Here is a 104,421-nt window from a genome sequence, read left to right as displayed (position 1 = left end):
CACTCGCGGTGATCAAGGAGTTTGCGGCACCGCGGGAGCCATTTCCGTACCCAAACTCCTTGATCACCGCGAGTGGGGGTGGGGCGGGGAGGGTGGGGAGGTGGCGGGTGGTGGGTGGTGGGTGCGCGGCCGGGGGCGGCGCGGGCGTGAGGGGTCAGCGGGGCCCGGGAATCGGCGGCACTCAGTGGCCCGCGGGTTCAGCGGATGCCCGAGGTCTAGCTCACGTCGGCCGGCTGCGCCTCGCGCGCCTCGATCGGCCGGCGGGGCGCCGGGACCGGCAGCGGCAGGGTGGGACGCTGGTCGCGGCGCAGCGCGCCGAAGCTCATCCCGACCGGGTCGGTGCGGGCCACCCCCGGGTCGTAGAGGCGCAAATCCGTGCGGCCGAGCCGGACCACGTCGCCGTCGGCGATCGCCACGCTGCCGGTGACCCGGGTGTCGTTGAGCCAGGTGCCGTTGGTCGAGCCGAGGTCGGTGAGCAGCACCCCCTCGGGGGTGGCCCGGACGGTGGCGTGCCGCCGGCTCAGGTGCGGATCGGCGAGCACGATGTCGGCGGTCGGCGCCCGGCCGATCACCTGCGCGTCCTGGCCGACCCGGAACGTGAGCCCCCGCATCGCCCCGCCGGACACCGTCAGCAACGGCATCAGCTCAGGATGCTCCTCCATGGACAGTCGACCTCCACCCCACATCGCCCCGCGGCGTCAGCCTGCCACCTCACCGTAGTGGCTTGCACCACCGCGCGGTCACCCCCGCGACCCCGGCCGGTCATCTCCCGTTCGCCGTTTCGGACGGCATCTCCGTCGATGCGAGGGCTGATCGTCCGCGCAGCGTACGGCGCGTGCGACACCTACCGGCGAGTAATCCTCGGGTCTAGACTTCGGCCATGACCGCTGTGCATGTGCCGGGCGCCCCGCTCATCTCCGAAGGTCGGCTGGTGTCGACCAGCCCGGCCACCGGCGCCGAGGCAGGCAGTTTCCCGCTGGCCTCCGAGGCGGACGTGCGTGCCGCGGTCGACCGCGCCCGGGCGGCCGGCGACTGGTGGGCCGGGCTCGGCTTCGCCGGCCGGCGGGACCGTCTCCAGCGCTGGCGCGGCGTGCTCGCGCGGCGGATCGAGGAACTGGCCGACCTGATGCACACCGAGGGCGGCAAGCCGGTCGGTGACGCCGTCGTGGAGATCCTCACCGCGCTGGAGCACATCGACTGGGCGGCCCGCAACGCGCAGCGGGTGCTCGGGCCGCGCCGGGTCCGCTCCCGGCTGGTCCTCGCCGAGTTCTCCGGCCACCTGGAATACCAGCCGTACGGCGTGGTGGGCGTGATCGGCCCGTGGAACTACCCGGTCTTCACCCCGATCGGCTCCGCCGCGTACGCGCTCGCGGCCGGCAACGCGGTGGTCTTCAAGCCGAGCGAGTACACCCCGGCGGTCGGCCAGTGGCTGGTCGACAGGTTCGCCGAGGTGGTGCCGGAGCAGCCGGTGTTCCAGGTGGTGCACGGGTTCGGCGCGGTCGGCGCGGCGCTGTGCCGCTCCGGCGTCGGCAAGGTCGCGTTCACCGGCTCGACCGCCACCGCGAAGCGGGTGATGGCAGCCTGCGCGGAGACGCTCACCCCGGTGCTGCTGGAGGCCGGCGGCAAGGACGCGATGATCGTGGACAGCGACGCCGACCTGGACGCCGCCGCCGACGCGTGCGTGTGGGGCGGCATGACCAACGCCGGCCAGACGTGCATCGGCATCGAGCGGGTCTACGCCGTCGACCAGGTCTACGACGCCTTCGTCGAGAAGGTGGTGGCGAAGGCCGGGCGGCTGACTGTCGGCCCCGACGGGACCGACCTCGGCCCGATCACCATGCCGTCGCAGATCGACATCATCCGCCGGCACATCGACGACGCACTCAGCCGGGGCGGCCGGGCGGTGCTGGGCGGCCCGGAGGCGGTCCAGCCGCCGTACGTGCACCCGACCGTGCTGGTCGACGTGCCGGAGGACTCGGCCGCCGTGCAGGAGGAGACGTTCGGCCCGACGCTCGTCGTCAATCGCGTCCGGGACATGGACGAGGCGGTCGAGCGGGCCAACGCGCTGCCGTACGGGCTCGGGGGTTCGGTCTTCGGCCGGGCGCGGGCGGTGGCGGTGGCGCGGCGGCTGCGTTCCGGCATGGCCTCGGTCAACTCGGCGCTGACCTTCGCCGGCATGTCGACGCTGCCGTTCGGCGGCGTCGGCGAGTCCGGCATCGGCCGCATCCACGGCGAGGAGGGGCTGCGCGAGTTCGGCCGGCCCAAGTCGGTCACCCGCCGCCGGGCCCGGTCGCTGCTGCCGGCGATGACGTTCGAGCGCACCCCGGCCGACATCGCCCGCATCGTCAAGATCGCCAAGCTGATGTACGGCCGGGGCCGCTGAGGCGGCGCCTCAGAACAGCGTCAGCTCGTCGCGTTCGATGCCGCGCAGCTTGTCGTAGTCGACCACCACGCAGCGGATGCCGCGGTCGGTGGCGAGCACCCGGGCCTGCGGCTTGATCTCCTGCGCGGCGAACACACCGGCCACCGGCGCGAGCAGCGGGTCCCGGTTCATCAGCTCCAGGTAGCGGGTGAGCTGCTCCACGCCGTCGATCTCGCCGCGCCGCTTCACCTCCACCGCCACCGCGCCGCCGACCGCGTCGCGGCAAAGCAGGTCGACCGGCCCGATCGCGGTCATGTACTCGCGGCGGACCAGCGTGAAGCCCTCCCCCAGCGTCTCCGGGTTCGCGGCGAGCAGCTCCTGCAGGTGCGCCTCGACGCCGTCCTTGCGCAGGCCCGGGTCCACGCCCAGCTCGTACGAGGTGTCCTGGAAGATCTCCTCCAGCGTGATGCGCAGCTCCTCGCCGGCCTTGTTGACCACCCGCCAGACGCCTGGCGCCTCCTCCAGCCGGCAGGGCGGGCTCATCCAGTTCAACGGCTTGTAGGCCCGGTCGTCCGCGTGGATCGACACCGAGCCGTCCGCCTTCACCATCAGCAACCGGGTCGCCGGGGGCAGGTGGGCCGAGAGCCGTCCGACGTAGTCCACTGAGCACTTCGCAATCACCAACCGCACCCGCCGAGGGTAGCCGAGGCCCCGGCGGACGCCGACGAGCGCCACTGGCGTACCGGTGCCATATTGAGATCGTGCTCGAAGTCCTCACCGGTTCCGGTCTGGCCGCCTCGGCGGGCCTGAACGCCTACATCCCGCTGCTGCTGATGGGGCTGCTGTCCCGCTACACCGACCTGGTCGAGCTGCCCAGCGGCTGGCAGTGGCTCGGCAACGGCTGGGTGGTGCTGATCCTCGCCGTCCTGCTCGCGGTCGAGGTGGTGGCCGACAAGGTGCCTGTGGTCGACCACGTAAACGACGTGGTGCAGACGGTGGTCCGGCCGACCGCCGGCGGGCTCGCGTTCGGCGCGGGCGCCGGCTCGGAGACCGTCACCGTCAGCGACCCGGACACGTTCTTCTCCTCGCACCAGTGGGTGCCGGTGGTGGTCGGCGTGCTCATCGCGCTCGGCGTGCACCTGCTCAAGGCTGCCGCCCGGCCGGTCATCAACGCGACCACCGCCGGGGTGGGCGCGCCGGTGGCCAGCACCGCCGAGGACGCGACGAGCGTCGTCATGTCGGTGGTGGCGCTGCTGCTGCCGGTGCTGGTCCTGGTGTTCCTGCTCGGCCTGGTGTTCTTCGTACCGTGGCTGTTCCGCCGCCGCCGGGAGCGGCGACGGGAACGCGCCGCGGCCCGCGCGGCCGGCTTCCGCGTCTGACCCGCGCGGGCTCCCGAAACCTCTAAAATCGGGGCAAGAAACCCAAGGAGGTACGGGAGATGACCGCGTCGTTGGAGATGCCCCGGGTCCAGGAGTGCGCCGTCCGGTCCTGCGCCTACAACCACACGAACGACTGCCACGCGTTCGCCATCACGATCGGCAGCAGCGACCACGCCCACTGCCACACGTTCGTGGAGATGCCGGTGCGCGGCGGCCTCGACCAGTTGGTCGCCCAGGTCGGCGCGTGTTCGCGCGCCGACTGCCGGCACAACGCCGACCTGGAGTGCCACGCCCCGGCGATCACCGTCGGTCCCGACATGGACATGGCCGACTGCATGACCTACCAGAGCCGCTGACCCACCCGTCCGGAGGTGCCGTCCGCATGGAGGCGCCGCTTTCGCGCGCGGGTGTTAAGAAGGGGCCCCTTCCCTACCGGAGGCGTTAATAAGGGGCCCTTCCTTTCACGACAGGGCGTTGGCCTCGCGGATCACCGTCACCAGCTCGTCGATGATGCCGGTGAGCGCGAAGTCCTTCGGCGTGAACACCCGGGCCACCCCGGCGGCCCGCAGCGCCTCGGCGTCGGCGGCCGGGATGATCCCGCCCACCACCACCGGCAGGTCGCCCCGACCGGCCGCGCGCAGCCCGTCCAGCACCGCCGGCACGGCGGCCAGATGCGAGCCGGACAGCACGGAGAGCCCGACCAGGTCGACGTCCTCCTCCACGGCGGCCGCCACGATCTGCCCGGCGGTCAGCCGGATGCCCTGGTAGACCACCTCGAACCCGGCGTCGCGGGCGCGTACCGCGATCTGCTCGGCGCCGTTGGAGTGCCCGTCCAGCCCCGGCTTGCCGACCAGCAGCCGCAGCCGGCCGCTGCCCAGCTCCCGCGCGGTGGCGGCGACCCGCTCCCGCACCCCGGCGAGGGTCGCGTCACCGGCCGTTCCGACCGCCCCGGCCAGGCCGGTCGGCGCGCGGTACTCGCCGTACACCTGGCGCAGCGCGCCCGCCCACTCGCCGGTGGTGACCCCGGCCCGTACACAGGTAAGCGTCGCCGGCATCAGGTTCGCCGTGGTGGCGGCGTCGGCGCGCAGCCGGTCCAGCGCCGCCTCGACAGCCGCCGCGTCCCGGTCGGCCCGCCACCGGCGTACGCCGTCGGTGGCCGCCTCCTCGACGGCCGGGTCCACCTGCTCGATCGCCTCGGCGCCCGCTGCGGTGAGCGGCGACGGCTCGGTCTCGGTGAACCGGTTGACGCCGACCACCACGTCCGAACCGGACTCCATCCGGCGACGGCGCTCGGCGAGCGAGGCCACCAGCGCGCTCTTGAGGTAGCCGGACTCGACGGCGGTGACCACGCCGCCCATCTCCAGCACCTTCTCCAGCTCGACGCGGGCGCCGGAGACGATGTCGTCGACCAGCGCGGTCATCACGTGCGAACCGGCGAACAGGTCCGGGTACTCCAGCAGGTCCGACTCGTACGCCAGCACCTGCTGCATGCGCAGCGACCACTGCTGGTCCCACGGGCGGGGCAGACCGAGCGCCTCGTTCCAGGCGGGCAGCTGCACGGCCCGGGCGCGGGCGTCGCGGGACAGCGTGACGCCCAGCATCTCCAGCACGATGCGCTGGATGTTGTTCTCCGGCTGCGCCTCGGTCAGGCCCAGCGAGTTGACCTGGACGCCGTAGCGGAACCGGCGCTGCTTCGGGTCCGCCACGCCGTAGCGGTCGCGGGTGATCTCGTCCCAGAGCGCGCCGAACGCGCGCATCTTGGCGATCTCCTCGACGAAGCGCACCCCGGCGTTGACGAAGAACGAGATCCGCTGGACCACGTCGCCCATCCGCTCGGGCGGCACCTGGCCGGAGTCGCGCACGGTGTCCAGCACGGCGACGGCGGTGGCCAGCGCGAAGCCGACCTCCTGCACCGGCGTGGCCCCGGCCTCCTGGAGGTGGTACGAGCAGATGTTCACCGGGTTCCACCGGGGCATCTCGCGCAGCGTGTACGCGATGACGTCGGCGGTCAGCCGCAGCGAGGCCGCCGGCGGGAAGATGTACGTCCCCCGGGACAGGTACTCCTTGATGATGTCGTTCTGCGTGGTGCCGGCGCAGCGGCTCAGTTCCGCGCCCTGCTCGGCGGCGACGGTGCCGTAGAGGCCGAGCAGCCACATGGCCGGGGCGTTGATGGTCATCGAGGTGTTCATCTCGGCCAGCGGGATGCCCTCGAACAGCGCCCGCATGTCGCCCAGGTGCGCCACCGGCACGCCGACCCGGCCCACCTCACCGGAGGCCAGCTCGTGGTCCGGGTCGTACCCGGTCTGGGTGGGCAGGTCGAAGGCGACCGACAGGCCGGTCTGCCCCTTCGCCAGGTTGCGGCGGAAGAGCGCGTTGGTGGCCGCGGCGGAGGAGTGCCCGGCGTACGTGCGCATCACCCACGGGCGGTCCCGCTCGGGCAGCCGTCCCGGCATCGCGTCGTCCATGGCCGGAGTTTAAGTTACCGTTTAGTAAAAGAGAGTGTGGAAAACCACACAACCCCAGGCCCGCGACGGTGGGCCGGCCGCACACACCGGCCCACCGTACGGGTCATTCGCTGCGGGCGGTCTCCGGGCCGGTGATCCGTTCCAGCAGCGGCAGCGTGGCCGCGATGACCGCGAGGCAGCCCAGCACGCCGAGGGCCACCACAGCGGCGAACCCGATCCCCGGTACGCGCAGGTCGTACTGCATCTGGGCGCGCAGGAACAGGTGCGCGGCGACCAGTCCCATCCCGACCGCCACCACGGCGACGGTCAGCAGCGGCACCACGCTCTCCAGGGCCACCACCCGGCGCAGCAGCCGAACCGGGGCGCCGCTGAGCCGCAGCAGGCTGAACGGCCGCTTCCGTTCGCTGAGGCCGGCCGCCACGGCCACGGCCAGGCTGCACCCGGCGAGCACGAGACCGGCCACCACGACGATGTCGGCCAGCCGCTGCCAGCCCCGCATGGTGTCGGCGAAGTCGGCCTCGAAGTCGCCGGGCACGTTCGGCGCCACGTAGAACGTCGGGAACGCGGCTTCGAGGACCGTCCGGGCCCGCTCCACCGCGACCGGATCCTCCGCCTCGACCGCCACCGAACCCGCCGGGAGTCCCGCGAGGGCAGCCGGGTCCACCGGGGACGACGGCCAGATCCGGTCGGCCGAGGCGGACTCCCGCCAGGGGATCAGGTCCGGCGGCACCTCGGCGACGCTCGCCCCGGCGGCACACCGCCCGTACGCGGGCGGGATGTCCGCGCAGGCGATCACCCCGGAGTCGCGGCCGTCACCGCGTACCGGGTTCTCCCGGACGAGCACCGGGTTGCGGACGCCGGGAGTCGCGGCGAGATCGGCCAGCAGCGTGCCCGGCACGGGCGGGTCGTCGGTGAGGACCATCGACAGCCGGCCGGCCTCCAGCGACCCCCGGGGCGCCGGACCGCGCTCGTGCGCGATCGTCCCCATCACGCCCACGGCGACCGTGGTGACGAACAGCGCGAGCATCACGCCGCTCACCGCCCGGAACCCGGCGGACGGGTTGTCGGCGAGCCGGCGCGCGGCGATCAGCGCGGCCGGGCGGCCGGCCCGGGCGGCCAGCACCTTGGCGCCGACCATGGTCAGCCAGGGGCCGCCGGTGATCAGCCCGACCATGACCAGCAGCAGCGCGGGCAGGAACAGCGCGGTCTGACCGTCCGACGTGGGCGGCCGGTACACCAGGGCGAAGCCGAGCCCGGCCAGGCCGAGCGCGAGCGGGATCAGCCGGTACGCCCGTGGTGGTCGGGGCGTGACGCGGCGGGTGACGCCGAGCGGGGAGATCCGTACCCGGCGCAGCGCGACCCAGGCCGCGGCCGCCGCGCCCGCCGGCACGCCGAGGGCCACCAGGAGGGCCTCCGGCGCACCGATGGCCATGTCCCCGGGGAAGAACGGCATGCCGGTGAACGGGATGCCGGCGAGCTGGCTGCGGAACGCGAAGAACACCGCGAAGCCGACCGACGCGCCGGCCGCCGCCGCGAGCGCGGCCTCGACGGCCGCGACCGCCGAGATCTGCCGGGGCGTGGCCCCGACCAGCCGCATCGCGGCGAACCGCTGCTCCCGGCGGGCGGCGCCGAGCCGGGTCGCCGTGCCGATGAAGACGAGTACGGGGAACAGCAGTCCGCCCGCCACCACGCCGAGGATGAGGTCGACCGCGGCCCCGGGCAGCGGAGCGCTGTTGCCGTCGAGCCGGGTGACCTTGCGGACCTGGTCCAGCCCGCCCACCTGCTCCGGGGTGCCGCCGACCAGGACGAGCAGGGTGTCCGGTGAGGTGAGCGCCGCCGGCCCGATCTCGCCGAGGTCCCGGCCCGGGTAGCGGTCGGCGAGCTGGTCGGCGGGGGTGGTGGCCAGCAGCTTGCGCAGCGCCGGGGAGGCGTAGAACTCGCCGGGTCCTGGCGCGCGGGGAACGCCGACCGGCGTGGGCGCGTCCGGGCCGGTGGCGGCGACGTCGATGCGAACGATCTGGTCGCCCCGGAAGTAGTCAAACCGGGTCGACCACAGCAGCGGGTCGGCGGACCCGCCCGCCGTCTCCTGCGGGTACATCGACGCGTAGCGGGTGAGCTGGGCGTCGGTGGCGTTCACACCGGCGAGCGTGGTGAGCAGCAGGCCGGTGCCGACCGCCACGGCGGCGGCGATGGCGACCAGCCGGAGCAGCGCTTCCCGGCCACCGGCGACGGCGAGCCGGAGCGCGAGCCCGATCATGAGACGACCCCGGCGGGGGCGTTGACCCGGCCGTCCCGCACCATGACCTCCCGGTCGGCGTACGCGGCGATGCGCGCCTCGTGCGTCACCAGGACGACTGTGGTGCCCTTCTCGCGGGCGGCGTCCACCAGCAGCGTCATCACCTCCTCGCCGGTGAGCGAGTCGAGCGCGCCGGTGGGCTCGTCGGCGAACAGCACCCGGGGCTCCGCGACCAGGCCGCGGGCCAGTGCGACCCGCTGGGCCTGCCCGCCGGACAGTTCGCCCGAGCGGCGGTGCTCCATGCCGGCCAGGCCGAGCCGCTCGAACCAGCCCCGCGCGGCGCGCAGCGCCGGAGTGCGGCGGACACCGCGCAGCAGCAGCGGCAGCGCCACGTTCTCGGCCGCGGTGAGTTCCGGTACGAGCTGCCCGAACTGGAAGACGAAGCCGAAGCTGTCGCGGCGCAGCGTGCTCCGGTCGGCCTCGCCGAGCGTGTCGATCCGGGCGCCGTCGAACCGGACCTCGCCGGAGTCGGGGCGCAGGATGCCGGCCAGGCAGTGCAGCAGCGTCGACTTGCCGGAGCCGCTCGGTCCCATCACGGCGACCACCTCGCCGGCGGCCACGGCGAGGTTCGCGCCGCGCAGGGCGGGTGTCTCGCCGAACGCGTACGTGACGTCACGTGCCTCGATCATCGGGCTCATGGCCGTACCGCCTTTCTCAGGGCGTCCAGCCGGGCGCCCGTCGTCTCGATCCACCGCAGGTCCGCCTCGAGGTGGTAGAGGCCGTGGTCGGCCAGCATCACCTCGACGAGTTCGCCGCTGCGCTTGATCTCGGTGAGTTCGCGCATCCGGCGCAGGTGCGCGGCGCGCTGGGTGTCCAGGTACTCCTCGGCCGGGCGGTCGAGCATCAGCGCGAGCACGACCTTGGTGAACAGCAGGGTCTGCAGGTGCGGTTCCGGCTCGACCGGCTCGGTCAGCCAGTGCTCCACCTCGGTGGCGCCCAGGTCGGTGATCACGTAGCGCTTGCGGTCCGGCCCCGCGCCGGGAGCCACGTCGCCGACCACCACCTTGCCGTCGCGGGCCAGCCGGCTCAGCGTCGAGTAGACCTGCCCGTACGGCAGCGGCTTGCCGCGTCCGAAGAAGGTGTCGTAGTCGCGCTTGAGGTCGTAGCCGTGGCTCGGTTCGCGTTCGAGCAGCCCGAGCAGGGTCAGGGGAACCGTCATGAGCAGAGACTACACCGAGTGTATACCTCGCGTATATAGCTGACCCGGCAGCGGAACGGGCCACCGCACGACGCACACTTGACGGCATGGAGAACGAGCTCGCGATTTCCGTGCGAGGGCTGCGCAAGGCGTACGGCGACAACGTCGCCGTGGCCGGGGTGGACCTGGACGTCCACCGGGGCGAGGTGTTCGCCCTGCTCGGCCCGAACGGCGCCGGCAAGACCACAACGGTCGAGATCCTGGAGGGCTACCGCCAGCGCGACGCCGGTGAGGTGCGCGTCCTCGGCGCCGACCCCGCCCACCCCGACGCCGCCTGGCGCTCCCGGGTCGGCATCGTGCTCCAGGGCACCGGCGAGTTCGACGAGCTCAGCGTCATCGAGGTGGTCCGCCACTTCTCCGGCTTCTACCCGGGCGCGGACGACCCGGACAAGGTGGTCGAGCGGGTCGGGCTGGGCGCCAAGGCCAAGGCGCGTACGCACACGCTCTCCGGCGGGCAGAAGCGCCGCCTGGACGTGGCGCTGGGCATCATCGGCCGCCCCGAGCTGCTCTTCCTCGACGAGCCGACCACCGGATTCGACCCGGAGGCCCGGCGCGAGTTCTGGGAGCTGATCCGGGACCTGTCCGCCGCCGGCACCACGATCGTGCTCACCACCCACTACCTGGACGAGGCCGAGGCGCTCGCCGACCGGGTCGGCGTGATCGCCGCCGGGCGGGTGATCGAGGTCGCGCCGCCCAACCGGCTGGGCAACCGGCAGGAGTCGCTCGCGACCGTCTCCTGGCGTACCCCCGACGGGACATTGGCCTCGGCGGAGACCGCGACGCCGACGGCGCTGGTGTACGACCTGGCCGCGCGCTTCGGCGGCGAGGTGCCCGGCCTCACCGTGACCCGGCCGACCCTGGAAGACGTCTACCTGCGGATGATCGGACACTCATGACCACCACGACGAACCCCGCGGCCCCGGTCACCGCCGCCGCGGCCCGGCGACCCGGCGTGGGCGCGCTGGCGCTGCGCCAGGGGCGGCTGGAGATCACCCAGTTCCTGCGCAGCCGGGAGTCCGTCGTGTTCACGATGGGCTTCCCGATCATCATGATTCTGATCTTCGCGGCGATCTTCAGCGACGAGATCGCGCCCGGGGTCAGCTACACGCAGTACTTCATCACCGGCATGATCGCGACCGGCCTGATGACAGTGAGCTTCCAGAACCTCGGCATCTGGATCCCGATCGAGCGGGACCGGGGCGTGCTCAAGCGCTACCGCGGTACGCCGATGCCGAAGTGGGTCTGGTTCGCCGGCAAGGTGATCATGGTGGTGGTCATCGGCATCGCCGAGACCGTGCTGCTGCTCGCCGTCTCGGTGGCGATGTTCGACCTGGACCTGCCGCAGACCACCGCCAAGTGGCTGACGTTCGCCTGGGTCTCCGTCCTCGGCGTCACCGCCTGCACGCTCTGCGGCATCGCCATCTCGTCGCTGGCCCGTACCGCCCGCAGCGGCTCGGCGGTGGTCACCCCGGTCGCGCTGGTGCTCCAGTTCATCTCCGGCGTGTTCTTCGTCTTCACCAGCCTGCCCACCTGGATGCAGCAGGTCGCGGCGATCTTCCCGCTCAAGTGGATGTGCCAGGGGCTGCGCTCGGTGTTCCTGCCGGACAGCTTCGGCGCGCGGGAGCCGGGCGGGTCGTTCGAGCTGGGCACCGTCGCGCTGGTGCTGGGCGCCTGGTGCGTCATCGGCCTGGTGCTCTGCCTGACCACGTTCCGCTGGACCACCAAACGCGACGGCTGAGGTGTAAGGAAGGGCCCCCTTTTAACGCCTCCGGTAGAGAAAGGGCCCCTTCTTAACACGCGCCCGGCGGTGGCACACTCGCCGGCATGGCACCCACGCTGACCCGGCGTACCCTGCTCGGCGCCGCCGCCGGCGTGGCCGGCGCCGCGGTGGTCGGCGGTCTGGCCGCCCGGCAACTGGCCGACCCCCGCCCGGGACCGGCCCCGGCCCTGCCGGACGCCCCGGCCGGCGACGAACGCCTGATCCGCATCGCGTCCGGCGCGCGCGGCCGCGAGGTCGACTTCTGGACGGCGGTGCCCGACGGGTACGGCGACGGCCGCGGCCTGCCCGTATGCCTGGTGCTGCACGGCGCGTCGGCCACCCCGCGCGACTACGGCCGGTTCGGCCTGGCCCGCTTCCTCACCGACGCGGTACGCCGGGGCGCCCCGCCGTTCGCGCTCGCGGGCGCCACCGGCGGGCGGCTGTCCTGGCGCGCCTCCGGTGACGACGACCCGCAGCGGATGGTGCGCGAGGAGGTGCCCACCTGGTGCGCCCGGCGCGGGTTCGACAGCAGCCGGCTGGCCGTGTGGGGCTGGTCGATGGGCGGCTTCGGCGCGTTGCTGCTCGCCGAGACGTACCCGAAATGGCTGCGGATGGCGGCGGCCTTCTCCCCCGCGGTGAGCCCCGGCGACGCGGTCTTCACCGGTGTGGACAAACTGCGCGGCACGCCGGTCGGGCTCTGGTGCGGGCGGCAGGACAACTTCCTCAAGGATGTCCGTGCGCTGGCCCGGGCGCTGCCCGAGGAGCCGGTACGCGCCGCCTGGGCCGACGGGCGGCACAACTTCGGCTACTGGGGCACTGTCATCCCGGACGCGTTCGCGCTGATCGGCGCCGCGCTCAACCCGCCCCGGACGTGAACCGCCCCCGGCCGCTCGGGCCGGGGGCGGGACGGGCCGGTCAGTACGAGTAGAAGCCCTGGCCGGTCTTGCGGCCCAGGTCGCCGGCGGTGGCCATGCGCTGGAGCAGCTCCGGCGGGAAGAACTTCTCGTCGGCGGTGTCGGTGTAGATGTTGCGGGTGGCGTTGAGCAGCACGTCCACGCCGGTCAGGTCGACGGTGGCGAGCGGGCCCATGGCGTGGCCGAAGCCCAGCTTGCAGGCGGTGTCCAGGTCCTCGGCGGAGATCACGCCGGCCTCGACGAGCTTGACCGCCTCCATCGCCAGCGCGCAGATCAGCCGGGTGGTGACGAAACCGGCGATGTCCCGGTTGACCACCACCACCGTCTTGCCGATCTCCTCGGCGAACGACTTGACCGTGTCCATGGTCGCGTCGCTGGTCTTGTAGCCGCGTACCAGCTCGCAGAGCTTCATCATCGGCACCGGCGAGAAGAAGTGCGTGCCGACGACCGACTCCGGGCGCTCGGTGGCGGTGGCGATCTGGGTCACCGGGATGGCCGACGTGTTCGTGGCCAGCACCGCGTCCGCCTTGCAGATCTTGTCGAGCGCGCGGAACACCTCGTGCTTGATCTCGATCTTCTCGAAGACCGCCTCGACCACGATGTCCGCGTCGGCGGCGGCCTCCAGGTCGGTGGTCGGGGTGATCCGGGCCAGCGTCGCCTCGACGTCGGACGCCTCGATCTTGCCCTTCTCGGCGAACTTCGTCAGCGACTTCCGGATGCCGTCCACACCGCGCTTCGTGGCCGCGTCGTCGATGTCGCGCAGCGTCACCTGCCAGCCCGCCTGCGCCGCCACCTGGGCGATGCCCGAGCCCATCAGCCCGGCACCGACGACCGCGAGTCGACCCGCCATCTGCTTCTCCCTCGCCGTGTTCTGCAACGTCTGCCAGAACCCTACTTAACGACGGATAAGCACCGGCTGTCAGATGGCCAGGTCCGGTTCCTCCGGCGCGGTCCCGCGTTCCACCTCGACGCCGAGCGCCCGCAGGTCCGCCACGAAGTCCGGGTAGCCCCGGTCGACGTGGTGCACGTGCGAGACCTCGGTCAACCCGTCGGCGCAGAGCCCGGCGATGATCAGGCCGGCGCCGGCCCGGATGTCCGTCGCGCGTACCGGGGCGCCGGACAGCCGCTCCCGGCCGCACACCAGCGCGTGGTGACCGTCGGTACGGATCTCCGCGCCCAGCCGCATCATCTCGTTGGCGAACATGAACCGGCCGTCGAAGATGTTCTCGGTGATCAGCGAGCCACCCTCGCTGACCGCCGCCAGCCCGATCGCCATCGGCAGCAGGTCGGTGGCGAAACCCGGGTACGGCAGCGTCACCACGTCCACCGCCTTCGGGCGGTCGTCCATGCGTACCCGGAATGCGTCGCCCCGGGTCTCCACCAGGCCGCCGGCCGCGACCAGTTTGTCCAGCGCAACCTCCAGGTACGCCGGGTCCAGGCCGGTCACCGTCACGTCGCCGCGGGTCATCGCGGCGGCGAACGCCCACGTCCCGGCCACGATCCGGTCCCCCACCGTGGCGTGCCGGACCGGCCGCAACCCGGGTACGCCGACGATGTGCAGCGTCGACGTGCCGGCCCCCTCGATCCGGGCGCCCATCCGGTTCAGCATGGTGCAGATGTCGACGATCTCCGGCTCCCGGGCCGCGTTGTCGATAGTCGTGGCGCCACGGGCCAGCACCGCCGCCATCACCAGGTTCTCGGTCGCGCCCACGCTCGGGAAGTCCAGCACGATGTCCGCGCCGTGCAGCCCGTCCGGGGCCTCGGCGATGACGAAGCCGTGCTCACCGGAGATCTCCGCGCCCATCCGGGCCAGCCCGGCGATGTGCATGTCCAGGCCGCGTGAGCCGATCGCGTCGCCGCCCGGGTGCGCCACCCGCACGTACCCCCGGCGGGCCAGCAGCGGACCGAGCACGCAGATCGACGCGCGCAGCCGCCGCACCAGGTCGTAGTCGGCCTCCGCGCCCGGCCGTTCCGGCACGTCGATGAGCACCGAGCGGGACCGCTCCACACCGCCGTGGGCCACCATCGGGTCGACCGGGTCGTCCGGCCCGAAACGTACGCCGCAGCCGAGCCGCCGCAGCACCTCGCCCATGATCGCGATGTCGGTGATCCGGGGCACATTGGTGATCAGGCTGCGGCCGGGCGCGAGCAGCGCCGCCGCCATCAGCTTCAGCGCGGAGTTCTTCGCACCCACCACGTGCACGGTGCCGTCGAGCCGGGCGTCACCGCGTACCCGGATGACGTCGACGTCGCTGACCGCCGGATCGCTCGCGTCCCCCGGCCCAACCGGACTCGGCCGGGCCGGGATGGTCAGGTCCGGTATCCGTAGGCTGTGCGTCATGGCCGTCCACCTCACGCGCATCTACACCAAGGCCGGCGACGCCGGCATGACCAGGCTGAGCAACAACGAGCAGGTGCCGAAGACCGATCCGCGCATCGTCGCGTACGCGGACGTGGACGAGTGCAACGCCTCGATCGGCGTGGCGCTCGCCCTGGGGCAGCTCTCGGACGAGCTGCGGGCCGTGCTGGAGTCCGTGCAGAACGACATGTTCGACGTCGGCGCGGACCTGGCGACGCCGGTCGAGCCGGACCCGAAGTACCCGCCGCTGCGGGTGACCGAGGAGTACGTCGAGCGCCTCGAGGGCTGGTGCGACGAGTACAACGCGCGCCTGAGCAAGCTCGACTCCTTCATCCTCCCCGGCGGCACCGCTGGTGCGGCACTGCTGCACGTGGCACGGACGACCGCCCGGCGCGCCGAGCGTGCGGCATGGGCGCTGGTCGCACACGATCCCGATCGGACCAGTCCCCTCCCGGCAAAGTATCTCAACCGGCTCTCCGATTTGCTCTTTATCCTGTCAAGAACGGCAAATCCGGACGGCGACGTGCTATGGGTTCCGGGCGGGAAGCGCTGACCATCGGCGGCCTCCATCACGTGGAGGTGTGGGTACCCGACCTGGCGGCGGCCAGTCGTTCGTGGGGCTGGCTTCTCGGCGAGCTGGGCTGGACGCTCTACCAGGACTGGCCCGCCGGCCGCTCCTGGCGGCTCGGCGCGACCTACATCGTGCTGGAGGAGTCACCCGCTCTCACCGGCCGCACCCACGACAGGCGCGCGCCCGGCCTGAACCACCTGGCCTTCCACGCCGGCCCGCCGGCCGCCGTCGAGCGGCTGGTCACTGCCGCCGGAGAGTACGGCTGGACGCTGCTGTTCCCGGACCGGCACCCGCACGCGGGCGGCCCGGACAGCTACGCCGCCTACCTCAGCGACGGGCAGGGGTACGAGGTCGAGCTGGTCGCGCAGACGTGAAATGGCCGGCACCCCGTTGGTTCGGGGTGCCGGCCTTCACGTTTTGTCTTACTTGTTCCAGTGCTGGGCGACGAGGTCGGCGGCCTGCTGTTCCCACTGGGCGTAGTGGTCCGGGTAGGCGCTCACCTGGACGGTCTGGGCGGCCTTGGTCAGCGGCATGTCCTGCCAGCCGTCGACCTGCTTCAGACCCTTCAGGAACGCCGTCGTGGAGTATTCGGGGTCGGTGATCTGCTCCACCGTGCCCCACCCGCTGGACGGGCGCTGCTGGAACAGGCCCTGCGAGTCGTGGTCGTTACGGTCACCCAGGTGACCGAGGTTCTCCAGCTTCGACTCCTGCAACGCGGTAGCGATCGACACGACCGCGGCACGCTCGTCCATGCCGGCCTTCTTCGTCGCCGCGATGATCGCCTTCACGTTCTTGGTCTGCTCGTCATTGAGGTCGATGCGGGACTGGTCGCCCTGCACGCCGTGCGGGATCAGCTTGTCACCCTGCACCGTGGCGGTGACCGGCTTGACCGCGTGGGTGGTGTCAGCGGCGTGGGCGGCGACCGGGCCGGCGAACACGCCACCGGTGAAAGCCAGACCAGCAATACCCAGGATGCTCTTACGCAGAATCGTGTTCATGATGGGGGCTCCATTCGGGGGTCGACACCCCCCCGGGGGACCGGGGGGTGTGGGCACCGTCAGGCGCTCAAGAAAGTCTCAAAGGGGGATCCCGGCTGCTCGCGGGGCGGGGGGGGGCCTCTCCGCGGCGCCGGAAGCATGTCCAACGACCGTCGACCCGGCATCATTCCCGGGCGCCTCACACCACCGGGGGGCGGCGCGGGGCTCACGTCGTCGGAACCATGCTCAACGACCAGCCGGGCGGGATGATTCCCCGCGGCTCACGCCGTCGCACGTAATCAACGACCGGCACTGTTCCCACAGCCCGCACCCCTCGCTCCGGGGGCGCGGCCTTGCTCGGTCGTTCACCCGGTTACAACGCCACCGGCCCGCCCACGATTCCGCCACCAGAGTGCCGCCCACCACCCCCAAACCCGACACCCCGCCCACACACGCCAAACCCCCACCGCGCCCAGCCCGGCCGCCTCGCCCTACGCCCTGTTGATCAAGGAGTTTGCGGCACATTCCGGCACCCACGAGGACACAAACCCCTTGATCACCCCCACAAAAGCCTCCCCGGGCACCCGCCATAGCGTTGATCATGAGGTTAGCGGCGACATAACGGACCCCAAGTGCCGCCAAGTTCATGATCGACGCTCTCGGAGGGGGGCTGACCCGAGGCGGCCGCCCCGCCGCAGGGCCCGCGGGCCGCACGCGCGATCTTGCACTTTGAGCCCTCGGAACACCCGATTCGCCGGATTTATGGGGCACCCAAGTGCAAAATCGCGCGGGGCATCAGGAGCTAGGGGGCGGCAACCCGTCCCGAACTTCTGGGGGCCTCGGCGATCTTGGAGTTGTGGTGCCTCGCATACCTCGTCAAACGGGCATCGTGGGCGCCACAACTCCAAGATCGATGGCGAGGTGAGGGCTGTCGTGCGGGGGCAGCCGGACTGGGCGACCCGGGTGCCGGATTCAGCCGGCCAAGGTGTGCGGGGGTGCCGCCACTTCGGGGAAGTGGAGTCGATCAAGCGGCTGAGGTCAGGCGGCGGGCCAGTCCTGGGAGGCCAGACGCGGCGAGACCGCCCCGGGTGGGGCGGCCTCGAGCCAGGACAGGAATCCGGTAACCGTGGAACGCGCCATGGCGATCTCGATCGGCGCGTGGTGGCTGGTACAGCGCAGGATCACCCACTCGGCCGGCATGGACATGCGCTCCTGGCCCTCGGGAAGCCGCCGTCGCTCGACCGCAAGCCCCTCGCGGGAGAGCACCCGCTTGGGGCGCAGCGCGAAGCTGAACATGCGGTACCAGCGGAGTTCGTCGCCGACGAAGCGACCGAATCCGGGTGACCAGCCGCGACCGTCGAGGATCGTGGAGACCCGCACGCTCAGCCGGATGGTGCCACCGCTACGTGTGAACAGGGCCCGCCGGATGAAGAGGATCAGAATGGCGACGACGACTACCGCTACGCCGATTCCGAACCCTTCGACGATCTCCATCGGCGGGTCTGCTCAGCGGGCCGGGGTGGCGGGGGTCGCGCTCTCGGCGAGCACCGTGACGCCCTCGCTGGTCACCGACAGGAAGCCGCCGGGCACGTCGAAGACGACCTGCTGGCCACCGGCCTGCTTGATGCGTACCTGGCTGGGCTCCGCGAGCTGGCCGAGCAGCGGCGCGTGCCCCGGCAACACACCGAGCTCACCCTCGGTCGTCCGTGCGACGACCATTTCGGCCTCGCCGGTCCAGACCTTCTCCTCGACGGCTACGAGCTCGACGTGAAGCTGCTGTGCCACGCTGTCTCCTTGCTGCGGCGGCGGATTGCCGAAAGTCTAGTCGCGCCCCCGCGGCCCACCCAACGCGGGTGGTGAGAGCCGGACCACCACGGCCCCGCACCCGCCCAGGCTACTTGGTTTTCTGAATGAAATCGGGGTGCTCCAGCAGGAAGGCATCGAGCTGTTCGGTGCGCAGGGCGGTGAAGAAGTCCTCCGCCGGTTCGAGCAGCCGCTCACCCCGGTACGCGCTGCCGGAGCCGATCGCCCCGCCGGGCAGCTTGATCGTCTCGATCGCGTTCGGACGGATGTCCTTCAGCGCCAGCCCGAAGTCCACCACGCTGTTGCCGCGCCCGTTGAAGACGAGCGACTTGCCGGCGGCCCGCAGCACCCGGTCGAGCTTGACCGGGTTGGTCACCACGTCGGCGCTGACCGCCTGGCTCGCCATGGCCTTGACGAACTGCTGCTGGTGCCGCTGCCGGCCGTAGTCGCCGTCCGGCACGCCGTTCTTCGGGTAGCGCTGCCGGACGTAGTCCAGCGCCTGCCAGCCTTCGAGGTGGGCGTTGCCCTTCTTGTACACCGCCTGCGGTCCGAGGTAGCCGCCGCCACCGGGCCGGAGCTGGCGGGGCGTGCCGTCCGGCTGGAGGTGTTCGGACCGGACCTCCCGCTCGATGTACATGTCCACGCCGCCCATGGCGTCGACGATCTTCTTGAAGCCGCTGAAGTTGATGATCGCGCCGGCGTCGAAGCGCTTGATGCCGGTGACGTCCTGCACGGTCTTGGCGAGCAGTTCGAAGCCCTGCGCGGTGCTGGGATTCTGCCCCGGCACGTTGCTGCCGTGCGACATGGCGGCGTTGAGCCGGTCGTTGCCGCCGGAGTAGTCGGCCTTGGCGAAGGCCGGGATGTCCACCCGCAGGTCGCGCGGGAGCGAGAAGAGGTAGCCCCGGTCCATGCTGGCGGGCACGTGCAGCACCATGATCGAGTCGGCGAGCGGCCGGGCGGTCGACGTACGCGGGTCGACGCCGACGAGCAGGATGTTGAGCGGACCCTTGATGTCGCTCTTCTTCTCGTTGGCGCCGGCGGCCTGGTCACCGAAGAGGTCGGCCTTGCCGACCGAGCCCTCGTAGCGGGCGACGAGGGCGCGGGAGCCGAGCAGCACGGAGCCGCTGAGCACCACCATGACGATGCCCAGGATCGTGCACACGCGGGCCCAGCGGGGCACGCCTCGCCACATGGACCGCTTGCCGCGGTCCGTGCCGCCCTTACCGCCCACGAGCATCTCCAATCGTCACGCCCACGGGTAGGAAGACGGGCGCGGGGGTCCGTTTGGTTGCAGAGATCAACGGCCGGGATGTGAAAGTCGTGTCAGGAACGGTACCGCGCGATTCGGCGAACTGCTTGCCGGAGATCCGGGCATCTGGTAGTGCAATGGTCGGAAACGGCGAGGGCCGCCCCGGCTTTCGCCGGGACGGCCCTCCCCTGTGTGAGCGGGCTCTCAGCCCTCCTCACCCATCAGTTCCTTGGCCTTGGCCTTGAGGTCCTCCAGGCCGCCGCACATGAAGAACGCCTGCTCCGGGAAGTGGTCGAACTCCCCCTCGCTGATCCGGCGGAAGGCGTCGATGGTCTCGGCGATCGGGACCGTCGAGCCGGGGACGCCGGTGAACTGCTCCGCCGCGTACGTGTTCTGCGAGAGGAACCGCTCGATCCGGCGGGCGCGGCCGACGGTGAGCTTGTCCTCCTCGGAGAGCTCCTCGATACCGAGGATGGCGATGATGTCCTGCAGGTCCTTGTAGCGCTGCAGGATCCGCTTCACCTCGGTGGCGACGGCGAAGTGCTCCTCGCCGACGAACTCCGGGGCGAGAATCCGGGACGAGGACGCCAGCGGGTCCACGGCCGGGTAGATGCCCTTGTCGGAGATCGACCGCTCCAGGTTGGTGGTCGCGTCGAGGTGGGCGAACGTGGTGGCCGGCGCCGGGTCGGTGTAGTCGTCGGCGGGCACGTAGATCGCCTGCATCGAGGTGATGGCCTGGCCCCGGACGGAGGTGATCCGCTCCTGGAGCTGGCCCATCTCGTCGGCCAGGGTCGGCTGGTAACCCACGGCGCTCGGCATACGGCCGAGCAGCGTGGACACCTCGGAACCGGCCTGGGTGAAGCGGAAGATGTTGTCGATGAAGAGCAGCACCTCCTGCTTCTTCACGTCGCGGAAGTACTCCGCCATGGTGAGCGCGGAGAGCGCGACCCGCAGACGGGTGCCCGGCGGCTCGTCCATCTGGCCGTAGACGAGCGCGGTCTTGTCGATGACGCCCGACTCGGTCATCTCGGCGATGAGGTCGTTGCCCTCGCGGGTGCGCTCACCCACGCCGGCGAAGACCGAGGTACCACCGAAGTTCCGGGCCACCCGGGTGATCATCTCCTGGATGAGCACCGTCTTGCCCACGCCGGCGCCGCCGAACAGGCCGATCTTTCCGCCCTTGACGTACGGGGCGAGCAGGTCGATGACCTTGATGCCGGTCTCCAGCATCTCGGTCTTCGGCTCCAGGTCCGCGAAGGCCGGGGCCTTGCGGTGGATGCCCCACCGGTCGTCGGCCTCGATCGTCTCGCCCTCGGTGAGGTTGAGGCACTCGCCGATCGCGTTGAACACGTGGCCCTTGACCGCGTCACCCACCGGCACGCTGATCGGCGCCCCGGTGTCACGCACGTCGGCGCCGCGGACCAGACCGTCGGTCGGCTGCATCGAGATGGCACGGACCAGGTTGTCACCCAGGTGCTGGGCGACCTCCAGGGTCAGCGTCTTCTCACCACCCGAGAGGGTCACGTCGACGTGCAGAGCGTTGAACAGCTCCGGCATGGCGTCGCGCGGGAACTCGGCGTCGACGACCGGGCCGATGACCCGGACCACGCGACCCGTGGCCGTCTTGGTCTCAACTGCGGATACAGTCATCACACTTCACTTCCCGACGCGGCCAGCGCGTTCGCGCCGCCGACGATCTCACTGATCTCCTGGGTGATCCCGGCCTGACGGGCCGAGTTCATCTCGCGCGTGTACTTCTCGATCATCTCTTCGGCGTTGTCGGTGGCGCTCTTCATCGCCCGCCGGCGGGCGGCCGACTCGCTCGCCGCCGACTCCAGCAACGCCGCGAAGATCCGCGTGTTGATGTACTTCGGCAGCAGGGCGTCGAGCAGCGACTCCGGCTCCGGCTCGAACTCGTACGCCGGCAGCGCGCCCTCGGTCCGAGGCCGGTCCTCGACCTGCATCGGGCCGATGATCCGGGTCACCGGGTTCTGCGTCATCAGGGACTTGAACTCGGTGTAGACGATGTGCAGCTCGTCCACGCCGAGGATCCCGTCGGCGCCGGCATCCCCGTCCACGTCGTCCGCGCCGGCGGTGAACGCCTTGATCAGCGTGTCACCGACCTCGCGGGCGTCGGCGAACGTCGGCTGCTCCGAGAAGCCGGTCCAGCTTCCGGCGATCTGCCGGCTGCGGAACCGGTAGTACGCCACGCCCTTGCGGCCGATGACGTAGAGCACCGGCTCCTTGCCGTCGGCGCGCAGCCGGGCGATCAGCGACTCGGCGGTCCGGATCGCGTTCGAGCTGTAGCCGCCGGCCAGACCCCGGTCGGCCGTCACCAGCAGGACGCCCGCCCGCCGCACCCGCTCGCGCGGGGTGAGCAGCGGGTGGTCGATCCGCGCGTTCGAGGCCAGCGCCGTCAGCACGCCGGTGATCGCCTCGGCGTACGGCAGCGAGGCCGCCACCTTGGCCTGGGCCTTGGCGATGCGGCTCGTCGCGACGAGCTCCATCGCCTTGGTGATCTTCTTCATCCCCTTGGCGGAACGGATCCGCTGCCGGAGAACGCGTACCTGGGCGGCCATCGGATCAGCTCTCGGCCGGGCGGTCGGCGCCGTCGCGCAGGCGGGTCACCGTCTCGCGGGACTGCTCACCCTCCAGCGGCTTGGCCGGCGCCTCGTTGATCCGGACCTCGTCCTCCTTGCCCAGGAAGAGCTGCTTGAACTCGGTGATCGCCGAGTCGAGCGAGGCGATGATGTCGTCGTCCCACTTGTGGTCCGCGATCGAGGCCAGGACGCCCTCGTGCTTGTGCCGCAGGTACTGCAGGAACTCCGACTCGAAGCGGCGGACCTCGCCGACCGGAACGTCGTCCAGCTTGCCCTCGGTGCCGGCCCAGACGGAGACGACCTGCTCCTGCACCGGGTACGGCGAGTAGTTCGGCTGCTTGAGCAGCTCGACCAGGCGGGAACCGCGGTCCAGCTGGGCGCGGGAGGCCCGGTCCAGGTCGGAGGCGAAGGCGGCGAACGCCTCCAGCTCGCGGTACTGGGCCAGGTTCAGCCGCAGCGAGCCGGCGACCTTCTTCATCGGCTTCACCTGCGCGGCGCCACCGACCCGGGAGACCGAGGTGCCGACGTTGATGGCCGGCCGGACGCCCTGGTTGAACAGGTCGGTCTCGAGGAAGATCTGGCCGTCGGTGATGGAGATGACGTTGGTCGGGATGAACGCCGAGATGTCGTTCGCCTTGGTCTCGATGATCGGCAGGCCGGTCATCGAGCCGCCGCCCAGCTCGTCGGAGAGCTTGGCGCAGCGCTCCAGCAGACGCGAGTGCAGGTAGAAGACGTCACCCGGGTAGGCCTCACGGCCCGGCGGGCGGCGCAGCAGCAGCGACACGGCCCGGTACGCCTCGGCCTGCTTGCTCAGGTCGTCGAAGACGATCAGGACGTGCTTGCCGCCGTACATCCAGTGCTGCCCGATGGACGAGCCGGTGTACGGGGCGAGGTACTTGAAGCCGGCCGGGTCGGAGGCCGGGGAGGCGACGATGGTGGTGTACTCCATCGCGCCCGCCTCCTCCAGCGTCCCCTTGATGGAGGCGATGGTGGAGGCCTTCTGGCCGATCGCGACGTAGATGCAGCGGACCTGCTTCTTCGGGTCGCCGGAGCGCCAGTTCTCGCGCTGGTTGAGGATGGTGTCCAGCGCGACGGTGGTCTTGCCGGTCTTCCGGTCACCGATGATCAGCTGACGCTGACCGCGGCCGATCGGGGTCATCGCGTCGATGGCCTTGATGCCGGTCTGCAGCGGCTCGTCGACCGACTTGCGGGACATCACGTTCGGGGCCTGGAGCTCCAGCTCGCGGTAGCCCTCGTTGGCGATGTCGCCGAGGCCGTCGATGGGCTCGCCGAGCGCGTTGACCACGCGGCCGAGGAACGCGTCACCGATCGGCACGGAGAGCACCCGGCCGGTGCGCTTGACGCGCTGGCCCTCTTCGATCCCGCCGAAGTCACCGAGGACGACGACACCGATCTCCCGGACGTCGAGGTTCAGCGCCACACCGAGCGTGCCGTCCTCGAACTCCAGGAGCTCGTTGGTCATGGTCGAGGGGAGGCCCTCGACGTGGGCGATGCCGTCGCCGGCGTCGGCGACGGTGCCGACCTCCTCGCGGGAGACGTCGGCCGTGTAGGAGGAGACGTAGCGCTCCAGGGCGCCGCGGATCTCCTCCGTCGAGATGGTCAGCTCGGCCATCCTCTGCTTCCTTAAGTATCTCAGGGCCCGGGATACCTGGTACCGACCGGTCCGGTGGCGACGAATCAGGGCTCAGCGCTTGGCGAGCGCGTTGCGGGTCTCGTTGAGGCGGCGCAGGACGGTGCCGTCGTACAGGTCGGAGCCGACCTGTACGCGCGCCCCGCCGAGTACGTCGGGGTCGACCGTCTGCTTGACGGAGACCTCCCGACCGTACATCTCCGAGAGGCGGGCACCGAGGCGTCGCTCCTCCTCCTCGGTCAGCGGAGCCGCCACGGTCACGTACGCGACCTGACGGTCCCGCCGGTCGGCGGCGAGCTCGACCAGCCGGGTGAGCGCACCGGTGAAGGAGCGTCCACCGAAACCAGCGAGCGCGGCCTCGACGAGGCTGACGGTGACCGGCTGGGCCTTGCCGGCGAGCAGCTGCCGGGCCAGTTCGGCCCGCCGCTCGACCGACGCCATCGGGTCGGAGAGCGTGTTGGACAGCTCGGCGGAACCGGAGACGACCTGCCCGAAGCGGAACAGCTCGTCCTCGACCTCGCCCAGGTCGCCGGACAGGTCGGCGCTGGCCAGCAGCGCCTCCACGCCGAGGCGCTCGACACCGTCGAGCAGCTCGGACGGGGCCGACCAGCGGCCGGACACCATCGACGCGAGCAGGTCGAGCGCTTCCGCGCCGACCCGGCCGCGCAGCATGTCGCCGAGCAGGCCGGAGCGGTCGGCGCCGGCCCGGGCCGGGTCGGAGAGCGCCCGGCGCAGCCGCGGCTCACGCCGCAGCAGGGCGGCGACGGAGAGGATGTCGTCGGCGGTGGCAGCCACCGCCGACGGCTCCGCGCCGCGGACGTACGCGTCGAGGCGCTCGGCCCCGGCCCGGTACGACTCCCGGCTGGCGGCCTGCATCAGCGGGCCCCCGTGCTCTCGAGACCGCTCAGGAACCGGTCGACGGTGCCCTTGCGACGCGCCTCGTCGGCGAGCGACTCACCGACGATCTTGCTGGCCAGGTCCACCGCGATGGTGCCCACCTCGGTACGCAGCTCGCGCACGATGGTGGCCCGCTCGGCGGCGAGCTGCTCCTTGCCGGCGGCGATGATCCGGTCGGACTCCTCACGCGCCTTGGCGAGGATGTCCTGGCGGATCCCGTCGGCGTCGGCCCGTGCGTCGTCGCGGATCTTGGCGGCGTCGGTACGCGCCTCCGCGAGCTGGGCCCGGTACTGCTCGAGCAGCTTGTTCGCCTCGGCCTGGGCCGCCTCGGCGCGCTTGATGCCACCCTCGATCGCGTCGACCCGCGCCTGGTACATCGCCTCCATGCGGGGCATGACGAACTTCAGCAGGACGAAGACGAGCAGGGCGAAGGAGATCGTTCCGACGACCATCTCCTGCCAGATCGGCAAGATCGGATTGTGCGCGCCTTCGGCGGCGAGATACATGTCAGACCTCCGGATCGGGAGAGCTCGCGTCAGCTAACGGCGAAGGCGAGCACCAGGCCGAACAGCGCCAGCGCCTCGACCAGGGCGAAGCCCAGCACCAGCCAGGTGCGGTTGTAGCCGGCCGACTCGGGCTGGCGGGCGCTCGACTGGATGTAGGCCGCGAAGACCAGGGCCACACCGATACCGGGGCCGATGGCGGCGAGGCCGTAGCCGATGGTGTTGACGTTGCCACCGATCTCGGCAAGAACGTTCATTGCGGGTATTCCTCCTAGTTCACACGTGAGGGCTCACGTGTACGCGGTCGGTACCAGATGCTTGGCCGGGCCGGGTGCCCGCCGAGCCGGATCTCAGTGCTCGTCGGCCAGCGACGTGCCGATGTAGTTGGCGCTCAGCGTGACGAAGACGTATGCCTGCAGCACCGCCACCAGCGCCTCGAAGAAGGCCATCACGATCGCCATCGCGAAGGAGAAGACCGAGGTCGCCTGCACGAAGACGCTGCTCGACCCGAGCATCACGAAGCCGCCGACGGTGAAGACCAGCAGGAGCAGGTGGCCGGCGAACATGTTGGCGAAGAGTCGCAGTGCCAGGGTGACCGGCCGGACGACGAAGTTCTGCAGGAACTCGATCGGAATCAGCAGGAAGTGCATCGGCCACGGCACGCCGGGCAGGATGAGGCTCTGCTTGAGGTACTTGCCGAGGCCGTGCTTGCGGACGCCGACGTAGTTGTACATGACGTACGAGATGGCGGCGAGCACGATCGGGAACGCGATGTGCGAGTTCGGCGAGATCTGCAGGCCGGGCACGATGCTGAAGATGTTTGTCAGCAGGATGAAGCTGAACAGCACGGTGAGGTAGGGCGCGAAGCGGATGCCCGCGTTGCCCATCTGCTCACGGGCGATGTTGTCCCGGACCAGCCCGTAGACGGCCTCGGCGGCCCACTGGCCCTTGCCCGGCACCAGCTTCGGCTTCCGGTACGCGGCCACGAAGAAGATGATCAGCAGCGCGACGGCGATCCAGATCATGATGCTGAACTTGGTGACCCAGGGGCCGGCCACGTCCGGCGGGTAGAAATCCCCGACGCTGGGGGGCCAGGGAAGGTCCTGGGCGACGACCAGCTGTCCGCTCACCGTGTCATCCTCCGCACTCAACAGACCCGCGTGTGCCGGAACTCAGGCACTGAGCCTCTTCATGATCAGGTAGATCGCCCCGGCCGCGCCGAGCATCATGCCGACGGCGACCCCGATGCCGGCTGGCAGACCGAGGAACCGTTCCGCCAACCAGCCGAGGCCACCCCACACCAGAATGCCGGCGAGCAGGTAACCCACGACGGCGCCTGCCACACCCTCCGACGAGTGCTCGTCGGACTTGTGGGAGTGGGGGTCATCGGCCATGACGTGGCGAACAATATCAGCAGGGGCGCGCGGGGATGTGCGGCACCCCCCACACTGCGGACAGCGTGCGGGCCGTACTGCGGGCGCGTCAACCTGGCGCCACGTTACTCCTGTCGCGCCCGTCAGGGCACCCGCCGTACCGGACACGATTCAGCAAAGTCACTCGCTGTCGTCGCGACGCTCGAATGTGGGCAGCGGGGACCTCATCGCCCAGGTCAGGTGGGCACCGGTCCACGCCACCACGGCCGCGATGATCGCCACGCCCATGTCCGGCAGGCCGGGCCAGCCGGTGGCCGCCACGGCGGCCATCACCACGCCCAGGATCACGATCTTGGTGGCATAGGTGACCAACCCGACCGACATGATCATCCGTGGGTGGATGGCGTCCGCCCAGGCCACCGAGAGGCTGGAGATCAGGTAGCTGACGATCACCAGCGCCACCCCGGCCGCGAAGCCGGCCGCCCCGGTCGGGCCGCGCAGCAGCGCCGCCGCCGGCACCCCCACCACCGCGAGGGCCGCGCACGCCAGCAACGGTAGCCGCAGGTGGTTCAGCCGGGACCGGATCGCGCCGGGCTCACCCGCCCGTGGCGCCGTCATCGGGGGTACGCCGGGAAGGCGGCGACCAGCTCGGCGACCTCGCGGGCCAACTCGGCCAGCGTGTCCGCGCCTCCGGGGGCGCCGGGATCGGTGCGTACCGCGCGCGCGATCAGCCCGGCGATCCGGCCCATCTCCCCCTCGCGCATGCCCTGGGTGGTGACGCTCGGCGTACCCACCCGGATGCCGGAGGCGACGAGCGGCGGCTGCGGGTCGTACGGGATCGCGTTCTTGTTCAGCGTGATGCCGGCGGCGTCGCAGCGGGCCTCGGCCTCGGCGCCGGTCACGCCCGTCTCACGCAGGTCGAGCAGCGCCAGGTGGGTGTCGGTGCCGCCGGAGACCGGCCGCAGGCCGTCGGCGGCCAGGCCGTCGGCGAGCGCCCGCGCGTTCGTCACCACCTGGGCGGCGTACGTGCGGAACTCCGGCTGCGCGGCCTCGCGCAGCGCGACCGCCTTGGCCGCCACCGCGTGCATCAGCGGGCCGCCCTGGGTGAACGGGAAGACCGCCTTGTCGATCCGCGCGGCCAGCGGCTCCCGGCACAGGATCATGCCGCCGCGCGGACCGCGCAGCACCTTGTGCGTGGTCGCGGTGACCACGTCGGCGTGCGGCACCGGGGACGGGATCGCGCCGCCGGCCACCAGGCCGACGAAGTGGGCGGCGTCCACCATCAGGTACGCGCCGACCTCGTCGGCGATCTCGCGGAAGCGAGCGAAGTCGATGAGCCGGGGGTACGCGGTCGCGCCACAGATGATCAGCTTCGGCCGGTGCGCCCGGGCCAGGTCGCGTACCTCGTCGTAGTCGATCGTCTCGGTGTCCGGCCGGACGGTGTAGCCGACCGGGTGGAACCACTTGCCGGAGAAGTTCACCCGGCTGCCGTGGGTCAGGTGCCCGCCGTGCGGCAGGTCCATGGCCAGCACCGTGTCACCGGGCTGCACCAGGGCGGCGTACGCGGCCAGGTTGGCGCTCGCCCCGGAGTGCGGCTGGAGGTTGGCGTGCTCGGCGCCGAACAGGTCCTTCGCCCGGGCGATGCCCAGCTCCTCGGCCCGGTCCACCTCGGCGCAGCCGCCGTAGTAGCGCCGGCCCGGGTAGCCCTCGGCGTACTTGTTGGTGAGCGTGGAACCGAGCGCGGCCAGCACCGCGGGCGAGGTGAGGTTCTCGCTGGCGATCAGTTGCAGACCGCCGCGCAGCCGGTCCAGCTCCCCCAGCACCACCTCGGCGATCTCCGGGTCGACGGTACTGAGCTGCTGGAAGTCCGGCCCCCAGAAGGTGTCCCTCGCGTTCTCCACAGCGAAGGAGTCTACGGAGCCGCAGACTGGAGGCCGTGAGATGCCTCGTCACCGGCGCGACCGGCTACATCGGCGGGCGCCTGGCGCCCCGGCTGCTGGCCGAGGGACACACCGTACGCTGCCTGGCCCGCACGGCCGGGCGGCTGCGGGACGTGCCCTGGGCGGCCGACGCGGAGATCGTCGAGGGCGACCTGCGCCGCCCGGAGACGCTGCCGTCCGCGTTCGAGGGCGTGGAGGTCGCGTACTACCTGGTCCACTCGCTCGGCCAGCGCGGCTTCGAGGCGGCCGACCGGGAGGCGGCGACCAACTTCGCCGAGGCGGCGCGCGCCGCCGGCGTACGCCGGATCGTGTACCTCGGCGGCCCGGAGCCGGCGGAGCGTGACGGCCTGCCCTCGGCGCACCTGCGCTCCCGGGCGGAGGTCGCGCGGATCCTGCTGGACAGCGGCGTGCCGACGGCGGTGCTGCGCGCCGCGGTGATCATCGGATCCGGCTCGGCCTCGTTCGAGATGCTGCGGTACCTGACCGAGCGGCTGCCGGCGATGGTCACCCCGCGCTGGGTGCGCAACCGGATCCAGCCGATCGCGGTCCGGGACGTGCTGCGCTACCTGGTCGGCTGCGCGCACCTGCCGGCCGAGGTGAACCGGGCCTTCGACATCGGCGGCCCGGACGTGCTGACATTCACCGAGATGATGCAGCGCTACGCCCGGGTGGCCGGGCTGCGCCCCCGGGTCATCCTGCCGGTGCGCCCGCTCACCCCGTCGCTGTCCTCGCACTGGGTCGGCCTGATCACGCCGGTGCCGAACGCGATCGCCCGGCCGCTGGTGGAGAGCCTGGTGCACGAGGCGGTGGCGCACGAGCACGACATCGCCGCGTACGTGCCGGACCCGCCCGAGGGGCTGACCGGCTTCGACCAGGCGGTGGCGCTGGCGCTGTCCAAGGTGCGCGACGCGCAGGTGGAGACGCGCTGGTCGAACGCGAGCGGGCCGGACGCGCCGGCCGAGCCGCTGCCGTCGGACCCGCGCTGGTCCGGCGGCACCGCGTACACCGACATGCGGGAGCGGGCGGTGGACGCGCCACCGGAGGCGCTGTGGCGGGTCATCGAGGGCGTCGGCGGCGAGCACGGCTGGTACTCGTTCCCGCTGGCCTGGTCGGTCCGCGGCTGGATGGACCGGCTGGTCGGCGGCGTCGGGCTGCGCCGGGGGCGGCGCGACCCGCACCGCCTCCAGGTCGGTGAGGCGCTGGACTTCTGGCGGGTCGAGGAGATCGTCCCGGGCGAGCTGCTGCGGCTGCGCGCCGAGATGCGGCTGCCCGGCCGGGCGTGGCTGGAGATGCGCGCCGAACCGGACGGTAACGGCGGCAGCAGGTACGTGCAGCGTGCCGTGTTCCTCCCGCGCGGGCTGCCCGGCCACCTCTACTGGGCCTCGGTGGCGCCGTTCCACGCCGTCGTCTTCGGCGGCATGGCCCGCAACATCGCCAAGGGCGCCGAACACCCGGCCGGTTAGGCGGGAGAGTCGCCCCGCAGTGCGGGGCCGAGGAGCAGTCCCCCGTCGATGACGTACTCGGCGCCGGTGATGAAGGCCGCGTCCGGCGACGTGAGGAACAACAGCAGCGCGGTGATGTCGGCGGGCTGCCCGAGTCGCGGGACGGCGAACGGCTCCGGCGAGTAGAAGTCGGCGATCGGGGCGTCGCTGCCGGCCGCCGGCTCGGTGATGAACGGAGTCTCGATCACGCCGGGGTGGATCGCGTTCACGCGGATGTTGTCGCGGCCCAGCTCCAGGGCGGCGGTCCGGGTGAGCCCACGCACCGCCCACTTACCGGCGACGTAGGGCGCGTAGAGGGCGGTACCACCCATCCCCATGGTGGAGCCGATGTTGACGATCGCTCCTCCCCCCGCGCGACGCAGCGCCGGGGCGGCCGCCTTGATGCCGAGGAAAGTGCCGGTGAGGTTGACGTCGAGGATACGAGCCCAGGTGGCCCGGTCGGTGGACTCGATGAGGGCCGGCGGGTTCTGCACCCCGGCGTTGTTGACCAGGATCGTGAGCGCGCCGAATGCCTTCTCGGTCTCCGCGACGGCGGCGACCCACGACTCCTCCCGGGAGACGTCCAGGCGGACGAACCGCGCCCGGTGTCCCAGCTCGGCGGCGAGGCCGGCGCCCCGCTCGGCGTCGATGGCGCCGATGACGACGTTGGCGCCCTCGGCGTGCAGGGCGCGAACGTGGCTGGCCCCCTGCCCACCGGTGCCGCCGGTGACGAGAACTGTCTGATTGGCGAAGCGGGACATCGGATCCTCCGGTGACGCGAGACGGATGGCGAGTCGGGCGACTCACCATGCCGACGCTACGCCCTGGGCGAATGGTGAGTCAACCCACTCGCCTCGCTATGATGGCCGCATGACCCCAGCGCCGTCGGCCTATCACCAGCGTGTGGCGGAGGAGAAGCGCGCGCTGATCGTGCAGGCCGCCACCGAGCTCTTCCTGGAGTTGGGCTACGACCGGGCCTCACTGGCGCGTGTGGCCGCCAGTGCCGGCGTGTCGAAGGCGACGCTGTTCAAGCAGTTTCCGACGAAGGCGGCTCTGTTCGACGCCATCGTCATCGACTCCTGGGCCCGCAACGAGGTCGCCGACGTGCCACCTGCCGGTGACCTGACGGCCGGATTGACGGTCCTCGGACGGCACTACGCGACGCTGTTGAACCGGCCGGAGATGACCGACCTGTTCCGCATCGTGATCGCCGAGCTGCCACGCTTTCCCGAGCTGGCCAGAGCACATTTCGCGCAGGGCAAGCTGCCGTACTTCGAGTCCGTCCGGATCTACCTCTCGGCCGAGCACGACGCGGGAGCCGCGGACGTCGCCGACCCCGAGATGGCCGCCACGCACTTCCTCGGGATGATCTCCAATTACCTGCTCTGGCCGCGCCTGGTCCTCCCGGACTGGACGGTCACCCCGGACCGCACGACAGCGGTCGTCGACGAAGCCGTCCGAACCATGGTCGCGCGATACGGCAGGCCGGCGAGCTGACCCTCAGTTGCCGGTGCGCGGGCTGGTGTGCTGGAAGGCGACCGCCTGGCCCGGCGGGACGAAGTCGCGTACCGGCTCGTCGCGCAACGCCCACGCGAGGATGCGGCCCACCGCGGCGATCTGCCGCTTCTGCACGCCGCCGCCGACCGCGTCCCGGGGATCGTCCGGGTTCGCCGCGATCGTCGCCACCGAGAGCTGCGGCGTGAACGCGACGACCGTCTCCGTGGCGTTCCGCTCCGAGCTGCCGGTCTTGCCGGCCACCGGACGGCGCAGGCCCGGAGCCAGCTCCTCGGCCGTGCCGCCGTCGCAACGCCGGTACATCGACTGGTCGCCGACCGGGCAGCGGCTGGCGTCGGCCGCCGCGCGGGCGACCTCGGTGTCGAGCACCTGCCGGCAGTCGGTGTTCCCGGCGGCGATCTTCCGGCCGGACGGGTCGGCGATCGAGGTGACCGGCGTGGGCCGGCACCAGGTGCCCTCGGCGGCCACCGCGGCGTACGCGCCGGCCAGGTCGAGCGGCGTGGTGGCGGAGACGCCGAGCGTGAACGGGCCCCAGCTCTTCGCGCCGTCGTGGGCCATCTTCGCGTCGGCCGGAGCGCGGAACACGATGCCCAGCCGCTGGGCCATCTCGACCACCCGGTCCGCGCCGACCCGCTCGGTGAGCCAGGCGAAGTACGTGTTCACCGACCGGCCGAACGCGTCCCACATGTCCCGGTCGCCGTCCATCCAGTAGGTGTTGGCGTTCGCCGGGCACCACCGGCCGCCGCAGCTCGCCGGGCCGGCGCCGACCGGGTACTGCGTGACGTAGACGCGCGGCGCGTCGAACACCGTGTCCAGCGGCAGCCCGGACTCCAACGCGGCCAGCAGGGCGAACAGCTTGAACGTCGAGCCCGCCTGGTAGCCGGTGATGCCGCCACCGCCGGCCACCAGCTGGTTGACCGTGTTCGGGTAGTTCTGCTGACCGTCCGGGTTCGCGGCCACGCCGTACGTGCGGTTCACCGCCATCGCCAGCACCCGCCCGGTGCCCGGTTGCACCACAGCGGTCGGCGCGGCGCGCGCGATCGTCTCCGGGTAGATCTCCCGCACCTGCTCGCTCGCCTTGGCCTGCACGTCCGGGTCGAGCGAGGACACGATCGACCAGCCACCGCGGCGCAGCGTGCGCTGCCGCTCGTCCACCGTCTCGCCGAACGCCGGCTGGGCGTTCCACCACTGGGTGAACCAGTCGCAGAAGAAGCCCCAGTCGTTGTGGTCGGCGGGCACCGCGGCGCAGTCGTTCGGGGTGGTGTTGGGCGCCAGCGCCAGCTCCGCCGCCTTCGCCGCCTCGGCGTCGGCCGCGCTCGCCCGGCCGGTCTCCACCATCCGGTCCAGCACGTACGCCCGCCGTTGCCGCGCCGAGTCGGCGTCGCCATTGATCGGGTCGTCCGCCGGGGACCGGACCAGCCCGGCGAGCAGCGCGGCCTGGGCCAGCGTGAGCCGGTCCGGTGTGGTGGAGAAGTAGCGCTTGCTGGCGGCGGCGATGCCGTACGCCCCGGCGCCGAAGTACGCGATGTTCAGGTAGCGCCCGAGGATCTCGTCCTTGCCGATCTGCCGTTCCAGCGTCAGCGCGTACCGCATCTCGCGGATCTTGCGCCCGACGGTGATCTCGGTGGCGGCGGCGCGCTGCTCCTCGGTCAGCCGGGGGTCCCCGGCCAGCGCGTTGCGCACGTACTGCATGGTCAGCGTGGAGGCGCCCTGGCGGGTGCCCTCGCGGCGGTTGGCGGTGAACGCCCGCGCGACGCCGCGCACGTCGACGCCGTGGTGCTCGTAGAAGCGCACGTCCTCGGCGGCCACGATGGCGTCGCGCATCACCGGCGCCACCTCGGCGACCGGCACGTCCACCCGGTCCTCGACGTAGAACGAGGTGATGAGCGTCCGCCCGTCGTTGGCGTACAGGTTGGACCGCTGTGCCGGCTGCGGCGTCTTGAGCGCTTCCGGCAGCGCGGTGTACGGCATCAGGTTCTTCAGGCCCAGCCCGAAGACCAGCGCGGCCGGCAGCGCCGCGACGGCCAGGACCAGCCCGGCGAGCACGCCGGCGAGCACAACGGTGAACAGTTTGTCGAGATAGGCCCGGTTCATCAGCTCTCCCCGCAGGAGCCGGCCGTACGGACCAGTTCAGAATGACCCGAATGTTCGCTTTAGCCGACACCTTCCGAGAAAGGCGCAGAAAGTTCGCGAGGAAGGATGAATCTCAGGGCAACAACGCGGCAGCCAGCGGCTGCACCGTCTCCTCGATCTCGTCCGCGACCCGGCTGAAGCACTGGTCGCCCCGGCCCCACGGATCGTCCAGATCGTCGGTGGGCAGCGCGGAGGCGTTCTGCCGGGCCGCGTCGACAGCCGCCACGAGCGCGACGCCGCGCGCGTACACGGCGTCCGGCGTGGGCTCGGCCGGCGGCAGCGCGGCGCGGTCCAGCCCGCCGAGCAGACGGCCGAACTCACCCAGCACGAACGTGCGCGCGGCGGCGTCCGGCCGCAGCGCCACCACGTACTCCTGCTGGTCGGCGGTGGCGGTGAGCACCAGGTCGGCGGCGTCGATCAGGTCCGAGCGCAGCCGCCGGGCGGCGAACCCCTCGGTGTCGCCGCCGCGCGAGAGCACCTGGCGGGCCGCGGGCGGGTTCATCTCCTCGCCCGCGTGCCAGCCGCCGGTGCCGGCGCTGTGGCTGTGCACGAGCGCGTCCGAACCGGCCGGGTCGACGCCGAGGCGGGCCAGCCGCTCCCGGACCGCGAGCAGCAGCAGCCGCTCGGCCATCGGCGACCGGCAGATGTTGCCCATGCAGACGTGCAGGACGGTGAAGGGCGGCACTCAGATCCCCCGCTCGTCGAGGATGCCCGGCACGACCTCCCGCAGCTTCGCCAGCGTCACCGCGCCCTCACGCAGCACCCGCGGCACCTCGCCGGTCAGGTCGACGATCGTGCTCGGCACCGGGTCCACCGCCGGCCCGGCCTCCAGGTAGGCCCGCACGCCGTAGCCGAGCTGGTCGCGCGCCTCCTCGGCGGTGAGCGCGGCCGGCTGGCCGACCTTGTTGGCCGACGCGACGGCCATCGGCCCGGTCTCCCGCAGCACCTCCAGCGCCACCGGGTGCAGCGGCATCCGCACCGCCACCGTCCCGCTGGTGTCGCCCAGGTCCCAGGCCAGGCTCGGCGAGTGCTCCACGACGATGGTCAGCGCGCCCGGCCAGAACGCCTCGACCAGGTCGCGGGCCGCGCCGGGCAGCGAGAACACCAGGCCGTCGAGCGTGTGCCGGGAGCCGATGAGCACCGGGGGCGCCTGCCGGGCGCCGCCCTTGGTGTCCGCCAGGGCCTTCACCGCGTACGGCGTGAACGCGTCCGCCCCGATGCCGTAGACCGTGTCGGTCGGCAGGACGACGAGTTCCCCGTTCTTGACCGCCTCGATGGCAGCGGCGATGCCGCGGTCCCGGTCGGCGGGCGACCGACAGTCGTAGAGCATCACGAGGAGTCAGTCTGCCACGCCCGGGCGGTCTCGGCGTGGGTGCCGTCCGCCCGCCGGGACGCGCTCGCCCAGCGGGGCCGCCCGGCCAGGTCCCGGTGCTCCTCGACGCGGTCGTAGCGGCCGTCGCCGCGCAGCAGCGCGGGCACCGCCGCCGCGTGCGTGTCGTCGTGCTCGATCCCGATCGCGCCGCCCGGGCGCAGCAGCTCGGCGGCCCGGCGCACCACCGGGCGGATCACGTCCAGCCCGTCCGCGCCGCCGAACACCGCCTCGTCCGGGTCGTGCCCGGCCACCTCCGGCGGCACCGCCACCGACCTCGGCACGTACGGCGGGTTGCACAGCAGCACGTCGACCCGCCCGGCCAGGCCGGCCAGCAGCTCCGGACCGGTCACGTCGGCGGCCACCACCTCGACCGGCCGGTCCCCGGCGGCAGCCCGGTCGGCCGCGTTGCGCCGCAGCCAGGCCAGCGCGGCCGGGGACCGTTCCACAGCCACCACCCGGGCCGCGGGCACCTCCTGCGCCACCGCCAGGGCGATCGCGCCGGAGCCGCTGCACAGGTCGACCACGAGCGGCGCGGCGTGCTCCCGGGCCCGCTCGATCCCCCACCCGGCCAGCAGCTCGGTCTCCGGCCGGGGCACGAACACGCCCGGCCCGACCGCCAGCTCCAGGTGCCGGAAACCGGCCGAGCCGAGCAGGTGCTGCAACGGCTCCCGGGTCACCCGCCGCCCGACCAGGGCGTCCAGGCGGTCACGCTGCGCCGGGGTGAAGCCGTCGGCCAGCGCCAGCCGGCCGCGTGGCACGTCCAGGACGTACGCGGCCAGCTGCTCGGCCTCGGCGCGGGGCGCCTCGACGCCCGCCGCGGCGAGCGCGCGCGCCACCCGGTTGATCACCAGCGAGGCGCGTTCGCGTTCTGTCCCTTCGGACGGGTGTTGCGGGAGTGCGGTCACGCAATAATCATGAGGCGTCGCGGCTCACCTCACGAGCGGGTGCGTCCGGGCGCACACCGCAGGGAGGTCGCGAGTGGGCTGGCTCGACCAGGTCGAGGACCAGGTTGACGCTCTCCGACGCGCACGGTCACTGCAGGAGGCCAGCCGGTCCGCGGAGGCGTGCGTCCTGCTCGACCGCGTCATCCGCACCACCGGCGACCCGTACGCCCGCGCCGACGCGCTCGTGCAGCGCCTGTCCGCGCTGATCAACCTCGGCCGGACCGCCGAGTTCACCCGGGCCGTCGAGGACGCCTCCGCCGCGGTACGCGACCTCGCCGAGCCCTACCTGCACGGGCACCTCAACGCGCTCGCCGCGCTCGCCGCCCACCACCAGGGCGCGCTGGACCGGTGCGTGATGCACCTGGTCCGGGCCGCCCGCGCGCTGGGCGCCGACGACACGCCGGACCGGGACACCGCGTGGGGCTGGCACGACCTCGCGATGGCGTACTCGTACCTGAGCTTCCACGGCCACGCGCTGGGCGCGATCGAGCGGGCCCGCGAGGTGGGGCTCAGCGCCGGCATCCCGGAGGAGACGTTCGCCGCGCCGGGGATCCGGCTGCGCAACGCGGTGGCGCTGGACCACAACGGCGACAGCGACGGCTGCCTGCGGGTGCTCCGCGACGTCGCCGGTGACCTGGCCCGCTTCCTGCGCGGCGGGCGGGCCGGCAACCTGCGCCCCAGCAGCCTCGCCGCGTACGGCTACGCGGCCGCCCGGCGGGCCGCGCTCGGCGACCGGGTGGAGTCCGCCGGAGACGCCGACCCGAAACGGCTGCTCGGCCACGGCGGCGACAGCGCCCGCGCCCGCGACCTGCGCCAGCTCGGTCAGGTCTGCCTGGCCGTCGCCGCCAACCGCCCGATCGAGGCGGTCACCCGGCTGGACGCGCTCCAGGTCTCCGACGAGACGCTCGGCGCGGCCGAGGCACCCCGGCTGCGCAGCGTCGCGCTGGCCCGGGCCGGCGACCACGCGGGCGCGCACCGGGCCGACCGGCACGCGTTCCGACTGGCCGCGCGGCGCAGCGACCGGCTGCGGGACGTCTACATCGACGGCATCGCCGCCCGGATCGACCACGAGGAGATGCGCCGCGAGGCGGCCCGGTACGAGGGCGAGGCGCTCACCGACCCGCTCACCGGCCTGCCCAACCGGCGCCGGCTGGAGCGCTACCTGGGGGCCGTGGTGTCCCGGGGCGAGCGCGTGGTGATCGGCGTCTGCGACCTCGACGGGTTCAAGGCGGTGAACACCCGCCACGGCCACCACTCCGGCGACCTGGTGCTGCAACGGGTCGCCGGGGTGATCAACCGGGTGATGCGGCGGGGCGACTTCGTGGCCCGCTACGGCGGCGACGAGTTCGTCGTGGTGCTGCCCGACACCGTCATGCCGGAGGCGGTCGAGGTGGCCCGGCGGATCGAGGCCGCCGTCCGCACCGAGGACTGGGAGTCCCTGGTCCCGGGCACCCCGGTCGGGGTGACGATCGGTTTCGCCGAGGTCGACGGCAGCACCACTGTCAGCGTCCGGGAGGCGCTCGGCACCGCGTTCGAGCTGGCCGACCGGGAGATGCTGCGCGCCAAGGCGCGACCACGCGCGAGCTGAGCGGTAAGGAAGGGCCCCCTGTTAACGCCTCCGGTAGAGGAAGGGCCCCCTGTTAACACCCAGCGGTCAGCGGCGGGACAGCTCCGTCTCGCCGGCCAGGCGGGCCGCGCGGTCCGCCTCGGCCAGCGCGTCGAGCACCCCGTCCAGCTCGCCGGCCAGCGCCAGGTCCAGGTTGTACGCGGTGTAGCCGATGCGGTGGTCGGTGATCCGGTTCTGCGGGAAGTTGTAGGTGCGGATCCGCTCGGACCGGTCCACGGTGCGGACCTGCGCCTTGCGGGCGTCCGACGCCGCCGCGTCGGCCTGCTCCTGGGCCGCGGCGAGCAGCCGGGCCCGCAGGATGCGCATGGCCTGCTCGCGGTTCTGCAGCTGCGACTTCTCGTTCTGGCAGGACACCACGATGCCGGTCGGCACGTGGGTGATCCGTACCGCCGAGTCGGTGGTGTTCACCGACTGCCCGCCGGGGCCGGACGAGCGGAACACGTCGATGCGCAGCTCGTTCGGGTCGATGGTGACGTCGACGTCCTCCGCCTCGGGCAGCACCAGCACGCCGGCGGCGCTGGTGTGGATCCGGCCCTGCGACTCGGTGACCGGGACGCGCTGCACCCGGTGCACGCCGCCCTCCCACTTGAGCCGGGACCAGACCCCGTTGCCGCCCTCCGGCACGCCCTTGCTCTTGATCGCCAGCGACACGTCCTTGACGCCGCCGAGGTCGGAGTCCTGGGCGTCGATCACCTCGGTGACCCAGCCGTGCCGCTCGGCGTACCTGGTGTACATCCGCAGCAGGTCCCCCGCGAACAGCGCCGACTCCTCGCCGCCCTCGCCGGCCTTGATCTCGACGATCACGTCCTTGGCGTCGTGCGGGTCGCGCGGGATGAGCAGTTCCGCGAGCCGTTCCTCGAGCGCCGGCAGGGAGCTGGCGATGGCCTCCGCCTCGGTGGCGAACGTCGGGTCCTCGGCGGCCAGCTCGCGCGCGGCGGCCAGGTCGGCGCGGGCCTGCTCCAGTTCGCCGGCCGCCTTGTGCAGCGGGACCAGTTCGGCGTACCGGCGGCCGACCCGCCGGGCGGTGCCCTGGTCGGCGTGGATGGCCGGGTCGGCCAGCCGCCGCTCCAGCTCGGCGTACTCGTCGAGGAGGGCGGCCAGGCGCTCACTGCTCATGCTGCGGATGCTCCTTGGGGTGAAAACCGGCACAAACGGACGAACGCCCGCGCCCGGCAGGAGCCGGACACGGGCGTCGTCGACGGAGCTACTTGGCCTTCTTGCCCTGAACCTTGGCGTACTTCTGCTGGAACTTCGCGACCCGGCCGGCGGTGTCCAGCACGCGCTGCTTACCGGTGTAGAACGGGTGGCAGGCGCTGCAGGTCTCGACGCTGATGGCGCCGCCCTTGGCGGTGCTGCGGGTCGTGAAGGTGTTGCCGCAGGAGCAGCGGACCTCGGTGGTCACGTACTCCGGGTGGATGTTGGGCTTCATGTCGCCTCGGTCCTTTCGTCGGTGGTCGCCGGGTCGCCGTCGATGCTCCCCGTCGTCCGCGACGGGCTCGGGCGTGAACCGGAACCGGTGGCCGATTGACCAGTCTGCCACGGGCGTCTTCCACCCGGCACAGGAGGTCCGCCACCCGCAACGCCCGCCCACACTCCCGCATTCCCACCCCCACGCCCCCCACCCTGCTGATCATGAACTTGGCGGCAATTCCTGTCGCTTTTGTCCAGGTCAACTTCATGATCAACGGAGCGGAGCGGCGGAGCGAGGCGGGGGCCGGGGGCGGGGCTCCTCCCCCAGGATGAGGAGCCCCGGCCTCCGGGTCAGGCGGCGGGGGCGCGGACCGCTGCGGCCGTGGTGACAGTCGTCTCGGCCTTCACGCCGTTGACGGTCACCGCCAGCAGCACCTGCGCCCCCGGGCGCAGCGCGGTCAGCCGGCCGGTGGCCGGGTCGAACCGGGCCACGTGCCACGGCCGTACGCCCGTCGCGCCGCCGATGTGCAGGTTCGGCGAACCGGACCAGTCGGCGCTGACCGGCGCCGCCACCGGCACCTGCCGGCCGCTGGGCTGGGTGAGCGTGGCCGTGACGTCCACCGGCGAACCCTGGCGCACCTGCGCGGGCGAGGTCAGCGCGAGCCGGTCGACGTGGGCGTGCATCTCCGCGCTCACCCACGTCGGGCCCTCGGCCAGCGGGTCGCGGCGGGCCCGCTCGGCCTCCCCCGGCGTCACCGGGTCCACCCCGAACTCGGTCCAGCCGGTGAACCCGCCGAGCGCCGCCGGGGTCGACGGGTCCTTGCCCGAGTTGCCGTTGATCACGTACGGCACGCCGTCCACCCGGTCGGCGTGGAACGTGCCGACGTGCCCGTTGACCATCAGCGCGCCCTTGCCGGTGCGGTGCTGGAAGTCGGCCAGCCACTGCTCGACCAGCGCCGCCTCCTTACGGTCGCCGAGCTGGCTGGCCTTGGCCGGGCTCGGGTCGCGCGGCGGGTGGTGGAACAGCACCGCCACCGAGCCCACCGAGCGGTCGCCGGCGGCCTGGTCGAGCGTCCGGCGCAGCAGCTCCACCTGGTCGAACCCGCCGCCGCGCAGCGAGCCGGTGGCCGTGCTGAGCGTGAGGAACCGGGTGCCCCGGTGGTCGAAGACGCGCGAGGTGTCCCCGAAGACGCTGCGGAAGTTGTCGATCGGCGCGCCCATGATCTCGTGGTTGCCGGGCACGTAGTGATACGGCACCTCGCCGCCCAGCTCCTCGTCCAGGATGCGCTTGGCCAGCGCGAAGTCGGCCGGGTAGGCGGTGTCCACGAAGTCGCCGTTGATGATCAGGAAGTCCGGCCGGGCGGCGCGGACCTCGCGCAGCGTACGGCGGGCCTGGGCGACCAGGTCGCTGTCCGGGTTCGCGGCGACGAACTGGGCGTCGGAGAGCACCGCGAAGCGCCAGGGCGCCCCGTCCACAGTGCCGTCGCGCAGCACCACCCGGTCGGTGCGGTTCGGCTCGGGCGGCGCCTGCACGTCCGGCGGTACCCGGGCCACCAGGTCGTCGATCACGACCTCGCTGCGGTACTGCTTGGCCGGGTCGGTCTCGGCCACGTAGAACCGGCGCACCCGCACCGGGTACTGCACGCCCGGCGGTACGGCGAACTCGACGTACTTCCAACCGGTCCAGTCCAGGTACGGGCCGCGCAGCACGAACTGGGTGTCCTGCGCGTCGTGCAGGTGCAGGCTGGGCCACTCGCCGGTGCCGTTGGCCTTGATCCACATGCCGAACGCCTGCGGCTGGCCCGGTACGTCGATCCACGCGGGCGGGTCGGCGTACGCGGCCCGGGTGCCGGTGGACTGGCTGAAGTCGTACGACATCCGCAGCCCGCTCCCGGTGTGCCCCTCGGCCGGTGCGACCGACCCGGAGGCGCGGGCCTGGCTGAACTTCCAGGACGCCGCGTCGTCGAACCCGGCCACCGGCACGTCGGTGAGCCCGACGGTCACCGGCAGGACCGTGCTGTGGTTGCCGACCCGTGCGGTGACCAGCGCCGAGCCGGTCGCGGCGAGCGCTTTGACGGACAGGTTGCCGTCGGCGGTGGGGGTGACGGAGAGCAGGTCCCTGTCGTACTCCAGCTTCAGGTCGGCCGGCTCGATCGGCGCGGTGTTGCCCTCGGCGTCGTAGCCGACCACGCCGAACAGGCCGCTGTCACCGGCGCGGTCCAGGCCGACCCGGTCGACGGTGCCGTCGATCCGCTGCAGCGGGCCGAGCACCGTCAGCTCGATGGTGCCGCGGGCCCGGCCGCGGGCGGCGGTGACGGTGCTGCGGCCGGGGACGGCGGCCCGGAACACGCCGTCGCCGTCGACCCGTCCGTGGGTGGCGTGCCAGCGCGGCTCGCCGGCGGCTGGGCCGTACGTCTCGTCGTATCCGGCGGCGGTGAGCCGGCGGGTGAGGCCGGGGAAGACCCGGTCCGGCCGGCCGCCGCGCACCGGTGCGACGCCCGGCGCGGCGGTCGGGTCGCTGGCGGTCTCCAGCCAGTAGCCGGTGAGCCGGCCGCTGCCCTTCGGGGCGTAGACGGCGAGCCCGTTCGGTACCGGCCGCTCGCTGCCGTCGGACGGGCTGTTCTCCACCTGGACCGTGGCCGCGCCCGGCTCCCGGGCGAGCAGCGTGGAGGAGCCGCCGCCGTCGAGGTTGAGCGCGTTCGCGGCGCCCAGCTCGGCCATCATGCGGCCCATCTCGGTCTGCGTGACGCCACGGCTGTCCACCTGCCGGCCGTCCACCGTCATCATGATCATCTTGCGTCCGTCGGCGGAGAAACCGACAGCGGTGCGCGGGGCCAGCGACGCGTCGGCGATGTCCTGCACCACGCCGTCGCGGACCAGCACGTTGCCGCCGCCCACGGCGGCGCGCAGGTCACCGCCGTCGGAGGCCCGCGGCCGCCAGGTCACGTCCACCGCGTCGCCGGGCCGCAGCGCGGCGAGCGCGTCGGCACCGGCCTCGCGGCCCAGCAGCACGGTGCTGCCGGCCGGGATCGGCCCCTCGCCCGCCGTGGTGGCCACACTCGCCACCCGGCCGCCGGTCAGCGTCACCTCGACCGTCCGGGCCGCGCCCTCCACGGCCCGCTTGCGGGTGTACGAGCCCCAGAGCGGCGTGAACACGCCCACGCCGTCGCGCTGCACCATGTTGTTGAACTGGGTCAGCGGCACCGGCCCGGTGGGCAGCGTCGCGGCGCCCTCGAAGCCGACCTCGACCACCCGGCCGACGCCCTGGGCGCTGATCCCGACGGCGTTGGGGTGCCCGGCGATCGGCGACTGCACCAGTTCGCCGGAGCGGATGCCGACGCCCTGGGCGGCGCCGGAGTTGTTGATGTCGAAGAAGTCTCCGTTGACCGCCGCGACCGCGCGGGACCGGTCCACCGCGGCGCGCAGCGGCTCGTCCCTGGTCACCTCGCCGGAGTTCACGTAGTCCACCGTCAGCCCGCCGCCCAGGTCGGCGGTGAGCGCGTCGGCGCGCAGCCAGCCGGCCGCGTCGTACCTGTCGAAGGAGGTCAGGCTCAGGCCGGGCGCGACCGGCCGGGTGCTCTTGGCGGTCTCCAGGCCGCCGGCCGGCTCCACACCGGCGAGCGCGACGGCGGGGTCGGGGCGGGACGAGGCGCGTGGCGCGTCCTCGGCGGCGGTGGCGGCCGGCGGCGCGACGGGCGACGGCCCGGCGGCCGTCGCGGCGGACGGCGTCGGCGCGGTGATGGTCAGCAACGGCGTCAGCAGCAGGACGCCGGCGAGGCGGGCGGGTCGACTGCGGGTTCGCATGGACGACAGTCAACCCGACGATGAACAGAAGTTTCAATACCTAGCGACTGAACCGTAGGAAAACTTCACCATCGGCGGTGCCCGGTACGCGACGAGGGGCACGGCCGCGTACGGCCGTGCCCCTCGTTCGTCGGATCCGTCAGCTCACTCGCCCGGAGTGGACTTCGCGATCTGCATCAGGAACTCGATGTTGGTGCGGGACTGCTTGAGCCGGTCCAGCAGGAGGTCGAGCGCCGCCTGCGAGTCCAGCGAGTGCAGCACCTTGCGGAGCTTGTGGATGATCGCCAGCTCCTCCGGCGCGAGCAGGACCTCCTCCTTGCGGGTGCCGGAGGGGTTGATGTCGATCGCCGGGAAGACACGCTTGTCGGCGATCTTCCGGTCCAGCTTCAGCTCGGCGTTACCCGTGCCCTTGAACTCCTCGAAGATGACCGTGTCCGCCATGGACCCGGTCTCCACCAGCGCGGTGGCGAGAATGGTCAGCGAGCCACCGTTCTCGATGTTGCGCGCCGCGCCGAGGAAGCGCTTGGGCGGGTAGAGCGCGGTGGAGTCGATACCACCCGACATGATCCGGCCGCTGGCCGGCGCCGCCAGGTTGTACGACCGGCCGAGCCGGGTCACCGAGTCGAGCAGCACGACCACGTCGTGCCCCAGCTCGACCAGGCGCTTGGCCCGCTCGATCGCCAGCTCCGCCACCGTGGTGTGGTCCTGCGGCGGACGGTCGAACGTGGCCGCGATGACCTCGCCCTTCACCGAGCGCTGCATGTCGGTGACCTCTTCGGGCCGCTCGTCGACCAGCACCACCATCAGGTGGCACTCCGGGTTGTTGCGGGTGATCGCGTTCGCGATCGCCTGCAGCACCATCGTCTTGCCGGCCTTCGGCGGCGACACGATGAGCGCCCGCTGGCCCTTGCCGATCGGCATGACCAGGTCGATCACCCGGGTGGTGAGGATGTGCGGCTCGGTCTCCAGCCGCAGGCGCTCCTGCGGGTAGAGCGGGGTGAGCTTGTAGAACTCCGGCCGGCGCTTCGCCTCGTCCGGCTCCATCCCGTTGATGGTGTCCAGCCGGACCAGCGGGTTGTACTTGTCGCGCCGCTGCTCGCCGTCCCGCGCGGCCCGCACGGCGCCGGTGATCGCGTCACCGCGGCGCAGGCCGTACTTCTTGATCTGGGACATCGAGACGTACACGTCGTTCGGGCCGGCCAGGTAGCCGGTGGTCCGGACGAAGGCGTAGTTGTCGAGCACGTCGATGATGCCGGCGACCGGGACGAGCACGTCGTCCTCGCCGACCTGCGGCTCGCGGCCGCCACCGCTGTCGCCCTCGCCCCGCTCGCCGCGGCCGCGACGACGGTCCCGGAACCGGCTGCGCCGGCCCCGCCGGCCGCCGCCCTCGCCGTCGTCGTCGCCGTCGTTGTCCCGCTCGGCGCGCTGACCACGGTCGTTGCGGTCGCCCCGGTCGTTCCGGTCGCCCCGGTCGTTGCGCTCGGCGCGCTCGCCCCGGTCGGCACGCTCGTTACGGTCGCCCCGCTCGGCCCGGTCACCCCGGTCGTTGCGGTCGCCCCGGTCGTTGCGGTCGCCGCGCTCGGCCCGGTCGCCACGCTCGGCCCGGTCGCCACGCTCGGCCCGGTCGCCGCCACGCTCGGCACGCTCGCCGCCGCGCTCACGGCCCCGGCCCTCGTTGCGCTCACCGCGCTCGGCACGGTCGGTCCGCTCGCCGGTCTCGGCGGGCGCCTCCTCGGCGCGCGGCGTCTCGGCCGGCCGCGCCTCGGTCGCCGGCGTCTCGGCCGGGCGGGCCTCGGTGGTCGCGGCCGCAGTCCGGCTGCGGCGACCACGGGTACGGCCCTCGGTCGCCTCGGCGGCGGGCGCCTGCTCGGCGGGGCGCGCCTCGGCCCGCTCCTCACGGACCTCCGCGTGCACCTCCTCACGGGCGGGAGCAGCAGCCGCGGCCGCTACCTCGGCGCGCGGTCGAGGGGTTCCGGCGGCGGCGCCGCCCTGCTGCCGCTCGGTGATGGCACTGATCAGCTCGCCCTTGCGCATGCGGGCCGTACCAGAGATGCCGAGCGACGCGGCCAGGCTCTGGAGCTCCGGCAGCAGCATGGCCGACAGGCCGGTGCCGCTCCGGCGGCGGCGCGTGGGGGCGGCGGTGGTGGCATCGCCAGCGACGTTGGAAACATCCGACGTCACGTCGGTGGTGTCGCTCAATGGATTCCTTCCCTCGATAGGCCGGAGCTGCCCGGAGTCGTGGAGCCAGGTGGCCGGGCGGCCTCGGTGCACCCGCCTCGCATGGACGCGTCGCGGGAGTCTGTGACACAGCAGCCGGTGGTTTCCCGACTCACCACCATCGGTGAGCAGGTCTCGCCGCCTGCGGCGACCTGTGGAAACTGCGGTGCGGCGTGGGCCTTGGGCAGGGGTGACGGGCTGACCGCCGAGAGCTTCGGGGGTGCGCCGAACCGCAGGAAGATCGCATGCTTCGCGGCTGTGCTAGGTCTAGAGCGTAATCAACTCTTCCGACCTGCGGCAACAGGGCCCCGCTCGGCGTGTCAAAGTCTACCCCGGATGACCCGGGCACCGCTGACATCTATCGGCAACTCCCACCGGCGCCAATCTGTTCCCGGCTCAAATCCCACCGGGACCTGGGAAAGCGCCAGCACCGTCGGCCCCGCCCCACTGACCACAGCCGCCACACCAGCCGCACGCAGCGCGCCGACGAGCGCCGCGGTGGCGGGCATCCCGGGCGCCCGCTGCTCCTGGTGCAGCCGGTCGACGGTGGCCGGCAGCAGCAGCGCCGGATCGGTGGTCAGCGCGTGCACCAGCAGGGCCGACCGGCCCGCGTTGAGCGCCGCGTCGGCGTGCGGCACGGTGGCCGGCAGGGCGGCCCGGGCCACCGAGGTCAGGCCCCGCTCGGCGGGTACGAAGACGGTCGGGCGCACGGCCGGCGCCACCGGCAGCGACACCGCCCGCGCGCCGCCCGGCTCCGTCCAGGCGATCGTGAAGCCCCCGAGCAGGCAGGGCGCGACATTGTCCGGATGCCCCTCCAACTCGGCGGCCAACCGCAGCGCGGCGTCGTCGTCCATCCGCTGCTCGCCGTCTGCAACCAGGGCGCGGGCCGCCAGCACCCCGGCCACGATCGCGGCCGAGGACGAGCCGAGCCCACGCGCCTGGGGAATGCGGTTCTCGCACTCCAGCGCCAGGCCGGCCGGCTGCGCGCCGAGCACGTCGAAGGTGGCCCGCATGGCGGTCACGATCAGGTGCCGCTCGTCGGCCGGCAGCTCACCGGCACCCTCGCCGGTGACCGCCACCCGCACGCCGCCGCCGGTCACCTCGGCCGTGACGTCGTCGTGGCGGCCCAGCGCCAGGCCGAGCGCGTCGAAGCCGGGGCCCAGGTTGGCGCTGGTCGCGGGCACCCGGACCCGGACCGGGCCGGGGAGGAAGGTCGTCGGCACCGGCTCATGCTAGGACGTCACCCCGACAGCCCGGCCGGACCGCCCGGAGCGTGGGACCGGCGTGTCAGCCGGTGCGCTCCGGGGTGGGCGCGTCGACCGGGTCGGTGAGCGAGAGCCGCCGGGTGGCGAACCGCCAGCCGAGCGCGTAGACGACGGTGGCCAGGCCGCAACCGACCAGCACGGTGCGCTCGTCCACCCGGTCCACCACGAGCGCCACAACCAGCTGACTCACCGCGATGGCGAGCGTGGCCAGCATCATGTCGGTGGCGAAGACCCGGCCGCGCAGCCGGTCCGGCACCTCGCCCTGCAACGCGTAGTTGGACAGCACCCAGTTGCTGCCGCCGCCCAGGTGGGCCAGGAAGACCAGGACCAGCACCAGCGGGAACCAGGACACCACCGACGCGCCCAGATAGGCCAGGCCGTACAGCGACATGGACAGCGCCAGACCGGTCAGCAGCCAGGCCCGGTTGCTGAGCACCCGGCGCATCAGGATCGGACCGACCAGGGCCCCGGCGCCCCGGGCGGCGAAGAGCAGGCCCGCGCCGACCGGGCCGACGCCGTACACGCCGGCGAGCAGCGGGAAGACGGTCAGCACGCCGTTGCCCAGGCCGACTGCCGACTTCACGGTGACCAGCGCGAGCACGCGCGGGCGCTGGACGATGTAGCGCAGCGCCTCCCGGATCGCCGCCCAGGTGCGCGGCACGGCCGCCGCCGGGTCGCGCGGCGCCTGCAGGGGCCGGCGGATCAGCGCGGCCAGGCCGAACGCGGCGAGCAGGCCCGCGGCGGCCACCCAGAAGCTGGCGTACGGGCCGTACGCGGCGCTCAGGATGCCGCCGAGTGAAGCGCCGACCACTGTCATGGTGCCCCAGGCCGAGCCGGCGACCGCGTTCGCCGCCGCCAGGTCCGCCGGGTCGACCACGTTGGGCAGCGCGGCCTGGGCGGCCGGCGAGTAGAAGGCCTTCGCCACCGCCACCAGCGCGATCGCCGCCAGCGCCAGCCAGGCCGTGCCGGCGCCGCGCACACCGAGCAGCAGCAGGACACCGGCCAGGGCCGCGATGTTCGCCGCCATCATCACCTTGCGGCGGTCGAACCGGTCGGCCACGGTCCCGGCGTACGGCAGCAGCAACGCGGTGGTGCCGGTGTCCACGGCCAGCACCAGCGCGCCCCACACCCCGCTGCCGGTCAGCTCCGGCAGCAGCACCAGCAGCGGCACCATGACGAACCAGTCCGCGCCGAACACGACCAGCTCGGCGATGAACAGATGGCGGAAGTCGCGGTTGCGGACGAGGACGGAGAGGGTGGGCGACACGCGGGCACCCTATCGGGCCGCTCCCCCACCGGCAGCTCGGCGCAGCAGGTCGGAGACCGTGACGAAGGTGTATCCCCGGGCCCGCAACCCGTCGATCATGTCGGGCAGGCCGCGGAGCGCGACCAGCCGCCGGTCGTCGCCCACGTCGTGCCCGAGCACGATCGTGCCGGGGCGCACGTCGGCCACGATCCGCCGGGCGTGCCCGGCCGGGTCGTGCGGGAACTCGCTCTCGACCATCTGCAGCGTCCACAGCACCAGCCGGTAGTCCAGCCGGGCCGAGGCGTACAGCACCGCGCCGCCCAGATGTCCCCAGGGCGGGCGGAGCAGTCGCGGGGACGATCCGGTGGCCGCGGTGATCGCGTCGTGGCTGCGGCGCAGGTCGTCGTAGACCGTCGCGGCGTCCATCCGGGCCAGGTCGCGGTGCGCCCAGCTGTGGTTGCCGACCTCGTGGCCGTCCATCCGGTCCCGGACCAGCGGGGCGTGCCGGCGCGCCCGCTCACCGACCAGGAAGAAGGTGGCCGGCACCCGGTGCTCGGCCAGCGTGTCCAGCACCATCGGGGTCCACTGTGGGCGGGGGCCGTCGTCGAAGGTGAGCGCCACCAGGGGTTCGTCGGTGCGTACGCCCCAGACGACCTGGACCCCGCCGCGACCGACGTCCTGGTGGCGGTTGCCGAGCGTGGCGCTGGCCGGGCCGCCCGCCAGCGGGAGGCGGCGGTCGGCCACCCAGGTGCTCTCCACGGTGGCGGCGGAGCCGAGCGCGGCGCCGCCCAACAGCAGCGCGGACCGGCGCAGCACGGTACGTCGATTCCACTGGCCCGCGACCCCCATCGCGCCCCCGCACCGAAAGTAGGCATCAGCTCACCGAGCGTACCGCCGGATGCGCTTCTGGTGTGTCCCGTGCGTCGAGGTGTCGGGAGGGGCCGCGCGGGCCCCTCCCGACCCGTCACTCGGTGGGGGGAAGCGGGGAACGGCGGCTCTTGGGCAGGCGGAGCACCTCGAACTGGTCCGTACCGTCGATCAGCGCGCCCGACGGGCGGGCCGGTGGCGGCGCGACCCGAGCCCGCTCCTCGACGCGCTCCTCGCCGCCGCCGACCGGCACCGGCACCGGATCGGCCGCCGGCTCCGGCTCGACCGGCGCCGCCGCGCCCCGGCGCCGGGCCCGGAACGAGCCCTTGGTGTGCTCCACCATCGTGTAGAGCGTCGGCACCAGCACCAGCGTCAACAACGTCGAGCTGAGCAGGCCGCCGATCACCACGATCGCCAGCGGCTTGGAGATGAAGCCGCCCTCACCGGTCAGGCCGAGCGCCATCGGCAGCAACGCGAAGATCGTCGCGACGGCTGTCATCAGGATCGGCCGCAGCCGGCGCCGGCCGCCCTCCACCACGGCCTCGGTCACATCCATGCCCTGCGCCCGGTACTGGTTGATCAGATCCAGCAGCACGATCGCGTTCGTCACCACGATGCCGACGAGCATGAGCACGCCGATCAGCGCCGGCACGCCCAGCGGCGTCCCGGTGACCAGCAGCAGCCCGATCGCCCCGGTCGCCGCGAACGGCACCGAGATCAGCAGGATCAGCGCCTGGGTGAGGCTGCGGAACGTGGCCACCATGATCAGGAAGACGATCGCGATGGCGGCCAGCACCGCGAGCCCGAGGTCCGCGAACGCGTCCGCCTGGTCGGCGCTGACGCCGCTGATCTCGTACGTGGCGCCCGGCACGTCCAGCGCGTCCAGCCGCTTCTGCAGCTCCTGCGTGGTGGCGCCGAGGTTCGAGCCGGTCGCCGTGCCGGTGACCGAGACGCTGCGCTCGCCGTCGATCCGGGTCACCTGCTGCGGGCCCTCGACCTGGTTGACGTCCGCGATCGCGTCCAGCGGCACCGCGCCGACCGGCAGCGCCCGCAGCTCCGCCACGGTCAGCGGCGGCCGGGCGCCGCTGCTCAGGACCACGGTCTGAGCCGTGCCGTCGAGCGTGACCTGGCCCAGCGGCGCACCCCGGTACACCTGCGCGACGAGCTGCCCGACGGCCGCCTCGGTGAGCCCGGCGCGGGCCGCGGCGACCCGGTCCACAGTCACCTCGACGCGGGGCACCCGCGTGGCCAGGCTGCTGGTGACGTCCTCCACGCCCGGCGTGTCGGCCATCGCGGCACGTACCGCCTCGGCCGCCCGGGTCAGCGTCTCCTGGTCGGCGGCCTGCACCACCACCTCGACCTGGTTGGCCGAGGCGTTCTGCCCGCCGCCGAACGTCAGCTCGCCCACCTCCGGGCCGAGCGCGTCGAACTCCTTGCGCAGACCCTGGCGTACCGTCGCGGCGTCGGTGTCGTCGGAGAGCGACAGCGACCAGGTGGCCCGGTCGCTGCCGCCGCCGGCGAACGGGTTGTCGCCACCACCGGCGCTGACCTGGTAGGTCTCCACCCCGGGGGTACGCCGCAGCACCTCCTCGATCCGCGCGGCGGCCCGGTCGGTGCCGGCGAGCGAGGTGCCGGCCGGCATCTCCTGCCGGATGGCGAGCGTGTCCTGGCCCGAGTCGTCCAGGAAGTTCGTCTCCAGCTTCTGTGCCAGCCCGAACGTGCCCAGGAGCACCAGCAGGCCCAGGCCGACGGTCGCCCACCGGGTCTTCCGGGAGCGGGTGGCGAAGTCGATCACCGGCAGGTACGCCCGCTGCAGCGGGTTGCGCAGCTCCTTCTCCTCGGCCTCCCGCCGGGCCGCGGCGTCGTCGGCGCCGCCGCGCGGCCGCAGGAACCAGTACGCCAGCACCGGGATGACAGTGAGCGACACCAGCAGCGAGGCGAGCAGCGCCACCGTCACGGTGATCGCGAACGGGGCGAAGAGCTGCCCGACGAAGCCGCCCACCAGGGCGATCGGCGCGAACACGGCGACAGTGGTGAGCGTGGACGCGGTCACCGCGCCGGCCACCTCGCGGACCGCGGTGAGAATCGCGTCCCGCTTCGGCTCGCCGTACTCCAGGTGCCGTTTGATGTTCTCCAGCACCACGATGGAGTCGTCCACCACCCGGCCCACCGCGATGGTCAGCGCGCCCAGGGTGAGCAGGTTGAGCGAGTAGTCGCCGGACCAGAGCACGATCAGCGCGACCAGCACCGACAGCGGGATGGACACCGCGGTGACCACCGTGGAACGCACCGACAGCAGGAACACCAGGATCACCACGACCGCCATGACCAGGCCCAGCAGGCCCTCGGTGGTCAGGCTCTCGATGGACTTCTCGACGAACGGGGCCTGGTCGAAGACCACTGTCAGCTCGGCGCCCGCGGCGTCACCCAGCTCGTCCAGCCGGTCCCGGATCTCGTGCGAGATCTCCACCGCGTTGCCGTCCGGAGCGGCCGTCACCGCGATGCCCAGGCTGGGCTTGCCGTTGGTACGGGTCAACGAGGTCGCCGGGGCGAGCTGCTGCTCCACCGCTGCGACGTCGCCGAGGCGTACCGGGGCGGCGGGCGCCGTGGTGAGCACGATGCCGCGCAGGTCGTCGAGCGTCCGGATCGGCGTGCCCACCTGCACCGGCAGCGACCGGTCGCCGTCGGCGAGCGCGCCCGCCGGCACCGCCACACCGTTGCTCTTGAGCGCCGACGCGATGGCGGTCGGCGCCACCCGGGCGGCGGCGAGCTTCGCCGGGTCCGGCGTGATCGTCACGATCTGGTCCCGGGCGCCGGTGACGTCCACCGACCGGACGCCGTCCAGCGCCTCCAGCTCCGGCACGACGGCGGTACGCAGCTTCTCGGCCAGCGCCCGCTCGTCGCCGTCACCGGTCGCGGCGACCACCACGGCGGGCAGGTCGTCGGTGCTGCCGGCGATCACCTGCGGGTCGACGCCCTCGGGCAACTGGGCATCGATCCGGTTGAGCGCGGTCTCCATCTTGTTGACCACGTCGTCCAGGTCGGTGCCGAACTCGTACTGCACCTGGACCGTGGCCGAGCCCTCGCGCGAGGTCGAGGTGACCGTGTCCAGGCCCGGGATGCCCTTGAGGCTGTTCTCGATCGGCTCGGCGACCTGGGCTTCGACGATCTCCGGCGCGGCACCCGGGTACGTCGCCACGATGAACGCGGCGGGAAACTCCAGCGACGGCAGGAGCTGCTGCTTCAGCGACGGCACGGCGAACAGCCCGAACGCCGTCGTCACCAACGCGACGAGGGCGATCAGGCCCCGGTTGGCGAGACTGAATCTGGCGAGCAGCGACATCGGCGTTACTCACTCCTGAAGAGGGGGTTTGCGGGGCCCTGAGTCTGCCGCACGGCCCGACACTCCCGGCATCCGCCCCAGCCGATGACATCGCCGTGCTTGAGGGTCGCCCGCGCCCGCCTTGATCGACTCCACTTCGCCGAGGTGGCTACATCCCACCCACCCCGACCCCGCCACTTCCCCGATCTGGAGTCGATCAAGGACGGGGATACCGCCACCTCCCCGAACTGGCATGGGTCGAGCGCGGAGGGCGCCGGCCGGTCCGGGAACGACGCGGGAGACGGAGGGATCAGACCAGGTCGAGGGAGCGCGCGGCGGCCAGCGCGTCGTTGGCGATCGTCACCGGCGCGGGCGCGGTCGAGATGGCCCACTCCGGGTCCTTCAGACCGTGCCCGGTGACCGTGCAGACCACCCGCGACCCGGCCGGCACCTTGCCGGCGGCGGCCTGCTGGAGCAGACCGGCGACGCTGGCCGCGCTGCCCAGCTCCACGAAGACGCCCACCTCGCGGGCCAGCAGCCGGTACGCCGACAGGATCTCCCGGTCGGTGACGGCGGAGATCAGGCCGCCGGAGGCGTCCCGCGCGTCGAGGGCCTTGGTCCAGCTCGCCGGGTTGCCGATCCGAATGGCGGTGGCGATCGTGGACGGCTCCGGCACCACCTGGCCGGTGACGATGGGGGCCGCGCCGGCGGCCTGGAAGCCGTACATCCGGGGGGCCTTCGTGGCCTTGCCGTCGCGCAGGTCCTCGGAGTAGCCCATCCAGTACGCGGTGATGTTGCCGGCGTTACCGACCGGCAGGCAGTGGATGTCGGGCGCGTCGCCGAGCGCCTCGACGATCTCGAAGGCCGCGGTCTTCTGGCCGTGCAGCCGGTCGATGTTGACGGAGTTGACCAGCGCGACCGGGTAGTCCTGGGCGAGCTTGCCGGCCAGCCCGAGGCAGTCGTCGAAGTTGCCCTGCACCTGGAGCAGCTTCGCGCCGTGCACGAGCGCCTGGGCCAGCTTGCCCAGCGCGATCTTGCCCTGCGGCACCAGCACCGCGCAGGTGATCCCGGCGCGGGCCGCGTACGCGGCGGCGGAGGCGCTGGTGTTGCCGGTGGACGCGCAGATGATCGCCTTGTCACCGGCCTCGACGGCCTTGGAGACGGCGACCGTCATGCCCCGGTCCTTGAACGAGCCGGTCGGGTTGGCCCCTTCGACCTTGAGCCAGACGTCCGCGCCGACCCGGGCGGAGAGCACCGGCGCCGGCAGCAGCGGCGTGTTGCCCTCGTGCAGGGTGACGACGGGAGTCGCGTCGGTGACCGGCAGCCGGTCCCGGTACGCCTCGATCAGTCCCCGCCACATGTCGCGCTCCTCGCCTCTGTCGCCCCGCTCCGGGGCCTGCCAACAGCGTGGACCAGCCTGCCCGGCCGGCCACCGGCACACCCTGCCTTAACCATCAGGCGGGACGCGCCGGTTACGCGCCGCCCTCCACCCGCAGCACGCTCGTCACCGAGCGGACGATGTCCAGTCCGCGCAGCTCACGGACGGTGGCCGCGAGCGCGGCGTCGGGCGCGACGTGGGTGACGATAACCAGTTCCGCGTCGCCGCCGGCCGGGCCCTGCCGCACCGTGGCGATGGACACCTCGTGCCGGGCGAAGACCCCCGCAACCCCGGCCAGCACACCCGGGCGGTCGGCCACGTCGAGGCTGATGTGGTAGCGGGTGAGCGCCTCGCCCATCGGCCGCACCGACAGGTCGGCGTACGCGGACTCGCTGGCCGCGCGTACCCCGGCGAGGCGGTTGCGGGCCACCGCCACCACGTCGCCGAGCACCGCGCTGGCGGTGGGCGCGCCACCGGCGCCCCGGCCGTAGAACATGAGCTGCCCGGCCGCGTCGGCCTCGACGAACACCGCGTTGAACGCGTCGCCGACGCTCGCGAGCGGGTGGGTCAGCGGGATCATCGCCGGGTGCACCCGGACGTTCACCGTCTCCCGGCCCTCCGGGTCGACGCCCCGGGCGGCGATACAGAGCAGCTTGATCGTGCAGCCCATGGCCTTGGCGCTGGCCACGTCGGCGGCGGTCACCTCGGTGATGCCCTCGCGGTGCACGTCGGCGGCGGTCACCCGGGTGTGGAACGCCAGCGAGGCGAGGATGGCGGCCTTGGCGGCGGCGTCGAAGCCCTCCACGTCGGCCGTCGGGTCCGCCTCGGCGTACCCCAGCTCGGTGGCCTCCTCCAGCGCCTCGGCGAAGCCGGCGCCGGTGGCGTCCATGGCGGAGAGGATGAAGTTGGTGGTGCCGTTCACGATGCCGGTGACCCGGGTGATCCGGTCGCCGTGCAGCGACTCGCGCAGCGGGCGCAGCAGCGGGATCGCCCCGGCGACGCTCGCCTCGTAGTAGAGGTCGGCGCCGCCCTCGGCGGCGGCGTCGTGCAGCGTCGCGCCGTCCTCGGCGAGCAGCGCCTTGTTGGCGGTGACCACGCTCTTGCCCGCGCGCAGCGCCTCGACGAGCCAGCCGCGGGCCGGCTCGATGCCGCCGACCACCTCGACCACCACGTCCACGTCGTCGCGTTTGATCAGCCCGAGCGCGTCGGTGGTGAACAGCGCCGGGTCGACCGGCAGGTCGCCGCGGTCACGGCCGAGCCGGCGTACGGCGATCCCGGCGATCTCCAGCGGGGCGCCGATCCGGGCGGCGAGGTCGGCCGACTGCTCGTGCAGCAGTCGGACCACGTCGCTACCGACCGTGCCACAGCCGAGCAGCGCCAAGCGAACCGGTGAGGTCATCCCACATCCAATGCCAGCAGGTCGTCTTCGGTCTCCCGGCGGACGATCAGCCGCGCCCGACCGTCACGGACGGCGACGACCGGGGGCCGCGGGACATGGTTGTAGTTGCTGGCCATGCTCCGGCAGTACGCCCCGGTGCCGGGCACCGCAACAAGATCTCCGGGCTGCACGTCGGCGGGCAGAAATTCATCCTTCACCACGATGTCCCCGGACTCACAATGCTTTCCCACCACGCGGGCGAGCATCGGCTGCGCCGTCGACGTGCGGTTCGCCATCGTGGCCGAGTACGAGGCGTCGTAGAGCGCGGTACGGATGTTGTCGCTCATCCCCCCGTCCACGCTCACGTAGGTGCGGAGGCCGTCCACGTCCTTCACGGTCCCGGCCTGGTAGAGCGTGAACACGGCCGGGCCGACGATCGCGCGGCCCGGCTCGACCGACAGGTGCGGCACGGCGAGGTTCTCCGCCGCGCACTCCCCGTCGACGATCTTGCGCAGGCGCTTCGCCAGGTCGTGCGGCGACGCCGGGTCGTCCTGGGTGGTGTACGCGATGCCGAAGCCGCCGCCCAGGTCCAGCTCGGGCAGCTCCACGCCGCGGGCGTCGCGGATCTGCGACTGGAGCGCGAGCACCCGGCGGGCGGACACCTCGAAGCCGCTGGCGTCGAAGATCTGCGAGCCGATGTGCGAGTGCAGGCCGCGCAGCTCCAGCACGTCCTCGTCGAGGATCTTGAACGCGGCCGCGGCGGCGGCGCCGCCGGCGAGCGAGAAGCCGAACTTCTGGTCCTCGTGCGCGGTGGCGATGAACTCGTGGGTGTGTGCCTCCACGCCGACGGTGACCCGGACCAGCACCTTCGGGCGTACCCCGCGCTCGCGGGCCAGCTCGGAGAGCCGGTCGATCTCGGTGAACGAGTCGACGATGATCCGCCCCACCCCGGCGTCGACCGCCCGGGTCAGCTCGGCGACCGACTTGTTGTTGCCGTGGAAGCCGATCCGCTCCGCCGGCATCCCGGCCGACAGCGCGGTGGCCAGCTCACCGCCGGTGCAGACATCGAGGAACAGGCCCTCCTCGGCGATCATCCGGACCACCGCGCGGCACAGGAAGGCCTTGCCGGCGTAGTAGACGTCCGTGTCCGGGAAAGCCGCGCGGAACTCGCGGCAGCGCTCGCGCAGGTCGTCCTCGTCCAGCACGTACGCCGGGGTGCCGTACTCGGCGGCCAGGTCGCGGACGTCCAGGCCCGCGACGGTCAGCGCGCCGGCCGGGCCGCGCACCACGTTGCGCGGCCACAGCTGCGGCACCAGGGCGTTGACGTCGACCGGGGTACGCAGCCAGGCCGGCCCCCGGCTGCCGATCTCGCCGTGCAGCGCTCCTGCCTCATGCGCCCGCATGACTACATCCGCTCCGGCGCGGACACCCCGAGCAGGCGCAGGCCGTTGGCGATGACCACCCGGGTCGCGTCATTGAGCCAGAGCCGCGCCCGGTGGGTGTCGGTGATCTTCTCGTCGCCCTGCGGGGCGATCCGGCAGTTGTCGTAGAACCGGTGGTACGCCTGCGCGACGCTCTCCTCCAGGTAGCGCGCCACCCGGTGCGGCTCCCGCAGCTCGGCGGCGGTGGCCACCACCGCGGGGAACTCGGCGAGCGCCTTGAGTAGCTCGTTCTCCTTGTCGTGGCCGAGCAGCTCGGGCTGGAACGCGGCGGCGTCACCCCGGGTCAGCCCGATCTCGGCCGCGTTGCGGGCCACCCCGGCGGTACGCGCCGCGACGTACTGGACGTAGTAGACCGGGTTGTCGTTCTTCGCCCGGGTCCACAGCTCCACGTCGATGTCGATGGGCGAGTCGGCCGAGTAGCGGGCCAGCGCGTACCGGGCCGCGTCCACGCCGATCGCGTCGACCAGGTCCTCCAGCGTGACCACGGTGCCGGCCCGCTTGCTCATCCGCACCGGGGCGCCGTCGCGGACCAGGTTGACCAGCTGGCCGATGAGGATCTCCAGGTTGCGCGCCGGGTCGTCGCCGAAGCAGGCCGACATCGCCTTCATCCGGCCGATGTAGCCGTGGTGGTCGGCGCCCAGCATGATCACGACCCGGTCGAAGCCGCGCTCCCGCTTGTTCAGGTAGTAGGCGCAGTCGGCGGCGAAGTACGTCCACTCGCCGTTGGACTTGCGCAGCACCCGGTCCTTGTCGTCGCCGAACTCGGTGGTGCGCAGCCAGGTCGCGCCCTCGGACTCGAAGACGTGCCCCTGCTCCCGCAGCCGGGCCAGCGCCGCGTCCAGCGCGCCCTGGTCGTGCAGGTCCTTCTCGTTGAAGTAGGTGTCGAACTCCACACCGAAGTCGCGCAGCGAGGACTTGATCTCGGCGAACATGAGCTGGACGCCCTCGGTCCGGAAGACCTCCTCGGCGGCGTCCGGGGTGAGGTCGAGCACGTCCGGCCGGCGGCGGACCACCTCGGCGGCGATCTCCGCGATGTACGCGCCGCCGTAGCCGTCCTCCGGCGCGGGCTGGCCCTGCGCGGCGGCCAGCAGCGAGCGGGCGAACCGGTCGATCTGGGAGCCGGCGTCGTTGAAGTAGTACTCCGTGCCGACCTCGGCGCCGGTGGCGCGCAGCAGTCGGCTGAGCGCGTCACCGACGGCCGCCCAGCGGACCCCGCCGATGTGCACCGGGCCGGTCGGGTTCGCCGAGACGAACTCCAGGTTGATCCGCTGCCCGGCGAGGGTGTCGCTGCTCCCGTACGCCGGGCCGGCCTCGACGATGAGCTTGGCGAGCTGACCGGCGGCGGCCGCGTCGAGGCGGACGTTCAGGAAGCCCGGCCCGGCGATCTCCACCGACTTGACCCCCGGCGCCTTGGCCAGCTCGTCGGCCAGCGCGGTCGCCAGTTCCCGCGGGGGTACGCCCACCTTCTTGCTGAGCTGGAGCGCCAGCGTCGAGGCGTAGTCGCCGTGATCCGGGTTACGGGGTCGCTCGACGGTGGTCTGCGCGGGCAGCGCGGCGCGGTCCAGCCCGCGCTCGTCGAAGACGGCGTGGGCTGCGGCGAGGACGACCTCGGCGAGTTCTGCGGGAGTCACTGATCCATGTTATCGGGGGTAGACTCGGGCACCGCGGCGGCGACCCAGCATGTGAACCGGCCCCGCGGCCCCCCTGACCGACCGACCTGACGAGGCACGATGAGCATCAGCACCCCGGGCGGCCCGGAGCGCCGTCCCACCGTGGTCAGCACCGGCAAGAAGCCGGCCGCCGGCCGGCCCGCGGCTGCCGACAAGCCAGCCGCGAAGGCCGGCGCGGGCAAGGCCGGGGGCGGCAAGGGCACGCCACGGCCCGGTGCCGGCGGCAAGGGCCGCAAGCCGATCGCCCCGGTGAAGGTGAGCCAGGGTCGCTCGTGGGGCCCGATCGCCCTGTTCGTCGCGGTCGGCGTGCTGGCCGTGGGCATCATCGGCGTCGGCGCCTGGGCGGTCTACCAGGGCGGCCAGCCGTGGGAGAAGCGGGCCCAGGCGATCAACGGCATCGTCGACTACCGCGAGAAGGACAAGGACCTGGTCAAGGGCGGCAACCACCAGCCCGGCGCGATCAAGTACGACGTCCTCCCGCCGGTCGGCGGCCCGCACAACCAGGCCTGGCAGAACTGCATGGGTGACGTCTACGACGCCCCGATCGCCAACGAGCACGCGGTGCACAGCCTGGAGCACGGCACGGTCTGGATCACCTACCGCCCGGACCTGCCCGCCGACCAGGTGGAGAAGCTCAAGAGCAAGGTGCAGGGCAAGGAGAAGCTGATGCTCAGCCCGTTCGAGGGGCTGGACAAGCCGATCTCGCTGCAGGCCTGGGGCTACCAGCTCAAGGTCGACAACGCCGACGACGGCCGCATCGACGACTTCATCAAGACGCTGCGGGTGAACGCCTCCATCGAGGGCCCGAACGCGCTCTGCGACCAGGGCGTCACGGCCACCGGCACCGCTCCGCGCGACAACCTGCAGAACACCATGCCCCAGCAGCCCACCCAGTAAGGACGACGCCGCGATGACCGCTCCGGTGACCACCGACAGCGAGCTGGACGAGGCTCCGGCCGCCGACCAGGGCGGCCGGGGCGCGATGCGCCGCTACGGCCTGCCGGCGGTGGTCGCCGCCCTCGTGGTCGGGCTGCTCCTCGGGTACGCCGGCGGTCTGCTCACCCCCACGCTCACCCGGCCGGGTGAGAACTCGGCGGAGGCCGGGTTCGCCCGGGACATGACCGCCCACCACAACCAGGCCGTGGCCATGGGGCTGCTCGCGTTCAACCAGGGGCAGGACCCTGAGGTACGCCAGGTCGGCGTGGACATCGCCACCGGCCAGCAGGGCGAGATCGGCACCATGCAGACCTGGCTGCGGTCCTGGAAGCTGGACCCGACCGGCGGGCAGGCGCCGATGGCGTGGATGAAGGACGGCGGCGGGCTGATCAAGGACGGCCTGATGCCGGGCATGGCCACGCCGGAGGAGATGGCGAAGCTGCGCGCCGCGAGCGGCCGCGAGTTCGACGTGCTCTTCCTGCAGATGATGATCCGCCACCACATCGGCGGCGTGCACATGATCGACGGCATCCTCGAGCAGGGGCGTGACGACGACGTGCTGGCGGTCGCGCAGGTCATGAAGAACACGCAGCAGAACGACCTGACCAACCTGAGCGCGGCGCTGAAGCGCCTGGGCGGCACCCCGTAACACCACCCGCCACCCCGCAAGACCCCCGAGGCCCGGTCCCCCTTCCCAGGGGCACCGGGCCTCCCCCGTCCCCGCCCGCGAGCCCGCCCGCCCGCCCCGGCGATCTTGCAGTTACTGCCCCGGCCATGTCTGATTCGCCCCGTTACGCGAGGGCCGCAAGTGCAAGATCGCGGGAGGATGGGCGAGGACGGCCCGGGTCGGCCCGACAGGGCATCCTCGCCCGCCCCTCGCGCGTCCGCGCTTCCGGTTCGGAGCTTGATCGACACCAGTTCGGGGAAGCGGCCGCCTCCCCGCTCTTGATCCACTCCAGCTCGGGGAGGTGGCGTTATCCCCGCCCTTGATCGACACCAGTTCGGGGAGGTGGCGGGGTCAAGGTGGGTGGGATGCAACCACTTCGGCGAGGTGGAGTGGATCAAGAGCAGGGTGATGTGCTCGGGCAGGCTGGCCGGTCGAGGTAGGACGGGGTGGGACGGGGTGGCCGTGCCGAGGGTCGGCTGGTGGCCGAGGGCCGGCCCGACAGGGGCATCCCACCCGCCTCGCGTACCCGCGCTTCCGGTTCGGAGCTTGATCGACACCAGCTCGGGGAAGTGGCGGCATCCCCGCTCTTGATCGACACCAGTTCGGGGAGGTGGCGAGATCAGGGTGGGTGTGATGCAGCCACTTCGGCGAGATGGAGTCGATCAAGGGTGGGCTCGTGGCCCGGGGTGATGTGTTTGAGGCAGGCGGGCCGGTCGAGGTGGGACGGAGAGGCCACGTCGAAGGTTGGGGCCGGGGGTGAGATGTCCCGGTTTGGGGGTTTGTAACGGTTTGGGGTTAACGGGTCATTGTGGGGGTTGGAGAGTTTTCTACCCACATATCGTGACCAGTTGCGATTCGGGCTCGTTGCCCAAGACGTGGGGGTTGCACTCAGAGACGCAGGGCGGTCGGTGACCAGCTGGTGCCGACGCCACACCATCGGCGGTGACGGAGCGGTGGCAGCCGTCCGTCGCGGACTGCGGCAGGGCGAGCCGGGAACGCTCAGCCGCGAACAGGAACTCGAACTCATCGACGTGCTCCGGGGGGTCCACCCCGACGAGTTCGGCCTCGACGAGGAGCTCTGGACACGGCAGAGCCTGACCGCCCTCATCGAGCGCCGGTTCGGGCTGGCGATGGACGCCGGCACCGTCGGGGCGTACCTGCGGGCCTGGGGTCTGGGGCCGCGCGAGCCGCGCGAGCGGGCCTGCGGCCTGTGCGTCAGCGCGGTCGAGCGGTGGGTACGCAGCGAGTACCCGACGATCACGCGGGCGGCCCAGGAGCACGCCGCCGAGGTCTACTGGATCGGCCGGGTACGCCTGCGCGGCACCATGCCCGCCGCCGACGTGGTCTCGGCGGTCTCGTCGCGGGGACGGGTGCGGTTCATGGTCACCACGCCGTCGGTGGATCCTCCGCTGCCCCGGGACTTCGTGCTGCGGCTCAGCGGCGCCGAGGAGCGCACGGTGCACCTGATCGTGGACGGCTCGTGGCCGCGCAACGAATGGCCCCGTCGGCTGCCCCGGCGCGTCGTGCTGCATCCGCTGCCGAGCTGTGGTCGCGCCGTCGCCGCCGCCTGATCCGACGAAGATCGACTCGCGGGGTACCGATTCGGTGATCCGGGAGGGGGTTTGCTACTCTTCTCGGGTCGCTGAGCCCCCGTAGCTCAGGGGATAGAGCACCGCCCTCCGGAGGCGGGAGCGCAGGTTCGAATCCTGCCGGGGGCACCAGAGCAGTCATCGCAAGGCCCTTGACCAGCCCGGTCAGGGGCCTTCGTCGTGTCCCCGGCGTGCGCAGCAGTGTCCCCGAATTCGGGGATGGGCAGGTCACGGCTGGCTAACCTCGCGGTGAACGGGTCGAACCCCAGCACCTGCGAAGGTGAGCCAGTTGCCCGAGACTCCGTTGACCAACCGCCCCAAGATGCACACGGGCGTACCCTCCTCGCTGACCACCGCGCACCGATCGGTGATGCGCGCCGTCGCCGTCGCGGACGCCCCTTGCGGGCTGTGGTTCCTCGAAGCGGTGGCCGCGCACACCGGCACCACGTCGGACGAGCGGATCGACGCGACGGTGGAGGAGCTGATCGCGCGCGGGTTCCTCGTCGACACCGCCGCCGGGCTGCGGCTGTCTTCCATCGCGTTGCGCGACGACGTACTGCGGGACACCCCGCCCTCGGTGCGGCAGGCGCTGCGCGAGGCGGCGGCCGAGGTGCTCGCCGACGCCGGGCGCCCGGCCCAGGCGGCCCGGCAGCTGCTGCGGGTCCTGCCGGCGGTGAGCCGGTCCGCCTCGGCGCTGGCCGCGCGGCTGGCGGTCGACCCGGCGGTCGGTCCCAGCCTGGCCGCTGATCTGCTGCTGGCCGCCCCCGCGCCCGGGGCGGCGGAGGCGCGCCTGGCCTGGCTGGTCGACGTCGCCGACAACCTCTACCTGGCGGGCCGGGTGGACGAGACGCTGCGGATGCTGCACCGGGAGGTCGCCGCCGACCGGTACGGGCCACGCCAGCGGGCGATGCTGCTCGGGCGGCTCGGCGCCTACTACGCGACCCAGCGTCCCTCGCTGTCCCTGACGTACCTCGGGCGGGCGCTGAACCAGGAGCTGGACGTCGCGGGGCGGAGCTGGACGCTCACCATGCTGGCGTCGCTGGCGGCCCGGTTCGGGCACCCCGACGCCGCCGAGCTGGTGGCGGCGGCTCAGCGGGCGCACGAACGCAGCCCCTCCCCCGGCGGCGCCATCCGGCTGGCCCTGGCGAACGCGGCCGCGCAACCGCCTGCGGCGACCTGCCCCGCGCCGCGCGGATCCTGCGGGAGGTGGACGCGGGCGAGCCCGCCGCCCGGCCACCGAGACCCACCCGATCTGGACGATGATCGTCACCTGGGCCCTGGCCGTGGTGCTGATCGCGTTCACCTGGGGCAAGCACCCGCCGGCGGCGAGGACCGGGCGGCGCTGACGCGGACCGGGCTCACCCGGCCTCGCGGCGGGCCTTGGCGCGCCGCTTGCCCTCGTGCATCGCCTGCACCCGGGCCACCGGGATGGTCCGTCCCTGCTCGACCAGGTCCGCCGGCAGCCGCTGCGGCGCGGGCAGCGCCTCCGCCCAGGGATCCCGGTCGCCCAGTAGCGCGGGCACGGTCCGCACGGTGAAGTCGGCTGGGCTCGCGCTCTCCAGGTCGGTCCAGCCCACCGGGTACGACACGGGGGCGCCGGGCCGGATCCGGGGACTGTAGGCGGCCACCACAGTCGCCCCGTACGCCCGGGTGGAGTCGACGAAGACGCGGCCGCGGCGGTCGGCGACGATGAACGCGGTGGTCGCGGCCGCCGGGTCGAGCCGTTCGGTACGGACGGCGAGCGCCCGGGTCGCGGCGGCGGCCTCCTCCGCCGTGGTGGCCGGGTCGACCGGCACGATCACGTGCAGCCCTTTCGCGCCGCTCGTCTTCACCGCGCCGGCCAGCCCGGCGTCGGCGAGCGCCTGCCGGACCAGCAGCGCGACCCGCACGGCGGCCGGGAACGAGTCGCCCTCCGGCGGGTCGAGGTCGAGCACCAGGTGGGTCGGGTGCTCGGGCTGCGCGGCCCGGCCGAGCGTCGGGTGGTATTCGACGGCCCGCTGGTTGGCGAACCAGAGCAGCGTCTGCCGGTCGTCGCAGAGGGCGTACGAGATGCGCCGGCGCGACGCCTCGGCCCACACCTCGGTACGGCGCACCCAGTCGGGCGTGTACTTCGGCAGGTTCTTCTGCATGAACGGCTCCTGGCCGGGCCGCACCCGCAGCACCGACAGCGGCCGGTCCCGCAGTTCCGGCAGGATCCGGTCAGCCATCGCGTCGAGGTAGTCGACCAGGTCGCGTTTGGTCGCCCCGGCGCCGTCGAACAGCGGCTGGTCGAGGTTGGTCAGCGACACTCCGGCCCGGGTCTCGTCGGCGGCGCCCATCGGACCACCATCCCGGGCCGGGCCCGGCTCGGCAACCCCGACACGGTGCCCGGCGCGCGCCTCACCGGCCGGCACCTGCGACGATCGGGGCGTGGGCGAGGCAGAGGCGGACCGGTGCGGATCGGGCGCGGCGGAGCAGGCGAGCGCCTGCACCGTGCGGGAGGCGCTGGACCGGGTGGGCGGGAAGTGGGCCATCGGCATCCTGATCGCCGCCTCGGCCGGCCCGGTCCGCTTCACCGAGCTGGAGCGCCGGGTGGAGGGGATCAGCCGCCGGATGCTCACGCTGACGCTGCGCAACCTGGAGCGGGACGGGCTGCTGGACCGGCACGTTCACCCCTGCGTGCCGCCGAAGGTCGAGTACACGGCCACCCCGATGGCCCGCGAGCTGTACGACTCGCTGGTGGCGCTGACCAGCTGGGCCGAACGGCACCGCGAGGCGATCAGCGCGGCCCGGGCCGAGTACGACCGTAGGCACGGCCACCCACCGGCCTGAACAACTGAAATCGCCCTTATGTGGCGAACACCACGCGCTCTATCTGACCGATCGGTCAGCACCTGACCGATCGGTCAGGCATGCTTGATGTCATGGCGCGCCCCACCCCGGCCACCCACGACGAGTTGCTCACCGCGGCGGCTCGGCGGTTCGCCGTCACCGGCTACAAGGGCACCTCACTCCAGGACATCGCCCGTGAGGTCGGCTGCTCCAAAGCCACAGTGCTCTACCACTTCGCCAGCAAGGACGCGCTGCTCGGCGAGCTGATGGCGCCGGCCATCGCGGTGCTGGAGGAACTCGACACCCGGATCGCCGAGCACACCGGCGCGGACGCCCAGCGCGTCGCGGCGGAGGGCTTCGTCGACCTGGCGGTCCGCTTCCGCCGCGAGATCGCGCTGCTCCGCGGCGAGTTCTCCGACCTGCTCCAGCAGCCCACGTTCATGCACATCCAGCAGATCTCCGAACGGCTGGTCGCGGCGTTCGCCGGCTTCTCCGACCGGCCCGAGGCCCGGGTCGCGGCGCTCGTCGTGCTCGCCGGCATCGCCGAGACCTGCGGCGAGTTCCTGGACATCCCCGACGAACAGCTGCGACCCGCGCTGCTCGCCGTGGCGTACCGCGCGCTCGAAGTCTCCATCTGATCCGAACCTGCGAGGACAAGGAAGGTCCATGGCGACCCTGCTGTACCGGCTCGGCCGGGCATCTCTGCGCCGACGGCGACTCGTCGCCGTCATCTGGCTCGTCGTACTCGTCGGCCTCGGCCTGGCCGCGGCCACGCTGCGGGGCCCGACGGCGAGCAACTTCACCATGCCCGGCACCGAGTCGCAGAAGGCGATCGACCTGCTCGCCGACCGCTTCCCGGCGGCCAGCGGCGCCACCGGCACGATCGCGATCAAGGCGCCACAGGACGGCGCGCTCACCACGCCCGCCGGCCAGGGGTTGGTCAAGCAGGTCACGCAGGAGGCGGCCACGCTGCCCGGCGTGGTCGGCGCGGTCGACCCGTACCAGGCGCAGGCGCTCACCCCGGACGGCCGCTACGCGCTGATCCAGGTGCAGTTCGCCGGCGGGGTCGACGAGATCACCGACGAGCAGCGCGACGCGTACGAGAAGGTCGGCGAGCAGGCCGAGGCGCAGGGCTGGCAGATCGCCCCCGGCGGCGAGGTGCTGAACGCCGAGCCGGAGGTCGGCTCGACCGAGGCCATCGGCGTGCTGGTCGCGGCGATCGTCCTGGTGATCACGTTCGGCTCGCTCGTGGCGGCCGGGATGACCATGCTGAACGCGCTGATCGGCGTCGGCGTCGGCATGGCCGGTCTGTTCGCGCTCAGCGGCGCGGTCGAGCTGACCAGCACCGCGCCGATCCTGGCGCTGATGCTCGGCCTCGCGGTCGGCATCGACTACTCGCTGTTCATCACCTCCCGGCACCGGCAGAACCTCCTCGACGGGCTCTCCCCGGAGGAGGCGGTCGGCCGCGCGGTCGGCACCGCCGGCTCGGCTGTGGTCTTCGCCGGCGCCACGGTGGTGGTGGCGCTCGCCGGCCTGGCCGTGGTGGGCATCCCGTTCCTCACCGTGATGGGCCTGGCCGCGGCCGGCACCGTCACGATCGCCGTGCTGGTGGCGATCACGCTGGCCCCGGCGCTGCTCGGCTTCGCCGGCCACAAGGTGCTGCCGCGCAAGCTGCGTGACCGCAAGGCGGTCGAGGACCCGGCCACCGGCTCGGAGGACCGCACCGGCTTCGGCTTCCGCTGGGCGAACTGGGTCACCAAGCTGCGCATCCCGGTGATCCTGGTCGGGCTGCTCGGCCTCGGCCTGCTCGCGATCCCGGCCCAGGACATGCGCCTGGCGCTGCCGGACGCCTCCGCCGCCGCCGAGGGCACCCCGGCCCGGGTCAGCAGCGACCTGATCCGGGAGGGCTTCGGCCCCGGCTTCACCGGCCGGCTCGCGGTCGTGGTGACCGCCGACTCGCCGCAGGCGACCCAGGCCGCCATCCCGCAGGTCACCGCGCTGATCCAGAAGACCGACGGGGTGCTCGCGGTGGCCCCGCCGCAGGTCGACCCGTCGGGGCGTACCGCGCTGCTCGGCGTGATCCCGGAGAGCGGGCCGACCGACGAGGCCACCGAGACGGTGGTGCAGGACATCCGCAAGCAGGTCGCCGGCATCCAGAACGCCGACGTGCTGCTCACCGGCGTCACCGCGGTCGGCATCGACGTGTCCGAGAAGCTCTCCGACGCGCTGCCGGTCTACCTGCTGCTGGTGGTGGGCCTGTCGATCCTGCTGCTGATGCTGGTGTTCCGGTCGATCCTGGTGCCGGTCAAGGCGGCGCTGGGCTTCCTGCTCACCGTGGCGGCCACGTTCGGCATCACCGTGGCGGTGTTCCAGCAGGGCCACCTGGCCGACCTGGTCGGCCTGGACACCCCGGCCCCGCTGGTCAGCTTCCTGCCCATCCTGCTCATCGGCATCCTGTTCGGCCTGGCCATGGACTACGAGGTCTTCCTGGTCTCCCGGATGCGCGAGGACTTCGTGCACGGCGACACCGCGCAGCAGGCCACCATCAACGGCATGGGGCACGGCGCCCGGGTGGTCACCGCCGCGGCGCTCATCATGATCTCGGTGTTCGGCGGCTTCGTCTTCCTGGAGGACCCGATCATCAAGTCGATGGGCTTCGCGCTCGCGATCGGTGTTGCCATCGACGCGTTCGTGGTCCGGATGACCATCGTGCCGGCGGTCATGTCGCTGCTGAACAACGCCGCCTGGTGGCTGCCGCGCTGGCTGAACAAGATCCTGCCCAACGTGGACGTCGAGGGTGAGGGCCTGCGCGCCCACCTCGCCGAGAAGCAGCACGCCCAGGTGTGAGCCGTACCGGGTGGGGTCCGACGGGCCCCACCCGGTCACACCCCGGCCGGGTACGTCTCCATCTCGCCGGGCGTGACGTGCGCCGGCAGCGGGTGCAGCGCCGTGGTCTCGTCGCACCAGATGAACGCGTCGTAGCGCTCGCCCAGCCGGGTCGGCACGTAGTTGCCCCAGGACTCGAAGCTCGGGTCGTACACCACCCCGATGGCCCGGTGGTCCGCCTCGCCGGTCACCCACTCCGGCTGGTCGTCGCCGCCGAAGACCAGCACCGCCCGGTCCGGCATCAGCTCGTGCAGCCGGTGCTCCACCGAGCCCTTCCGGGCCGGCGGCACCACCATCGCCTCGGCCGGGGAACCCCAGCGCGGAGCGGCTATCACGCTGCCGCGCCAGCTCCCGAAGCCGATCAGCGCCACCGTGTCCCGGCCGTGCCGTTCCCGGCCCAACTGCCCGATGTTGACCATCCCGTCCGCCGCCATGTCGGTGGCCCGGGCGTCGCCGACGTGCGTGTTGTGCGCCCACACGATTCCCCGCGAGCCCGGCCCGTACCGGTCGAGCAGCCGGTCGAGCGTGTCGGCCATGTGGATGTCGCGCACGTTCCACGACTCGGGGCCGCCGCCGACCATGGCCCGGTAGTACCGCTCCGCGCCGGCCACCACCTCCGCGTTCTGCCAGGCCGAGAAGCGGTCCGGGCCGTCCGCGGCGGCCTGTTCCCGGGTACGCGCCAGCAGCCGGACCACCTCCTCCTCGCACCGGGCGGAGACGAACCGGCTGGCCATCGCGTACTCCTCGGGCCGCTTGCCGTACGGCTCGAAGCAGCGGTACGCCTCCTGCGCCGCCTCCAGCGAGGCCGGGTCCTCCTCGCCCAGGTAGTCGAAGATGGCCTGCATCGACTCCCAGAGGGAATACACGTCCAGCCCGTGGAAGCCGGCCCGTTCCCCCTCCGGGCGTTCCAGGTTCCACGCCCGCAGCCAGCGGCAGAAGCGGGCCACCTCGGCGTTCGCCCACATCCAGGTGGGCCAGCGTTCGAACCGTTCCAGCGCGACCAGCGGATCGGCGAGCCCGTCCGGCGCGCCGACCACCGACCGGTGCACCCTGTCGCAGTCCGGCCAGTCCCCCTCCACCGCCACGAAGTCGAACCCCTGCTCGGCGATGAGGCGCCGGGTCAACTGCTCCCGCAGCCGGTAGTAGTCGTAGCTGCCGTGCGTCGCCTCGCCGATCATCACCACGCGGGCGTCCCGGACGCGCTCCAGCAGCGGGTCGAAGTCGCTCGGCGCGCCGAGCCGCTGAACCAGCATGTCCGCGGCTACCCGGGGCCCGCCGGGGCAAACCGCCGCCGTCGAGTCGGGCGGCGGGCGTACGGCGGCGGCTGCGGCCCGGGTCGGCGGGGCGGGCGTAGCGGCGGACGCGGGCCCGGCTGGGGGCATGGCACCGGGCTCATTGGGTAGCCGGGCGGCATGACCGTCACCGGCGCGCAGTTGCAGGAGTTCCTGGCCGGGCTGGACTACCCGGTCTCCCGGGAGGACCTGGTCCGCTGGGGCCAGGAGAACGGTGCCAGCACCGAGGCGCTGCAGGCGCTGCGGTCCCTGCCGGCCGAGGAGTTCCAGTCCCCCACCGAACTGGGCGAGGCGATCGTCACGCTGGCCGGCGCCTGACCTGCGGGTGTTAAGAGGGGCCCCTTCCTCTACCGGAGGCGTTAATAAGGGGCCCTTCCTTACAGCTCGACGGTGCGGCCCTGCGACCTTGCGGTCTCGGCGGCGTCGAGCACGGCCACCACCTCGCGGCCGAACCGCACGTCGCAGCGGTGGTCGCGGGTGCCCGCGTCGACCTCTTCCAGCAGCTGGTCGAGCGCGGTGGAGAACGCCTGGAGCGCGCTGCCGTCGCCGGGCGGGACGGTCTCGGTGCCGTTCTCGCCGAAGAAGACGAAGTCCCGGGTGACCGCCTCGGACGGCGCGTCCAGGGTGAGCGAGAGCGAGCTGGTGGCGCCGCCGTCGTGGGTGAGCAGCAGGTGCACCAGGCCGCTCGGGCCGTCCATCGCGGCGACCCGGGTGACCCGGCCGAGCACCGGCAGGATCAGCGACAGCGCGTGCGGGCCGATGTCCCAGAGCGCGCCGCGCTCCCGCCGCCAGGTCGAGTCGCCGTACGGGTTCCCCGGCTGGAAGATCGACGCGAACATGGTGGCCCGGGCGTGCTGCCAGCCGCCGGCTGCGGCGGTCGAGGCGAGGAACCCGGTGACGTTCGGGTGGAAGCGCTGGGTGAAGAAGACCACCGAGGCCACACCGGACGCCTGGGCCGCGTCGACCACCCGGTCGGCGCCGGCGAGGTCGAGCGCCAACGGCTTGTCCAGCAGCAGGTGCCGCCCGGCGGTGGCGGCGCGGACGGCGATGTCGGCCTGCACGTCCGGCGGGAGCGCCACGGCGATCGCGTCGCACGCGTCGATCAGCGCGTCGACGTCGGTGAAGGCCGGTACGCCGTGCCGGGTGGCCAGCTCCTCCGCCTTGGCGGGGTTGCGCCCCCACACGCCGGCGAGCCGGGCCCGCGGGTGCGCCTCGATGGCCGCCGCGTGCGTCTGCGCCGCCCAGTAACCCGTGCCGAACAACCCGAACCGCACCCGGACCCCCTGCCGTCGACGTCCGCCACCGGCGTACGCCGGGACCGTGATCCACGCTAGTCCTCCGGCCGGTCCGGCGCGCCTCGACCCGGCGGGCGGGCCGCTACTACACCGGTTAGTAGGCTGTGCCGGTGAACGACACTGTGTCGACGACCGTCGCGGCGGCCGCCGGATCGCCGGTGGACGGGCCGCTCGCCACGGTCGCGATCGTGATCTCGCTGGCGGTCGCGCTCTGGGCCCTGGTGGCGGCGGTACGCCACCGGCCGCCGGACCGGATCCAGTTCGTCGGCCTGGCCGTGCTGGAGGTGGCGCTGCTCGCGCTGACCGTGGTGGCGCTCGTCGCACTCGGCGGCGGCGAGCGGCCGGGCGAGCCGGGCGCGTTCTTCGGCTACCTGGCGACGCTCGTCTGCCTGCCGCCGCTGGCCTGGGTGCTGGCGCGGATGGAGCCGACCCGGTGGGGCTCGGGCATCGTCTGCGCGATCTGCCTTGTCACGCCGGTCGTGGCGGTCCGGCTCCAGCAGACCTGGGAGGCGCTCAGTGGCTGACACCACGACCGCGCACGAGCATCGCGCCACCAACCGCGGCCCGGGCCGGCTGCTGATCGCCGTCTACATCGTCTTCGCCATCGCCGCGACCTCGCGGGCCGGCCTGCAGATCGCCACGAAGTTCGACGAGGCGCCGGTGGCGTATCTGCTGTCCGCGGTGGCGGCGCTGATCTACATCGTGGCGGCGGTCGGGCTGGCCCGGGCCGGGCACGCCGGCCGCCGGGTCGCGCTGGCCTGCTGCGCCGTCGAACTGGTCGGGGTGCTCGGCGTCGGTGTGCTGAGCATCGCCGACAAGGAGCTGTTCCCGGACGAGACGGTCTGGTCCGGCTTCGGCAGCGGCTACGGCTACGTGCCGCTGGTGCTGCCGGTGCTCGGTCTGTTCTGGCTCTGGCGCACCCGGCGCGACCCCGCCTGAGCGGGCCCGCGCCGGGTCGGGGGCCGGTCAGTCCTTCGGACCGCCGGCGACGTAGATGACCTGGCCGGAGACGAACGACGCGCCCTCGCTGGCGAGGAACGAGATGGTGTGCGCGACGTCCTCCGGGCGGCCGGGGCGGCGTACCGGGATCTCGGCGGCGGCGTGCTTCTGGAGCGCGTCGAAGTCGACCTTCATCCGGGCCGCGGTGGCGGCGGTCATGTCGGTGACGATGAAGCCCGGCGCGACCGCGTTGACAGTCACCCCGAACGGGCCCAGCTCGATCGCCAGCGTCTTGGTGAAGCCCTGGAGGCCGGCCTTCGCGGCCGAGTAGTTCGCCTGGCCCCGGTTGCCGAGCGCGGACGTGCTGGACAGGTTGACGATCCGGCCCCACTTCGCCTCGACCATGTGCTTCTGCGCGGCCTGGCTGAACAGGAACGCGCCGCGCAGGTGCACGCCCATGACCGTGTCCCAGTCGCCCTCGGTCATCTTGAACAGCAGGTTGTCGCGCAGCACACCCGCGTTGTTGACGAGCACTGTCGGTGCGCCCAGCTCGGCGGCGATCCGCTCCACGGCTGCCTCGACCTGGGCCCGGTCGGACACGTCGGCGCCGACGCCGAGCGCCCGGCCGCCGGCCGAGCCGATGGCGTCCACCGTCTCCTTGGTGGCGGACTCGTCGATGTCGACCACGGCGACGGCCATGCCGTCGGCCGCCAGCCGGCGGGCGGTCGCCGCCCCGATGCCGCGCGCGGCTCCGGTGACGACGGCGATGCGGGGCTCCTCCGACATGCTTACCTCCCGGTAACTTGTGGCTCGATCGAAGGAGCTTAACCCGCCGGTACGCCGCGCCTACCGCCCGTGGCCCCGGCAGAGCCGGATCCACCGGTAGCCGTACCCGCCGAGCTTGAGCCGGTCGAGCTTGCCCACGTCCTCGTAGTTGCGGTCGCTGAGCACGTCGATCGGCAGGTCCGCCTCCGGGGCCAGCGTGCTCAGGTCCACCTCCACGTCCTCGGTGCCGAGGTTGTGCAGGAAGACCATCGTCCCGGTACGCCCGTCGGCGCGGTGCGCGAGCACGCCCGGCGGCATCGGCACGTCGATGTGGGTGGTGCTGCCCGAGCCGGTCTCCGGCGCCTCCCGCAGCGTCCGGATCATCCGCTCGAACCAGCCGAGCAGCGACCGCGGGTCCTTGCGCTGGGCGGTGACGTTGACGTTCTGGTAGCCGTACTCGCCCTTGTCGATCACCGGGCGGACCAGCTTCTCCGGCTCGGCGGTGGAGAAGCCGGCGTTGTCCGCGTAGGACCACTGCATCGGCGTGCGGATCGCGTCGCGCCCGTCCAGCGACAGGTCCTCCCCCATGCCGATCTCCTCGCCGTAGCGCAGCACCGGCGTGCCGCGCAGCGAGAACTGCAGCGAGTACGCCAGCTCCATGTGCCGGCGGTCGTTGCCGAGCATGGGCGCGAGACGACGGCGGATGCCCCGGCCGTAGAGCTGCATGTTCTCGTCCGGGCCGAACTTCGCCAGCACGTCGTTGCGCTGGTCGGCGGTGAGCCGGGACAGGTCGATCTCGTCGTGGTTGCGCAGGAACGTGGCCCACTGACCGCCGGTGGGCAGCTTGGGGGTGTCCCGCAACGCCTCGATGATCACCTCCGGGTCCTCCCGGGCCAGGGCGAGCATCAGCCGGCCGTTGAGCATGAAGTCGAACAGCATGTGGATCCGGTTGCCCGAGCCGCTGCCGTCACCGAAGTAGACGGGCAGCTCGTCCGGCTCCACGTTCGCCTCGGCCAGCAGGACCGCGTCGCCACGTCGCCACTGCACGTGCTGACGCAGGTCGGTGAGGAAGTCGAAGTCCTTCGGCGAGTTCGGGTTGCCCGGTTCGGTGCGCTCGATGATGAACGGCACGGCGTCCATCCGGAAGCCGGAGACGCCGAGCTGGAGCCAGAACGAGGTGATCTTCTTGATCTCCGCGCGGACCTTCGGGTTCTCGATGTTCAGGTCCGGCTGGAACTTGTAGAAGCGGTGGTAGTACCACGCCTTCGCGGTCCGGTCGTAGGTCCACGTCTCGTGCTGCTCGCCCGGGAAGACCATGCCCTGGTGGCGGTCGGCCGGCTCGTGGTCGGCCCAGACGTACCAGTCCCGGTACGGCGAGTCCGGCGAGGACCGGGCGGACTGGAACCACGGGTGCTGGTCCGAGGTGTGGTTGACCACCAGGTCGATGATCACCCGGATGCCCCTGTTGCTCGCCTGGTGCAGCAGTTCGGCGAAGTCGCCGAGCGTGCCCAGTCGCGGGTCGACGTTGTAGAAGTCGGTCGCGTCGTACCCGTCGTCCTCGTTGGGCGAGGGATGGATCGGGTTCAGCCACAGGCAGGTCACGCCGAGCCGGGCCAGGTAGTCCAGCCGGCCGATCAGCCCCTGGAAGTCACCTACTCCGTCGCCGTCGGAGTCCGCGTACGTGTCGACGTCGAGGCAGTAGACGACCGCCTCCTGATACCACCTGTCACCCATGCGAGGACTACTTCTCCGAACGTGCGCGCCGTCAAACCCGGTACGGTGCCGGGATGAACGAGGCGTACGACTGGTCCGCCGGCCACTGGCTGAACCCGCCCGAGCGGGCCGAGCCGGTCGACGGCGGCCTGCTCGTCGAGCCGCACGGCGGCAGCGACTTCTGGCGGCGCACCAGCTACGGCTTCGTGCACGACGACGGCTCGGCACTGCTCGCGCCGTTCGGCGCGGGCAGCGCCGTGGAGGTGTCTTTCCTCCTCGACTACTCGGAGCAGTTCGATCAGGCCGGTGTGCTGGTCCGGGTGGACGAGCGGCGGTGGACCAAGGCCGGGGTCGAGGTGAGCGACGGCGCGCCGCAGGTCGGCGCCGTGGTCACCGACGAGTTCTCGGACTGGTCGGTGGCGCCGGTGCCGCAGTGGTCGGGCCGGGAGGTGACGGTCCGGGTGAGCCGGGCCGGGGACGCGCTGACCGTCCGGGCCCGGTGCGACGACGAGCCGTGGCGGCTGGTCCGCGTCGCCCCGCTCGACCCGGCGGCGCAGGCGTCGGCCGGGCCGTACTGCTGCTCGCCCAGCCGGGGCGGGCTGCGGGTCCGCTTCACCGGCTGGCGACGGGGTCCGGCGGACGCCGCGCTGCACCCGGAGGGCTGAGTCACAGGTGTGACACCGGCCGGTCCGGGTAACACTTTCGGATCTCCGGCTCTCGCGTGGAAGGACCGACATGGCCTTGGCCCAGGACGTCGACCCGAACCAGTTCACCGGGCTGACCGGCTGGGTGGCGAGCGTGATCGACTCGCTCGGCGCGGTCGGCGTGGCGTTGCTGGTGGCGCTGGAGAGCATCATCCCGCCGATCCCGAGCGAGATCGTGCTGGCGATGGCCGGTTACCTGTCCGCCGAGGGCCGGTTCAACGTGGTGTTCATCGTGCTCGCCGCGACGGTCGGCTCGCTGCTCGGCGCGCTGGTGCTCTACTGGCTCGGCGCGGCGCTCGGCGAGGAGCGGCTCAAGCGCTGGCTGGACCACATCCCGCTGGTCGACCTGCAGGATCTGGAGAAGGCCGACCGTTGGTTCGAACGGCACGGGCGGTGGGCGGTGCTGATCGGCCGGGTGGTGCCGGTGGTCCGCAGCCTGGTCTCCGTCCCGGCCGGCGCGAACCGGATGCCGCTCGGTGAGTTCATCCTGCTCACCACGCTCGGCAGCGGGGTGTGGAACGCGCTGATCGTCGGCGCCGGGTTCACCCTCGGGTCGCGGTGGGAGGACGTCGACAGGTACAGCTCGTGGTTCAACTACGCGATCTTCGCCGTCTTCGGTTTCATGATCGTGAGCTGGGCGGTGAAGAAGGTGCGCCGGCGGCGCGCCCGGCAGTCGGTGACCGCCGGGCGCTGACCGCGTCGCGGGCTCAGAAGCCGGCGGTGATGCCGGTGAACTCCCAGGTGTTCTGCGCGATGCCGGAGCAGTTGGCGACCACGCCGCCGCCGGGGCAGGGCCGGTCCCGGTTGACCGACCAGAACGTGAACCGGGCCAGGCCGCGCGCCTTCGCCCAGTCGCGGATCTGCGTCCAGGTGGCCGGCGAGGTCAGCTCCTGCTGGTCGGAGAGGCCGTTCATGCCGGACAGGCCCATGTGGGCGTACGCGGTGGCGTCGGACCAGCCGAACGCGTTCTTGAGCGCGGTCTTCAGGCCCTCGGCCGCGTTGACGGTGCTCTGGTACATGTTCGCGCCGCCGCCGAAGTCGAACGGCATGATCGTGAACACGTCGATCCCGGCGCCCTTGGCCGCGGCCTGGTTGATCAGCCGGGTGCCGTAGTACGACGGCCCGGTGGTCGAGGTGCCGAACGTGATGATGGTCTTGATGCCCGGGTTGTTCTGCTTGACGATCTTCAGGGCGTCCAGGATGCGGTCCTGCACCACCTCGTTCTCGAACTCGTCGCTGTTCTCGATGTCGATGTCGATGGCCTTCAGCCCGTACGCGTTGATGACCTGCTGGTACGCGCCGGCCAGCGCGGCGGCGGACGAGCAGTTCGGGCCGAGCTTGTTGCCGCTCCACCCGCCGAAGGACGGGATGACGTCGCCGCCGGCCGCCTTGATCGCGGCGATGGTGGCGGCGTGCGTGCCGCCGGTCAGCGGACCGCTGCCGTCCCAGGCCGGGGTGCAGCCGCCGCCGGAGAGCACGAACGCGATGGTGAACCACTTGATCCCGGTCGCGCCCATCACGGTGGACGGCGCGGGCGGGTCGCCCCAGCCCGGGTAGAGGTAGGGAGCGGCGGCCATCGCGCCCCCGCCGCCACCGGTGCAGCCGCTGGTGGTGGCCGCGACCGCCGCCGACTTCGCCGACTCGCCGCTGCCGTTGTACGCGGTCACCGTGTAGCTGTGCCCGCTGCACGCGGCCAGCCCGGAGACGGTGGCCGAGGTGCCGGTGACGGTGGCCTTGACCGTGCTGCCCTCGTACACCCGGTAGCCGGTGACGGTGCCGGAGACCGCGTTCCAGGCGAGCGAGACCGACGACGCGGTGGTGCCGGTGACCCGCAGGCCGCCGGGGGTGGCGGGCGCGCCCGGGTTGCCGGGGTTGCCGCCGCCGGCGCAGGAGGCGCCGTTGACGGTGCAGTTCACCGGGTCGCCGGTGCCGCTGACGACGAAGCCGAAGCTGGTGCTGGCGCCCGGGGCGAGCGCGCCGTTCCAGGACTGGTTGACGGCGGTGACGTGCTGGCCGGAGGTGGTGAGGCGGGCGTCCCAGAACGAGCCGAGCGTGCTGCCGGACGGCAGGTCGAACTGGACGTTCCACGAGGAGATGGCGGCGGAGCTGTCGTTTGTGACGGTGAACCGGGCCTCGTACCCGCTGCTCCAGCTGGAGGTGCGGACGAAGGCCGCGGTGGCGGCGGAGGCGGGCGGGGCGGCGAGCAGCGCGCCGGCGACCACGGCGGTGGTCAGCGCGGCGGCGAGCGTCGCCAGGCGGGGGCGGAGTCTCACGGCGTCCTCCAGGGGACGGGCGGGGGGTGGAGAGGGATTCACAACCGTCGACGTGCGCCTATTATTAGGAGTGTTAACTGTTTCTGTCCAGCACCGGTTCGACGCGACCCGGACCGAGGTCCGGGTCGCGCCCCCATCGGCCTCAGCGGCGGAAGATGAACCAGTTGACGTTGACGAAGTCGGACGGCTGCCCGCTGCTGAACGTCAGGTAGACCGTGCGCCGCCCGGTCACCGCGCCGACGTTGCCCGGCACCGAGCGCCAGGTCTGCCAGCCGCCGGTGTTGCCGATCGCGAAACTGCCGATCGGCGGCGCGGTCGGGCTGTCCACCCGGACCTCCACCAGCCCGCTCACCCCGGACGCCGCGCCGGAGGCCACCCGGGCCACGAAGTCGCGCGGCGGCGTGGAGCCGAAGTCGACGTTGTCGTAGCGGGCCCAGTCGCCGTTGGCGAGCCAGCCGATGTCCTGGCCGCCCTCGGAGCACGTCTCCACCTGCACGCCGTTCTGCGCGTTGAACGACTCTGCCTGGATCGTCGAGTAGGCGTCACGCACCCCGCCCGGCGGCGGCGTGGTCGGGGTCGGCGACGGGTTGCTCCCGCCACCCCGGGTGTAGACGGCCACGTAGTCGACGAGCATCGACCGGCCGGACACCGTCGACGCGGTCGGCGTCGCCGAGCCGGCCACGCCGTCCGGGAAGCCGCCGCCCATCGCCACGTTGAGCAGCAGGAAGTAGCCGGCGTGGTTGGTCATCTGACTCCAGTACGGCTCACCGATCTGGTTCTGCCCGACGGTGTGGAAGAGCTGGCCGTCGACGTACCAGCGCAGCTGCTGCGGGCTGATCGAGGCGTCCCACTCGAACCGGTAGGTGTGGAACGCCGACTGGCAGGTGCTGCCCGGGCAGGCCCGGGACGCGCCGATGCCGTTGAACTCCCCGCACGGGCCGCCCGGCGCGACGCCGCAGTGCAGCACGCCCCAGACCGAGTTGATCCCGTTGACGTTCTCCATCACGTCGAACTCGCCGATACCAGGCCAGTTCTGGTAGTTGCCCCGGTACGGCGAGCCGAGCGCCCAGAACGCCGGCCAGTACCCGGATGCCGCCGCGCCGGTCACGTTCGGCATCTGGATCCGGCCCTCCAGGGCCAGCACGCCGCCCGACGGCGGCTTGAAGTTCGCCCGTACCGTCTCGATCCGGGCCGAGGTCCAGCGGCCGGCCGAGTCCCGCAGCGGCGTGATGCGCAGGTTGCCCGAGCCGTCGTGGGCCAGGTTGGCGGTGCTGGAGGTGTAGGTCTGGATCTCGCCGGTGCCCCAGTTGGCCGGGCCGCCCGGGTAGCTGGTGCCGGTATCGATGATCCAGTTGGCGGACGAGGGCAGCGTGCCGGCCGAGCCGGTGAAGTCGTCGCTCCACACCAGGCTCCAGCCGGAGGGAGTCGGGGGCACCGCGGCCTGGGCGGTCATCGAGACGCCCGCGAGCGCTGTGGTGAGCGCGAGCACACCCGCAGCCAGGGCGAGGCGGCGGCGCGATCGGGGCACGGTGGCGGAGGCGGCCGGAGCCGCCGGGATCGGGTTCATTCGGGGTGCCTCTCTGCGGGGACGGGTCCGGGAGAGCGCTCTCTGAGAGCGATTTCTACGCGCCCGCCCCCGCACTTGTCAACGCTTGTCGATGGCTGCCGCCGGCTGCGGGCGACGCAGCATCACCTGCTCCAGCGCCGTCCACGCCGTGGTGGTCACCAGATAGAGCACCGCCGCCAGCGGCACCACCAGCGCGACGAGCACCGTGCCGTACGGCAGCAGCGGCAGCAGCCGGCCGAGCACCGCCGCGCCCGGACCCTCGGTCGGCGTCCCGGCCACCGTGCCGGTGGCGGCTGCCGCCCGGCGCATCCGCCGCGACGACCACCAGGCCAGCGCGAGCAACGCGGCCAGCAGCACGCCGAACACCAGCGGCACCGGGCCGGCCAGGCCGTCGCCGAGGTGCCACCCCAGCGGTACGCCGGCCAGCCGCTCCCCCAGCAGCTGCGGCGCGCCGTCACCGGTGGCGAACAGGCGGTACATGACCAGGAAGAACGGCGCCTGCAACAGCGCCGGCAGGCAGCCCGCGACCGGACTGGCCCCGGCGTTGCGGTAGAGCGCGAACAACTCGGTCTGGAGGCGGGCCGGGTCGTCGGCGTACCGGCGCTGGAGTTCCCGTACCTCGGGGGCGAGTGCGGTCCGGCGCCGCTCCCCGCGGACCTGGGCCACTGTCAGCGGCGAGATCAGCAGCCGGACCGCGGCGGTGAACAGGACGATGGCGGCCGCCGTGGCGGCGCCGCCGGTGAGCGGGGCGAGCACGTCGGCGAGCCAGGTGACGACGGTGGCCGCGGCCGACGCCGCGGAGTGCAACGGTGCGAAGGCGAGCATGGGTGGACCCCTCGATGGCGATTCCGGGTGTCCCGGGCGGCGACGTGCCGCACGGCGGGACGGATGACGACGGAATCGGCCGCGAAAGCCGGGAAGGAAACGGCGGCCCGCCGGCGCGGGCCGGAGGGTGGCTACGCGGCCGAGGGGCGCAGGCCGGGTGCGCGGGGGCGCGGACGCCCCGGCGCGTTCGGGTCGACCTGGCGGGGAACGCCGCGACGGCGGGCGCGGGCCCGCAACGCGGCGGCGAACCGGGTGCCGGGCGGCGTGGGCAGCGCGCGGACCCGCAGCGCGAGCAGGGTGGCGAGCAGCAGCGCGGCGACCACCGCCGCGCCGGCGAGCAGCCCGGCCGGCCGGTCGGCGAACAGGGCGAGCGCGTACGCCCACGCCCCCGTCAGCACCGCCAGCATCCCCGCCACGCGACCACGGTATCCCGCCGTGTCACGCCCTGCTGCCCCGTGCGCGAACGCACTCGACCGACCCGAACGGGCGAACCGGCGCCGACACGCCCACCGGCACGTTTTCCGGAACGGACACGGTGGGTAACAGGTCCTCGGCCACGCGGCACCGTGCCGCGAGTGGTCCGGAGGAGACGGTGGTGGCGATGAGCGGCTCAGTGGCGGAGCGGGAGCGGAGCGCCGCGTCGGGCGGAACCGACCTGCTGACAGTCGGCGTCGAGGAGGAGTTCCTGCTCGCCGACCCGCACACCGGGACCGCCGTACCCGCCGTCGACCTGGTCATGGAGCAGGTGCCGGCCGAGCTGCGCGGTCAGGTGGAGCGCGAGTTCCAGACCAGCCAGATCGAGATCGGCAGCCCGCCCGGGCTGGACCTGTCCTCGATCCGGCACTCGCTGTCGATGCTGCGCGCCGAACTGGCCGACGCGGCCGAGCGGGCCGGCGTACGGCTGCTCGCGATCGGCACCGGACCGGTCGACGGGCCGGTGCCGCCGGTGGTGGACAAGCCCCGCTTCGACCGGATGATCGAGCGGTTCCGGCTGCTGGTGCCCGGTCCCGGCAACAACGGCATGCACGTGCACGTCGGCATCCCCGACCCGGACACCGGCGTGCAGGTGCTCAACCACGTCCGGCCGTGGCTGCCGATCCTGCAGGCGGTCACCGCGAACTCCCCGTTCTCCCGCAGCGAGGACACCGGGTACGCGAGCTGGCGCTCGGTGGAGTGGGAACGCTGGCCGTCGGTCGCGCCCACCCCGTACCTGGAGTCGCACGAGCACTACGAGCGGCTCATCCGGCAGCTCATCGCCAGCGGCGTGATGCTGGACGAGGGAATGCTCTACTGGTACGCCCGGCTCTCCGCCAAGTACCCCACCGTGGAGATCAGGATCGGCGACGTCTGCCCGACCGTGGACGACGCGGTGCTCGTCGCCGCGCTGGTCCGCGCGCTCGTGGCGACCGCGCTCACCGACATCGCCGCCGGCCGTCCCGCCGTCAACACCGACCACCACCTGCTCGTCGCGGCGCACTGGCGGGCCGCCCACGACGGGCTGGAGGGCGAGGGCGTCGACCTCACCGACGGTGAGCTGCGCCCGGCCTGGGAGCTGCTGGACCGGCTCGTCGACCGGCTGCGCCCGGAACTGGAGCGGCACGGCGACCTGGACCGGGTGACCGATCTGCTGGGCGGGCTGCGCCGGCACGGCAGCGGAGCGGCCCGGCAGCGGGCGGTGTTCGCGCGTACCGGACGGCTCGTCGACGTGGTCACGGACGTGGCACGCCAGACCCGTGGCTGAGCGGCCGCACGGCCGTGTCCCGGCGTGACAGGATGGGCGGCGTGGCGGAGCGCATGATCGTCATCGGCGGCGACGCCGCCGGCATGTCGGCGGCGTCGCAGGCGCGTCGCCGCCGCCGCGACCGGTCCGACCTGGAAATCGTCGCGTTCGAGCGGGGGCACTTCACCTCCTACTCGGCCTGCGGCATCCCCTACTGGGTGAGCGGCCTGGTCGAGGAGCGGGACGAGCTGATCAGCCGCGATCCGCAGACCTTCCGCGACGACTTCGGCATCGACGTCCGCACCCGGCACGAGGTCACCGCCGTCGACCTGGACCGCCGCGAGGTGATCGCGCGGGACCTGGACGGCGGTGGCGAGGTCCGCGCCGGTTTCGACACCCTGGTGTACGCCACCGGCGCGTCCCCGGTGCAGCCGGACTGGGCGCGCGACGACGTGTCGGGCGTGTTCGGCGTGCAGACGCTGGGCGACGGCGCGGCGCTGATCGACTGGCTGGAACGCGAGCCCCGGCCCCGGCGCGCGGTGGTGGTCGGCGGCGGCTACGTCGGCGTGGAGATGGCCGAGGCGCTCGTGCAGCGCGGGCTCTCCGTCCAACTGGTGGAGCAGGCCGACCAACCCATGTCGACCGTCGACCCGGACATGGGCGAGCTGGTGGCCGACGCGATGCGCGCCACCGGCATCGGCGTCCGCACCGGCCTCACCGTCACCGGGCTGGAGGAGCGGGACGGCCGGATCTCCGCCGTGGTCACCGACGAGGGACCGGTCCCGGCCGACGTCGTGGTCCTGGGTCTCGGGGTACGCCCCAACACCGCGCTCGCCGAGGCCGCCGGCCTGCCGATCGGGCCCTCCGGCGGCGTCCGGACGGACCGCCGGATGCGGGTGCCGGGCGTGCCCGGCGTCTGGGCGGCCGGTGACTGCGTGGAGTCGCTGCACCGGGTCAGCGGCATGCCGGTGCACATCCCGCTCGGCACGCACGCCAACAAGCAGGGCCGCGTCGCCGGCATCAACATCGGCGGCGGCTACGCCACCTTCCCCGGCGTGATCGGCACCGCCGTCACCAAGGTCTGCGAGCTGGAGGTGGGCCGCACCGGGCTGCGCGAGCGGGACGCGCTGGACGCCGGCTTCGAGTTCGTCACGGTGCTGGCCCAGTCGACGAACCGGGCCGGCTACTACCCGGGCGCGCGGGAGATGACCGTCAAGCTGATCGCCGAGCGGCCCAGCGGGCGGCTGCTCGGGGCGCAGATCGTCGGCTGGTCCGAGGCGGCCAAGCGGATCGACGCGCTCGCCGTGGCGCTGTGGAACGGCATGACGGTGGACGAGATGACAGCGCTCGACCTGGGTTACGCGCCGCCGTACGCCCCGGTGTGGGACCCGGTGCTGATCGCCGCCCGCAAGGCCGTCGACGCCCTCGCCGCCGCTGTGTAAGGAAGGGCCCCCTATTAACGCCTCCGGTAGAGGAAGGGCCCCTTCTTAACACCGAGACCCGGGTTTGTCGGTGCCCGGCGTTAGCGTGTGCGCGTTGCCGGTCCGGCACTTCCCCTCGGAGGTAAACCCCCATGTCACAGGAGACGACCTACCTCGAACTGTCCGAAGTAGACGGTGGAGCGCACAAGTTCTACGAGGTGGTGGTCGACGACACCGCGATGACCGTGCGCTACGGGCGCATCGGCGACCAGGGCCAGGTGAAGACGAGCACCTTCCCGGACAACGCCCGCGCCCGCGCCGCCGCCGCGAAGAAGATCGGCGAGAAGGTCCGCAAGGGGTACGCCCCGGCGGTGCGCGGCGTACGCCAGAAGCGCACGGTCTCGCGCCGGCAGATCGTCAGCACCCGCTCCACCGCCCGCACCGCGCCGGTCCTCTGGCGGTACGCCTCGGGCGCGCCCGCCTTCGGCATCTTCGTCGACGACCGGCACTGCATGGTCGGCAACGAGCACGGCGTGATCACCACGCTCGACCACGACGCCCGGCTGCTCAACCAGGTCCGGCTCCCCGACGGGGTGAAGTGCATCGTCGCCGACGACGCCTGGGTCTACGCCGGCTGCGACGACGGCAACGTCTACGACCTGTCCGGCAAGGTGCCGCGCGCGGCGTACGCGATCGCGCCCGAGATCGACATCTACTGGCTGGACATCCACGACGGCGTGCTGGGCGTGTCCGATCGCGACGGCGGCATCTCGGCGATCGACCACGAGGACGAGTTCCTCTGGCGCCGGCCGGGGCGCGGCCGGTCCGCGTGGATGGTGCGCTGCGACGCCGACGCGATCTACCACGGCCACTCGCAGGGGGTCACCGGCTACGACTGGCGTACCGGGCGGGAACTGTGGCACACCGGCACCGGGGCGGTCCTGTTCGGCTGGCAGGAACGGGACGCCGTGTTCGCCGGCACCGGCACCCGCGAGGTGGTCCGCCTGCGCAAGGACGGGCGGGCCGAGCAGACGTACCGCTGTGACGCCGCGGTCTTCTCCTGCGCCACCGCCGAGGGCGGCCGGTACGTGTTCGCGGGCGACAGCGCGTCCTCGATCTACTGCTTCGACCAGGCCGGCAACCGGCTGTGGAAGCTGGGCACCGGCTGCGGCTCGGCGTACTCGATGCAGTACCACGACAATCGGCTCTACGTGGTCACCACGAGCGGCCACCTAGCCTGCATCGACGCGAGCGAGGCGGCGATCCGGGCGGCCGAGGCGGGCAGCGTGCCGGACGTGGTCGACGTGAAGGCGCCGGCCCGGCTGCCCGAGCCGGCCGCCTGGACGTCCGTCGAGGTGACCACCGACGACCGCGACGGCGTGCTGGTGCAGTGCGTCGAGCAGGGCGGCCGGCTGCGCGTCCACGTTCTGGCCGACGGCTACCGGCGGGACTGGCCGGTGCAGTTCCCCAAGGGCATCCGCGAACCGGGCGCGCGCTTCCTGGTCACCGAGATCCGCGAGTCCGGCCGGGGCGGCTTCTACCGGGCATACGGGGACATCCGCCGGCTGCGCTGAGCCGCCGGCCGAGTCGGAGGGCGGGTCGGCCGGGGTCCTCGGCCGACCGTCCCGGCGAATCGACAGGCCGACGGGGCAGCCGGCAACACATCGACGGAGTACGGTACCGACAGGAGAACTCTCCGTTACCGGTCAACCTCGGAAGGGGCACCGACATGCGAGTGTGGCGCATGGCCGCGACGGCTCTTCTCCTGCTGCCCGGCGGTGTCCTCGTCGCCGCGCCGCCCGCAACCGCCGCACCTTCCGCAACCGCCACGCCCTCCGCAACCGCCACGCCTTCCCCTGCGGCCGCGGCGGACCAGACGCCACCGGTGCTGGTGGACGTCACGGTCTCACCCGACGCGGTCTCCGTCTCGGGCGTCGACCTGGTGCCGGTGACGGTGACGGTGCACCTGACCGACGACACCGGCGTGGTCGAGGCCTCCGAGATGGACGGCGGCTCCCTGCCCTACGTCGGTCTGCGCCTCGTCGGCACGGACCGCACCGACGGCGCCGAGTTGTCGCTCACCGCTGGCACCCCGCAGGACGGCACCTGGAGCGCGACGATCCACGTGCCGTCGACCTGGAACGGCACCTGGGAGGTCCACCGTCTGGTGGCGACGGACGCCGCCTGGAACCGCCTGGACGTCGACCCGCCCGCCTCGGCGGACACCAGGCTGGAGGTCACCGGCACACACCGGCCCGCGGTCACCATGCGTCTCACCCCGAACCCGCTGGTCGGTGACGGACCGCTGACCGTGGCGGGACGGTTCTACTACGAGGACACCGGCGAGGGCATCGGTAACCAGCCCATCTTCTTCGGCACCGACAACCTCTGCGTTGAATATCACAGCGAGCCCAACGGCACCACCAAGGCCGACGGCACGTTCTCCCGGACCTATCCGAAGGGCGACAGCTACCTCAAGTGCGTCGGCATCACCCGTCCGTCCAACTCGAGGGTCGCACCGTCCTACATCGTCGTCACGGCAGACCATCCCCGGGTGAAGCCGACAGTCACGGCGAAAGCGAACCGCACCACCGTCACGCCCGGCACCACAGTCACCATCACCGGCGAGGTGAAGCCCGACGCCGGCTGGAACATCGAACTACAGCAACTCCAGGGCAGGACGTGGCGGAAGGTGGCCGCCGACCTGACGAGCGGAGACCGCGGCGCGTACCGCATCCCCATCACGCCGAAGACACCCGGCACCTTGCGCTACCGCGTAGTCGTCCCGAGTGAAGACCCGGCGACGGTCGGCGTGTCCGAGGTGGTCACCGTACGCGTGTCGACACCCGGCGGCGAGCCCTCGCCGGGCGGCGGCGGAGGCGGTGGCACCGTCGGAGGCGGAGGCACCGGAGGGCTTCCGATCACCGGTCCCGCCACCGCGCCGCTGGTGGCTGGCGGCGGGGCTCTCCTGATCGTCGGCGCCGGCCTGATGCTGCTGGCCCGCCGCCGCCGACCGACCCCAGACGGACGGTAGATCCGGACGGGCACCGGGCCGGGCACGACGACTGACAGCCACGGCCAGCTTGATCAACACCAGGTCGCCGAGGTGGTGGCATCAACGGCTCCGCGACACCACCACCTCGGCGAGCTGGTGTTGATCAAGGGTGATGATGCCGCCACCTCGGCGAGCTGGTGGGAGGCGTGGCTGCGTCAAGGGTGGGACCGGCGTCGGCGGTGATCTCGGGCAGATGAGCACCGTCCGGTTGATCCATCTCGTCTTCGTCAGGCCGCTCGGCGAGGGCCGGGACGGCCATGAGCGTCACTTCGTCGGCGTGCGCGTCGAGGACGCCGCGGTGCACGGCCGGTCGCCTCGCTCGGCCAGGATGACCGGATGCGGTGTGACATTCCTGAGAGCCTGCGCTGGGTCGAGCGGACGGAGGCCGGGCGGGCCTGGCTCGCGGAGCTGCCGGACCGGCTCGCCGCGTGCGTCGCACGGTGGGAGCTGACGGTCGGGCCGCCGTTCGGGTACGCGTTCGCGTCGCTGGCGCTGCCCGCGACGCTGCCCGACGGGACGCGGGCGGTGCTTAAGCTCCAGTACCCGGACGACGACAGCCGTCACGAGGCCACCGCGTTGGCGCACTGGGACGGCCGGGGCGCGATCCGGCTGCTCGCCCACGATCCGGGCCGGCGCGCGCTGCTCGTCGAGCGCTGCGACCCCGGCACCCCGCTGTACGGCCTGCCGCCCGACGCCGCGCTCGACGTGGCGGTCGAGCTGCTGCCCCGCCTCGGGGTGCCGGCCGGACCGCCGTTCACTTCGCTCGCCGAGGAGGCGGCCGGCTGGGCGGAGCGGATGCCGGGCAACTGGCAGCGGGCCAACCGCCCGTACGAGCGGCGGCTGCTGGACGCCGCGCTCGGGCTGCTCGCCGACCTGGCGCCGAGCCAGGGTGAGCAGGTGCTGGTCAACCAGGACCTGCACGCCGGCAACATCCTGGCGGCGGGACGCGAACCGTGGCTGGTGATCGACCCGAAGCCGCTGGTCGGCGAGCGGGAGTTCGCGGTGGTGCCGCTGGTGCGCGGCGCCGAGCTGGGCCACTCCCCGGCGGCGGTCCGGCACCGGCTCGACCGTCTCAGCGCCGAGCTGGGCCTGGACCGGGAGCGGGTACGCGGCTGGGCGATCGGCCAGACGGTGGCCTGGTGCATCGGCGGCGACCAGGTCTTCCCCGGCAATGTCGAGGCGGCCCGCTGGCTGCTCGACGAGATGTGAGTCAGCCCGCCTGGCAGGTGGGGCACCAGTACAGGTTGCGTCCGGCCAGCGTGCCCCGGCTCACCTCGGTGCCGCAGACGTGGCAGGGCGCGCCGGGGCGGCGGTAGACGTACACCTCGCCGCCGTGCCGGTCGACGCGCGGCGCGCGGCCCGTGACCTCGGGCAGGTCGGCGTCGCGCACCGTGTCGATCCGGCCCCGCTCGACCGCGCGGGTCATCAGCGTCACCAGGTCCGTCCAGAGTTCGGCCCAGCCGGCCGCGCTCAGGTCGCGGCCGGGCAGCAGCGGCGGCCGGCCGGCCCGGAACAGCGCCTCGGTCACGAAGATCAGGCCGGTGCCGGCCACCACCGACTGGTCCAGCAGCAGCGCGGCGAGCGGGGTGAGGCTGCGGCGGATCCGCGCGTACGCCCGGTCGGGGTCGGCGTCGGCGCGCAGCGGGTCCGGCCCGAGCCGGTCGCGCAGCGCCGTCACCTCGGGCGGGGTCAGCAGTTCGCAGGCGGTCGGGCCGCGCAGCTCCAGCCAGTTCCGGTCGCTGTGCAGGCGCAGCCGCACCTGCCCGACCGGGGACGGCGGTTCCCCGGGCCCGTCGGCGAACTTCCCGTACAGACCCAGGTGTACGTGCAGCGTCAGCTCGCCGGCGTAGTGGTGCAGCAGGTGCTTGCCGTACGCCTCGGTGCCGTCCAGGACGGTGCCGCTGAGGCGGGCCGCGCCCTCGGCGAAGCGGCCCTGCGGGCTGTCTGCGTGCACCTTGTCGCCCGCGAACAGCTCGGCGTGCCGGGCGGCGAGGCGGTGGATGGTGTGTCCCTCTGGCACAACGACCAAGCGTAGCCAGCGGATCGGACCGCCGGCGACGTCGGGTCCTGAGACGACGTTGAATCGATGTTCGTCGACTGAAAGACTGGCGGCGGTAGCGCTCGGGAGCCAGTGCGAGCCGCTCGATCTCGCCGGAGGGACAAGCGCGGGGTGATGTGCCACCCCGGTGCCGGGCAGTCGTCTCCGGCGCTCCGCCGTGCCGCTACGGCGGCGACATCGCGGTCCACCACCACTCCGGCGCCGACCGCCCCCGGCGCCCCCAGCTCGGGAGAGACACATGCTCCGTACGCTCGGCGCGGCACTGGCCGCCACCCTCACCCTGACCGGCCTGACCGCCTCGGCCGGTGCCGACCAGTCACCCGCCGCCACGGCGATGACGGCCGCCGCCACGGCGACGCCCACTCCCACGCCCACCTTCGCCTGCCCGCCGGCGCTGCCGGTCACCGGCCAGGTGACCGGGGCCACCGCGACCAGCGTCACCATCACCTACTGGATGGTGCTCAGCCCGCCCTGCGGCTACGACCCGCCGCTCCTCGTCAGCCTCTTCACCAGCCGCGAGGACGCCACCGCGTGGCGCAGCCCGGTGGCCGAAGCCGTCACGGGGCCGGAGCGCCAGGGAAAGGTGACAGTCACCGGCCTGGCCCCCGACACCGACTACTGGTTCCGGTTCGGCGACACCCACGGCACACGGGACCCGTACGTGATCGGCGGGCCGGCCCGGACGTCGGGAACCTGCTCCGCGACGGCCACGATCGACGCCGGCTGGGGCGGTGGCTTCGTCGCCACGGTCACCGTCCGCAACGACGGCGCCGAGCCGGCACCGGGCTGGCTCGTCTCCTGGCGCTGGTCGGGTGACGAGCGCATCCAGTCGGTCTGGGGTGGGGTGGCGGAGGGCACCGGCCAGGACGTCGCGGTCCGCAACGCCTCCTGGAACGGGACGCTGCCGCCGGGTGGCTCGACGACGTTCGGCCTGCTCGTGGCGGCCGGCGCGACGCCCGGCACCATCACGCCGAAGTGCGGCAGGTGACAGCCGTGCGAGGGACGACACGGTACGGCGCGGTCGTGGTGGCGCTCGCGGTGGCGCTCGCGGCGGCGGTGCTGGGACCGGCGGCGGGCGCGCTGGCGGCGCCGGTGACAGTCACCAACGGCACCCAGTTCACCGACACGAGCGGCGCCGTGGTGCACGCCCACGGCGGCGGCGTGCTCAAGGTCGGCGACTACTACTACTGGTTCGGCGAGAACCGCAACCCGGACAACACGTTCCGGGCGGTCTCCGTCTACCGCTCGACGGACCTGCGCACCTGGGAGTTCCGCAACAACGTGCTCACCCAGTCGTCGGCGGCCGAGCTGCGGGTCGCCAACATCGAACGGCCGAAGGTCATCTACAACGCCGCCACCGGCCGGTTCGTGATGTGGATGCACAAGGAGAACGGGTCCGACTACAACGAGGCCCGGGCGGCTGTCGCCTCCTCGGCCACTGTGGACGGCAACTACACCTATCACGGCAGCTTCCGGCCGCTCGGGCAGCACATGTCCCGGGACATCACGCTCTACAACGACAACGGCACCGCGTACATGATCTCGGCCGCCGACGACAACTACGACCTGAACATCTACCGGCTCACGTCGGACTACCTCAACGTGGCCACCCTGGTGGGCAACTTCTGGGACGGCGCGCACCGCGAGGCGCCGGCGATGTTCAAGCGGGGCAGCACCTACTTCCTGCTGACGTCGGGGGCGACGGGGTGGAGCCCGAACCAGGCTCGGTACGCCACCGCGCCGAGCATCTCGGGACCGTGGAGCGGCTGGACCGACGTGGGCAACGGCACCACGTTCAACTCGCAGCCGGCGTTCGTGCTGCCGATCCAGGGCACGTCCGGCACCAGCTACCTCTATCTGGGTGACAGGTGGGCCGGAGCGTGGGGCGGCCCGGCCAACGACTCCCAGTACGTGTGGCTGCCGATCGCCTTCCCGACCGCCACCAGCATGAGCCTGACCTGGTACCCGTCGGTCACCATCGACGCGGCGGCGGGCACCGTCACCGGCAACTCGCCCGCGTACTACCGCGTCACCGCCCGGCACAGCGGCCGGGTGCTGGACGTGATCAACGGCTCCACGGCGAACAACGCCGAGGTCAAGCAGTGGAGCTGGAACGGCGGCGGGAACCAGAGGTGGGAGTTCCAGGACGCCGGCGGCGGATGGTTCCGCCTCGTCAACGCCGCGAGCGGCAAGTGTCTCGACGTCGCCAGCGCGAGCACCGCCGACGGCGCCAACATCATCCAGTACACCTGCGGCAGCGGCGCCAACCAGCAGTGGCAGTGGGCCGCGCGCGACGGCTGGTTCCAGTTGCGGGCCCGGCACAGCGGCAAGTGTCTGGACGTCGTCAACGCCGGCACCGGAGACGGCGCGGACGTCCAGCAGTACACCTGCGGTTCGGGCACCAACCAGCAGTGGTCACGCACGGTGGCGTGACCGGACGGCACGCCTGAGCGTGCGGAGCGAGCCCAGGGGTGTCGATTTCGGCACCCCTGGGTACTTCCTGCATGTCATGCGCGGCCTCCGCGCCTGGATCAGGAGGTGCCACAGTGAAGATCCTGTCCCGCCGGAACGCTCCGGCGACCAGTACCGATACCAACGGCGACGGTGTCGTCGACGAACGCGACCGGACCGCCGAGCAGCCGGCCGACCGGCCGGTGGTCACCGACCGCGACGAGGAGCGGACCACGTACCGCAGCGCCGCCACCGCCACCGACGACGAGCGCGCCCGGGACGCGGCGACCGACCGGGACGCACGCGACCTCGACGCCACCACCGACGGCCGGACGGCGACCACGACGACCGGCCGCCGGACCGTGGCGGCCGACGACGAGCGGGAGGCGGAGGCACGGCGGCGGGCCGCGGACCGGGGCGCGGCGGCGCGTGCGGTCACCGGCCGCCGGGTCGACGCCGACACGCGGACCGTTCCGGTGACCGACGCGCGGACCGCCGGCGCGGCGCCCGTCGCCGAGCGCACCACCGACCTGGACCGCGACGGCCGCGCCGACCTCGACCGGGACGGCCGCCCCGACGGTACGGACACCGACGGCGACGGTCGGGTGGACCGGCCGGAGCCGTACACCACGAAGCGTCCCCGGGCCAGCCTGCTCGCCACGCTCGGCCTGATCGTCTCGGTGGTCGGGGCGCTGTTCGTGCTCTCCGGCACGCTCGCCGGGTACGGCATCGGCGTCGGCGCGGCCGGCGCGGTGCTGGCGGTGCTGGGCCTGATCGCGACCCGTCGCCGGCACGTGGCGGGCAAGACCGACGCGCTGATCGGCATCGCCGTCGGCCTGGCCGCGGTGGTGCTCGGCATCGTGGCGATGACCGGCCAGTTCGACTGGCCGACCACCGACGGCGACTGGGTGGGCCGCTTCCGCGAGTGGCTCGACTCACAGTTTGCCAACTGGTTCTGACGGGCACTGTCCCGATCGCCGACGCAGGGCGGCGGCAGCCTGATCAGCTCCGGTGGTTCACCGGCCGGGCAACACCTCTTTCGGGGGCGGCGGTTCGCCGCCCCCGAAGTGTGTCCGGCGTCGACGCAACGATCGTTCGCCGCCCACTGGCTCAACGCAACGATTCGCTGCTCAACGCAACTTCTCGCGGTGGATGTCGTCTACCCGGGCCGCATAACGTTGGACCACGGCGCCAGCCCGTGGGCCGACGGTGGCCGGGCGCGCCCGACCCTGGGAGCACGACATGACGATGGACGCCATCCGCCAGCGCTTTCTGATGTGCCGGCCGACGTACTTCGCCGTCGACTACGCGATCAACCCGTGGATGGACCCGACCGCCCCGGTCGACGCCGACCTGGCGATCCGGCAGTGGGAGCAGCTTCGGCGCACGTACCTCGACCTGGGCCACGAGGTCGACCTGATCGAGCCGGTCGCCGGCCTGCCGGACATGGTCTTCGCCGCGAACGGCGGCACCGTGATCGACGGCAAGGCCATGGCGGTGCAGTTCCGCGACCCGCAGCGCGCCGACGAGGCGCCCGCGTACCGAGCCTGGTTCGAGGCCGCCGGCTTCGAGATGTACGACCCGAAGCACGTCAACGAGGGCGAGGGCGACATCCTGCTGGCCGGTGACCACCTGCTCGCCGGCACCGGGTTCCGCACCGCGCACGCCTCGCACGCGCAGCTCCAGGAGGTCTTCGGCTACCCGGTGGTCACCATGCAGCTGGTGGATCCCCGCTTCTACCACCTGGACACCGCGCTCACCGTGCTCGACGAGCGCACCGTGGCGTACCTGCCGGAGGCGTTCTCCCCCGGCAGCCGGGCGGTGCTGCGCCGGCTGTTCCCGGACGCGATCCACGCCACCATGGCCGACGCCGAGGTGCTGGGCCTGAACGCGGTCAGCGACGGCCGGCACGTGGTGCTGCCCGCGCAGGCCACCGACCTGGCCGCGAAGCTGCGCGACCGGGGCTACGAGACCATCGGGATCGACCTGTCCGAGCTGCGCAAGGCCGGCGGCGGACCGAAGTGCTGCACGTTGCGACTCCGTCAGGGAAAGGCGAGCAAGTGATCATCGACGACATGCTGCGGACTCCGTCCGCGGTCCGGGACGCGGAGCGTCACACGGCGCACAACTACCACCCGCTGCCCGTGGTGATCTCGTCGGCCGAGGGCGCCTGGCTGACCGACGTGGACGGCCGCCGCTACCTGGACTGCCTGGCGGGATACTCGGCGCTGAACTTCGGCCACCGGCACCCGAAGCTGATCGAGGCCGCGCACGCGCAGCTCGACCGGCTCACGCTGACCAGCCGCGCGTTCATCCACGACCAGTTCGCCGACTTCTGCCGCGAGCTGGCCGCGCTCTGCGGCAAGGACCTGGTGCTGCCGATGAACACCGGCGCCGAGGCGGTGGAGACCGGCATCAAGGTGGCCCGCAAGTGGGGCTACCAGGTCAAGGGCGTCACGCCGGGCCAGGCCAACATCGTGGTGGCGGAGGGCAACTTCCACGGCCGTACGACCACCATCGTCAGCTTCTCCACCGACTCCGACGCGCGCGCCGACTTCGGGCCGTACACCCCGGGTTTCACCGTGGTCCCCTACGGCGACCTGGCCGCGCTGACCGAGGCGATCGACGAGAACACGGTGGCCGTGCTGCTGGAGCCGATCCAGGGTGAGCAGGGCGTCGTGGTGCCGCCGGAGGGTTACCTGCCGGGTGTGCGCCGGGTCTGCACCGAGCGCAACGTGCTGTTCGTCGCCGACGAGATCCAGTCGGGCCTGGGGCGTACCGGCGCGACGTTCGCCTGCGAGCACGAGGGCGTCGAGCCGGACATGTACCTGCTCGGCAAGGCGCTCGGCGGCGGCATCGTGCCGGTGTCGGCGGTGGCCGCGAACCGCGACGTGCTGGGCGTGCTCCAGCCGGGCCAGCACGGCTCGACGTTCGGCGGCAACCCGCTTGCCTGCGCGGTCGCGACCGAGGTGGTCCGGCTGCTGGCGACCGGCGAGTTCCAGCGCCGCTCGGCCGAGCTGGGCGAGCGGCTGCACGCCGGCCTGCGCGGCCTGATCGGCAAGGGCCTGGTGGCGGTACGCGGTCGCGGCCTGTGGGCCGGACTGGACATCGACCCGGCGCTGATGACCGGCCGGCAGGCGTGCGAGCTGCTGATGGAGCGGGGTGTGCTCGCCAAGGACACGCACGGTTCGACCATCCGGCTCGCCCCGCCGCTGGTGATCACCGAAGAGGAGATCGACCACGCGGTGGCGCAGCTCGCCGCCGTGCTGGCCGGCTGAGGCCGTACGCGAGAAGGCGCCGGGACCGCGACGGTCCCGGCGCCTTCGCGTGCGGGTCACTGACGTGGCAGCCGCATCGCCATCGTCGGCGCCTCGGCCATCACCGAGTTCGGGGTGTACGTGGCGTCGCTGCTCATCTTGGCGGCGCGGCCCACCTGCACGCCCGGGTACAGCTCGATCAGGTCCCCCTCGGCGAGCACCCGGGACTGCTGCGGCGCCAGCGCGATCCGCTCGTTCTCCGCCATCGAGCCACCCGGGCGTACGCCGGAGCCGTTGGTGCTGGTGTCGGTGACCACCACCTCGCCCACGCGCAGCTCCAGCCGGATGTGGCTGCGGCTGATCCAGCGCCGGGCCTCGTCGTTGAGCCACTGGCCCAGCGTCACCGCGCCCGGCCCCTCCGGCGCCCGGCCGACCTGCACCGGCTCGGTCTCGGTGAGCGCGAACCGCTTGCGCACCAGCCCGCCGATGCGCACCGCGAGCACCTCGGTACGCGGGCGCGGACCGGCGTCGGAGAGCCGCGCGCCGTGCCGGGGGCAGGTCGGGGCGCCGGTGCGCAGCGTGGGCGGCGGCTGCTCGGCCGGCGCCCGGTCCACGGCGGCCAGGTCGGCGAACGCGCCGCCGCCCCCGCCGCCGCCGAACAGCGCGCAGCCCGGTTCGGGGCAGCGCCACTGCCGGGAGAGCAACTTGACGCCGGCCGGTGAGCGGCTGCCGGTGGCCGGGTCCTGGCCGCCGCCGACGTGCGCGATGAACACCGGCCCACCGGCGCCGGGCACCGGGGCGAGCACGCGCCCGGCCTGCCCGAGCCACGGGTACCGGCCCACCAGCCCGTCCAGCCGGGCCCGGGTGAGCACCGGCAGGCCGAGCAGGTCGGCCACCTCCAGCATCCGGTCACCGGGCTGGTCGAGCACCTCCACCAGGCCGTCGTCGGCCCAGCGGCGGACCACCATCCGCTCGTTGGAGGTCAGGTCGGCGTCGGACAGCAGCGCCCGGTGCACGATCGCGTAGACCGGGACGCTGTCCTCACCGATCTGCCGGGACAGCGCGTCGATGACCATGCCGAGGCGCAGCAGGCTGGCCGGCCGACCGCCGTCCAGGTTCTGCCAGCGGATGACCTCGGCCAGGTCGACCACGGCCCGGGCCAGCGACGGATCGGTGCAGACCCGTCCCTCGATGGCGTCGAGCACCTTGCTGATCTCGAATCTCATGCCGCAGCTCCGCACGATGTCGTCCCGTGACGCGGCCGGGGTGGTACGCCCCGCCGTGCCGCGCGCCACCACCGTGGCGCGCCCTCCACCAAGCGACGACCCTACCGGCAGCCGGCCGGGTCAGCCCGCGCGCAGCGGGCGGCCCACGTCGTGCAGGTGCGCCAGCGCCTGCCGGTACGACTCGATCAGCCCGGTCTCCGCGTACGGGACGCCCTGCTCCGCGCAGTACGCCATCACCAGCGGCCGGGCCCGGCGCAGGTTGGCGCGGGGCATGTTCGGGAACAGGTGGTGCTCGATCTGGTAGTTGAGCCCGCCCAGCGCCAGGTCGACGAGCCGGCCACCGCGTACGTTGCGCGAGGTGAGCACCTGCTTACGCAGGTAGTCGAGGCCGTCCTCGTCGGTCGGCATCGGCATGCCCTTGTGGTTCGGGGCGAACGAGCAGCCCATGTAGAGGCCCCACAGCCCCTGGTGCACGGCCGCGAACACCAGCGCCTTGGCCGGGGACATGACCGCGAACAGCAGACCGAGGTAGCCGGCGGCGTGGGCGGCGAGCAGCAGCGCCTCCACCGCGCGGTGCCGCATCGGCACCCGCCACCGCCCGTCCGGTTCGCGGTCGACGAGCGCCCGCACGCTCGCCACGTGCAGCGCCAGTCCTTCCAGCAGCAGCAGCGGGAAGAACAGCCACGCTTGGCGGCGGGCCATCCACCGGCCCAGGCCGCGCGTGGCGCTCGCCTGCTCGTACGTCCACACCAGCGCGCCCGCGCCGACGTCCGGGTCCTCGTCGGTGTGGTTCGGGTTGGCGTGGTGGCGGTTGTGCTTGTCGACCCACCAGCCGTAGCTGAGCCCGACGGCGAGGTTGCCGGCGACCAGCCCGGCCGCCTCGCTGGGCCCGCGCCGCCGGAACATCTGCCGGTGCCCGGCGTCGTGGCCGAGGAACGCCACCTGCGTGGTGGCCACCGCCATCACCACTGCAAGCGGCACCTGCCACCACGAGTCACCGACGAGCGCCACCAGGGCCCAGCCGGCCAGGAACGCGCCGAGCGTGAGCGCGATCCGCAGCGCGTACCGGCCGGGCCGCCGCTCGAACAGTCCCGCCTCGGCGATGCGGCGGGACAGCCGCGCGTAGTCGCTGCCCCGCCGTGCCGCGGGTTCCGTCGACGTGGAAGAAGTCATGTCGCCCCCCGATGCGCGAGCCACGCTCTCGTACGCGACTCTCCGTCACCGATTCTGGCGACGATCGTCGCCGTGGGTAATCCCGCAGACCCCCGGCTCGAAGGTGGTGCTGTCCCTACCCCGCCGGGCCGGACCCGGGCAAACGATCTTCGTCACACCGCAGCAAGCCCACGCATCGGTGGGCGCACCCCCTCTGACCAGCTAATATGTACGTAAAGATGAGTACAGTTCATCCGAACGGTCAGCCGTGCCGGACGCACGGTCATCGACAGACGGGAGACATCACGGTGCGTGGATTGACAGACAAGGTGGTGCTCGTGACGGGCGGCGGCTTCAGCCCCGACCAGGTCGGCTCCGGACTCGGCATGTCCATGTGCGTCGAGCTGGCCGCCGAAGGCGCGAAGGTCGTCGTCTCCGATCTCTCCCTGGAACGCGCCGAGGCGACTGTCACCCGCGTCAAGGAGGCCGGCGGCGACGCGGTGGCGGTGGCGGTCGACGTCACCGACGAGGAGTCGGTACGCGCCATGGTGAGCGCCGCCCTCGACGCGTACGGGCGCATCGACGTGCTGGTGAACAACGCCGGCGTGTTCGGCGCGTACGTGCCGCTGCTGGAGATCGAGAACAAGCAGTGGGACCGCGTCATGGAGGTCGACCTGAAGGGCGTCTTCCTCGCCACAAAGGCCACGTTGCCGCACATGCTGGAGCGCGGCAAGGGTGTCGTGATCAACGTGTCGTCGGCGTCCGGCCTGGTCGCCAGCGAGGTCGGCGCGGAGTACACCACCGCCAAGCACGGCGTCATCGGGCTCACCAAGCAGATCGCCTACGACTACGGCCACCAGGGCATCCGCGCTGTGGGCATCGGCCCCGGCGTGATCAAGACCGCCGCCTTCGAGGGCGCGGAGATCACCAGCGACTTCCCGTTCTACGACCTGACCATGCAGGCGCCCGCCGGCCGGTACGGCGAACCGCACGAGATCGCCCGCGCGGTCTGCTTCCTCGCCAGCGACGACGCGTCGTTCATCCACGGCCACACCATCCCGGTCGACGGCGGCTCGCCGATCAGGTGAGGCGCACCGGCGCAGCGAAGCCCTCTCACCACAGTCGGTGAGAGGGCTCGCCGCTCGGGTCAGCCGAGCCGGGCCACGGCCTCGCGCAGCCGGACCAGATCACGCCGGCGCCGCTCGTAGGTGGCGGCCAGCCCGATCAGCAGCAGCCCGCCCACGCCCAGGAAGAGCCAGCGGGGCAGCAGGTCCCAGCCCCGGGCCAGCTCGTGCAGCGCCAGCGGCACCAGCGTGGCCGAGCCCAGCACCACCGGCGCCTGCCAGCGCCGGGCCGCCCCGCCCAGCACCACCGCCACCGCCGCCGCGCCGAGCGCGAGCCGCCGCCACGGCTGCGGCTCACCGGAGACGAGCACCGACACGAGGCTCGGCAGGAACGCCGCGCCGAGCGCCGGACCGAGCGTCAGCCAGCTGGTCAGCCCGGGCCGGCGTCGCAGCGCCAGCAGCCCGGCGCCCAGGGCGAGCGCCGCCGCCGGCAGGGTGTACGCCTCCAGCACGACCACCCCGCGCGCGGCCAGCACCAGCCACCCACCGACCAGTTCGCTGCCGGCGGCCACCGCGGCCAGCACGCGACGCCCGCCCGGCGACTCGCTCCGGCGCAGCACCCGGACCGCGACGGCCACGCCCCACAGCACGCAGACCGCCGCCGCGTGCCGCAACGAGCCGCCGGTGAGCAGCAGCGCGAGCAGCGCCACCGCCTGCGCCGCCGCCTCCAGCGCCCACGTGCCGGCCCGCCCGACGCCGCCCGGACCGCCGGACCGGACCACGCGCAGCAGCGGCGCCGCGTGCAGCGTCACGGCCGCGACGGCCAGGACCGCGAACGCCCCGGTACGCAGCGACTGCCCGGCCGTCAGCGACGCGACGAGGGCGAACCCGGTGGCCGCCGCGACGGCGCCCAGCCACCCCACGATCCGGACCACCGCCGGCCGTCCGGCCACCCCGGTCACCGCCCCGGCCACCACCAGCACACCGAGCGCGGCGAGCGTCCCGGCCCGGGTGGCGAGCAGACCACCGAACCCGGGTACGGCCAGCACCACGGCCAGCGGCACGAGCACCGCCCGGTACGCCCCGGTCAGCGCGGCGGTCAGCAACGCGGCCAGCCCGATCCCGAACGCCGTCGCCGGCACCACCGGCCAGGGCGCGCCGGCCGCCTCGGCCAGCACCGGCAGCGCCACCGCGCCGAACGGCGCCCCGGCGACCCACCACGCGACGCGGCGACCCGTCGCGGCGTACGCCCCGGCGGCGACGCCCAGGAACAGCAGCACCAGCCCGGCGCGGGCGGTCCCGGCGGAAGCCGCCGCGGCGGCGGGCACCCCGGACCCGGGCCGCACCGGCAGGCCCGCGAACACCAGCAGCACGGTCCGCGCCGTGGCCAGCAACGCCACCACGGCCAGCGCGGCACCCACCGCGCGCGGGGCGGCCACCGGCCGGGAGCCACCCCCGGCGGCGAGCGCCAGCAGGACCCCCGCCGCCGCGTAGAGCGCCATCGGTTCCCCGCCCGGCGCGACGAGCGGCACCAGGCCGGTCCCGGCGAGCGCCACGGCGAGCCCGGTCGAGGCGTACCCGCTCAGGTCGGTCCACAGGCGACGGACGGCGAGGACGACGACCACCGGCACCACGACGGCGGCGGCCGCACCCCGCAGTTGCCACCACGGCGGCGCGCCGAGGCCGAACAGCGCGACGGCCACCGCCGCCGGTACGGCGACCAGCGCCACCGCGAGCGCGACGCCGCCGACAACCGGCTGCGCGCCCAGCCCGCGCCGGCCCAGCCCGGCCACCGTCACGCCGAGCAGCGCCGTCACGGCGAGCACCGCCACCGCCCCGCCGGGCGCGGCGACGCCGACCAGCAGCGCGTGCCCGAACAGCACCGCGGCGGCCGACGCGGCGACCGGGACGACCACCCGGCCCGGGCGCGGCCGGGCCACCGCCGCCAGCAGCAGCGCGGCGGCCGCCCCGAGGTCCACCACCAGCACCAGCGGCCACGGCACGGCCGTCACGGCCGGCGCGGCGAGCGCGACCAGCCCGGCGGCGATCACACCGACCAGCGGCCGGCCCGCCCGGGGCGTCAGCAGCGCGACCGCGCCGGCGGTCAGCAGCAGGGCCGCCGGGAGCTGCCAGCCCCAGGACGGGACCGGCACGTCCCGCCCGCCCTGCCAGGCCGGGAACGAGGCGCTCGCGGTCGCCGCGCCGACCACGCCGGTGAGCACGACAGTGACCTGGCCCAGCGCGGCGGCCACCGCGAGCACGCCCACGAGCGGACCGGTCCGCACCGGCGCGGGCAGCGCCCGGACCGCACCGGCGAGCGCCGCCACCACGAGGCCGGCGGCGATCAGCAGCAGCCCGGAACGCAGCTCGGCGACCGGCCGGATCAACGCGCCCGCGAGCACCGGCGCCAGCAGTCCGGTGGTGGTCGCGCGCCAGAACCGGCCGCCGGCCGCGACCGCGCCGGCGACCGCTGCCAGCGCCACCAGCAGCAGCGGGCCACCGGCCAGCAGCGGCGTGCCCGCCGCGTGGCCGACCGCCAGCGGCACCAGCGCGCAGCCGGCCGCCAGGACCAGCGCCACGCCGTGCCCGGTCCAGCCCAGCACCAGCCCGGCCGCCGACGCGGCGCTGTCGCCGGAGGTACGGCGGCGCAGCGCCACCACCACCGCGAGGTCGCCGAGCGCCACGGCGGTCAGCACCAGCGCCCAGCCGGCGGCGGTGGGCCGGAACGCGGCCACGGCCAGGGGCAGCACCGGCTGCGCCAGCAGCCACGCCGCGAACCAGGGTGCGGTGAGCCGGCTCACCAGCGCGTATCCGGCCGCCACCGCGGTACTGACGGCAGCGACCAGCGCCGCGTACCGGCTGCCGGGCAGGCCGGTCACCCCGAACAGGTCCACCGACCAGGCGGCGTACCCGTCCAGGACCACCAGCAGCAACGCCACCGAGGCGAGCGTCTCGGCGGTGCCGCGCAGCCCGCGCGCCCGGGCGACGAGCGGCGCGGCCAGAGCAAGCGCGGTGACCGCCAGCAGGACCAGCGCCCGGCCGGTCACCCCGAACGTGGCCCAGGCGACAGCGGTGAACACCACGGCGGCGGTGCCGAGCAGCAGTCCACCCAGGACGAACAGCAGCCCCTGCACCGCCCGGGTGGAGGTTTCCGCGCCGCCGGGGCGTACCGGGGCGGGGGCCTGCGGGATTTGACGCGGCGGCGGCGCCGGGAGCGGCGCGGGACCGGCGGCGCCCGGCACGGGGATCTCCTGACGGATCCGGGCGGCCAGCGCCGACCGCCGCTGCCGGGCCGTGGACAGGCGGCCGGACAGATCGTGGTACGCGAGCCGGGCCGCCTCGACGCGCGGCGCCAGCTCGGTGATCTCCCGGTCCAGCCGGATCACCTCGGCGGCGGGCGGGTAGGGCGGACGGCCGCAGCCGCGGCATCCGGCGACGAGGTCGGCCGGGGCGCCGCAACCGGGGCAGGGGTAGCCGGTGTTCTCCACCCGGCCAGCTTCGCGGGCGGCGGGGCGGGCGGACAGAGTAGGAGTACCTAGGGCCGGGTCTGCTCGCGCACCCAGGCGGTGTAACCGGGGTTGCCGCTGTCCTCCCGGCTGACCAGGATCTCCGGCACCTCGTACGGGTGGTTGGCGCGGAGCTGGTCGACCAGCGCGTCCACCCGGTCCGGCGCGGTCTTGAACCGCACCTGCCACTCGGCGGTGGTCTGGATCGCCGACTGCCACCAGTAGGTGCTGTCCACCGGGCCGCCGACCTGGGCGCACGCCGCCAGCCGGCCGGCGACCGCCGCGGCCGCCAGCACGTCCGCGACCCCGCGGGCGTCCACCACAGTCGTCACCACGCAGATCTGCTCCACCAGCGCACCTTACGCGGCGCGCGGCCGGCGCGCCGAACAGGCGCGGGGAATCGGATCAGGCGTCGACGGTGCCGTTGCGGTTGTCCGCGATCCACCTGTCGATGCGGGCCCACCAGTCGAACAGCCAGTCGATGCGTTCCTGCTCGCCGGCCGGGATCTCCTCCGGCGGCACCGACCAGAACCGCATCACGATCCGCTTGTCCATCGGCAGTTCGCGCCACACGTCGGCGACGGTGAGCATCTGGTCCAGGCCGGTGTGCGCCACGAAGATCACTCCGGCGTCCGGCGCGGCGTCGAGCGCGGCGAGCAGCCCGCCGGGCTGCGGGGCGAGCACGTGCCGCATCCGCTCGGCGCGGCGCGCCATCCGCTCCAGCCCGAGCCCGCGGAGCCGGTCGATCGCGCGAAGCCGCCGGGACGGGGTGAAGTTGCCCCCCTCCGGGAAGATCACGAAGGCGTCGTCGTCGTCCAGGCCGGTGGCCAGGTGCCCGATCTGCCGCACCACCGAGTCGCGCCCGTCCGGCCCGGCCGCGATGAACCGGTTGGGCAGCCGGTTGAGCAGCACGTCGATGGCCGGATCCCACTGGAGCGTCTCCTTGAGCACGATCCGGGGTTCCCGGTTGAACCAGTTCACCAGCGCGTGGATCAGGATGAACGAGTCACCGGGCCCGGCGTGCCGGCAGACCACCAGCTCGGGGCGGCCGGGCAGGGCGGTGTCCGGGTCGGTGCCGACCACGTCGATGCTCAGCCGCAGCGTCCACCGGGCCTGCCAGAACATCACCCGCAGGAACCATCCGGCGAGCACGTAGTGGGCCCGCTGGAAGGCCGGCGCACGCTTGTAGACGCCGAAGCCGGAGGCCAGCCAGAGCAGGAAGAGGGCGAGCAGCGCGGCGGCGTCCCAGACCAGGTAGACGGTGCCGAACCAGAGCAGCCGCAGCGGGCGTAGCCGTCCCGGCACCAGCGGCGACGCGGCGAGCGCGAGCAGCGCCCAGGCCGGCAGCGTGGTCACCACGAAGAAGGCGAGCAGCACCACTCCGGGCGCGAGCACCAGCCGGCGGAGCCAGCGGGGCGGCAACGGCATCAGCGCTCCAGCGCGGTGTCCAGGTATCGGCGGGAGGCAGTGTACGCGCGACTGATCCGCCGGCCCACCGCCGCGGTGTCCCGGTACGCCCACGGGCTGTCGTCGCGCGGCTCCAGCCCGCCGGTGGGCAGCACGTGTACCTCGACGTCCTCGGGCAGCGCCGCCATCTCCCGCGCGAACCGGTGCCGGCGGGCGATCTCGAACGCCACCTGGGCGATCTCCCAGGGGCGGCGCGGCGGGCTCAGCTCACGCTCTATCCGGCCCACCTGGAGCACGAAGATCTGCTTCGCGCCGAGCAGCACCGCCTCGCCGACCGGGATCGAGTTGACCACGCCGCCGTCGATGTAGTGCTGGCCGTCGATCTGGGTCGGGGGCAGCAGCCCGGGCACCGAGGCGGAGGCGAGCACGGCCGGCACCAGCGGCCCGCTGTGGAACCAGTGCTCGGCGGCGCGCTCGATGTTCGCGGCGCAGCAGCGGAACGGCACGGCCAGGTCGGCGAAGGTGGTGTCCTCGCCCAGTGTGCTCTCCAGCAGGCGGTACAGCGGCCGGGGCGAGTGCAGGTGGGTACGGGCGGCGAACCGGCGCAGCTGGCGGGCGACCGAGTCGCCGTACACCTCGCTGGCCTCGGGCGACGCCCAGAGCCGGACCAGCCGGTCGGTGACCGCCTCGGTCGGGTCGGCGGCGACCAGGGCACCGTTGACCGCGCCGATCGAGGTGCCCAGCACCAGGTCGGGTTTGATCCGGGCGCGGAACAGGGCGCGCAGCATCCCCACCTCGACCGCGCCGAGCACTCCCCCGCCGCCGAGCACGAACGCCACCGGACCTGCTGCCATGACGTTCATCCTGGCACGCGGCCCACAGCCGGCCGGGCGGACCGTCCCCGCTGGTCCCGGCGGTGACCGGGAGCCATCACGGATGCGCGCCGCGCGATCGGCGCCGCGCGGACTGTTGACAGGTAAGACACATTCACGCAACCTGATAGCGCTCCCGAGCCCAGGCAGGTGCGAGCTGATGGCGACACTCCAGGCCGGCCGCCTGCTGGCCCGTCGGTACCGGCTCATCGACCGGATCGGCGCCGGTGGCATGTCGGTGATCTGGCGGGCCCGCGACGAGGTGCTCGACCGGGTGGTGGCGGTCAAGGTGCTCGCGCCCTCACTCGCCGCCGACGCCCGGTTCCGCGACATGGTGCGCGAGGAGGCCCGCTCGGCCGCCCAGCTCGACCATCCACATGTCACGGCCGTGCACGACTACGGCGAGACGGTGGCGCCGGACGGCTCGATCACCTCGTTCGTGGTGATGGAGCTGCTCGCCGGTGAGGAGCTGGAACACCGGCTCACCGAAGGGCCGCTGCCCTGGCCGGAGGCGGTGGAGACCGGCGCGCAGGTGGCCGAGGCGCTCGCCGCCGCGCACCGGCTCGGCATCGTGCACCGGGACGTGACCCCGGCCAACGTGATGATGACCGGCACCGGGGCGAAGGTGCTCGACTTCGGCATCGCCACCCGGGTCGGGACGCCGGACGACGACGAGGACGGCGGCACGTTCGGCACCCCCGCGTACGTGGCGCCGGAACGGCTGGACGGGGCGCCGGCCCAGCCGGCCACCGACGTCTACTCGCTCGGCGTGCTGCTGTTCGAGACGCTGACCGGGCACCCGCCGTACCCGGCGGAGACCTGGGAGGAGCTCAGCGCCGCGCTCGCGGAGAGCCCGGAGCCCAGCCTCGACGGCGTACCGGGGCTGCCGGGACCGGTCGCGGAGATCTGCCTGCGCTGCCTGGCCCGCGACCCGCGACAGCGGCCCACCGCGCACCGGGTGGCGGCCGTGCTGCGCGACCAGATGCTGCCCGCCGACCCGCAGGCCGCCACCATGCTGGCGCCCACCATGACGCTGCCCGCGCTGCCGCCGACGCCCACTCCTGCGCCTGCCCCGACGCCCGCTCCCCCGCCGCCCGGGCCGGCCGCGGACCCGGTCCCGCCGGGCAACCCGGCCGCCGCGCCGAGCCGGCGGCGCGTCCTCGCGCTCGCGGCGGCCGGCGTGGCGGTGGTCGCCGCCGCCGCGCTGCTCGTGCCCACGCTGACACCGGACCGGCCGGAGGACCCCCGGGTGCTGCCGACCGCCGGGCCGGTCCAGCCGCCGTCCACCGTCGCGCCCGCGCCGGAGCCGCCGGTCGTCACGGCGCCGGCCACACCGTCGAGCGCGCCCGCCACCGGCGGCAACCGTCCGCCCGCGACCGGCCAGCCCGACGCCGCCGAACGGGTCGACGGGCTGATCGAGGCCGGGCTGGCGGAGGGTCAGATCCGCGAGGACGTCGGGGTGGACCTGCGCAACCTGCTGCGCAACGCGGTCGCCGCGAGCGGTGAGGGCGAGGTGACCGCCGCCGTGGACCGGCTCCGCGACAAGATCGACGAACGCCGCCGCGAGGGCAGCATCACCCCTGGGTACGCGCGGCGGCTCGACGCGGCCGCCGCGGAACTCGTGGCCGGGCAGACCTGACCGGTCAGCCCGCGACCGCGGGCGCGACCGCCCGGGGTGCCCGTGTGCCCGCTCGCGCGGCCAGGAAGCCCCGGTAGACCGCCTCGTAGTCGGCGGCCATCCGCTCCACCGAGAAGTTCTCCGCGACATGCGCGACGCAGTCCGCCGGATCCAGGCCGGCTGCCGCCGACAACGCCGCCGGCAGCTCGTCGGCGTCGTCGCAGACGAACCCGGTGACCCCGGAGCGGACCAGCTCCGGCACCGCGCCCCGGCGCAGCGCCACCACCGGGGTGCCGGTCGCCATCGCCTCCACCATCACCATGCCGAACGGCTCCGCCCACTGGATCGGCATGATCAGGCAACGGGCCTCCAGCAGCAGCCGCCACGCGGCCTCGCGGTCGGCGTTCAGCACGAGCGTGACGTCGTCGCCCAGCAGCGGCCGTACCACCTGTTCCAGGTAGCGGCGCTCGGCCGGCTCGTTGCACTTGCCGGCCAGCGTGAGCGGCAGCCCGGCCGCCCGGCACGCCGCGATCGCCACGTCCGGGCCCTTGTCCGGGCTGAACCGGGCCAGCCAGAGCACCGGTCCCGTCCCGGGCGCCCGCTTGCGCGGGACGTCCCGCAGCGGCATCGCGTTGTGCACCGTGCCGGCCCAGGGCAGCCCCGGATTCGCCCGGCGCTGCGCGTGCGAGATCGCGACCAGGCCCACCCCCCGGTCGGTGTTGCCGAGCACGGTGCCGTACTCGCCCACCGGGTTGCCGTGCACGGTCGCGACAGTGGGCACCCGGCGGCGTCCGGCCACCAGCGGGCCGATCGTGCTGTGGTCGTGCACCAGATCGAAGTCCGCCGGGCCGATCAGGCGGTCGACGTGGGCCAGGTGCGCCAGCTCGGGCAGCGACTCGCCCATCCGCTCGTACTGCAGCTCGTCGCAGGTGGAGACGAAGTCGGCCGAGGTGCCGTGCCCGGTCCCCGCCCCGAACAGCGTCACCGCGTGCCCCCGCTCGACGAGCGCGTCGACCAGTCCCGCGACCAGCGTCTCCAGCCCGCCGTAGCCGGGCGGCGGCACCGACAGCCAGGGCGGCACCACCATCGCGATCCGCAGCGGCCCGGCCCGCCAGCGCTCCGAGGACTGCTGGTTCACGGCCACGAGTCCTCCCCGCTCGGTCCCCGGCGTACCCGCTGGGTCGCGGGTTCCCGGCCCGGCCCGCGGTAAACGACACGCCGTCGGCTCAGCCGGACACCACGATCCCGACGTGCACCTCACGTACGCCCGGCAGGGCCCACGCGGCCCGTTCCGCCTCCTCGCGCTGCCACCAGGCGCCCACGACGCCGTCGAGCACCACAGTGTCGCCGTCGACCCGGGCGTCGATGCGCTCGGTGCCGGTCCGCCGCAGCAGCAGGCGGCGCAGGTCGAGGCGCTGCTGCTCGTCGCTGGGCGGGGCCGGGGGCCGTACCTCGATCAGGTTCGTCACCCCGCGTACGCCGCGCAGCCGGCGCAGCTCACGCTCGGCGGTACGGCGCTGGAAGCCGAACTCGACCTCGCCCCGGAGCATGACCCAGCCGTCGGCGACCGTCACGTCCAGCCGTTCGGCCGGCACGAAGCTGTCCCACTCCAGCGCCCGGCCGGCCGCGATCGCGATGTCGGCGTCGGTACGCCGGTCCGTGGCGGTCAGGTCGACCTCCAGGTCGCTGGCGACCGCGCGCACCCCGCGTACCCGGTGGGCGCAGCGCTCGACGGCCCACCGCCGCGCGTAGCTGTCCACCCGCCCGGTGAGCGTGACGACGCCGTCGGCGACCGTCACGCCGACGTCGGTGGCCCGGGTCTGCGCGTCCCAGTCCAGTTCGGCGAGGACGTCGCGCTGGATCTGCTGGTCGGTACGCACAGTGGACGTGGTGGTCATGCCCCCAGCGTGGCCCGGTTGCGGGTGAGCCGGTCTCACCCGCACCGGGTGAGAAAGAGGACGGGCGGCGGGCGACGGAGCCAACC

General features: G+C 73.0%; 90 protein-coding genes, 1 tRNA gene and 1 pseudogene. 35 read left to right on the top strand and 57 right to left on the bottom strand.

What is annotated here, in order from left to right; all coding sequences use genetic code 11:
* Positions 1–215: 215 nt before the first annotated feature.
* On the bottom strand, positions 216–662 hold the full coding sequence (locus tag KBX43_RS22965) for an FHA domain-containing protein (protein WP_043328712.1): 447 nt from the start codon (positions 660–662) through the stop codon (positions 216–218).
* A 218-nt stretch (positions 663–880) separates the two neighbouring features.
* Between KBX43_RS22965 and KBX43_RS22960 the strand changes: the two genes are divergently transcribed.
* Positions 881–2,383 carry an aldehyde dehydrogenase family protein gene (locus KBX43_RS22960; protein WP_210887094.1) on the top strand — a complete coding sequence of 501 codons (1,503 nt, stop codon included), beginning with the start codon at positions 881–883 and terminating at the stop codon, positions 2,381–2,383.
* A 9-nt stretch (positions 2,384–2,392) separates the two neighbouring features.
* Here the strand turns inward: KBX43_RS22960 and nucS are convergent, their stop codons facing one another.
* Complete coding sequence (gene nucS, locus KBX43_RS22955) at positions 2,393–3,052, bottom strand: endonuclease NucS (protein WP_030503891.1); 660 nt, start codon at positions 3,050–3,052, stop codon at positions 2,393–2,395.
* Between the two features lie 71 nt (positions 3,053–3,123).
* Between nucS and KBX43_RS22950 the strand changes: the two genes are divergently transcribed.
* Positions 3,124–3,741, top strand: a complete 618-nt coding sequence (locus tag KBX43_RS22950) for a DUF4126 domain-containing protein (protein WP_043328707.1) — start codon at positions 3,124–3,126, stop codon at positions 3,739–3,741.
* Positions 3,742–3,800: 59 nt separating this feature from the next.
* The gene (locus KBX43_RS22945; protein WP_043328704.1) at positions 3,801–4,097 is read left to right on the top strand and encodes a DUF1540 domain-containing protein; all 297 of its coding nucleotides are present in this window, start codon (positions 3,801–3,803) and stop codon (positions 4,095–4,097) included.
* A 105-nt stretch (positions 4,098–4,202) separates the two neighbouring features.
* On the opposite strand, the gene KBX43_RS22940 is transcribed toward KBX43_RS22945, so the two are convergent.
* The 4 genes from KBX43_RS22940 to KBX43_RS22925 form a co-directional block, all read right to left on the bottom strand.
* Positions 4,203–6,206, bottom strand: coding sequence for a protein meaA (locus KBX43_RS22940; protein WP_166457007.1), 2,004 nt, complete (start codon positions 6,204–6,206; stop codon positions 4,203–4,205).
* Positions 6,207–6,309: 103 nt separating this feature from the next.
* Positions 6,310–8,463 carry an FtsX-like permease family protein gene (locus KBX43_RS22935; protein WP_210887092.1) on the bottom strand — a complete coding sequence of 718 codons (2,154 nt, stop codon included), beginning with the start codon at positions 8,461–8,463 and terminating at the stop codon, positions 6,310–6,312.
* Positions 8,460–9,140, bottom strand: coding sequence for an ABC transporter ATP-binding protein (locus tag KBX43_RS22930; RefSeq protein WP_069087236.1), 681 nt, complete (start codon positions 9,138–9,140; stop codon positions 8,460–8,462). The genes KBX43_RS22935 and KBX43_RS22930 overlap by 4 nt, the downstream gene beginning before the upstream one ends.
* Positions 9,137–9,661, bottom strand: a complete 525-nt coding sequence (locus tag KBX43_RS22925; protein ID WP_210887090.1) for a PadR family transcriptional regulator — start codon at positions 9,659–9,661, stop codon at positions 9,137–9,139. Before KBX43_RS22925 ends, KBX43_RS22930 begins: the two co-directional genes overlap by 4 nt.
* 86 nt (positions 9,662–9,747) lie before the next feature.
* Here KBX43_RS22925 and KBX43_RS22920 point away from each other — a divergent pair, with 86 nt between their 5' ends.
* From KBX43_RS22920 to KBX43_RS22910, 3 genes are all read left to right on the top strand, one after another.
* Positions 9,748–10,596, top strand: coding sequence for an ABC transporter ATP-binding protein (locus tag KBX43_RS22920; protein ID WP_043328681.1), 849 nt, complete (start codon positions 9,748–9,750; stop codon positions 10,594–10,596).
* Positions 10,593–11,438 carry an ABC transporter permease gene (locus KBX43_RS22915; protein ID WP_210887088.1) on the top strand — a complete coding sequence of 282 codons (846 nt, stop codon included), beginning with the start codon at positions 10,593–10,595 and terminating at the stop codon, positions 11,436–11,438. The genes KBX43_RS22920 and KBX43_RS22915 overlap by 4 nt, the downstream gene beginning before the upstream one ends.
* Before the next feature lie 86 nt (positions 11,439–11,524).
* The gene (locus KBX43_RS22910; RefSeq protein WP_210887085.1) at positions 11,525–12,334 is read left to right on the top strand and encodes an alpha/beta hydrolase family protein; all 810 of its coding nucleotides are present in this window, start codon (positions 11,525–11,527) and stop codon (positions 12,332–12,334) included.
* 40 nt (positions 12,335–12,374) lie between these two features.
* On the opposite strand, the gene KBX43_RS22905 is transcribed toward KBX43_RS22910, so the two are convergent.
* Positions 12,375–13,223 (bottom strand): 3-hydroxyacyl-CoA dehydrogenase family protein, encoded by an 849-nt coding sequence (locus KBX43_RS22905; protein WP_210887082.1) that lies wholly within the window; start codon positions 13,221–13,223, stop codon positions 12,375–12,377.
* A 69-nt stretch (positions 13,224–13,292) separates the two neighbouring features.
* Positions 13,293–14,714 (bottom strand): UDP-N-acetylglucosamine 1-carboxyvinyltransferase, encoded by a 1,422-nt coding sequence (murA, locus tag KBX43_RS22900; RefSeq protein WP_043328672.1) that lies wholly within the window; start codon positions 14,712–14,714, stop codon positions 13,293–13,295.
* On the opposite strand from murA, the gene KBX43_RS22895 reads away from it, so the two are divergent.
* Together KBX43_RS22895 and KBX43_RS22890 are read left to right on the top strand one after the other, a co-directional pair.
* Positions 14,713–15,285, top strand: coding sequence for a cob(I)yrinic acid a,c-diamide adenosyltransferase (locus tag KBX43_RS22895; RefSeq protein WP_210887079.1), 573 nt, complete (start codon positions 14,713–14,715; stop codon positions 15,283–15,285). The two genes, murA and KBX43_RS22895, sit on opposite strands and share 2 nt — an antisense overlap.
* Positions 15,261–15,677: a VOC family protein gene (locus tag KBX43_RS22890; protein ID WP_210887077.1), complete on the top strand. Its 417-nt coding sequence runs from the start codon at positions 15,261–15,263 to the stop codon at positions 15,675–15,677. The genes KBX43_RS22895 and KBX43_RS22890 overlap by 25 nt, the downstream gene beginning before the upstream one ends.
* Before the next feature lie 48 nt (positions 15,678–15,725).
* On the opposite strand, the gene KBX43_RS22885 is transcribed toward KBX43_RS22890, so the two are convergent.
* The 14 genes from KBX43_RS22885 to glyA form a co-directional block, all read right to left on the bottom strand.
* Complete coding sequence (locus KBX43_RS22885; RefSeq protein WP_210887074.1) at positions 15,726–16,301, bottom strand: hypothetical protein; 576 nt, start codon at positions 16,299–16,301, stop codon at positions 15,726–15,728.
* Positions 16,302–17,318: 1,017 nt separating this feature from the next.
* Positions 17,319–17,774 (bottom strand): DUF2550 domain-containing protein, encoded by a 456-nt coding sequence (locus KBX43_RS22880; protein WP_043328663.1) that lies wholly within the window; start codon positions 17,772–17,774, stop codon positions 17,319–17,321.
* Between the two features lie 12 nt (positions 17,775–17,786).
* The gene (locus KBX43_RS22875) at positions 17,787–18,065 is read right to left on the bottom strand and encodes a F0F1 ATP synthase subunit epsilon (RefSeq protein ID WP_043328661.1); all 279 of its coding nucleotides are present in this window, start codon (positions 18,063–18,065) and stop codon (positions 17,787–17,789) included.
* 109 nt (positions 18,066–18,174) lie between these two features.
* Positions 18,175–19,320 (bottom strand): LCP family protein, encoded by a 1,146-nt coding sequence (locus KBX43_RS22870; RefSeq protein WP_043328659.1) that lies wholly within the window; start codon positions 19,318–19,320, stop codon positions 18,175–18,177.
* Positions 19,321–19,536: 216 nt separating this feature from the next.
* Positions 19,537–20,982 carry a F0F1 ATP synthase subunit beta gene (gene atpD, locus KBX43_RS22865; RefSeq protein ID WP_210887071.1) on the bottom strand — a complete coding sequence of 482 codons (1,446 nt, stop codon included), beginning with the start codon at positions 20,980–20,982 and terminating at the stop codon, positions 19,537–19,539.
* A complete protein-coding gene (locus tag KBX43_RS22860) occupies positions 20,982–21,911 on the bottom strand; it encodes a F0F1 ATP synthase subunit gamma (RefSeq protein WP_030504728.1) in 930 nt (309 codons plus the stop codon). Before KBX43_RS22860 ends, atpD begins: the two co-directional genes overlap by 1 nt.
* Before the next feature lie 4 nt (positions 21,912–21,915).
* Entirely contained in the window at positions 21,916–23,565 is a 1,650-nt protein-coding gene (gene atpA / locus KBX43_RS22855) for a F0F1 ATP synthase subunit alpha (RefSeq protein ID WP_030504729.1), read from the bottom strand.
* Between the two features lie 72 nt (positions 23,566–23,637).
* The gene (locus tag KBX43_RS22850) at positions 23,638–24,459 is read right to left on the bottom strand and encodes a F0F1 ATP synthase subunit delta (RefSeq protein WP_030504730.1); all 822 of its coding nucleotides are present in this window, start codon (positions 24,457–24,459) and stop codon (positions 23,638–23,640) included.
* Positions 24,459–24,986 carry a F0F1 ATP synthase subunit B gene (locus tag KBX43_RS22845; RefSeq protein ID WP_030504731.1) on the bottom strand — a complete coding sequence of 176 codons (528 nt, stop codon included), beginning with the start codon at positions 24,984–24,986 and terminating at the stop codon, positions 24,459–24,461. The genes KBX43_RS22850 and KBX43_RS22845 overlap by 1 nt, the downstream gene beginning before the upstream one ends.
* Before the next feature lie 29 nt (positions 24,987–25,015).
* Positions 25,016–25,240: an ATP synthase F0 subunit C gene (gene atpE, locus KBX43_RS22840; RefSeq protein ID WP_018789141.1), complete on the bottom strand. Its 225-nt coding sequence runs from the start codon at positions 25,238–25,240 to the stop codon at positions 25,016–25,018.
* A 93-nt stretch (positions 25,241–25,333) separates the two neighbouring features.
* Positions 25,334–26,113: a F0F1 ATP synthase subunit A gene (gene atpB, locus KBX43_RS22835; RefSeq protein ID WP_043328655.1), complete on the bottom strand. Its 780-nt coding sequence runs from the start codon at positions 26,111–26,113 to the stop codon at positions 25,334–25,336.
* Positions 26,114–26,155: 42 nt separating this feature from the next.
* Positions 26,156–26,377, bottom strand: coding sequence for a hypothetical protein (locus KBX43_RS22830; RefSeq protein WP_030504733.1), 222 nt, complete (start codon positions 26,375–26,377; stop codon positions 26,156–26,158).
* Positions 26,378–26,536: 159 nt separating this feature from the next.
* Positions 26,537–26,974: a hypothetical protein gene (locus KBX43_RS22825; protein WP_064447834.1), complete on the bottom strand. Its 438-nt coding sequence runs from the start codon at positions 26,972–26,974 to the stop codon at positions 26,537–26,539.
* The gene (gene glyA, locus KBX43_RS22820) at positions 26,971–28,257 is read right to left on the bottom strand and encodes a serine hydroxymethyltransferase (RefSeq protein WP_069087393.1); all 1,287 of its coding nucleotides are present in this window, start codon (positions 28,255–28,257) and stop codon (positions 26,971–26,973) included. The genes KBX43_RS22825 and glyA overlap by 4 nt, the downstream gene beginning before the upstream one ends.
* 35 nt (positions 28,258–28,292) lie before the next feature.
* Here glyA and KBX43_RS22815 point away from each other — a divergent pair, with 35 nt between their 5' ends.
* Positions 28,293–29,759, top strand: coding sequence for an SDR family oxidoreductase (locus KBX43_RS22815; RefSeq protein ID WP_210887068.1), 1,467 nt, complete (start codon positions 28,293–28,295; stop codon positions 29,757–29,759).
* Here the strand turns inward: KBX43_RS22815 and KBX43_RS22810 are convergent.
* On the bottom strand, positions 29,756–30,538 hold the full coding sequence (locus KBX43_RS22810) for an SDR family NAD(P)-dependent oxidoreductase (RefSeq protein ID WP_104115783.1): 783 nt from the start codon (positions 30,536–30,538) through the stop codon (positions 29,756–29,758). The two genes, KBX43_RS22815 and KBX43_RS22810, sit on opposite strands and share 4 nt — an antisense overlap.
* Positions 30,539–30,647: 109 nt before the next feature.
* Between KBX43_RS22810 and KBX43_RS22805 the strand changes: the two genes are divergently transcribed.
* Positions 30,648–31,274, top strand: coding sequence for a TetR/AcrR family transcriptional regulator (locus tag KBX43_RS22805; protein WP_113974611.1), 627 nt, complete (start codon positions 30,648–30,650; stop codon positions 31,272–31,274).
* 3 nt (positions 31,275–31,277) lie between these two features.
* Here KBX43_RS22805 and KBX43_RS22800 read toward each other — a convergent pair whose 3' ends face one another.
* The 4 genes from KBX43_RS22800 to prmC all read right to left on the bottom strand — a co-directional run bounded on the left by KBX43_RS22800 (position 31,278) and on the right by prmC (position 35,645).
* Entirely contained in the window at positions 31,278–33,386 is a 2,109-nt protein-coding gene (locus KBX43_RS22800) for a transglycosylase domain-containing protein (protein ID WP_104115781.1), read from the bottom strand.
* A gap of 112 nt (positions 33,387–33,498) precedes the next feature.
* Positions 33,499–34,110: a phosphotyrosine protein phosphatase gene (locus KBX43_RS22795; protein WP_043328639.1), complete on the bottom strand. Its 612-nt coding sequence runs from the start codon at positions 34,108–34,110 to the stop codon at positions 33,499–33,501.
* Positions 34,111–34,755 (bottom strand): L-threonylcarbamoyladenylate synthase, encoded by a 645-nt coding sequence (locus tag KBX43_RS22790; protein ID WP_043330966.1) that lies wholly within the window; start codon positions 34,753–34,755, stop codon positions 34,111–34,113. It abuts the gene before it with no gap.
* A complete protein-coding gene (gene prmC, locus KBX43_RS22785) occupies positions 34,755–35,645 on the bottom strand; it encodes a peptide chain release factor N(5)-glutamine methyltransferase (protein WP_043328636.1) in 891 nt (296 codons plus the stop codon). The genes KBX43_RS22790 and prmC overlap by 1 nt, the downstream gene beginning before the upstream one ends.
* 130 nt (positions 35,646–35,775) lie before the next feature.
* Between prmC and KBX43_RS22780 the strand changes: the two genes are divergently transcribed.
* Positions 35,776–37,329, top strand: a complete 1,554-nt coding sequence (locus KBX43_RS22780) for a diguanylate cyclase (protein ID WP_064447839.1) — start codon at positions 35,776–35,778, stop codon at positions 37,327–37,329.
* Between the two features lie 66 nt (positions 37,330–37,395).
* On the opposite strand, the gene prfA is transcribed toward KBX43_RS22780, so the two are convergent.
* From prfA to argS, 12 genes are all read right to left on the bottom strand, one after another.
* Complete coding sequence (gene prfA / locus KBX43_RS22775; RefSeq protein ID WP_043328634.1) at positions 37,396–38,484, bottom strand: peptide chain release factor 1; 1,089 nt, start codon at positions 38,482–38,484, stop codon at positions 37,396–37,398.
* A gap of 88 nt (positions 38,485–38,572) precedes the next feature.
* Entirely contained in the window at positions 38,573–38,797 is a 225-nt protein-coding gene (gene rpmE / locus KBX43_RS22770) for a 50S ribosomal protein L31 (protein WP_030504744.1), read from the bottom strand.
* Between the two features lie 332 nt (positions 38,798–39,129).
* A complete protein-coding gene (locus KBX43_RS22765) occupies positions 39,130–42,582 on the bottom strand; it encodes a phosphodiester glycosidase family protein (RefSeq protein WP_210887066.1) in 3,453 nt (1,150 codons plus the stop codon).
* A gap of 144 nt (positions 42,583–42,726) precedes the next feature.
* Positions 42,727–44,781, bottom strand: a complete 2,055-nt coding sequence (gene rho / locus KBX43_RS22760; protein WP_210887064.1) for a transcription termination factor Rho — start codon at positions 44,779–44,781, stop codon at positions 42,727–42,729.
* Between the two features lie 338 nt (positions 44,782–45,119).
* Positions 45,120–46,022 (bottom strand): homoserine kinase, encoded by a 903-nt coding sequence (gene thrB, locus KBX43_RS22755; protein WP_210887061.1) that lies wholly within the window; start codon positions 46,020–46,022, stop codon positions 45,120–45,122.
* A 64-nt stretch (positions 46,023–46,086) separates the two neighbouring features.
* Complete coding sequence (locus KBX43_RS22750; protein WP_043328629.1) at positions 46,087–47,331, bottom strand: MFS transporter; 1,245 nt, start codon at positions 47,329–47,331, stop codon at positions 46,087–46,089.
* 9 nt (positions 47,332–47,340) lie between these two features.
* Entirely contained in the window at positions 47,341–48,159 is an 819-nt protein-coding gene (locus KBX43_RS22745) for a polysaccharide deacetylase family protein (protein WP_064447844.1), read from the bottom strand.
* 115 nt (positions 48,160–48,274) lie between these two features.
* The gene (locus KBX43_RS22740; protein WP_210887058.1) at positions 48,275–51,520 is read right to left on the bottom strand and encodes an efflux RND transporter permease subunit; all 3,246 of its coding nucleotides are present in this window, start codon (positions 51,518–51,520) and stop codon (positions 48,275–48,277) included.
* Positions 51,521–51,809: 289 nt separating this feature from the next.
* Positions 51,810–52,859, bottom strand: coding sequence for a threonine synthase (gene thrC, locus KBX43_RS22735; protein WP_210887055.1), 1,050 nt, complete (start codon positions 52,857–52,859; stop codon positions 51,810–51,812).
* Positions 52,860–52,971: 112 nt separating this feature from the next.
* The gene (locus KBX43_RS22730) at positions 52,972–54,276 is read right to left on the bottom strand and encodes a homoserine dehydrogenase (RefSeq protein WP_043328623.1); all 1,305 of its coding nucleotides are present in this window, start codon (positions 54,274–54,276) and stop codon (positions 52,972–52,974) included.
* Positions 54,273–55,658, bottom strand: coding sequence for a diaminopimelate decarboxylase (gene lysA / locus KBX43_RS22725; RefSeq protein WP_113974605.1), 1,386 nt, complete (start codon positions 55,656–55,658; stop codon positions 54,273–54,275). The genes KBX43_RS22730 and lysA overlap by 4 nt, the downstream gene beginning before the upstream one ends.
* Positions 55,659–55,660: 2 nt before the next feature.
* Entirely contained in the window at positions 55,661–57,328 is a 1,668-nt protein-coding gene (gene argS, locus KBX43_RS22720; RefSeq protein ID WP_064447846.1) for an arginine--tRNA ligase, read from the bottom strand.
* Between the two features lie 99 nt (positions 57,329–57,427).
* On the opposite strand from argS, the gene KBX43_RS22715 reads away from it, so the two are divergent.
* The 4 genes from KBX43_RS22715 to KBX43_RS22700 all read left to right on the top strand — a co-directional run bounded on the left by KBX43_RS22715 (position 57,428) and on the right by KBX43_RS22700 (position 60,691).
* The gene (locus KBX43_RS22715) at positions 57,428–58,264 is read left to right on the top strand and encodes a DUF3105 domain-containing protein (RefSeq protein WP_043328620.1); all 837 of its coding nucleotides are present in this window, start codon (positions 57,428–57,430) and stop codon (positions 58,262–58,264) included.
* A gap of 13 nt (positions 58,265–58,277) precedes the next feature.
* A complete protein-coding gene (locus tag KBX43_RS22710; protein ID WP_043328618.1) occupies positions 58,278–58,952 on the top strand; it encodes a DUF305 domain-containing protein in 675 nt (224 codons plus the stop codon).
* An 893-nt stretch (positions 58,953–59,845) separates the two neighbouring features.
* Positions 59,846–60,541, top strand: coding sequence for a winged helix-turn-helix domain-containing protein (locus KBX43_RS22705; protein WP_064447847.1), 696 nt, complete (start codon positions 59,846–59,848; stop codon positions 60,539–60,541).
* Positions 60,542–60,616: 75 nt separating this feature from the next.
* A tRNA-Arg gene (locus KBX43_RS22700) sits at positions 60,617–60,691 on the top strand.
* A gap of 1,226 nt (positions 60,692–61,917) precedes the next feature.
* Here KBX43_RS22700 and ligD read toward each other — a convergent pair.
* Entirely contained in the window at positions 61,918–62,877 is a 960-nt protein-coding gene (gene ligD / locus KBX43_RS22690; protein WP_166457174.1) for a non-homologous end-joining DNA ligase, read from the bottom strand.
* Between the two features lie 91 nt (positions 62,878–62,968).
* Here ligD and KBX43_RS22685 point away from each other — a divergent pair, with 91 nt between their 5' ends.
* The 3 genes from KBX43_RS22685 (at position 62,969) to KBX43_RS22675 (ending at position 66,217) form a co-directional block, all read left to right on the top strand.
* Entirely contained in the window at positions 62,969–63,370 is a 402-nt protein-coding gene (locus tag KBX43_RS22685) for a helix-turn-helix domain-containing protein (RefSeq protein ID WP_043328596.1), read from the top strand.
* A 92-nt stretch (positions 63,371–63,462) separates the two neighbouring features.
* Positions 63,463–64,008 (top strand): TetR/AcrR family transcriptional regulator, encoded by a 546-nt coding sequence (locus tag KBX43_RS22680; protein WP_043328594.1) that lies wholly within the window; start codon positions 63,463–63,465, stop codon positions 64,006–64,008.
* A 28-nt stretch (positions 64,009–64,036) separates the two neighbouring features.
* Complete coding sequence (locus tag KBX43_RS22675; RefSeq protein ID WP_043328592.1) at positions 64,037–66,217, top strand: MMPL family transporter; 2,181 nt, start codon at positions 64,037–64,039, stop codon at positions 66,215–66,217.
* A 35-nt stretch (positions 66,218–66,252) separates the two neighbouring features.
* Here KBX43_RS22675 and KBX43_RS22670 read toward each other — a convergent pair whose 3' ends face one another.
* On the bottom strand, positions 66,253–67,509 hold the full coding sequence (locus KBX43_RS22670) for an erythromycin esterase family protein (protein ID WP_064447850.1): 1,257 nt from the start codon (positions 67,507–67,509) through the stop codon (positions 66,253–66,255).
* Positions 67,510–67,668: 159 nt separating this feature from the next.
* Between KBX43_RS22670 and KBX43_RS22665 the strand changes: the two genes are divergently transcribed.
* Positions 67,669–67,866: a DUF2795 domain-containing protein gene (locus KBX43_RS22665; RefSeq protein ID WP_043328589.1), complete on the top strand. Its 198-nt coding sequence runs from the start codon at positions 67,669–67,671 to the stop codon at positions 67,864–67,866.
* 59 nt (positions 67,867–67,925) lie between these two features.
* Here the strand turns inward: KBX43_RS22665 and KBX43_RS22660 are convergent, their stop codons facing one another.
* On the bottom strand, positions 67,926–68,822 hold the full coding sequence (locus KBX43_RS22660; RefSeq protein ID WP_043328587.1) for a Gfo/Idh/MocA family protein: 897 nt from the start codon (positions 68,820–68,822) through the stop codon (positions 67,926–67,928).
* 131 nt (positions 68,823–68,953) lie between these two features.
* On the opposite strand from KBX43_RS22660, the gene KBX43_RS22655 reads away from it, so the two are divergent.
* Positions 68,954–69,367: a hypothetical protein gene (locus KBX43_RS22655; protein WP_374226016.1), complete on the top strand. Its 414-nt coding sequence runs from the start codon at positions 68,954–68,956 to the stop codon at positions 69,365–69,367.
* Positions 69,360–69,837: pseudogene (locus tag KBX43_RS22650) on the top strand (hypothetical protein). The gene KBX43_RS22655 and the pseudogene KBX43_RS22650 overlap by 8 nt, the downstream one beginning before the upstream one ends.
* On the opposite strand, the gene fabG reads toward KBX43_RS22650, so the two are convergent.
* Positions 69,810–70,568, bottom strand: a complete 759-nt coding sequence (fabG, locus tag KBX43_RS22645; RefSeq protein WP_043328584.1) for a 3-oxoacyl-ACP reductase FabG — start codon at positions 70,566–70,568, stop codon at positions 69,810–69,812. The pseudogene KBX43_RS22650 and the gene fabG sit on opposite strands and share 28 nt — an antisense overlap.
* A gap of 60 nt (positions 70,569–70,628) precedes the next feature.
* Positions 70,629–72,281 (bottom strand): alpha-amylase family protein, encoded by a 1,653-nt coding sequence (locus KBX43_RS22640; protein ID WP_043328583.1) that lies wholly within the window; start codon positions 72,279–72,281, stop codon positions 70,629–70,631.
* A gap of 53 nt (positions 72,282–72,334) precedes the next feature.
* Between KBX43_RS22640 and KBX43_RS22635 the strand changes: the two genes are divergently transcribed.
* Positions 72,335–72,925: a DUF1349 domain-containing protein gene (locus KBX43_RS22635; RefSeq protein WP_043328581.1), complete on the top strand. Its 591-nt coding sequence runs from the start codon at positions 72,335–72,337 to the stop codon at positions 72,923–72,925.
* A 70-nt stretch (positions 72,926–72,995) separates the two neighbouring features.
* Positions 72,996–73,658, top strand: a complete 663-nt coding sequence (locus KBX43_RS22630; RefSeq protein ID WP_043328580.1) for a DedA family protein — start codon at positions 72,996–72,998, stop codon at positions 73,656–73,658.
* Positions 73,659–73,671: 13 nt separating this feature from the next.
* On the opposite strand, the gene KBX43_RS31950 is transcribed toward KBX43_RS22630, so the two are convergent.
* The 4 genes from KBX43_RS31950 to KBX43_RS22610 all read right to left on the bottom strand — a co-directional run bounded on the left by KBX43_RS31950 (position 73,672) and on the right by KBX43_RS22610 (position 78,036).
* Positions 73,672–75,237, bottom strand: coding sequence for a cellulose binding domain-containing protein (locus KBX43_RS31950; protein ID WP_069087379.1), 1,566 nt, complete (start codon positions 75,235–75,237; stop codon positions 73,672–73,674).
* A gap of 142 nt (positions 75,238–75,379) precedes the next feature.
* The gene (locus KBX43_RS22620; RefSeq protein ID WP_210887049.1) at positions 75,380–76,804 is read right to left on the bottom strand and encodes a carbohydrate-binding protein; all 1,425 of its coding nucleotides are present in this window, start codon (positions 76,802–76,804) and stop codon (positions 75,380–75,382) included.
* Between the two features lie 78 nt (positions 76,805–76,882).
* Entirely contained in the window at positions 76,883–77,629 is a 747-nt protein-coding gene (locus KBX43_RS22615; protein WP_113974712.1) for a YidC/Oxa1 family membrane protein insertase, read from the bottom strand.
* A 131-nt stretch (positions 77,630–77,760) separates the two neighbouring features.
* Positions 77,761–78,036: a DUF6412 domain-containing protein gene (locus KBX43_RS22610; protein ID WP_043328576.1), complete on the bottom strand. Its 276-nt coding sequence runs from the start codon at positions 78,034–78,036 to the stop codon at positions 77,761–77,763.
* 185 nt (positions 78,037–78,221) lie between these two features.
* On the opposite strand from KBX43_RS22610, the gene KBX43_RS22605 reads away from it, so the two are divergent.
* The 5 genes from KBX43_RS22605 (at position 78,222) to KBX43_RS22585 (ending at position 85,034) form a co-directional block, all read left to right on the top strand.
* Entirely contained in the window at positions 78,222–79,370 is a 1,149-nt protein-coding gene (locus KBX43_RS22605) for a glutamate--cysteine ligase (protein ID WP_209964428.1), read from the top strand.
* A gap of 41 nt (positions 79,371–79,411) precedes the next feature.
* A complete protein-coding gene (locus KBX43_RS22600; protein ID WP_113974731.1) occupies positions 79,412–80,791 on the top strand; it encodes an FAD-dependent oxidoreductase in 1,380 nt (459 codons plus the stop codon).
* A gap of 131 nt (positions 80,792–80,922) precedes the next feature.
* Positions 80,923–82,344, top strand: coding sequence for a WGR domain-containing protein (locus tag KBX43_RS22595; RefSeq protein ID WP_166457177.1), 1,422 nt, complete (start codon positions 80,923–80,925; stop codon positions 82,342–82,344).
* A 155-nt stretch (positions 82,345–82,499) separates the two neighbouring features.
* On the top strand, positions 82,500–83,804 hold the full coding sequence (locus KBX43_RS22590; RefSeq protein WP_140946426.1) for a hypothetical protein: 1,305 nt from the start codon (positions 82,500–82,502) through the stop codon (positions 83,802–83,804).
* Between the two features lie 357 nt (positions 83,805–84,161).
* On the top strand, positions 84,162–85,034 hold the full coding sequence (locus KBX43_RS22585; RefSeq protein ID WP_210887046.1) for an aminoglycoside phosphotransferase family protein: 873 nt from the start codon (positions 84,162–84,164) through the stop codon (positions 85,032–85,034).
* 1 nt (position 85,035) lies between these two features.
* On the opposite strand, the gene KBX43_RS22580 is transcribed toward KBX43_RS22585, so the two are convergent.
* Positions 85,036–85,845: an Fpg/Nei family DNA glycosylase gene (locus KBX43_RS22580; protein ID WP_210887043.1), complete on the bottom strand. Its 810-nt coding sequence runs from the start codon at positions 85,843–85,845 to the stop codon at positions 85,036–85,038.
* A 277-nt stretch (positions 85,846–86,122) separates the two neighbouring features.
* Between KBX43_RS22580 and KBX43_RS22575 the strand changes: the two genes are divergently transcribed.
* The 5 genes from KBX43_RS22575 to rocD all read left to right on the top strand — a co-directional run bounded on the left by KBX43_RS22575 (position 86,123) and on the right by rocD (position 91,613).
* Positions 86,123–86,872: a cellulose binding domain-containing protein gene (locus tag KBX43_RS22575; protein WP_210887041.1), complete on the top strand. Its 750-nt coding sequence runs from the start codon at positions 86,123–86,125 to the stop codon at positions 86,870–86,872.
* A gap of 5 nt (positions 86,873–86,877) precedes the next feature.
* Positions 86,878–88,317 carry an RICIN domain-containing protein gene (locus tag KBX43_RS22570; protein ID WP_069087402.1) on the top strand — a complete coding sequence of 480 codons (1,440 nt, stop codon included), beginning with the start codon at positions 86,878–86,880 and terminating at the stop codon, positions 88,315–88,317.
* A gap of 113 nt (positions 88,318–88,430) precedes the next feature.
* On the top strand, positions 88,431–89,294 hold the full coding sequence (locus tag KBX43_RS22565) for a DUF4190 domain-containing protein (RefSeq protein ID WP_064447861.1): 864 nt from the start codon (positions 88,431–88,433) through the stop codon (positions 89,292–89,294).
* Positions 89,295–89,583: 289 nt separating this feature from the next.
* Positions 89,584–90,399, top strand: coding sequence for a dimethylargininase (ddaH, locus tag KBX43_RS22560; RefSeq protein WP_181373781.1), 816 nt, complete (start codon positions 89,584–89,586; stop codon positions 90,397–90,399).
* Positions 90,399–91,613, top strand: coding sequence for an ornithine--oxo-acid transaminase (gene rocD / locus KBX43_RS22555; RefSeq protein ID WP_176722746.1), 1,215 nt, complete (start codon positions 90,399–90,401; stop codon positions 91,611–91,613). The genes ddaH and rocD overlap by 1 nt, the downstream gene beginning before the upstream one ends.
* A gap of 56 nt (positions 91,614–91,669) precedes the next feature.
* Here rocD and KBX43_RS22550 read toward each other — a convergent pair whose 3' ends face one another.
* Positions 91,670–92,818, bottom strand: a complete 1,149-nt coding sequence (locus tag KBX43_RS22550; protein WP_064447934.1) for an FHA domain-containing protein — start codon at positions 92,816–92,818, stop codon at positions 91,670–91,672.
* A gap of 120 nt (positions 92,819–92,938) precedes the next feature.
* Positions 92,939–93,991, bottom strand: coding sequence for an acyl-CoA desaturase (locus KBX43_RS22545; protein ID WP_064447862.1), 1,053 nt, complete (start codon positions 93,989–93,991; stop codon positions 92,939–92,941).
* Positions 93,992–94,278: 287 nt separating this feature from the next.
* On the opposite strand from KBX43_RS22545, the gene KBX43_RS22540 reads away from it, so the two are divergent.
* Complete coding sequence (locus KBX43_RS22540; RefSeq protein WP_210887038.1) at positions 94,279–95,058, top strand: SDR family NAD(P)-dependent oxidoreductase; 780 nt, start codon at positions 94,279–94,281, stop codon at positions 95,056–95,058.
* 59 nt (positions 95,059–95,117) lie between these two features.
* On the opposite strand, the gene KBX43_RS22535 is transcribed toward KBX43_RS22540, so the two are convergent.
* Genes KBX43_RS22535 through KBX43_RS22520 form a run of 4 tightly spaced genes read right to left on the bottom strand, consistent with a single transcriptional unit; the run spans position 95,118 to position 100,801 of the window.
* Entirely contained in the window at positions 95,118–98,522 is a 3,405-nt protein-coding gene (locus tag KBX43_RS22535) for an SCO7613 C-terminal domain-containing membrane protein (RefSeq protein WP_210887035.1), read from the bottom strand.
* 47 nt (positions 98,523–98,569) lie between these two features.
* The gene (gene cutA, locus KBX43_RS22530; RefSeq protein WP_030503202.1) at positions 98,570–98,890 is read right to left on the bottom strand and encodes a divalent-cation tolerance protein CutA; all 321 of its coding nucleotides are present in this window, start codon (positions 98,888–98,890) and stop codon (positions 98,570–98,572) included.
* Between the two features lie 55 nt (positions 98,891–98,945).
* Positions 98,946–99,968 carry a 1-acyl-sn-glycerol-3-phosphate acyltransferase gene (locus KBX43_RS22525; protein ID WP_064447864.1) on the bottom strand — a complete coding sequence of 341 codons (1,023 nt, stop codon included), beginning with the start codon at positions 99,966–99,968 and terminating at the stop codon, positions 98,946–98,948.
* Entirely contained in the window at positions 99,968–100,801 is an 834-nt protein-coding gene (locus KBX43_RS22520; protein ID WP_043328558.1) for a patatin-like phospholipase family protein, read from the bottom strand. The genes KBX43_RS22525 and KBX43_RS22520 overlap by 1 nt, the downstream gene beginning before the upstream one ends.
* Positions 100,802–100,979: 178 nt before the next feature.
* Here KBX43_RS22520 and KBX43_RS22515 point away from each other — a divergent pair, with 178 nt between their 5' ends.
* Positions 100,980–102,458 (top strand): serine/threonine-protein kinase, encoded by a 1,479-nt coding sequence (locus KBX43_RS22515; RefSeq protein ID WP_113974705.1) that lies wholly within the window; start codon positions 100,980–100,982, stop codon positions 102,456–102,458.
* A 4-nt stretch (positions 102,459–102,462) separates the two neighbouring features.
* Here KBX43_RS22515 and KBX43_RS22510 read toward each other — a convergent pair whose 3' ends face one another.
* Positions 102,463–103,524 (bottom strand): glycosyltransferase family 4 protein, encoded by a 1,062-nt coding sequence (locus KBX43_RS22510; protein ID WP_187694160.1) that lies wholly within the window; start codon positions 103,522–103,524, stop codon positions 102,463–102,465.
* Positions 103,525–103,663: 139 nt separating this feature from the next.
* Positions 103,664–104,335, bottom strand: a complete 672-nt coding sequence (locus tag KBX43_RS22505) for a BON domain-containing protein (protein ID WP_210887031.1) — start codon at positions 104,333–104,335, stop codon at positions 103,664–103,666.
* Positions 104,336–104,421: the final 86 nt, after the last annotated feature.

It is taken from the genome of Micromonospora sp. C41, from assembly GCF_018070485.1.
In the GTDB taxonomy this organism is placed as follows: Bacteria; Actinomycetota; Actinomycetes; order Mycobacteriales; family Micromonosporaceae; genus Micromonospora; species Micromonospora chalcea.
Note: the sequence above shows the minus strand (reverse complement) of the source record. Positions and strands in the feature narration are given on the sequence as shown.

Excerpts from the sequence above, each read along its gene's own strand:
- KBX43_RS22905 (WP_210887082.1), bottom strand. The coding sequence starts at position 13,223 with ATGGCGGGTCGACTCGCGGTCGTCGGTGCCGGGCTGATGGGCTCGGGC.
- KBX43_RS22965 (WP_043328712.1), bottom strand. The coding sequence starts at position 662 with ATGGAGGAGCATCCTGAGCTGATGCCGTTGCTGACGGTGTCCGGCGGG.
- KBX43_RS22595 (WP_166457177.1), top strand. The coding sequence starts at position 80,923 with ATGTCACAGGAGACGACCTACCTCGAACTGTCCGAAGTAGACGGTGGA.
- KBX43_RS22915 (WP_210887088.1), top strand. The coding sequence starts at position 10,593 with ATGACCACCACGACGAACCCCGCGGCCCCGGTCACCGCCGCCGCGGCC.
- KBX43_RS22505 (WP_210887031.1), bottom strand. The coding sequence starts at position 104,335 with ATGACCACCACGTCCACTGTGCGTACCGACCAGCAGATCCAGCGCGAC.
- KBX43_RS22640 (WP_043328583.1), bottom strand. The coding sequence starts at position 72,281 with ATGGGTGACAGGTGGTATCAGGAGGCGGTCGTCTACTGCCTCGACGTC.
- KBX43_RS22520 (WP_043328558.1), bottom strand. The coding sequence starts at position 100,801 with ATGGCAGCAGGTCCGGTGGCGTTCGTGCTCGGCGGCGGGGGAGTGCTC.
- KBX43_RS22610 (WP_043328576.1), bottom strand. The coding sequence starts at position 78,036 with ATGCTGGCGGTGCTGACGGGGGCGTGGGCGTACGCGCTCGCCCTGTTC.
- atpD (WP_210887071.1), bottom strand. The coding sequence starts at position 20,982 with ATGACTGTATCCGCAGTTGAGACCAAGACGGCCACGGGTCGCGTGGTC.
- atpE (WP_018789141.1), bottom strand. The coding sequence starts at position 25,240 with ATGAACGTTCTTGCCGAGATCGGTGGCAACGTCAACACCATCGGCTAC.
- KBX43_RS22935 (WP_210887092.1), bottom strand. The coding sequence starts at position 8,463 with ATGATCGGGCTCGCGCTCCGGCTCGCCGTCGCCGGTGGCCGGGAAGCG.
- KBX43_RS22940 (WP_166457007.1), bottom strand. The coding sequence starts at position 6,206 with ATGGACGACGCGATGCCGGGACGGCTGCCCGAGCGGGACCGCCCGTGG.
- KBX43_RS22870 (WP_043328659.1), bottom strand. The coding sequence starts at position 19,320 with ATGCTCGTGGGCGGTAAGGGCGGCACGGACCGCGGCAAGCGGTCCATG.
- KBX43_RS22910 (WP_210887085.1), top strand. The coding sequence starts at position 11,525 with ATGGCACCCACGCTGACCCGGCGTACCCTGCTCGGCGCCGCCGCCGGC.
- KBX43_RS22930 (WP_069087236.1), bottom strand. The coding sequence starts at position 9,140 with ATGAGCCCGATGATCGAGGCACGTGACGTCACGTACGCGTTCGGCGAG.
- KBX43_RS22890 (WP_210887077.1), top strand. The coding sequence starts at position 15,261 with ATGGGTTCCGGGCGGGAAGCGCTGACCATCGGCGGCCTCCATCACGTG.
- prfA (WP_043328634.1), bottom strand. The coding sequence starts at position 38,484 with ATGAGCAGTGAGCGCCTGGCCGCCCTCCTCGACGAGTACGCCGAGCTG.
- KBX43_RS22945 (WP_043328704.1), top strand. The coding sequence starts at position 3,801 with ATGACCGCGTCGTTGGAGATGCCCCGGGTCCAGGAGTGCGCCGTCCGG.
- KBX43_RS22850 (WP_030504730.1), bottom strand. The coding sequence starts at position 24,459 with ATGCAGGCCGCCAGCCGGGAGTCGTACCGGGCCGGGGCCGAGCGCCTC.
- KBX43_RS22575 (WP_210887041.1), top strand. The coding sequence starts at position 86,123 with ATGCTCCGTACGCTCGGCGCGGCACTGGCCGCCACCCTCACCCTGACC.
- KBX43_RS22810 (WP_104115783.1), bottom strand. The coding sequence starts at position 30,538 with ATGTCCCGCTTCGCCAATCAGACAGTTCTCGTCACCGGCGGCACCGGT.
- thrC (WP_210887055.1), bottom strand. The coding sequence starts at position 52,859 with ATGTGGCGGGGACTGATCGAGGCGTACCGGGACCGGCTGCCGGTCACC.
- KBX43_RS22895 (WP_210887079.1), top strand. The coding sequence starts at position 14,713 with ATGGCCGTCCACCTCACGCGCATCTACACCAAGGCCGGCGACGCCGGC.
- murA (WP_043328672.1), bottom strand. The coding sequence starts at position 14,714 with ATGACGCACAGCCTACGGATACCGGACCTGACCATCCCGGCCCGGCCG.
- KBX43_RS22885 (WP_210887074.1), bottom strand. The coding sequence starts at position 16,301 with ATGAACACGATTCTGCGTAAGAGCATCCTGGGTATTGCTGGTCTGGCT.
- KBX43_RS22545 (WP_064447862.1), bottom strand. The coding sequence starts at position 93,991 with ATGACTTCTTCCACGTCGACGGAACCCGCGGCACGGCGGGGCAGCGAC.
- lysA (WP_113974605.1), bottom strand. The coding sequence starts at position 55,658 with ATGCGGGCGCATGAGGCAGGAGCGCTGCACGGCGAGATCGGCAGCCGG.
- KBX43_RS22675 (WP_043328592.1), top strand. The coding sequence starts at position 64,037 with ATGGCGACCCTGCTGTACCGGCTCGGCCGGGCATCTCTGCGCCGACGG.
- KBX43_RS22515 (WP_113974705.1), top strand. The coding sequence starts at position 100,980 with ATGGCGACACTCCAGGCCGGCCGCCTGCTGGCCCGTCGGTACCGGCTC.
- KBX43_RS22960 (WP_210887094.1), top strand. The coding sequence starts at position 881 with ATGACCGCTGTGCATGTGCCGGGCGCCCCGCTCATCTCCGAAGGTCGG.
- KBX43_RS22860 (WP_030504728.1), bottom strand. The coding sequence starts at position 21,911 with ATGGCCGCCCAGGTACGCGTTCTCCGGCAGCGGATCCGTTCCGCCAAG.
- KBX43_RS22510 (WP_187694160.1), bottom strand. The coding sequence starts at position 103,524 with ATGGTGGTGCCGCCCTGGCTGTCGGTGCCGCCGCCCGGCTACGGCGGG.
- KBX43_RS22635 (WP_043328581.1), top strand. The coding sequence starts at position 72,335 with ATGAACGAGGCGTACGACTGGTCCGCCGGCCACTGGCTGAACCCGCCC.
- KBX43_RS22550 (WP_064447934.1), bottom strand. The coding sequence starts at position 92,818 with ATGAGATTCGAGATCAGCAAGGTGCTCGACGCCATCGAGGGACGGGTC.
- KBX43_RS22845 (WP_030504731.1), bottom strand. The coding sequence starts at position 24,986 with ATGTATCTCGCCGCCGAAGGCGCGCACAATCCGATCTTGCCGATCTGG.
- KBX43_RS22630 (WP_043328580.1), top strand. The coding sequence starts at position 72,996 with ATGGCCTTGGCCCAGGACGTCGACCCGAACCAGTTCACCGGGCTGACC.
- KBX43_RS22670 (WP_064447850.1), bottom strand. The coding sequence starts at position 67,509 with ATGCTGGTTCAGCGGCTCGGCGCGCCGAGCGACTTCGACCCGCTGCTG.
- KBX43_RS22525 (WP_064447864.1), bottom strand. The coding sequence starts at position 99,968 with ATGCCGTTGCCGCCCCGCTGGCTCCGCCGGCTGGTGCTCGCGCCCGGA.
- KBX43_RS22765 (WP_210887066.1), bottom strand. The coding sequence starts at position 42,582 with ATGCGAACCCGCAGTCGACCCGCCCGCCTCGCCGGCGTCCTGCTGCTG.
- KBX43_RS22680 (WP_043328594.1), top strand. The coding sequence starts at position 63,463 with ATGGCGCGCCCCACCCCGGCCACCCACGACGAGTTGCTCACCGCGGCG.
- ddaH (WP_181373781.1), top strand. The coding sequence starts at position 89,584 with ATGGACGCCATCCGCCAGCGCTTTCTGATGTGCCGGCCGACGTACTTC.
- KBX43_RS22830 (WP_030504733.1), bottom strand. The coding sequence starts at position 26,377 with ATGGCCGATGACCCCCACTCCCACAAGTCCGACGAGCACTCGTCGGAG.
- KBX43_RS22805 (WP_113974611.1), top strand. The coding sequence starts at position 30,648 with ATGACCCCAGCGCCGTCGGCCTATCACCAGCGTGTGGCGGAGGAGAAG.
- KBX43_RS22740 (WP_210887058.1), bottom strand. The coding sequence starts at position 51,520 with ATGTCGCTGCTCGCCAGATTCAGTCTCGCCAACCGGGGCCTGATCGCC.
- atpA (WP_030504729.1), bottom strand. The coding sequence starts at position 23,565 with ATGGCCGAGCTGACCATCTCGACGGAGGAGATCCGCGGCGCCCTGGAG.
- KBX43_RS22925 (WP_210887090.1), bottom strand. The coding sequence starts at position 9,661 with ATGACGGTTCCCCTGACCCTGCTCGGGCTGCTCGAACGCGAACCGAGC.
- KBX43_RS22790 (WP_043330966.1), bottom strand. The coding sequence starts at position 34,755 with ATGCTCTACGACTGTCGGTCGCCCGCCGACCGGGACCGCGGCATCGCC.
- KBX43_RS22715 (WP_043328620.1), top strand. The coding sequence starts at position 57,428 with ATGAGCATCAGCACCCCGGGCGGCCCGGAGCGCCGTCCCACCGTGGTC.
- fabG (WP_043328584.1), bottom strand. The coding sequence starts at position 70,568 with ATGTCGGAGGAGCCCCGCATCGCCGTCGTCACCGGAGCCGCGCGCGGC.
- KBX43_RS22920 (WP_043328681.1), top strand. The coding sequence starts at position 9,748 with ATGGAGAACGAGCTCGCGATTTCCGTGCGAGGGCTGCGCAAGGCGTAC.
- KBX43_RS22800 (WP_104115781.1), bottom strand. The coding sequence starts at position 33,386 with ATGAACCGGGCCTATCTCGACAAACTGTTCACCGTTGTGCTCGCCGGC.
- KBX43_RS22710 (WP_043328618.1), top strand. The coding sequence starts at position 58,278 with ATGACCGCTCCGGTGACCACCGACAGCGAGCTGGACGAGGCTCCGGCC.
- KBX43_RS22590 (WP_140946426.1), top strand. The coding sequence starts at position 82,500 with ATGCGAGTGTGGCGCATGGCCGCGACGGCTCTTCTCCTGCTGCCCGGC.
- KBX43_RS22585 (WP_210887046.1), top strand. The coding sequence starts at position 84,162 with ATGCGGTGTGACATTCCTGAGAGCCTGCGCTGGGTCGAGCGGACGGAG.
- KBX43_RS22880 (WP_043328663.1), bottom strand. The coding sequence starts at position 17,774 with ATGGAGATCGTCGAAGGGTTCGGAATCGGCGTAGCGGTAGTCGTCGTC.
- KBX43_RS22665 (WP_043328589.1), top strand. The coding sequence starts at position 67,669 with ATGACCGTCACCGGCGCGCAGTTGCAGGAGTTCCTGGCCGGGCTGGAC.
- ligD (WP_166457174.1), bottom strand. The coding sequence starts at position 62,877 with ATGGGCGCCGCCGACGAGACCCGGGCCGGAGTGTCGCTGACCAACCTC.
- KBX43_RS22620 (WP_210887049.1), bottom strand. The coding sequence starts at position 76,804 with ATGAACCCGATCCCGGCGGCTCCGGCCGCCTCCGCCACCGTGCCCCGA.
- KBX43_RS22615 (WP_113974712.1), bottom strand. The coding sequence starts at position 77,629 with ATGCTCGCCTTCGCACCGTTGCACTCCGCGGCGTCGGCCGCGGCCACC.
- KBX43_RS22730 (WP_043328623.1), bottom strand. The coding sequence starts at position 54,276 with ATGACCTCACCGGTTCGCTTGGCGCTGCTCGGCTGTGGCACGGTCGGT.
- KBX43_RS22825 (WP_064447834.1), bottom strand. The coding sequence starts at position 26,974 with ATGACGGCGCCACGGGCGGGTGAGCCCGGCGCGATCCGGTCCCGGCTG.
- KBX43_RS22745 (WP_064447844.1), bottom strand. The coding sequence starts at position 48,159 with ATGGGGGTCGCGGGCCAGTGGAATCGACGTACCGTGCTGCGCCGGTCC.
- rpmE (WP_030504744.1), bottom strand. The coding sequence starts at position 38,797 with ATGAAGCCCAACATCCACCCGGAGTACGTGACCACCGAGGTCCGCTGC.